We start from the raw sequence: 112,484 nt of genomic DNA, 5'->3' as shown, positions 1-112,484 counted from the left end.
CAACGTGCTGGAATAATGTCCTTGTCCGGGAGGCGAGGACCGCCTCCCGGACAGGAGAGGCTCAGGAGCGGATGCGGCTGATCTCGGCGCCGCAACGGCCGAGCTTGGCTTCGAGCGCTTCGAAGCCGCGATCGAGATGATAGACCCGGTTGATGCTGGTCTCGCCCTCGGCGGCGAGGCCGGCGATGACCAGGGAGACCGAGGCGCGCAGGTCGGTCGCCATGACGGGCGCGCCCTTGAGGCGCTCCACGCCGTCGACGATGGCGAGATCGCCCTCGAGCCGGATCCTGGCCCCGAGGCGCGCCAGTTCCTGCACGTGCATGAAGCGGTTCTCGAAGATGGTCTCGCGGATGTGGGACTGGCCCTTGGCGAGGGTCATCAGCGCCATGAACTGCGCCTGGAGGTCGGTGGGGAAGCCGGGGAACGGGTCCGTGGTCACGTCCACCGCAGCGATGCCGCCGCCATTGCGCCGAATGCGGATCGTGTCGGCGGTGCTGGTGATCTCGGCGCCCGTCGTCGTCAGCACGTCGAGCGCGCTGTGCAGCAGGTCGGCCCGGGTGTTCTCCAGGGTCACGTCGCCCCCCACCATGGCAGCCGCCATGGCGTAGGTGCCGGTCTCGATCCGGTCCGGCAGGACGGTGTGGCGGGCGCCGTTGAGGCGCGAGACACCCTCGATGGTGATGCGCGGGGTGCCGGCCCCCGAGATCTTGGCGCCCATCTTGATGAGGCAATCGGCGAGATCGACGACTTCCGGCTCACGCGCGGCATTCTCGATCAGGGTCGATCCGTTGGCGAGCGCCGCCGCCATCAGCGCCACATGGGTGCCGCCCACCGTGACCTTGGGAAAATGGATCTCGCCGCCGCGCAAGCCGCTCTTGGCCTTCGCCACCACGTAGCCGCCGTCGATCTCCACGGTGGCGCCGAGGCGCTCCAGGGCCATCAGCATGAGGTCGATGGGGCGGGTGCCGATGGCGCAGCCGCCGGGCATCGAGACACGGGCCTCGCCGAACCGTGCGAGCAGCGGCGCGATGACCCAGAAACTCGCCCGCATGGTGGAGACGAGTTCGTAGGGCGCGGTGGTGTCGATGACGTGGGAGGCGGTGAGCCTGATGGTCTGGCCGGTCTCCGTCGTATCGCCCGGGCGCTTGCCCTCCACCATGTGGTCGACGCCGTGGTTGCCGAGGATGCGCAGCAGGGCGTGGATGTCGGCGAGGCGCGGCACGTTCATGAGTTCGAGGGATTCCCCCGTCATCAGGCTCGCGATCATCAGCGGCAGGGCGGCGTTCTTGGCGCCCGAGATCGGAATGACGCCGTGGAGCGGCTTTCCGCCGATGATGTTGATCCGGTCCATCGTCGTCCTTCGCGCGGCGTCACGCCCCTCCCCGTAACGAGAGGGCGGCGCCATCCTGGTTCTGCAAACGGTAGCGGTGCGCTCGCGGCACGGCCTTATCGAGCCGCCTATACGTGAGTTTTGTCCGAAAAAGGATCGTCAGCCGTCTCCGTCGCGATCCGGCTTCGCGTCCGGTCGCTCATCGGCATCGCCTGTTTCCGCTGCGGCCGCTGCCTGCCCACGGACCCTCGTCTGCACCTTGCGCCGTTTCAGGTTGTCCCGCAGGGCCGCCTTCAGGCGCTCGTTCCGCGTGGCATCGTTCTTCATGGCGATCACTGCGCGACCCTTCGTCGCCAGGGCGAAATACCGGCTTTGCGACCCGGTCTCAACAGGCGCAGAGCTGGAATGCAGGAGTCGACTTGAACCAATTCCAAGTTCGCCTGTATCGTCAGGGCCGTGGCGTCGAAATCAGCACCGTCTGATTCCTTCCGCGCCATGCGAAGCGAGATCGTTGCGCCAGCGGGACTCATATCGACGAGGCCTGCAGCGGAGAGTTTGGTGCTTCGGAACAAGCCCTTTGTAACGATGCTGCTGCTGAATGCAGACGAGCGGATGCCGAGGCCGCCTAGAGCGGCGCTGACATGCGGTCGGCCATAGCGTGAAGGACGGATGCCCGTGAATCGGATGCCCGCGATGACGATGATCAGCGATACGACGACGCCCCGTGATCCCTCGGCCGAAGGATCCTCTACCCGCGCGTCGTTCGGGCACGGACGAACCGATTACGAAGGCTACTTCCGCAGGGCGGTGGACCGGCTGCACGACGAGCGGCGCTACCGGGTCTTCGCCGATATCGAGCGGATCGCCGGACGTTTTCCCACCGCCAACTGGCGCCGTCCCGACGGTGGCACCCGCGAAATCACCGTATGGTGTTCGAACGATTACCTTGGCATGGGCCAGCATCCGGACGTGGTCTCGGCCATGACCAAGACCGCCGCCCGATGCGGCGTCGGCGCTGGCGGCACCCGCAACATCGCCGGCAACAACTCGCCGCTGGTGGATCTGGAGCGTGAGCTCGCCGACCTGCACGGCAAGGAGGCAGGCCTCGTCTTCACCTCGGGCTACGTTTCGAACCAGGCCGGCATCTCCACCATCGCCAAGCTGATTCCGAACTGTCTGATCCTGTCGGATGCGTTCAACCACAATTCGATGATCGAGGGCGTGCGCCATTCCGGCTGCGAGAAGCGCATCTTCCGCCACAACGATCTCGCCCATCTCGAGGAACTGCTGATCGCCGCCGGGGACCGCCCCAAGCTGATCGCCTTCGAGAGCGTCTATTCAATGGATGGCGACGTCTCCGACATCACCGCCATCTGCGACCTCGCCGACAAGTACGGCGCCATGACCTATCTCGACGAGGTCCATGCGGTGGGGCTCTACGGCGAGCGCGGCGGCGGCATCGCCGAGCGCGACGGGGTGATGCACCGGGTCGATGTGATCGAGGGCACCCTGGCCAAGGGCTTCGGCTGTGTCGGCGGCTACATCACCGCTTCCACCGTGCTGTGCGATGCCGTGCGCAGCCATGCGCCGGGCTTCATCTTCACCACCGCCCTGCCGCCAGCCATCGCGGCGGCGGCCCGCGCCTCGGTGCGCTACCTCAAGCGCTCGCAGGTGGAGCGCGCGGCGCATCAGCGCCAGGCCGCCCTCACCAAGGCCGCGCTGGAAGAGGCGGGCCTGCCGGTCCTCCCCACCGAGACCCATATCGTGCCGGTGATGGTGGGCGATGCCGAGCTGTGCAAGGCGGCGGCCGACCACCTTCTCGAACAGCACGGCATCTACATCCAGCCGATCAACTACCCCACCGTGCCGCGCGGCACCGAGCGCCTGCGGATCACGCCTTCGCCGTTCCACGACGCAGCCCGCATCGCCAAGCTGACGGCGGCCCTGACGGAGACCTGGGACACGCTCGACCTGCCGCGCGCCGGCACGGTGTTCGTCGAGGCGGCGGAGTAGGAATCGATCAGTTCAACCGCCAGAGCGTGACGGTGAGCAGAGTCGCGAAGGCGACCCAGGCGGCGTAGGGCACGAGCAGCCACGCCGCGAACCGGTCGAAGCGCCAGGACAGGCGGATGGTCCAAAGGATCATCACCAGCATCGCCCCGGCGACGATTCCCGCCCAGCCGAGGGCATGGGCCGAGAAGAAGACCGGCGACCAGGCCGCGTTGAGCGCGAGCTGGGCGAGGAAGGCACCGACCGCCAGCCACCAACCCCGCCGCATCGGACCCGTCGCCGGAGACGCTCCGAGCAAACGCCAGAACGACAGCGCGATCATCGCGTAGAGGATGGTCCAGGCCACCGGGAACAGCCAGTTCGGCGGGTTGAAGCCGGGCTTCGTCAGGCCGGCATACCAGCCCTCGATGTTCGGCGTGGTGCTGAGCGAGCCGATCACCGATGTGGCCACCACGGGCAGGATGGCGATCGCAAGTCTCGCTGTCGGAGAGAGCGGCGAGCGATACGGAATGTGAGACGTGGTCATGCCGATGTCTTACTCGTATCGCGATTCTCCGTTCCGGTCCCGTGGGGCCCGAACCCGACGAGATCGTCGAGGGAGACGGCCAGGGCCGAGGCGAGCTTGCACAGGGTCTCGATTGTCCCCTCCCGTTTTCCCGTCTCGATCTGCGACAGGTAGGCCTGCGCGATACCGGCTTTGTCTGCGAGGGCTGCCGCCGTCATGCCGCGATGGTCGCGCCAGACACGGATGCGATTCTCACCCGAAAGCAATCGTTCGACGATCGCCGAGGGCACGAGTTCTTCTTCACCGAGGGCGAGCTTGCGCTGAAACTCGGTGACGGCAAGGCGATCCTCCGCATTCTCGGCGGCTTCGAGCAGGGCTTCGTATTCCGCTTCCGGCAACACGACGAGTCGCTCGCCCCCTGCCGTCACGATCGTCTGGGCACCCATGGCGAACCGTCCTGATTTAATCGTATGCGCTACCGCGAGGCGCGATTTTAATGATGGCGAGGATATGCCCGTCCTGGGTGAACAGGATTCGCCAGTCGCCGACCCGCAGGCGATAGACACCATGCTGACCCTTCAGAGCCTTCACGTTGTTGGCCTGAGACCCCGGATGTCCGGCATATTCGTCGATCTTCGTTCGAATGAGTCTCGCTACGTTCGCCGGCATGCGGGTCAGTGCCCTCACGGCGTCCTTGCTGTAGGCGACCTGCATCATGACGTGAGCGGATAGCGAAATTCGTCGAGGCGGAACATAGCATTCCGCTATTGTTTCGCTGCGTCTCTCCCACGGGTCAAGCGGCCCATTTGCCGGAACGATACCCATGTCCGAACCCGCCGAAGATCCCTCGTCCACTCACGCCAAGCCGGGTTTCACCAAGCGCACCCTGGCCGCGCAGGCCATGGGCCATGTCGATCCGGTGACGCGGGCGGTGGTGGCACCGCTCCATGTCTCGACGACCTTCCTCCGCGATCCCGACAACGGCTACAGTTCCGGCTTCTCCTATGCCCGGCCCGACAACGCCACGACCCGCGAGGCGGAGGCCGTCATCGCCATGCTGGAGGAGGCGGAGGCCGGCGCGATGCTGTTCGGCTCCGGCATGGCGGCGGCCACGGCCGTCTTCTCGGCCCTGGAGCCCGGAGACCATATCGTCGCCCCCCTCGTGATGTACTGGGCGCTCAAGCGCTGGCTCCAGCAGGAAGCGCCGCGCCGGGGCTGGGGCCTCGATTTCATCGCCATGGACGATCTCGACGCCCTGCGGGCTGCGATCAGGCCGGGCACGACGAAGCTCGTCTGGGTGGAGACGCCCGGCAATCCGCTCTGGACCATCACCGACATTGCTGCCGCGGCCGAGATCGCGCACGGGGCAGGGGCGCGTCTCGCCGTCGATTCCACCGCCGCCTCGCCGATCCACACGCGGCCCCTGACGCTCGGGGCCGACATCGTCATGCATTCGGCCACCAAGATTCTGAACGGTCATTCGGACGTTGTCGCCGGTGTCCTCGCTTCAGCGCGCACCGATGCGTTCTGGGAGCGGATCGGCGCGATCCGTGCCGGCGGTGGGGCGATCCTCGGGCCATTCGAGGCCTATCTCCTCATGCGCTCGCTGCGGACCCTACCCCTGCGGGTCGCGACGCAATCGGCCAATGCGGCGGACCTCGCCAGACGCTTCTCGGCCCATCCGCGCGTGGCCTCGGTGCTCTATCCCGGCCTGCCCGATGATCCCGGCCACGCGGTGGCGGCGCGGCAGATGGAGGGCGGCTTCGGTTTCATGCTGTCGATCCGAGTCGCGGCCAGCGAGGAGGCAGCCATCGCCACGGCGGCACGGGTGCGCCTATGGAAGCGCGCCACATCGCTCGGCGGCGTCGAGAGCCTGATTGAACACCGCGCCTCGGTGGAAGGGCCGGGCACGCCATGTCCGCCCGATCTGCTGCGGCTCTCGGTGGGGATCGAGCATGCGGACGACCTGTACGCCGATCTGGACGCGGCCCTCGGCTGATTTCCTCGTGGGTTCTTGGTGCGATCCCGCCCTTCGCGCATTGTGCGAGGGACGGACCGCCGCCGGGCGGTCGCCGCGATGCGAGCGAGGACGAGCCGATGCGATACCCTGTTCCCCTTCTGACCGGTGCCCTCGCGTTCGTCGCTCTCACCGGGGCCGCCTTGGCCGCCGATGGGCCGCCCAAGCTCGACGTGCAGGCGACCTGCAAGTCGTCGGTCCGCGCGGAAGCCAGCGTCAGCGACACTTCCACCGTCGAAGGCTGCCTTCGTTCGGAGGAGGCGGCGCGCAAGGAAGCCCAGCGCCGTTGGGGCGACTATTCACCAGCCGCCAAGAGGCAGTGCGAGAAGCAGTTCGAGGCCGGCGGCTTCCCGTCCTACGTGGAGATGGTGACCTGCCTCGAACTGGCGAGCGGCACGGTGCCGACCCAGGGCACCGGACCGGGCGCGGATACCAGTTCCGGCGCCCGGCGCGAAAAGGCGGATGGGAATGCCGGCGCCGCCACCGCCGAGCCGAAGCCGAGCCAGCGCACCAACCCGATCGAAGTGCTGGAGAAACCCTAGCCTCTCACTCCTCTGACCTCATCGCGGTGCGGAGATTTCCGCCTCCGCGCTTGCCCAGACGTCCGGGCGAACGGGCTTGCTGCGCTCTTCGCCCCGGCGGACCGATGCCAGGTCCAGAAGTTCGGCGGCACGGTCGGTGTCGTCGATGGAGAGGAACAGGCCGTTCTTCTGCGAGGCGCGGCCGAGATCGGCACGGCTGGTCAGCACGCTGAACGCCGGGCTCGTGAGCAGGGCGAGGGCCACCGGCCCCATCCACAGGGCGAGCCAGGGGTCACCTGCATATGCGAGAAGGCCGGTGAGCAGGGCGCCCGCCACCAGGGCGTCCACCTGCAAGCGGATCGCTTCCGACCATGGCACCTGCCGGTCGTCGCGCGCCTGTGAATCCCAGCGCACCACGCGGCCGATGAAGGTGGTGGCGACGGCGCCGGCGGCAAAGACCGTCATGATCGGCCAGAGCAGCACCCAGACGATCTGTTCGAGCACGGCACTCTTCAGCAGCGAGGCCGTGCCGCCGAAGGCCGCACGGCGGGTCGACGACGCCAGGACGTGACCGAGGCTGAGAAGCTTCGGCAGGGCCAGCACGGCGACAACGAGGGCAGCCAGCGCATGGGCGGCGATGCCCGTCCCGGTGAGTCCATAGGCCAGGAGGCCGAGATCGCCGGTCACGGCGGCCTGGATAGAGGCGGTGGCGAGGAACAGCACCCAGAGCGGGCAGGCGAGGTAGGACAGGATCCCGACCATCAGGTGCCAGCGGCTCGCCGCCCGAAGACCCGGCAGGGTGGTGATGAGCAGGTGCTGCATGTTGCCCTGGCACCAGCGCCGTTCACGCCCGAGGAGATCGACGAGGTTCGTCGGCATCTCCTCCCAGGTGCCGCCCATCTCCGGCAGGAGGCGGACCTCCCAGCCGGCCCGGCGCAGGAGCGCGCCCTCGACGATATCGTGGCACAGGATCTCGCCGCCGAGCGGTGCCTTGCCGGGCAGCACCGGCAGTTCGGCATTGTCGGCGAAGGCCGCGACCCGCAGGATCGCGTTGTGGCCCCAATAGCTTCCATCCGCGCCCTGCCAGGTCTCGAGGCAGCGGATCGACAGCGGCGCGTAGAGCCGCACGGCGAATTGCTGGATACGGGCAAACAGCGTGTCCCGGCCGGTCGCGTAGGAGACGGTCTGGATCAGCCCGACCTTGGGCGCCTCCTCCATCAACCGGGCGAGGCGGCGCATGGTGGCGCCGGTCATCAGACTGTCGGCGTCGAGCACGATCATGAAATCGTATTCCGAGCCGTAGGACTTGCAGAACTCGGCGATGTTGCCGGCCTTGCGGCCCGCATTGTCCTGGCGCCGCCGGTAGCGGACGCGCGGCAGGCCAGGGCCGTTCAGACGCGCCCATGCCTCGATCCGGGCGAATTCATGCTCCTCCACCGCCGCGATGGCACCGTCACGCGTGTCGGAGAGGACGAAGATGTCGATATCGGACCCGTCGCCGCCGCCACGCTGAAGCGAGCGGGCCATGACACGCAACGCGGCGAACACCGCCACCGCATCCTCGGCATGGATCGCCACCACGGCAGCCGTGCGGCTGAGGCCCGAGGCGGTGGCCGGAACCGTGGCCGAGCGGATCTCGATCGCGGATTTGGCGGCATCGCCGAGCCCCGCCGCCACGAGTCCGTAGACGTATTGCCAGGCGACGAAGGATTGCCACGTCATCACGAGGCCGAACAGTACCAGCACGGCCCAACCCAGGATGCCGTCCGGGCGTCCGTAAGCGGACAAAGCGAGCCAGGAGATCGCGGCCGCGGTGGCCAGGGTCGGCAGGGCCAGCATGAGCCGCCGCATCAGCAGCGAAGGGGCCTCGCCGGACTGACTTTCGGGAATCGCCGGGTTCGGGATTCCGACCGGGGATGCGTCGTGCGACAACCGCGTGATGGACATGGGGCGCTGGACACTCGATCGAGGCTGAGAGGGGCCGTCGTCCATCATGAAGCGAAGGACATCGATGATACGGGGCGACGGTGAAGACGAGCGTTCGGGGCGTGATGCCCCCTCGCGGCGACAGACCTTGCAAACCGCGCTCAGCGTGGCCGCAGGCATGATAATGCCTAGTGCCGTCGACCTGAATACCGCCAGAACGATGGCCGCCGATAAAGTCGACCCTCCCCGTGACGGGCCGATGACCTTCGAGGGCGTCGTGGCCCAGGCCCGCCGCCTCGCAGGCGCACCCTACCGGCCCGCTCCGGAGGATCTCCCGGCCCCGCTCGCCGGCCTCAGCTACGATGGCTACCGCGCGATCACCTTCCGTCCCGACGCAGCCCCGCGCCTCAGCGGTTCATTCTCGCTGCAGCTGTTCCATCGCGGCTTCCTGCAGAAGAAGCGCGTCGCCCTGTTCCTCCAGCCGCCGGACGGGCCGCCGCAGCCGATCCTCTACCAGTCGGGCCTGTTCGATCTCGGGTCGGACTTGGCAGGGCAGGACTTTTCCGGCGATCTGGGCTTTGCCGGCTTCCGGCTGCATCACGCCTTCGATGTTGCGAAGCCGGCTAATCAGGAAGAATTCCTAGTCTTCCTCGGTGCCTCGTATTTTCGGCTTCGCGGAAAGACGCAGGAATACGGCCTGTCGGCGCGCGGTGCCGCGATCCAGACCGGCGGTCCGGGCGCGGAGGAATTTCCGGACTTTACGGCGTTCTGGATCTGCGAGCCGAAGGCCGATTCCCGCGCCGTCACGATCCTGGCGCTCCTCGATTCACCGAGTCTTACGGGTGCCTACCGCTTCGTGGTGGAACCCGGCGAGACCTCGCGAATGGTCGTCACCGCCTCGCTGCATCCCCGCGCCGCGATCCCGCGTCTCGGCCTCGCGCCACTCACCAGCATGTTCCTGCATGGCACGAACGGTCCGGGCGCGCGCGGAGCCGAGCCGTTCGACGATTTCAGGCCCCAGGTTCACGATTCCGACGGGCTCATGGTGGCGACCAAGGACGATCGCCTGTGGCGTCCCTTGAGCAACGGACGGCGAGAGCCGCAGATCTCGGCTTTCCGCACCGATCCCCTCGACGGGTTCGGACTGTTCCAGCGCGAGCGAAGCTTTGCCGCCTATCTCGACGTCCAGGCCCGGCACGAGGCCCGGCCCGGCCTCTGGGTCACGCCCCAGGCGGGGTTCGGCGCCGGAGCGGTGCAACTCTTCGAAATCCCGTCCCGCGAGGAGTACATGGACAACATCGTCGCTGCCTTCGTGCCGGATGCTGCCGTCGCGGCGGGGAGTGCCCTCGACCTCGCCTACACCCTCGCCACCGTGGGGGCCGAACCGGATACCGCCGTGCTGAGCGCGCTCGCCCGGGTGGTCTCCACCCGCGTCGGTTCGGCCGAGCGCCTGCGCCCGACCACGCCGCCGAGCCCGGAGCGGCGCCTCTACGTCATCGATTTCGAAGGGCCGGGCCTGCCCACCGGCCCTGACGGTGACATCGCGGCCGAGGTCTCGGCCAGTGCCGGCACCATGGTCGATCCGGTGGTGGAACGGGTGCCCCAGACGGGTGGCTGGCGTCTCTACGTAGAATGGCGCCCGCCGACGCCGCTGCCAGCCGGTGACGTCGTCCTGCGCGCGCGTCTCGTGCGCGCCGGTCGCCCGATCAGCGAGACCTGGGACAACGCCGCCTGATCGCCGGGCGCTTTCACGACTTGGCGAGGCGCCGCAGGGATCGGAACGGGAGGAGAGGTCGGGGCTTCCTAAGCTGGAACACCATCAGGTTGCGGAGCCGCCCGGTTCCCCGGAGGCCGTCGAAACGCCTCGGGGCGCGGAATCCGCCTTCCCCCGGAGCAGCACCCTTGGCCATCGAGACCGACTACCTGCGCTACACGCCCTCCATCGAGACCCTCGAAGCCGACGAGGCCGAGACCAGCCGGGCCCTGAACGAGACCATGCGCTCCATCAGCGAGAAGACGCTCGCCGATGGCGGCCATGCCATCCGCAGCGTCCATGCCAAGGCGCATGGCGCGCTGAGAGCCGAGTTGGAGATTGCGGCCGACCTGCCCCCCGAATTGGCGCAGGGCCTGTTCGCGAAGCCGGGGCGCTACCCCGTGGTGATGCGCTTCTCGACCATTCCGGGCGACATCCTGGACGACAGCGTCTCCACCCCACGCGGCGTGGCGATCAAGGTCCTCGGTGTCGAGGGAGAGCGTCTTGAAGGCTCGGAAGGGGATGCCACGCAGGATTTCGTGCTCGTCAACGGCCCGGCCTTCTCGGCACCGGGACCGAAGCCGTTCCTCGCGACCCTAAAGCTCCTCGCCAAGACCACGGACCGGGCGGAGGGACTGAAGAAGGCCGCATCGGCGGCGCTTCGGGGCGTGCAGAGCGCAGTCGTCGCGACCACCGGTTCGCCGAGCCCGACCCTGGCGACCCTCGGTGGGCAGCCCGAGACGCATCTCCTGGGCGACAGTTTCTACAGTCAGGTCCCGCTGCGCTTCGGCGATCACATCGCCAAGATCTCCCTCGTCCCGGTCTCTCCCGAAATGAGAGCGCTGGCGAACAAGCCTCTGGACGACACGAGCGCCGCCGACGCGATCCGCGAGGCGGTGATGGAGCATTTTCGCATCCACGGCGGCACCTGGGAATTGCGGGCGCAGCTGTGCCTGAACCTCGACGACATGCCGGTGGAGGACGCCTCCGTAATCTGGCCTGAGACCGCGAGCCCCTACCGTACCATCGCCACCCTCACCGCCGCGCCGCAGGCAAGCTGGAGCGAGGCCCGTGCCGCCTATGTCGATGACAGCCTGTCGTTCAGCCCCTGGCACGGGCTGGCCGCGCACCGGCCGCTCGGTGGGATCATGCGCATGCGCAAATCGGCCTACGAGATGGGCAAGCGCTTCCGGGCCGAGAAGAACGGCCGCCGCATCGAGGAGCCGACGAACCTCGACGCTCTACCGGATTGACGCCGGACGTTGCTGCAATGCGACAGGGCAGCGGCGATGATCGGCGCGGGATCATCTCGCAATTGACCGTCTCGTCGCGGCCGACCTAGCCTGAGACTGACGGTTCCTCTTCGGGGGATCAAAAGGGAACGCGGTGAGGATCTTGCGTCCGATGCCGCGGCTGCCCCCGCAACTGTAAGCGGCGAGCCCATCATCAACACGTCACTGGAGGCTCCGGCTTCTGGGAAGACGATGAGAGGGCGTCGACCCGCGAGCCAGGAGACCTGCCGTCAGTCGTGGTCACACGCGAAGCGCATCGGGCGGGGTGTCCTGGTGGGGTGTCGGGGCCTGCGCTCGCGTAGGGATCGGCTTCGTTCGCAGTGACGTGCCACTGCCGTTGCCCGAGGTCTCCGCCTGTGTCCGCCCGTCTCGTCCCTCCGCTCCTCGCCCTCGGATTTCTGGCATCCGCCTCGCCGGTTCTTGCTCAGTCCGGGACGGCAACCACCGCCGAGGCGACCCTCAACGAACTCTCCGTGGCCGCCGACATGCGCCCGCCCCCTGCAGCGGCCGGTCCCGGTCTCGGCGGGGCCACGGGCGGAGCCGGCGGGGCCGAGGCGTTCGGCGCCCTGTCCGCTCCCGCGCTGACGTCGAGTTCGGGCGTCATCACCGGCAGGGCCCTCAACGATCGCCCGGTGACCCGCCCCGGCGAGGTGCTGGAAGCCGTGCCCGGCCTCATCGTCACGCAGCATTCCGGCGAGGGAAAAGCCAACCAGTACTTCCTGCGCGGCTTCAACCTCGACCACGGCACGGACATCGCCATCACCATCGACGGCATGCCGGCCAATATGCGCACCCATGGCCACGGCCAGGGCTATGCCGACATCAACTTCCTCATTCCCGAACTCGTCGGCGCGGTGGAGTTCCACAAGGGCCCGTATTTCGCCCGTGACGGGGATTTCGCCTCCGCCGGATCGGTGCGGATCGACACGATCGACGCGGTGCCCCGCCCTCTGGCGCTCACCTCCCTCGGCAGCTTCGCCTACAAGCGGGCGCTCACCATCGCCTCCGCACCCCTCGGGGAGGGGACGCTCCTCGCCGCTGGCGAGGCTCAGGTCTATGACGGCCCCTGGGTGGTGCCGGACGACATCCGCAAGCTCAACGGCGTTCTCCGCTACAGCCAGGGCACTGCCCTCGACGGGTTCTCCCTCACCGGCATGGCCTATTCCAACCGCTGGACGGCGACGAACCAGGTTCCGCAGCGGGCCATTTCCGAAGGCGTGATCGGCCGCTTCGGCACTCTCGATCCGAGCGATGGCGGCGATGCCAGCCGCTTCTCCCTGTCGGGCCGCTGGAGCCGGTCGGACGATGGTGGCGTCACCCGCGCCAGCGCCTACGTCATCCGCTCAAACCTCAACCTGTTCAACAACTTCACCTATTTCCTCAACGACCCGGTCAACGGCGACCAGTTCCGCCAGCTCGACAGCCGCACCGTCGCCGGCGGCGAGATCGCCAGGGTGTTCAAGGGTGAGCTGTTCGGCCTGCCCATGGAGAACGAAATCGGCGTGCAGGCGCGGTTCGACGACATCCATGTGGGACTGTTCAACACGCAGGCGCGCACCTCCCTCTCCACCGTGCGCGACGACCGCGTGCAGGAGGGCAGCGCTGCCCTCTACTTTGAGAACCGCCTGCGTTGGACCGAGTGGCTGCGCACCAGCGTCGGCCTCCGCGCCGATGCCTACGACGCCACCGTGAGATCGAACAATCCGTTGAATTCGGGCCATGCGCGGGACGGCATCGTCAGCCCTAAGCTCGGCGTCGTGTTCGGCCCCTGGGCCGAGACCGAATTGTTCGTGAATTACGGCGAGGGCTTCCATTCCAACGACGCGCGGGGCGCGACCATCACGGTCGATCCGGGCAACCCTCTGTTCCCCCTCGACCGGGTGCCCCTGCTGGTGCGCTCGGTGGGCTCGGAGGTGGGCTTGCGCAACCGCTCCATCGCCGGTCTCGAATCGACCGTGACGCTGTTCCAGCTCGATTTCGACTCCGAGAACCTGTTCGTGGGCGATGCCGGCACCACCGAGCCGAGCCGCCCGAGCCGGCGCACCGGCATCGAGTGGACCAACCACTACGCGGTCACGCCCTGGCTCGCTCTCGATGCCGACCTCACCGTCACCCATGCGCGCTTCGCCGATCGCGACCCAGCGGGGAGCCGCATTCCCGCCGCCCCCACCGCCATCGCGGCGGCCGGCTTTACCCTCGGTGAGGCGCTCGGCTGGTTCGGCACGATGCGGCTTCGCTATTTCGGGCCGCGCCCGCTCATCGAGGACAATTCCGTCCGCTCGAAGCCGACCACGCTGGTGAATGGCCGCATCGGCTACAACTTCGAGAACGGCCTCACGGTGCAGCTCGACATCCTCAACCTGCTCAACGTCAAGGCGAGTCAGATCGATTACTTCTACGAGTCGCGCCTGCGCGGCGAGCCGGCCGGCGGCGTAGCGGACACGCATCTTCATCCGGTGGAGCCCATGGCCGTGCGGTTGACGGTGGCGGGGCGCTTCTGACACAGGTCTTCCTCTGCTCGACCGTTCCCCTCGTTATGCGGGCGTCGAGCGCATTCGGACGACTGAGAAACCGGCTCGGCGGAAGTATGCCTTTGCGGACAAAGGCTTGGCGCTGACGCCCGATGCGTCCGGGTTGGACGCTGCTCTGCGCGGATTTTGTATTATCTATTAAATCTTGCCTCTACTTGATCAATACAATCAACAAAGCGTGATGCGCAGCGTTTCTGACCATTTGGTCTAACTATCTCGTTGACTGTCGTTTTTGGGAGGCATATCCCCGTTTTACCGGCAACGGCGCCGGTATTCTCAAGTCAAAGACGACGAGGAAAAAGACGATGAAGGTATTTATCGGAGCCGCGATCATCGCGGCCACAATGATTTCTGCGGCCGATGCAGCAGAGATGCCGCTGAGTGCGACAGTCAATAGTGTGGATGAGGCCGCTTCGGTGGGCGATCTGGTAACCAGGACCGCATGGGTCGGGCGCTACGGTCAGATCTGCCGTCACGGACCGGTCTGGATCGCGTCGTGCCACGCGACCAACCAGCCCGGACCCTACATTCCGGGCCATTGGAACCCAATGCGGACCCGTTGGATCCCAGGTTACTACGTCTGATATCCCAAATATTCGTATAAATACTTATCGTATCGAGGCGCCGGCCCTGGAACGGAACAGCAGAAACCCATCCGTCGTCAGAACGGATGAGGTTTCTTGCAAGCGATGCGGCCGTGGACGGCCTCGCTGCCTCGATCCGGCATTATCCGAAACCGGACTGCGAACCGAAAGGTCCACACCATGAAAACCATCATCCTCGCGGCGATCGGCCTGTCGGCGGTCGCATTCCAGGCACAGGCGGCCGGCATCCATACAGCCGCTCCCATCACGATCAGGACCGAAGTCTTCGGGCGCCCACCCTATTCCGGCGCGACATATTACATCTATCAGCAGAACAGTAAGGTCATCTGCACCAAGCTCGCCACATGCAATAAGTACAATGATTGCGAGACGAAGTACGTCGAGGGTGAATACAAGGATCCGGAGGATGCCGATGACGGCGCCCCGTTCGGCACCACTCCGGCCACGGTCATCCCGCATGCCGCCCTCGTGAAGCATGCCTGCCTCACAAGCTTCAACCTCGTCGATGCCCGGTGAGGCGACAATCTCCGGCCCGACAGCCGAGAGAGCTCCGTCGCGCCGGTCTCTCTCATGCGATCTACCGGATTCACACAGCTGCTCGAAGGCTGTTCGCTCGATCCAAGCGGGTTCGACATGAGGCGCGACGGGCTCCCTCTCCTTCCAGGAGAGGGGACCCGCGGTACCCGCGAGATGTGTGAATATCGTAGCTCGTGCGAGCGGGGCGAGCTATTTTAGGATTAAATCCTTAGAAGCCGTCGGAGGTGGATACCCGAAGGGGGGCCCGATGGGACCTGTATCGCGGTTCTCGGTCGATCTACGGGGCCACCCGCTTCCGCACTACCATCTCCCCTCGAAACAAGAACTTCTGCGCGCGCTTGCCCGTGTCCACCTCCGTGGTGAACACGTTGCCCTTGCTGTCCACGGCGAGGTTGTGGACCCAGTGGAAGTCGCCGGCCATGCGGCCGTTGCGGCCGAAGGCGCCGAGCACTTCGCCGGTGTCGCGCTTGAGGGTGCGGACCTCGTTGTTGGCGCCGTCCGCGTTGAGGAGGTAGGTCTGGTCGGGGTCGGGCCAGAGCGCCAGTTCCCAGACCGAGCCGTTGGCGCGGGTGTTCTTTTCCACGAAGAACTCCTTCACGAAGCTGCCGTCGCGGCGGAACACCTGGACCCGATCGTTGGCTCGGTCGCAGACATAGACCAGCCCGTCGCGGGCAATCTGGACGCAATGGACCGGGTTGCGGAATTGCTGCGCCGGGGCGGCGGCCGGGTCGTAGGCGGGCAGGGTCTCGTCGGTGGGCGGCTTGCCGTAGGCGCCCCACATCCGCTTGAACGCTCCGGTCTCGGCATCGAACACGATGACCCGGTGGTTGAAGTAACCGTCGGCGACGAAAAGCTCGTTGGTCTCGGGGTCCACCTGCATGGCGGCGGGCCGTCCGAGGCGGGTCGTGTCGAGGCTGTTGGTCTGGGGACCCTGCTTGCCGATCTGCAGGAGGAATTTCCCCTCCGGCGTGAATTTCAGGATCAGGCCATCCTGCTCACCATTGCCGGCGAGCCAGACGAAGCCTTTGTGGTCGATATGGATGCCGTGCTCGTTCTGCGGCCAATCATAGCCTTCGCCCGGCCCGCCCCATGACCGGACGAGGGTGCCCGCCTGGTCGAAGACGAGCACGGGCGGAGCGGGGTGGCAGCATTTGGTACGTGGCGGCGTGAGGCTGGCGGCCTTCTCGTCATCGGTGAGGGAGCGCGGGCGCTGCACCACCCAGATCCGGTCCTCAGCATCCACCGCGACGCCGGACGCCTGGCCCATGATCCAGTTGTTCGGCAAGGGTTTAGGCCAAGTCGGATCGACCTGGAAGGTCGGGGGCTCTGCTGCGGCCACGCCTGCGAAGGCGACGGCGAGCACGGCCAGACCAAGCCTGAGCCTCATGGCATTTCTCTCCCAAACCCGTTTTTTGTTGAAGTAAGTCTCCGCCGGGCCGGGGCCTTTGTCCATCGGCCGCAGCTCGCCGACCTGTATCGACATGCAGCGTTTGTCACGAGGACCGCTCCTCAGGAATCCGTCGGATCGAGCCCATGGCTTCGAACTCAGGTCGACGATTCATCATCGAGCGGCGGGAACTCGACGGTTTTGCCACCCGCACCGTCATTCCGGGGCGCTGAAGGCGAGCCCGGAATCCAGAACCGCCGACCTTGCGACGTTGAACTGGACCAAATCGAAGCCTGCGATATACGGCACGCGTCGCGGCTCTGGATTCCGGGCTCCGCTACGCGGCCCCGGAATGACGGGATCCTGTCTATCGCCACCATGACACCCGGCATCGACCCGAGTTCAAATCCGTCGGATCACCCCTCCGGTTTGACCGCTCTCCGGCCCGGCCTGTAGACACCGCGGCCCCTTCACGCGCGCGAGGATTCCATGGCCGCCATCACTGCAACCATCGCGGCGGAGCTCAAGGTCGCCGAGCGGCAGGTCGCTGCCGCCGTCGAACTCCTTGATGGCGGGTCGACGGTGCCGTTCATCGCGCGCTACCGCAAGGAGGTCACCGGCGGCCTCGACGATTCCCAGCTCCGCGATCTGGAGGAGCGCCTCGCCTATCTGCGCGACCTGGAGGCGCGCCGCGCCGCCATCCTCGAGAGCATCGACGGCCAGGGGAAGCTCGACCCGGCCTTGAAGGCGCGCATCCTCGCCGCCGACACAAAGGCACGGCTCGAAGACCTCTACCTGCCGTTCAAGGTGAAGCGCCGCACCAAGGCGCAAGCCGCCCGCGAGGCCGGGCTCGGCCCCCTGGCGGAGGCCTTGCTCGCCCATCCCGAACGCGCGCCGGAACAGGCTGCCACCGGCTTCGTCGATGCGGGCAAGGGCATCGCCGATGTCGAGGCCGCGCTGGAGGGCGCGCGCACCATCCTGATCGAGCGGTTCGGCGAAGACCCGGAACTGGTGGGCGCCTTGCGCGACACGGTCTGGCAGCGCGGCCGGATGACCTCCAGCGTCAAGAAGGGCAAGGAAGCGGCCGGCGAGAAGTTCGCCGACTATTTCGACTTCTCCGAACCGCTCACGCGCCTGCCCTCGCACCGCATCCTGGCCCTGTACCGGGGCGAGAAAGAGGACATCCTCGACCTCGACATCACCGACGCCCCCGGCGACGTGGCCGAGAAAGGCGTGCCCTCCTGGCAGGAACTGCGCATCGCCCGCGCCTTCCGCATCGGCGATCACGGCCGGCCGGGGGACCGTTTCCTGATGGAGACCGTGCGCCGGACCTGGCGCACCAAGCTGAAACCCGCCCTCGACACCGATCTGCGCGGACGCCTGAAACAGGTGGCCGAGACCGGGGCCGTGGGCGTCTTTGCCGGAAACCTTCGCGACCTGCTGCTTGCCGCCCCCGCCGGTGCCCGGCCGACTCTCGGCCTCGATCCGGGGTTCCGGACCGGGGTGAAGGTCGCGGTGGTGGATGCCACCGGCAAGGTCGCGGCCACCGACGTGATCTACCCGCACGAGCCCCGCCGCGACTGGAACGGCGCGCTCGTCGCGCTGGCCAAGCTCTGCCGCGCCCATAAGGTCGAACTCATCGCCATCGGCAACGGCACCGCCTCGCGCGAGACCGACAAGCTCGCCGCCGAACTCATCGCCAAACAGCCGGAGTTGAAGCTCACCAAGGTGATGGTGTCGGAGGCCGGCGCCTCGGTCTATTCGGCCTCCGCCTATGCCAGCGCCGAATTGCCGGGCCTCGACGTGACCCTGCGCGGGGCTGTCTCCATCGCCCGGCGCTTGCAGGACCCGCTCGCCGAACTGGTGAAGATCGAGCCGAAGGCCATCGGCGTCGGTCAGTATCAGCACGATCTCGGCGAGGGTCAGCTTTCCAAGGCCCTCGATGCGGTGGTGGAGGATTGCGTGAACGGCGTCGGCGTCGACGTGAACATCGCCTCCGCGCCCCTGCTCGCCCGCGTCTCCGGCCTCTCCGAGCGGGTGGCGGCCAACATCGTGACGACGCGGGACGAGAAGGGCCCGTTCCGCACGCGCGCAAGCCTCAAGAAGGTCGCGGGCCTCGGGCCCAAGGCCTATGAGCTCGCCGCCGGCTTCCTGCGCATCCGCGATGGCGACGATCCCCTCGATGCGTCGGGCGTGCATCCGGAAGCCTATCCGGTGGTGCGCCGCATCCTCGCCGCCGCCGGACAGCCCATCCAGGCCGTCATCGGCAACGGCCCCATCCTGAAGAGCCTCGACCCGAAGCGCTTCACCGACGAGACCTTCGGCCTGCCCACGGTCACCGACATTCTGTCGGAATTGGAAAAGCCCGGCCGCGATCCGCGACCGGCCTTCAAGACCGCGACCTTCCAGGAGGGCGTCGAGAAGATTTCGGACCTCCGGCCCGGCATGCGCCTCGAAGGCGTCGTCACCAATGTCGCCGCCTTCGGCGCCTTCGTGGATATCGGGGTCCACCAGGACGGTCTCGTCCACATCTCGGTCCTGGCCGACCGGTTCGTGAAGGATCCGCGCGAGGTGGTGAAGCCCGGCGACGTGGTGCAGGTGCGCGTCGTCGAGGTGGATGCCAACCGCAAGCGCATCGCGCTCAGCATGCGCTCGGAGGAAGCGGGTGCGCCGCGCGGCGGGCGGCCGGAGGAACGCTCCTCACGTCCCCCGCAGAGACCTGCGCCAAATCCGGCGCCACGCGGCCCGGCCCCGGACGGCGCGTTCGCCGAGGCCCTGCGCCGGGCGGCTGAGGGCAAGGACCGGGGACGCCGCTGACGGTCGCGCGCATTCCCCCTCTCCCCGTGCGCGGGGAGAGGATCGCGGACACCTTGCCGTGTTCGCGATGAGCGGAGGCAAAGCCGAAGCGAGGGTAAGGGGGACTCTTCGGATGAGGCTCCTTCGGACGCGCCCCCTCACCCTCGGCTGCCGCCTCGCCGCGCCGACGACGAGGTCGTCGCGGCCCTCTCCCCGCAAGCGGGGCGAGGGGATGCGCCCTCCCTCAGCACGCCGCCACGTTCACCGCCAGGCCGCCGAGCGAGGTCTCCTTGTACTTCGCCTGCATGTCGTTGCCGGTCTGGCGCATGGTCTCGATGACCTCGTCCAGGCTGACCCGATGGATGCCGTCACCGCGTAGTGCCAGGGAGGCAGCCACCACCGCCTTGTTGGCCCCGAAGGCGTTGCGCTCGATGCAGGGGATCTGGACGAGGCCGCCGATCGGGTCGCAGGTCATACCGAGATGGTGCTCCATCGCGATCTCGGCGGCGTTCTCGATCTGCAGGGTCGAGCCGCCGAGCAGCGCGGCGAGGCCCGCCGCCGCCATGGCCGCCGCCGAGCCGACTTCCCCCTGGCAGCCGACCTCGGCGCCGGAAATCGAGGCGCGGCTCTTGATGAGACCGCCAATGGCTGCCGCCACCAGCAGGAATTCGCGGCCGCGCTCGTCCGACCAGCCGGGGCAGAAGTCGCGGGCGTAGCGCAACACGGCTGGGACGATCCCGGCCGCGCCGTTGGTGGGGGCGGTCACCACCCGCCCGCCGGCGGCGTTCTCTTCGTTCACCGCGAGGGCGAACAGGCTGATCCAGTCCATGATCTCGTGGGCCGGCCGGGCGTTGAGGTGGCGGTTGGCCTCCAGATCCTCGAACAGCTTCTTGGCCCGCCGCCGCACCTTGAGGCCGCCGGGCAATTCGCCGGTCTGGCGAAGCCCCCGGTCGATACAGGCGAACATCGCGTCGCGAATCGCGTCCAGCCCCTCGTCGATGACCTCGCGGCTGCGGCTCGCGCCCTCGTTGGCGCGCTGGACCTGGGCGATGGAAAAGCCGGTGCGCAGGCATGTCGCCAGCAGATCGGCGGCGCTGGCATAGGGCAGCGGAAACGTCATTGCCTCGCCCACCGCCGCCGCTTCCTCGCCGACCACGAAGCCGCCGCCGATGGAATAGCAGGTGACCGTGTCGAGCACGCCGCCATGCTCGTCGAGGGCGCGGAACCGCATGCCGTTGGTATGGACCGGTAGCACCTCGGTGAAGTTGAAGACGAGATCGGTCTCGAGGGCGAAAGCCGGTCCACCGAGGCCGAGCCTGCCCGTCCGCTTCGCTTCGGCCACGTATTCGTCGACCCGGTCGGGGTCGATCCCGGCGGGGCTATGGCCGAGCAGGCCGAGAAGAATGGCGACATCGGTCCCGTGCCCACGCCCGGTCCAGGCGAGGGAGCCGAAGATCTCGGCGCGGATGCGCGCGAGGCCGGTATGCCGCCGCGTCCGCTCGCGGAAATCGAGGGCCGCCACCATCGGCCCCACCGTATGCGAGCTCGACGGGCCGATCCCGATCTTGAACAGGTCGAAAGCGCTGATCATCGGTCCCGGTCCGCCTCATCCGCAGCGTCGCGCCACCATGCGGCAGTGCGATCGCTCATCAGACAGACCGTGATCTGAAGATCGCGCCCCGTCTTCGCAAGTGCGCCGTCCGACCTGCGAAATCCGGGCCGGACACGGTCCGCTCCGACGGGCCGCGTGGCGGGGCGATGCTCCGGCTCATATCAGGCCTCACTGAACCTGACCCAAAGACCAGGGCCGGTGAGGTCTTGCGGACGACCGCCGCCGCGCCGTCGCGTGGGCAGAGCTCGATGAGTCCGGCTCATCGAGGTCTGGTATCAGTGGAAGAACGGCAGGAAATGCGGAGCGTAGAGGCCGAAGCCCAGCATCACGAGGCCGGCGACGCCCAGGAACCCGCCCGCCAGCGTCAGTGCGGCGATGCCGGTGATGACCTGGGCCGAGGCGAGCACGATGCCGATCTGGAAGGCGGCCGAGCCGAATTCGTAATGATGGTAGCGGTGGAGCGCGAGGTCGCGATGCTCCTGCGAGGCCCGCGCCTTTTCCTGCAGTTCCTTGCGCCCGTCGCCGGTGGAGGGGTCCGATTCCCAGCGCGCCATGGTCTTGGCCCATTCGGCCCGTTTGGCGGCGATGGCCGGTGCGTTGGCCGTCTCCGGCGGGATCAGGGCGAGGGTTTCGTCGGCAGTCTTGAGGATGGTGCCGCGGATGGTGCGGGCCTGGTAATAGGCCCATTGGTTGGAGGATTCGACGTTGGCGCTGAGCGCCTCGGTCTGCGCCCCCTTGGCCAGGGTCTCGGCCAGCGCCAGGAACAGCGCCAGCACCGAAATCAGCAGCGCGACCTTCTTGTTCGAGCCCTCGATGGCTCCGTGACCCGACATGCCGGATGCTCCCTCTCGTGTTCGACGGCGGGAGTCACAGCCGATCCGCCGAGGAAGCGCAACCGTTTCCTCGGCGGTTTCGGGGCCGCATCGTCCGGCTCCTCAATCCTTGAAGACGTAGCCGGCGATGATCTTGAGCCCGACCGGGCGGCCGGCGGCGAGGCGGTGGGTATCGGAGGCCTCCACCACGACGGTCTTGCCTTCGGGGCGGTCCACCTCGATCCGCTGGCGGCCCTGGCTGCGGTAGGACGAACGCACATGGCCTTCGAGATGGGCTTGGTCGGGCTCGGCGAATTGCAGCTGCCACGGTCGGGCATAGAGCTTCACCGGGCCGACGAGGCCGGCCGGTGCCTTGACCGGGGTCAGCCGGCCGTTGACCCGCACCTCGCCCCCTTGGACGATCGCCTCGACTTCGATCGTGTCGCCGAGGAACTTGAGCACGGTGGAGGAGACCGGGTTTTCCTGGACCTCGTCCGGGGTGCCGATCTGTTCGAGTCGGCCCTTGGACAGGACGGCGACGCGGTCGGAGAGCTCCAGCGCCTCGTCCTGGTCATGGGTCACGAAGATCGTGGTCTGGCCGGTGCGGTCGTGGATCTCGCGAAGCCAGCGGCGCAGGTCCTTCCTAACCTGGGCGTCGAGGGCGCCGAAGGGCTCGTCCAACAGCAGCACGCGGGGCTCCACGGCCAGGGCGCGCGCGAGCGCGATGCGCTGGCGCTGGCCGCCGGAGAGTTGCGACGGGTAGCGGTCGGCGAAGCCCGAGAGCTTGATGAGGTCGAGGAGATCACCGACCCGGCGTTTGATCTCGGCCTTGGCCGGCCTGTCCGCACGCTTCCGGGCGTTGAGGCCATAGGCGATGTTCTCGGCCACGCTCATATGCTTGAACAGGGCGTAATGCTGGAACACGAAGCCGACGGCCCGCTCCTGCACCGGAACCCGCGTGGCATCGTCGCCGCCGAAGATGATGCGGCCGCGATCGGGAAAGTCGAGCCCGGCGATGATGCGTAGCAGCGTGGTCTTGCCCGAGCCCGAGGGGCCGAGCAACGCCAGCAATTCGCCCGCCTGCACGTCGAGGGAGAGGTCGTGCAGCACCGCCGCCGTGTCGAAGGTCTTCGACAGGTTCTCGACCCGGATCGCCGTGGACGAACCCACCGGGTCAGTGACCCCGTGCGCCCGCTGCGATCTCGGCACTGAAGCGCCATTCGAGGAGGGATTTGACGAGGAGGGTGACAAGAGCGAGGCCGGCAAGGAGGGAAGCGACGGCGAAAGAGGCAACGAAGTTGTACTCATTGTAGAGGATCTCCACGTGGAGCGGCAGCGTATTTGTCAATCCGCGGATATGGCCTGAGACCACCGACACCGCGCCGAATTCGCCCATCGCCCGGGCGTTGCAGAGGAGCACGCTGTAGAGCAGGCCCCAGCGGATATTGGGCAGCGTCACGGTCCAGAAAGCGTGCCAGCCGGAGGCGCCGAGGGTCAGCGCCGCTTCTTCTTCGGCGGTTCCCTGTTCCTGCATCAGCGGGATCAGCTGGCGGGCGACGAAGGGGAAGGTGACGAAGATCGTGGCGAGCACGATGCCGGGAACGGCGAAGATCACCTGGATGTCGTGAGCGATCAGCCACGGGCCGAGGAGGCCCTGGGCCCCGAAGACGAGTACGTAGATCAGCCCCGAGACCACCGGCGAGACCGAGAATGGCAGGTCGATGAGGGTCACGAGCAGGTTCTTGCCGCGGAACTCGAACTTGGCGATGGCCCAGGAGGCCATGATGCCGAAGACGAGGTTGAACGGCACGGCGATGGCCGCCGTCAGCAGGGTCAGGCGGATCGCCGAGCGTGCATCCGCCTCCGTGAAGGCGGCGAGATAGGCTGACCAGCCTTTCGCGAAGGCCTGGATGAACACCGTCATCAACGGCAGCACCAGGAACAGGGCGAGAAAGACCACCGCGACCCCGATCAACACCACCCGGACGACACGGCCTTCCGTGACCACGCTCCGTGCGCGGGCGGGCGGACCTCCGGCCTGGAGATTGGGGTGCCGGACATCCGGGTTTCCGACGACGGCGCTAGACATAACCGAACCTCCTGCGGCTCCAGGCCTGGATCAGGTTGATGGCGAGCAGGGTCAGGAACGAGATCCCGAGCATGATCGTCGCGATGGCGCAGGCGCCCCCATAATCGAATTCCGAGAGCTTGATGACGATGAGGAGCGGGGCGATCTCGGAGACGTAGGGAAGGTTGCCGGCGATGAAGATGATCGAGCCGTATTCACCGACGCCGCGGGCGAAGGCGAGGGCGAAGCCCGTGAGCACGGCCGGGATCAGGGGCGGCAGCACCACCTTCACCAGCGTGTGCCAGCGGCCGGCACCGAGAGTGGCCGATGCCTCCTCGATCTCCTTGTCGATCTCGACGATCAGGGGCTGCACCGTCCGTACGGCGAAGGGCAGGCCGATGAAGACCATGGCGATGTAGATGCCCACCGGCGTATAGGCGGCCTCGATCCCGAGCTTGGCGAGCTGTTCGCCCACGAGACCGTTGGGGGCATACAGGGAGGCCAGGGCGATGCCGGCGACGGCGGTCGGCAGGGCGAAGGGCAGATCCACCACCGCGTCCACGATCTTGCGGCCGGGAAACCGGTAGCGGGTGAGAACCCAGGCGATGAGGAAGCCGAAGACCGAGGCGGTGAGCGCCGCGAGGAGCGAAACCCCGAAGCTTACGCGCAGGGCGCTGGCGACGCGCGGATCGGTGGCGACCGCCCAAATTCCCGACAGGCCGAGGCCGGAGGCGCGGGCGACGAGAGCGGCCAGGGGCAGCAGCACGATGATGCCGAGGCAGGTCAGGGTATAACCGAAGGTGATCCCGAAGCCGGGAATCACACTGGGCTGACGGAAGCGTCGTCTCGGACGCAGAGGGGGCTCTGCCATGGGGTGGTCCTGATAATGGATCGCCTCGCTCACGCATCGGCGGGTCGGGAAGCGGGCACGGTGTCCGGCTGAGGTCGCCCCCTGCTCCCTGGGCACCCTCCCCGTGACGGCTGCTAGATTCACACACCTGCTCTTCAAGGCAGAGCGCGTCCCTCTCCCCCTTGTGGGGAGAGGCCAGGAGTGGGGGTGGCTCCGCCAGCCTCCGCAGCATCAGGGTCGCACAACCACCCCCACCTCCTACTCCTCCCCGCAAGGGGGAGGAGGGCAGGGTAGCGCGCATACCGCGACATGTGTGCCTATCGTCGGCCGGAGAGAGGCGCGCTACGGCGCCGGCTTGCTCAGCTGGTCGAACAGCCCACCATTGTCGAAGTTCTTCTTCTGGATATCGTCCCAGTTGCCCTGAAGATCCTCGATCTTGAAAAGTTTCAGTTCGGGCAGCTGCGCCAGATGCTCGGGCTTGGCGGCCTCACGCTTGATCGGGCGGTAATGATGCTTGGCGAAGATCGCCTGCGCCGCATCCGAATAGAGGAACTGCAGATAGGCCTCGGCCTGCTTGCGGGTGCCCTTCTTGTCGACATTGGCGTCCACGAGGGCGACCGGCGGCTCGGCGTAGATCGAGGTCGGCGGAACGATCACGTCGAACTTGTCGCGGCCGAACTCTTCGAACACCAGATAGGCTTCGTTCTCCCAGGTCGGCAGCACGTCGCCGAGACCGCGCTGGGCGAAGGTCACGGTGGAGCCGCGCGCGCCGGTATCGAGCACCGGCACCTGCTTGTAGAGCTGGCCGACGAAGGCGTTGGCCTTGTCGGCGTTCTTGCCTTCCTTCTCGTAGGCGTAGCCCCAGGCCGCGAGGAAGTTCCAGCGGCCGCCAGCCGAGGTTTTCGGGTTCGGGGTGATCACCTTCACGTCGGGCTTCACGAGATCGCCCCAATCCTTCACGCTCTTCGGGTTGCCCTTGCGCACGAGGAACACCACGGTCGAGGTGTAGGGCAGACCTTCTTTGGGCAGCTTGGTGCGCCAATCGGCAGGAATCTTCTTCGAGATGCGGCTGATCGCATCGATGTCGGAGGGGATGCCCAGGGTCACCACATCGGCCGGGATGCCGTCGATGACGGTGCGGGCCTGCGAGCCGGAGCCGCCATGGGCCGCGCGGATGGTGACCGTCTCGCCGGTCTTCGCCTTCCACTCCTCGATGAAGGCCGCGTTGATCTCCTTATAGAGTTCCCGCGTCGGGTCGTAGGAGACGTTGAGGAGTTCGGTCTGCGCCTGGGCGCTGCCGGCGGCGAACAGCGCGGACCCGAACCCTGCCGAGACCAGGCCGAGCGAACCGGCGCACAGGGCAATGACACGTCTGCGGTTGGACAGACGGCGGGCATTCGGCGTGGAGGATAGGTTCGAGCTCACAGGTTCGTCTCCGGCTACATCGCGGCTGCGGGACAAAGCCGTCCCGACGCCTCGGTGGCGCTAGGTTTCGTTTGTTTTAAAGAACAATGTCAAGCTTGACCGAGGGGTGCCTCTTTCGTTCTAGATAGGCAATTCTCCTTACGAAAACGAAGGCGTGAGGAGGAAAACATTTGCTATAGAAATATGTTCTATCTATATCCGCGAAGGGAGAATATAAAGCCTCGGTCGGCTAGTTCTATAGAACGAACGTTCCGTAACATTTCCGGCGCCAATGTGCATTGCAGCATCCGGCCCGGTTTCCCGGGTCCGTACGCGCGGAGTGTCTCATAGGTGGGGTCGGTCATGTAGCAGCGATAGCGCGCCATTCCGGCCAGACACGACGGAAAACCGGATGCGGGAACCCGCAGCCGGTTATGCTGGCAGAAGGGCTTCCCGAACGCCTGAGAATCAGGAGATCGGGACAGGCTTGGTCTGGAAGGAGCAGTGCCTGCGCAGGCGTCCCTTCGAGGAACGGCTCAGTCGGAGGCGAGAGCGACCAGGGAGAACAGGGTCGCAAGCAGGATGTTTCCGGCGACGACGAGAACGAGGACGGTCATGGGATGGGATTTCGCGGGTTGGCGGAAGACGGGCCGGGCAGGTCCAGCACGTAGGCGCGACCGATAGCACCGCAATTCTGAACGCTGTGTGTCGTCTCGCTCATCCCTCTGACGGATCGCGCCTGTAACGGGTCACCCCTTCCGCCGACCGAGCTTCGACAGCAGGGATTCGATGCGTTCGCCAACCGGTTCGATCAGCGAATCGGCGTAATGGGCCCGCAGGTTCAAACCGAGATGGCGTCGCACGCTTGCCGTGAGCGATACCGGCCTGCCCCGCGGCGTCCGACCGTCCTGCCCGTCATCCGGCTGCATTTTGGTCATGAGGGGAACTCCGCTCATGCCGACTTCCCAAGGAGGGACTGGGTCGGCCCTGACCGGTAGGCTGCCAGGGAATGGTTAAGAACAATTTTATCCGTTTCGGTAAAAAGTCTGTAAGGCCAAGCTTCTAGAGCGAGCGCCCCGTTTTCCCTTATCTGTCAATGACATTTTACATTTTTCGAAGCGAAATAAATCCGTCAGCCATACCACCGGGAGGAAACGGCGCGGGTGCAAAGGGTTGCGTCCGGCCAAGCCCCCTGCCGATCCGCAAACAGGGTTACCGAATGGTTTCCGGCTGTGGACGGCTGCGCCGAAGCGGGGTTACAACGCTCTCGCTCACTGAGTCGGATTCAAGTGTTCGGAGAGCAAAAATCGCATGAAGGGGAGATCTTCAAAGAATGCAGACCATCACCATCACAGTGCGAGAACGTGACACCGTATTAGCGGCGCTGCGTTACTATCAATTCTATCGCCTTCAGGGCCATCCTTTCGATCCTCGGCAAGATCACCTGATCGATGCAATTGCAAGTCACTCAGGTGAAAGTCTAGATCTTGCGGAGATCGACGATCTTTGTGCCGGCATTCAGGGCAACAAACACGCCTTGAGCGCGGCTGCGTAACACCCCCACAGGGGTCCTCGATACGTCGGCGGCGGCCCTCCTGCGCCGCCTAAAGACGGGGATGGGCCGAGCGCCGCACACTCCACGTCGTCGCCAAGACGACGCTGGTCGGGGCGGATGTCCGAAACGGCCTCAAAAAGAAAAACCTTCTCTTTTCACGATTTGCCAGGACATCCTTCACGACCCGCTGGGCCATCGCCCATCCGGCCCACGTGCAGGCCGCAGGCACCGTGCCGGGCTCCCCCGGCCGGTGCGCCGCGACGATGCCCGAAAGCTCGACCGGACCCATCGGCCCTTCGCTTCACGGCGCCTTGGCGAGCTGATTCTTGGCCCGCTCGACCGCCGCGTTGCAGGCCTGGGCGTCGCCCTTGCCGTCGGCGGTGCGCGCCTCGTCCAGGGCGACCTTGGCCTGCATCGCGGCATCGGCGCCTTTTCCCGCCTCAGCGGATTTCTCCGGCGGAGCGGCCGGGGTGGAGGCATTGCCTCCCTGCGCGGTTTCCCCCTGGCCTTCGCGCGCGCCGGCCGCCGCCTTACCCGAGGTCGAGGCGGAGATGGCGCCCGTCGCCTCGTCCTTCACCCGCGTCTCAAGGCGCGCGATCTCTTCCGAACAGGGGGAGGCAAGGGCCGGGCCCGCCGCAAGGCCGACGGTGAAGCCGGCAGCCAGCAGCACGGCGAGGGGACGGGATTTCTGAATCATGGGGTATCCTCAAGGGGGGCTGTGACGGGACAACCCGTGTCCGGCCCCTTCGGCTCCCCTGACGCGGCGAAGTTTACGCCTCGGCGAACCCTGTCGATCCCGGCCGCCCACCGCCATGGTCGTGGTCGCATTCACCGTGGTCGGCCAGCACCTGGATGACCCGGCACTCACCCACCCGCCCGTGGCCGCATTCCGTCACCATGCGCTGCAACTCCGTACGCAGGGCGATCAGCCGGGTGATGCGCTGCTCCACCTCCGCGAGGTGACGTCTCGCCAGACGGTCCACCTCGGCGCAGGATTCCTCCGGTTGCGCGCTCATGGCGAGAAGTTCGCGAATCGCATCGACCTCGAAGCCGAGTTCGCGCGCGTGACGGATGAAGTTGAGCCGTGCCACCTCGGCGTCGCCATAACGGCGCTGCTGCCCATCGGTACGCGGGGGTGACGGCATCAGCCCGACCTGCTCGTAATAGCGGATCGTCGGCACCTTCACTCCGGCGCGGCGCGACAGGATTCCGATTGAGAACGTCATTTTCCGCTTGATCCTCTAGTCGCTAGAGCTTGTAGGCTTCTGTTTAACGACGGAACGAGGAGAGAGCCATGGCCGAATCCTGCTGCGGCACGAGCCTGAACCAGACTGAAGCCCACACGCATGTGCATTCCCACGATCATGCCCATGACACGGCGGGCGCGCACGACCACGCCGTGGCGACGCACGCTCCGAAGGCCTCGTCGCACGAGGAATCTTGCGGTTGCGGCGGGGGCGTTCCGGTCTTCGACGGGGTCGATCCGCGCTATAAACGGGTGCTGTGGTTCGTCATCGCCCTCAACGGCGCGATGTTCGTCACCGAGATGGCGGCTGGCCAGGCGGCTGGTTCGCAGGCGCTGAAGGCCGACGCCCTCGACTTCCTGGCCGATACCGTCACCTACGGCCTCAGCCTCGCGGTCATCGGTGCGAGCCTTCGCACCCGCTCGTTGGCGGCTCTGGCCAAGGGGGTAAGCCTCAGCCTGATGGCGGTCTGGGTCTTCGGCTCGACGATCTACCAGACGCTCGTTCTCGGCGTGCCGAGCGCGGAATGGATGGGCGGGATCGGCCTGCTGGCACTGGCCGCCAACGTCGCCTCGGTGCTGCTGCTGATGCGCTACAAGGACGGCGACGCCAATGTCCGCTCCGTCTGGCTGTGCTCGCGCAACGATGCCATCGGCAACATCGTGGTGATGGGCGCGGCGCTCGCCGTCTGGGGCACCACGTCGGCCTGGCCTGACCTCGCGGTCGCCGCCCTCATGGCCGGCATCTTCCTCACCTCTTCGGTCCAGATCCTGAAACAGGCCTGGGGCGAGTATCGCGAGGGGGGCCGGGAGGCGCAGGTCTTGGCGGCCGAGTGAGGGTGGGACCACCTTAATATGACGTGGTCATTCCGGGGCGCCGACGGCGAGCCCGGAATCCAGAGCCATCAAAGGTACAGGACCTTGCGCTGTCGGCGTTTCTAGATCCCGGACTCTGCTGCGCAGCCCCGGGATGACGTCGCTGATCCGGAAAATCTTCGGCCCCTTACAAGAAAGGGGCCGAAGAGTGTTGCGGTCTTACGAGCTCAGCTGGTCGCGGATCGGCAGCTGCCGGATGCGGCGGCCGGTGGCGGCGAAGACCGCGTTGGCGATGGCCGGCGCCACGGGGGGGACGCCCGGCTCACCGACGCCGCCGAGCGGACGGCTGTAGTCGTTGTTCTGGATCAGGTGGACGTGCAGCTCCTTCGGGGCGGCGTCGAGACGGGTGATCTCGTAACCGTCGAAGTTGTTCTGCTGCGCGCGCCCGTCCTTGAAGGTGATTTCGGCCGACAAGGCCAAGCCCATCCCCATGACGACAGCACCCTCCATCTGCGAGCGGATACGCTCCGGGTTGACCTGCGGCCCGCAATCGACGGCGATGTCGATGCGCTTGACCGAGACTTCGCCCTTGGCGCCCACTTCGACCTCGGCGGCGACCGCCGTGTGGGTGACGAAGCTGTAATGCCCGGCAATGCCGAGGCCCCGTCCCTTCGGCAGCTTGCGGCCCCAGCCGATCCCCTTGGCCGCCGCCTCGATGACCCCACGCAGGCGCGCGGTCTCGATCGGGTAGCGGGCCGGGTCCTCGCCGTAATTCCACACATCGCCGATGGTGGTCGGGTCGATCACCCGGTCGGGGCCGATCAGGGCCAGCAGGTACTCCTTCGGATCCTTGCCCGCCGCATGCGCCAACTCGGCGACAAACGACTGGATCGCGAAGGCGTGCGGGATGTTCGACACCGAGCGGAACCAGCCGATGCGCACATGCGCGTCGGCCGCCGGGTTCTCGAGCCGGATATTCGGCACGGCGAACGGCGTGTTGGTCAGTCCCATCCCGAGCTCGAAGGGCAGCTCGTTCTTGGCGCCGGCGGCGAAGATCGAGCCGATCGTGGGCGCCGCCGAACGGTGGAGCCAGGCCACCGGCATGCCCTTGTCGTCGAGGCCGGCCTCCAGGCGCTCCACCGAGATCGTGTGGTAGTAGCCGTGATGGAGGTCGTCCTCGCGGGTCCAGGTGAGCTTGACCGGCGCACCGTCCACGGCCTGCGAGCACAGGGCCGCCTCGAGCACGTAATCGGGCTTCGACTTGCGGCCGAAGCCGCCGCCGAGCAGCGTCACGTTCACCCGCACCTTGTCGGCAGGCAGGTTGAGCTTCTTGGCCAGGCGGTCATGGGTCGCCTGGGGAGCCTGCGTGCAGGCCCAGGCTTCGCAGAACCCGTCCTTGATCCGCACGGTGGCGGCCGGCGGTTCCATCGGGGCCTGGACGAGGTGGGGCACGAAATACTCGGCCTCGATCCGCTGCTTGGCCTTGGCCATGGCGCCGTCGACGTCACCCTGGTTGCGCACGACCTTGCCGGGCGCGCGTGCCGCCTTCTCCAACTCGCCGCGGAAGGCGACCGAATCGTAATGGGCGTTCGGGCCGTCGTCCCAGGTGATCTTCAGGGCGTCGCGGCCCTTCATTGCCGCCCAGGTGTTCTTGGCGATGACGGCGACGCCGCCGATCGGCTGGAACTCGGACGGGATCTCGGGCGTGTCGATCTTGAACACCTTGACTACGCCGGGGACCTTCATGGTCTCGGCCTCGTCGTAGCTCGCCACCTTGCCGCCGAAGACCGGCGGGCGGGCAACGAGGGCGTAGAGCATCCCGTCGAGACGGGTATCGAGGCCGTACATGGCCTTGCCGGTGGTGAAGTCTTGGTTGTCGATGAGGCCGATCTTGCCCTTGCCGATGAACTTGAAGGCTTTCGGATCCTTCAGGGTCACGCTCTCGCGAGCGGGCACGGCGAGTTCGGAGGCTGCCGCCGCCACGTCGCCATAACCGAGCGTGCGCTTCGACTTGGCATGGGTGAGGACCGAGTTCTCGGCCTTCACTTCCGCTGCAGGCACGCCCCATTGCTTGGCGGCGGCCTGGACCAGCATGGCCTTCGCCGCCGCACCCGCATGGCGCAGGTGCGGGAAGAAGTGGCGCAAGCTCCGCGAGCCGTCGGTGTCCTGGTTGCCGAACCGGGCTTCGTCGCCCCAAGCCTGGGCGACCTTGACCTTGGCCCAATCCGCCTCGAGCTCGTCGGCGACGACGAGGGCGACGGAGGTGCGCACGCCCTGGCCCATCTCCGAGCGATGGCAGGTGATGGTGACGGTGCCGTCCGGCGCGATGGCCACGAACACCTTCGGGTCGTCCTGCCAGCCATGCGGCATGGCATCGGCGCCGAATTTCTTCGGCTCGTCCTTCTTGTCCTCGGCACGCGCGGAATCACGCCAGGACAGGGCGAGCACCAGGGCACCCATGCCGCCGAGCATGGCGCGGCGGCTGACATTGGCGAGAGCGCTGGGCGCTTCGGGGGCGGCGGTCGTCTCGGTGGCGAGGTCGGCCATGATCTGTGCGTCGTGAATCACAGGCGCTCTCCCTTGTTGGCGGCCGGCGCGTTTCCGGCGGCCTGATGGATCGCGGCGCGGATGCGCGGATAGGTGCCACAGCGGCAGAGGTTGCCGCTCATGGCCTCGTCGATCTGGGCGTCGTTGGGCTTCGGCGTCTCCTTCAGGAAGGAGGCCGCCTGCATCATCTGCCCGCACTGGCAATAGCCGCATTGCGAGACGTTCAGGTCGCGCCAAGCCACCTGGACCGGATGGTTGCCATCGGGCGAAAGCCCCTCGATGGTCACCACCTCCTGGCCTTCGGCTGCGGAGATGGGGGTGACGCAGCCGCGCACGGCAGTGCCGCCGAGATGGATCGTGCAGGCGCCGCATAGGGCCTGGCCGCAACCGAACTTAGTGCCGGTGAGGCCGACTTCGTCACGCAGGAACCACAGCAGCGGCATGTCGGGATCGCCGTCGAAGCTGCGTTCAGCCCCGTTCACGGTGAGTTTGATCATCGGTCTATCCTGTCATCGATCAGGCCACGGACCGGTCGAGATCGGCGGGCTACCGATCCGTTGGGCTCGCGAATACCTTGGAGGTCGTCACTCAGGCGCGGGGCGCGCGCGACATCGTCGCCGTCCCGCATCGAAACGTCCCTGAGGTGCGGCAGCGGATCCGGCACCCCTCGACAGGGAACCGTCGCAGTGCACGAAGCCCCCACGCCCCGTACCTCATAATGAATCCAATTAAACGGTAGGGGTGCTGCGGTGCAACGGCCGGCAGCCACGGGCGTCACTTTCGTGAAGCTCGGCCGAGGATTCGATGTGCTGTTGCGCACAGTACGTATCGGGCGTCTGGGACGCTTTCGAATGTCGCTCGTTGTTTATGCCGGCTCTGCAGACATCGCTCCAGCGGGCCTCGGTGAAGCGCCAAACCTTTCGAATCGCTTCGACATAACGGTGCTTGAACCGTCCGGCACTTCGCCTCGATCAGGTCTCCACGAGGCCGAAGCTGGACCCGCTCGCCTCGGAATCACCGCGCCCATGGGGTAGAGCGAGGTATTCCGATGAGCGCATCTCGATGAGGCGCGAGACCGTGCGGTCGAACTCGAACGCCTCTCGGCCCTCGGTCGCCGTGTAGAGACCGGTCGGCTCGGCGGCGGCCGAGGCGATCAGTTTCACGTGGGCATCGTAGAACGTGTCGACGAGGGTGATGAAGCGCTTGGCCTCGTTGCGGTTCGCCTCGCCCATCACCGGGATGTCCGAAAGGATCACCGTCTTGAAGGAATGGGCGATGGCCATGTAGTCGGCGGCGCCCAGCGGCTGGGCGCAAAGGTCGGCGAAGCCGAACCGGGCGACGCCGGCGGCCTCCTCCGGCACGGCCACCTCGCGGCCTTTCACGCGGATCGTGGCAGGCTTGCCCCGGGCTTTGCCGGTGAGCCCCTTGAAGGCCTGATCGAGGGCGGCGGCGGCCGTCTCGTCGGCAGGCACATGATAGACCGAAGCGCCACCGAGCTTCTCCAGGCGGAAATCCGTGCGGGAATCGAGCTTCAGGATCTCGACCCGGCTCTTCAACTCCGCGACGAAGGGCAGGAACAGCGCGCGGTTGAGCCCGCCTTCATAGAGCCGGTCGGGCTCGACGTTGGACGTCGCGACGACGGTGACGCCGCGCATGAACAACGCCCCGAACAGCCGGCCGAGGATCATCGCGTCGGCGATGTCGGTCACGGTGAACTCATCGAAACACAGCAACGTCGCCTCGTCCGCCAGGGCGTCGGCCACCACCGGGATCGGGTCGTCACCCTTGGCCGTGCCCGCCTTGAGGGCCTGCCGGTGGGCATGGATGCGCTCATGCGCATCCGACAGGAAGCCGTGGAAATGAACGCGGCGTTTCTTGCCCGGCGCCGCCTCGTGGAAGAGGTCCATCAGCATGGTCTTGCCGCGGCCGACGGAGCCCCAGATGTACAGGCCCTTGGGCGGACCTTCGCTGTCGCCGCTGCGGCCGAACAGCCAGCCGAGCGCGCTGCCCTTCTTCGCCCGACGCCGCCTGTCGAGATCCTGGACCAGCCTGTCGAGGGCCTGGACCAGATGGGTCTGAGCCGGGTCGCGCTCGATGGCGCCCGACGAGACCAGCATGTCGTAGCGCGCCGAAACCGGACCGGCAGGAGAATCACCGCCCTGCGAACCGGCGGAGGATGCGGAACCTGAGGGGGGACTCACGGCGATGGCGACCTTGGATACGGGACGGCGCAAGGGCCGCGTGCGCGTCGATGGAACCGGTCCAGCGACAGGCCCGAAGACCGGTCTGCCGCGCGTCGCCGGAGGGATCAAGCGCGGCATGCTGGCCGGATGACGTTTTGTTGCATTGCACAAAATCGGCGGCGATGCCATCTCGTGGCCTCCTCGAGGGAGGTCACGCCCGGAGCCAGCGCACATCAGCGCGATGTCATCCGGAGTACGACGGCACAATGCCCGACACCATTTCGACCGGACCGAATGTCCGGCGCCTCTGGCCCAGCGACCGAGCCATGGTCGAGGGCTATTTCCTGCGGCTCGACCCCGATACCAGAGCCAATCGGTTCATGGCCGCCGTGAGCGATGCTGCGGCCGTTGCCTATGCAGCCCGCGCCCTCAAGGTAGAAGGGCTGGTCTTCGGCGGTTTCGTCGAGGGGACCTTGCGTGCGCTCGGCGAATTGCGCCCGCTCACCGGCCCCGTGCCGGGGCTGAGCCTCGGCCGCGATGCGGAGGCGGCCTTCGCCGTGGAGCGCGGGTTCCGCCGCAACGGCCTCGGCCATGCCCTCTTTCGGCGGATCGTCTCGGCGGCGCGCAACCGCGGCGTCCGCGATCTTCATGTCCGCTGTCTCAGCTGGAACGGCCCGATGCGCGGGCTCGCCACCAAGCTCGGCGCCGAAGTGACCCTGGCCGATGGCGAAGCGGAGGGGGCGCTCGTCCTCGCCCGTCCGACGCCCGCCTCCCTCTGGCGCGAGGGGATCGACGAGGCGCTGGATTTCACCCTGGCGGTGGCCGCTGCCGCCGAGCCGCTGAAACGAGCGGCGTGAGAGATCAAGCGGATTGGCGGCGAGGTCGCCGGACGCTATCCTGGGTTACTCTCGGGCGTCGCCGTCGGCTTCGCATTCGCCCGGCTCCCTGTTCGAAAAGATACTCCGCCATGAGATCCGTGCTCGCTGCCTGCATCGTCCTGGCTCCTCTCGCCGTTTCGGCGCAGGAGCGGCCGGCGACCCCCGCCATGCTCTGCGCCGATGCCGCAGCCCTGGTGAACCGCGTCGGGGCCATCGTGATGACGACGGGGCCGATCACCTACGACAGGATCGTCCGCGACGGTGGGTTCTGTCCCCTGCCGGAAGCGCCCAAACCCGCCTACGAACTCACCCAGGACGTGGCGAAATGCTTCGTCGGGTATGTCTGCCGCGACAAGTTCAACGAGGGCAGCACGCGCGACTGAGTCCGATCGCGGTTCAGGGCTACGGCCAAGCTGCCATGTTGAAGCCAAGTCTCCACCCGATGGCCGCCGCACCACGGCGCTAACGAAGCTCCTTCGATCACGATCGGGGAGGGGGCTTCTCATGACCATCGGCGAGAATTCGGCACAGGATCGGCGTTCCCGGGAGGGACATGCCACGACGCGCCTGGAGCATTGCGTCGCCCATACGCTGCGGGTGATCGAGGCGGCCCGCATCGAGCGGGAGGATGCGCCGGTGAAGGCGGCCCGTCGCCATCTGGCGGAAATCTACGGCGTCACGCGGCTCAACCGACGCCTGGAGCGCAATCGACATTCGGCGTGAATCCGGCGGCGTTCAGCGCGGCGCACGCCCCGGTTTCATCGCCAGCCAGATCGTATGGCGGGCGCCGCTGGTGACATTGGCCCTGACAGGAACCTCCTCCACGGCGAACCCGCCCCGGCGAAGGCGCTGAGTAAAGGTCCGGTCCGGATGCGCGGACCATACGGCGAGCACGCCGCCGGGCCGCAGGGCCGTCATGGCCGCGCCCAATCCCGCCCCGTCATAGAGCCTGTCATTGGCCGCCCGGGTGAGCCCGTCGGGGCCGTTATCGACGTCGAGGAGAATCGCGTCGTAGGCGGCGGTCGCCGAGCGGATCGCGCCGACGACATCGCCGATCCGCAGGTCCACCCGCGTATCGTCGAGGGCATTCGCCGACAGGGCGCTCAACGGCCCGCGCACCCATTCCCCGACGTTCGACACGAGTTCGGCGACGACGATCGCGGCGTCGGGGCGCAACGCATCGAGGGCCGCGCGCAGGGTGAAACCCATGCCGAGACCGCCGATCAGGAAACGCGCGCCCGCGCGGCCTCCGACCCGCTCCGCCGCGAGTGTCGCGAGCGCTTTCTCTGAGCCGCTGAGGCGGCTGCTCATCAGCTCGTTATGTCCGAGCTGGATCGAGAATTCGGTGCCGCGCTGAAGCAGCCGCAACTGGCCCTCGTCCCCGGGGATCGGTGCGGTGTCGAGGACGATCCAGGGAATCATGAGCGGGGCCGGCGGGATTGCATGCCGACCCGGCTATCACAGCTGGGGCGGGGGATCACGCGATGCCGGGCAGGCGCCCCTCCCCCGACAGGGGAGGGGCCATTGGCATCCGGCTAGAACAGGCCTTCGATCTGCCCGTCGGCATCGAGATGGATGCCCTCCGAGGCGGGGACCTTGGGCAGGCCGGGCATGGTCATGATCTCACCGCAGATCACCACGACGAAGCCGGCGCCGGCCGAGAGCCGCACGTCGCGCACCGAGATGAGGTGGCCCGAGGGAGCGCCCATCAGGTTCGGGTCGGTGGAGAACGAGTACTGCGTCTTGGCCATGCAGACCGGCAGGTTGCCGTAGCCGTCCTTCTCGAACTGGGCGAGCTTGGTGGCGGCCTTCGATTCCACCTGGATGTCGCCCGCGCCGTAGAGCTTGGTGGCGATGGTCTTGACCTTGTCGGTGAGCTTGGTGTCGGTCTCGTAGGCGAAGGTCAGCGGCTTCTGCTCGCCTTCGGCCAGCTTGACCACGGCCTGCGCCAGCTCCTCAGCGCCGGCTCCGCCTTCCGCCCAATGCTTGCAGGTGATGGCCTCGACATCGAGCTTCTCGCGGCACAGCTCCTTGAGCTTGGCATGTTCCGCGTCGGTATCGGCGTAGAAGTGGTTCACACCGATGACCACGGGCAGGCCGAAGCCGCGCACGTTGGCGACATGCCGGGCGAGGTTGGCGAAGCCCTTCTCCAGGGCGTCGAGGTTCTCGGAGCCGAGCTCCTTCTTCGACACGCCGCCATGCATCTTGAGGGCGCGCACCGTGGCGACGATGACCACCGCCGAGGGTTTCAGCCCCGCCTGCCGGCACTTGATGTCGATGAACTTCTCGGCACCGAGATCCGCGCCGAAGCCGGCTTCGGTGACCACGTAATCGCCGAGCTTGAGGCCGGCGCGGGTGGCGATCACCGAGTTGCAGCCATGCGCGATGTTGGCGAAGGGGCCGCCATGGATCAGGGCAGGGTTGCCCTCCAGGGTCTGGACTAGGTTCGGCTGCAGCGCGTCCTTGAGGAGCACGGTCATCGCGCCGGTAGCCTTGACGTCGGCCAGCGTCACCGGCTTGCGGTCGCGGGTCTCCGCGATGACGATGCGGCCGAGACGGGCCTCGAGGTCGTCGAGATCACGGGCGAGGCAGAACACAGCCATGACTTCCGATGCCACGGTGATGTCGAACCCGTCCTCGCGCGGGAAGCCGTTGGCGACACCGCCCAGCGACTGGGTGATCGACCGCAGGGCGCGATCGTTCATGTCGACGACCCGGCGCCAATGGATGCGGCGCACGTCGATATTGAGCTCGTTGGCCCAGTAGACGTGGTTGTCGATGAGCGCGGCGGCGAGGCTGTGCGCCGAAGTGATGGCGTGGAAATCGCCGGTGAAGTGCAGGTTGATCTGCTCCATCGGCACGACCTGGGCCTTGCCGCCGCCGGCGGCACCTCCCTTCATCCCGAAACACGGGCCGAGCGAGGGCTCGCGCAGACACATCACCGTCTTCTTGCCGATGCGGTTCAGCGCATCGCCGAGGCCGACCGTGGTCGTGGTCTTGCCTTCGCCCGCCGGGGTCGGGCTGATCGCGGTCACGAGGACGAGCTTGCCCTCGGGCTTCGATTCCAGCGACTTGATGAAGGCGTGGTCGATCTTGGCGATATGCCGGCCGTAATGGTGCAGGGCATCTTCCGGCACGCCGATCTTCTCGGCCACCTGCGTGATCGGCTGCAGGGTAGCCGCGCGGGCGATCTCGATGTCTGAGGGCATTGGTCTCTCCCGGTCTGTCGTCGCGATGGCGTGTCGCGCTTAACGCTTCTTGTGGACGATCGTGGGTTCGCGGCGTCCGGCGGCGACCCGCGAACAATCCATGCTTCACCGTTGCCATCACTGTGAGCGATGGAGCAAGCAAAAGCGCGTCGGAATTTTTCAACCCGTCTGCAAAATTTCATTTGAGAGCGCCGAGGCTCGGGCGGGTCGCCCGCCTAGGCGGTGTGCGGGGCGGAGTCAGCCCGACATCGCCGTCGCCGTGTAGCCGGCCTGGTTCAGCGCCTCGGCGATCGTCAGGCTCTGGGCGTCGGTGGTGATCGCCACGCGGCCGTGATCGCGGTCGACGGCGACATGCGCCTCCGGATCGATCCGCAGAATGGCCTTGCGCACCGCCTCAGCGCAGCCGTCGCAGGTCATGCCGTCCACCTGCATCAGCAGGTCTACCCGTCTCGTATCCATCCAACCGCTCCCGTCGCTGGGTCACGTCTCGCACCTCATGTAGAGCCAAATCCCCTCCCGCCGCGAGGGGGGATGGTCCGGGAGGCCTCGGGGGCGCTGCCAGGCTGGCTGAAGCCAAGCTTCGAAGCTCATGCAACACATGGCAAAAAACCGGTTCACGCAGCCCGCGCCCATCTTGTGGGACCTCGTCGCCTCGGCGACAAACGGAGCCTGTCTCGATTTGCGTAAACCGTGAGCGAGGCCCCGTGATCTCCGCTCGATCGTCGTGAGGATAAGAGTATTCCGATGGCCCGGATCGTCGGCCGACGCACGGGCCCGTGGCTCCTGAGTCTCATCGGGTTCGTGGTCCTGGCGCCGCTCGCAGTGATCTCCCCCCTCGGCGGCGCCTTCGGACTGGCGGCCATGAGTGGTCTCGTCGCCATCCTGGCTGCGCGCCGGGCGCGCACGCTCGACCTGCGGTGCGAGAAGCTTTCGGGAGAGCTGGATATCCTGTCCCAACGCCTCGTGCGCCTGGAGACGGTGGCCCGGCTCATCGCCGACCAGCAGATGCGGATCGAGCGCGCCCGTGCCGAGGAGGACGGCCCGGCGGAGGCCAAGGCCCCCAAGGAATCCTCGGTGGATGCCGCCGTGGAGGAGGTCACTGCAGAAATCGGCCTGCTCAGCGGCATCGTCCGCGAACTCGCCGCCGTGGTCGCCGCGCAGGACGGAGAGATCGCCCGCCTGAAGGCAACGCCACCGGCCGCTCCCGCTCCGACCCCGATCGCCCGTCGTGACGCCGCAGATGCCTCCATCGTCCCGCCGCCTTCCCCGCCGCCAAGAACCGAGACCGCTGCGGCGCCCTGGGTGCCGCGCGCCTGGCCACCGCAGGAGCGGTCCGAGACGGTCGCGGACCGGGTTCGGCCGGACCGGAGCCGGGATGCTGTCATGGTCGCAGCCTTCGATGGCGGCGGGCTCGAAGTCCATCTCCAACCCATCGTCTCTCTGCCGCAACGCAAGGTCGTGTCCTACGAGGCGCTGGCGCGCCTGCGACTCGGCGCCGACATTCTCAAGCCGGAACTGTTCCTGCCGGCCCTCGAACGCCATGGGCGAACCACCGAACTCGATCGCCGCATGCTTCCCCTCGTCGCCACGGTGGCCCGCCACCTCAGCGGACGCGGCAGTCAGGCGGCTGTGACGTACGGCCTGTCGCCGCATTCCCTGTTCGAGCCCGGCTTCCTGCGCACGCTGCCGCGGCTGCTCGCCGGTGAATCCGCGCAGTCGGGACGCCTCGTGATCGCACTGCCCCAGTCGAGCTGGCGCAGCCTGGACGCGGAGCAAGCCGGCGCCCTGGCAGAACTGCGCGGTCGCGTGGGCTTCGCCCTGGACCGTCCCGTCGACCTGCGCCTCGACCCCCTGGCCCTGGCCGATCGGGGCGTCAGTCAGGTCAAGGTGCCCGCCGATCTTCTCCTGCGACCCGATTCCCGCCAGGCCATGCCCGATATCGCCCTGGACGATCTCGTCGCCTCCTTGTCCCGGGCCGGCATCCGGCTCGTCGCCGACGCCGTCGAGCGCGAGAGCGACGTTCCCGATCTCATCGACCTCGACGTGCCGCTGGCGCAAGGCACCGTCTTCGCTCCGGCGCGGGCCGTGCGGGCCGAGGTCCTGGCCGCAGCTCAGGCTCAAGCCTCGCCGCCAGAGACGCCGCCGCCGCCGCAGGAGCCCGGCGACGATCCCGAACCACCGCCGCAGCGCCGGCCGTTCCGCGACTTCCTGCGCCGGGCCGGCTGAAGCCCGCCCGCATCGCTCCGATGCGTTGATTTCGGTGTCCGGCGGGCCTAACCAGTCGGCCATCCCGTCATGCCCCTCGTCCTTGCCAGTCAGGCCTACCCCATGAGCGAACCGTTTGCGCGCGCCACAACGCCGGCGCAGATCCCGACCCTGGGCGGTCTTTCAGCCGTCGCCGGGCAGTACGACCTCATTCTGTGCGACGTCTGGGGTGTGCTCCATGACGGGACGCGGGCTCATCGGGGGGCGGGCGAGGCACTGATCCGATTCCGCACCCTGCCCGAAGCCGGTCGCCGACGGCGCGTCATCCTCGTCTCGAATGCCCCACGCCCCTGGGCCGGCGTCCAGACCATCCTCGACGGCTACGGCGTGCCGCGCGAGGCCTATGACGCCATCCTTACCTCCGGCGACCTGACCCGGCGCCTGATCGCGGAGCATCCGGGCGAGCGCATCCACCATCTCGGGCCGGAACGCGACGCGACGATCTTCGATGGCCTCGATATTCGCCTCGTGGCGGCCGGTGAGGCGGAGCGTGTGGTCTGCACCGGCCTGTTCGATGACACGGTCGAGACGGCGGAGGATTACCGGGATACGCTGGCCGGCTTCCGGGCGCGGGACGTGCCGATGATCTGTGCTAATCCCGACCTCGTGGTCGAGCGCAAGAAGAAGTTGATTCCCTGCGCCGGCCTGATCGCGCAGGCCTATGAGGAGATCGGCGGTTCAGTGACCTATGCCGGCAAGCCGTACCGCCCGGTCTACGAGGCGGCGCTCGCCATGGCGGCGGACCTCGATGGCGGCACCGCGCCGGACGTCGCCCGCGTCCTCGCCGTCGGCGATGCCCTGCGTACCGATATCGCGGGGGCGGCGGCCTACGGAATCCCGAACCTGCTGGTGGCGCGCGGCATCCACGCGGAGGAGCTCGGCGTCCTGGCCGAACACGACACGCTCGGCGAGGTGGCCGAATGGCTGGCCCGCCAGGAGGTCCACCCGGATGCCGTCATCGAACGATTGGTCTGGTAGGCTCTCGCGGCTTGATCGTTCCAAAGCCGCGAGGCCCGACTGATCACGCGAACAGAGCGTCGATCTCGTCCTGGGCCGTGGCGGGGCCCTTGATCTGCGGTCCGTTGAGGAGGAGGAGCTCGGCCCGAACCCGGCGCTCCACCTCCGCCGGATCTGTGCCGCTTTCGTCCTTCGCCTTCACTGCGGTGGCGAAGCGCGACAGCCGATTTTCGAGCTGCCGCAGGGATTCGCTGACCTTCGCGATCCGCTGCCCAGTAATGTCCTGGAACGTGCAGGCCTCGAAGATGTCGTTCATCCGTGACTCGACCGAGGCACGGTAGTTCTTGTCGTTGGGCAGGCTGAGGATTTCCTCGGCTGCCGTCATGATCGAGTTCGTCGCGCCGGCCGTCGCCTCGACGACGCTGCCGAGTTCCACATGGGCCATCGGCAGCCGGTCGCGGGTGAGCTCGTTCGCCCGCAGGGCCGCGATCTCCTTCCGGACATGCGCGATGTAGTCGGCGATCTCGACCAGCTCGCGGATCAGCGATGGGCGTGTCGATGCCAGCGTAGGGCCGTTCGTCCGTGCTTTCTCGCCCATGCCTATCGCTCCACGACACTCTGCTTCGTCGAAGAAGGGAAAGCGGGTCTGCGGCTCAAGCGCCGCAGACAGCCTCGATCTTGCTCTTCAGGGTTGCCGCATTGAAGGGCTTGACGATGTAGTTGTTCACGCCGGCCTTCTTGGCCGCGATCACGTTCTCGGTCTTCGATTCGGCGGTGACCATGATGAACGGCGTGGTGCGCAGGGCCTCGTCGGCACGGACATGGCGCAGCAGCTCATAGCCCGTCATCGGCTCCATGTTCCAATCGGAAATCACGAGGCCGTATTTGCGGTTCTTCAGCCGAGCCAGGGCCGCTGTTCCGTCAGAGGCATCGTCGACTTCTTCGAAGCCGAGCTGCTTGAGCAGGTTGCGGATGATGCGGACCATCGTCTGATAATCGTCCACGACGAGGATCGGCATGCCGAGATCGAGGGCCATGGGTCGGGGTGCTCCGTCGGTGCAGGGCCGGTGCGGCGCGCCGCGGACCGGATCAGTGGCAATATTTCTTGGGGAAGCGCCGCCACGCGCCGCCTCTCGTTCGTGAAAGTACCGCAGCCCGCATTGCGAAGCGGTTAATTGGACAGGGGATCTTGCATCCCGCACTGATCGACCGTCACTTCCCTTGACCCTCCCCCGGCTTTTCGACAGGTTCCGGCGCGAATTCCCCCTTCGGTCGCTCCTTCGGCCGCTGCATTTTCGAGACCGCTTGAACCTGATGGCGCCTGCCGACGACCTTTCCGCGCGTCCCGCAGCCCCCTCCCCGTCGGGGCGGCCTTTCATCATCTGCCGCGAGGACGAGGCGGTGCCGGCATCCCTCGCGGGGGCCATCGCGGCGATCGGGAATTTCGACGGCGTGCACCGGGGCCATGGCGCCCTGGTCGAGGCCGTCCGCGAGGAGGCGGACAAGCGCGGCGTCCCGGCGGTGATGCTGACCTTCGAGCCGCATCCACGCGCCTATTTCGCTCCCGACCTGCCGATGTTCCGGCTGACGGGCCCGGCCGCCAAGGAGATCGTCTTCGCTCGCCTCGGCCTCGACGGCCTGATCGTGCGCCGTTTCGACGCGCTCATGGCGGGGACGACCGCCGCCGGTTTCGTCCACGAACTGCTCAAGCGCGATCTTGGCGTGTCCGGCGTCGTGATCGGCCACGACTTCCATTTTGGGCGCGGGCGGGAGGGAACGCCGGAGGTGCTGGCTCGGCTCTGCGCGGAGGCCTCCCTCGCATGCCGGATCATTCCTGCCGTCTCCATCGGGGAGGGGGAAGCCCCCGTCTCGTCGAGCGCGATCCGGGAAGCCCTGCGGCAGGGCGACATCGTCCTGGCGAACCGGCTGCTCGGCTACCGCTGGTTCGTCTGCGGAGAGGTCCGGCACGGAGACAAGCGCGGCCGTACGTTGGGATATCCCACGGCGAACGTGGCGCTGCCCGATTGTGGCCTCGCCCACGGCATCTACGCCGTCCGAATCGGGCTACCCGATGGATCGGTCCGGGACGGCGTCGCGAGCTACGGGCGGCGCCCGACCTTCGACGACGGCGCTCCCCTGCTCGAAGTCAACCTATTCGGCTTCTCGGGCGATCTCTACGGACAGACCATCGCGGTGGAGTTCCTGGGCTACATCCGCGGCGAGGAACGCTTCTCCGGCGCCGAGGCCCTGATTGCCCGGATGGATGTGGACGCGGCCGAGGCGCGCGTGCTCATCGCAAACGACCGGGTTCCGTCGATGATCGGCTGAATTCAGTCGCGGCCACCGGGTCGCGATATCCGCCGGCTCAGCGCTTGGCGGGATCGATCGAGGCGAGGCGACGCGCCGCCTCTTGCAGCGCGCTCTGGTGGCCGTTGCCGCTGAGCGCATAGACCGAGCGGCCCGCCGTCCAGTAGACGGTCTCCCCGTCGCCCGGGCTCGCCACCTCGCCGGTGAAGGCCGCCTCGCTGGTGCCCCGCGCTGCGAACAGCGAGACTTCGCCGAGATCGGGGGCGTCGATCATGACCTCGACCCCGGCCCCGTGACGGGCGGGCACGATCTGGACATCGCGCACCGACCAATCCCCCGGCAGGTCCGGCAGGACGATGCCGGTGGCACTCGAGATGCCAGCCTTGTCGTAGCTCGGCGAGGCGGGCGAGCCGAGGCGGGCGCGGATATGGGCCACTTCCCTGGCCTGGCGCGCATCGGCGACCAGGGCAGGGTCGACCGGCGCGGCGAAGGTGTCGGGCACGCCGAACACGCCCGTATCCGAATGCGCGATCCAGCCGGCGCCCACGAGGAGCACGATCACCGCCGCACGCTTCAGCCGCTCACCGGCACGCCGCCATGCCATGGATCGATCGAGGCGGCGGGCCGCCGCGCGGTTGCGCTCCGGACCCGGCCCGGGCAGCTGCGCGAAAGCCTGACGCAGGGCGTCCCTGTCATGCATCTCGGCCATCACCCGCGCGGCAGCCGCCGGCGTTTGGGCGAGATAGGATTCCACCTCGAGCCGGCGCATGACGTCGAGCTGTCCGTCGACGAAGGCGGCGAGGTCACTGTCGGTGATCGGGTCGATCATGACGGTCGGTATCCAGTTCAACGATCGAAAGCGGTGACGCTTTCATGCAGTCCTGACACTCGTCACCGAGTGCCCTCGAATTCGGTGCGGTTACGAACCGCCCATGGCCTTGGATGCGAGGCGGATGTCCTGCCTCGTATCCTGGCCGTTCCAGTCGCGGACGAGGCGCAGATGCGGCCGCTCGGGCTTGCCCGAACCCGATCCGGGTAAGGAGCCGGAACGGCTCCGGCCGCTGCCGGCCTCGCCTTCCTCAAAAGCGCGCAGGGCCGCGCGGCCACGCCCGAGTCGCGACATCAGAGTGCCGATGGGAATACCGAGTACCGCCGCCGCGTCGGCATAGGCCATGCCCTCGAGGGTCACGAGATGGAGCGCGGCGCGCTGCTCTTCGGGCAAGGTGAGGAAGGCCTGGCGGATCTGGGCGAGGCGCACCTGCCCTTCCTGGGACGGCGGTACGCTCTCGTCGCTCATCTGGACGAGGGATTCGGCGTGGCGGGCTTCCACCCGCTTGCGGCGCTGGTCGTCGATGAAGACGTTGTGCAGGACCGTCATCATCCAGGTCCGCAGGTTGGTGTTCGGCCTCACGGAGAGGCCGGATTCCAGCGCGCGGACGAGGGTGTCGTGGACGAGATCGTCGGCTTTCAGCGTGTCGCGGGTCAACGAGCGCGCATAGCGTCGCAAGGGGACCAGAAGGTCGACGATGGAGGAGGCGGTCTGAGTCGGTTCGGCCGTCATGAATCAGTTAACGCGCGAGCCCGGCCGGCTAATCCGAACGGGCGACACCCTATTGATAGGTCGCCTTGAGATTCAGCGTGCAGGTCCGTCCGATCCCCTCGTAATGCTCGGCGAGCCAGGCTTGCGCCGCCGCGCGGCCCTTGTCGCGGAGGCCTTCGAACACGCCGAGCCGCGCATCCATCCGTGAGGACGCCTTGTAATCGTCGAGGGCGCCGGTCCCGTCGATGCGATGGACCAGCATGCGGTGATAGTCGTTGCGGCCGAGCACCCCGTCCTCGATCAGTCCGTCGACGAAATCGATGGCGCGCAATTCACGCATCAGGTTGGCGTTGAAGGTGATCTCGTTGAGCCGGTCCTGGATCTCTTCGCGCGAACGCGGGGTCTCACGGCGCTCTACCGGGTTGATCTGGACCAGCACCACGTCGCGCGTCTGGGCACCGTGGAAGAGCGGGTAGATCGGCGGATTGCCGAGATAGCCGCCATCCCAATAGGGCACGCCGTCGATCTCCACCGCCTGGAACACCGTGGGCAGGCAGGCCGAGGCCATCAGGTGATCGATGCTCAAGGTATCCCGCTCGAAGACGGCCAGCTTGCCCGTCCAGACATTGGTGGCCGAGACATAGATCCCGGCGGTCTCCGCCGCCCGGAGGCGTTCGAAATCCACGTGCTTGGCCAGGGCCTTGCGCAGCGGGTTCACGTTGAGCGGGTTGGAGACGTATGGGCTGGTCTTGAGCGCCCGGGTCCAGAAGTCCAGGATCGGGTTCTGGCTCCAGAGGTCGAACAGCTGGTCGAAGAGCCCGCGCTGGGCCGGCCACAAATCGCCGTCGAGGCTCGCCTCACGCCAGAACCGGTCGAGAGCGGCGCGGGCGCCCTCCGGCCCTCCGGTGATCCATCCGTCGACCATCACGACCGCGTTCATCGCGCCGGCGCTGGCACCCGTGACGGCCTCGAAGGCGAGACGGCCATCCTCGATCAGGGCATCCAGCACGCCCCAGGTGAAGGCGCCATGGGCGCCGCCGCCCTGCAGGGCCAGGGCCACGGTCTTCTCGGCTTTCGGACCGGCGAGGCTGACGGCTGGACGCGAGACGGGCCGCGACGGGGCCACTTCCCTATCGGTAGAGGGCGAATCGACCGGGGAGGAAGGTTCGGATTCGAGCATCGTCAGCTCCACGTGGCGGGTTTGCACAGGCGCATCGAGAGGGTGCACATGGGCATGCTGCAATGCAGCATCAAAGGTCGCAGGGCAGCAAACCGGTGGCTGCATGGATCGGTTCCGCTTGGGACGCCCCTGTGACTCACATGTCGCACTGCGCCAATTCCCTCGACATCGCCCATGGGATAAGACATGTCACCCGACGCTGGGCCAAAGTCTCGTGCGCGGTCCGTCCTGCCCCGTGGTTCTCCCATGCGGTCGGCGGGCTTGACGCACGCGACGCCCCATCTCAGCTAACCGGCAGAGCCCTCGGTCACCGGGCTCTTCACCCGATCTTCGCAAAGGATCGGTAGAATTCGATACCAGACGACCATGGCCGGGCGCTCGCTCCAGGGCAGGCCAGGCCATAGGTAAGGTCAGCGATGGACGCCATGATGGAAGCCACCCCAGCCGATTCGTTCGGCCCCGGCATCTCGATTACCGGCCCGGAGATCGCCGGTCCCGCGCCGCGCCACCGCACGGTGGGCGTGACTGTCGGCGAGGGCGAGGGAGCGGTCACCGTCGGCGGTGGCGCTCCGGTCGTCGTCCAGTCGATGACCAATACCGACACGGCGGATATCGACGCCACCGTGGCGCAGGTCGCCGCCCTGTCGCGGGCGGGCTCCGAACTCGTGCGCATCACGGTCGACCGCGACGAGGCGGCCGCCGCCGTCCCGAAGATCCGTGACCGGCTCGCCCGCATCGGCGTTCACGTGCCGCTGGTGGGCGACTTCCACTATATCGGCCACAAGCTCCTCTCCGATCATCCGGCCTGTGCCGAGGCACTGGCCAAATACCGGATCAATCCGGGCAATGTCGGTTTCAAGGAGAAGAAGGACACGCAGTTCTCGACCATCGTCGAGCAGGCGGTCCGCTACGGCAAGACCATTCGCATCGGCGCCAATTGGGGTTCCCTCGACGAGGCGCTGCTCACCCATCTGATGGACGAGAACGCCCGGTCCGCGCGTCCCATCGATGCCCGCGCCGTGATGCGCGAGGCCATGGTGCGCTCGGCATTGTCCTCGGCACAGCGCGCCGAAGAGCTCGGTCTTCCCAAGAACCGGATCATCCTCTCGGCCAAGGTCTCGGCGGTGCAGGATCTGATCGCGGTCTACCGCGAAGTCGCCCGGCGCTCGGATTACGCGATCCATCTCGGCCTCACCGAAGCCGGCATGGGCTCGAAGGGGCTGGTGGCGGCCTCGGCGGCCATCGGCGTGCTTCTGCAGGAAGGCATCGGCGACACGATCCGTTATTCGCTGACGCCCGAGCCCGGCGGTGACCGGACCGTCGAGGTCAAGGCATCTCAGGAACTCCTGCAAACGATGGGCTTCCGCACCTTCGTGCCGATGGTCGCTGCCTGCCCTGGTTGCGGCCGCACCACCTCGACGACGTTCCAGGAACTCGCCCGCGACATCCAGAACTGGATCGTCACCTCGATGCCGGAATGGAAGAAGACCTATCCGGGCGTCGAAGGTCTGAACGTCGCGGTGATGGGCTGCATCGTCAACGGCCCCGGCGAATCGAAGCATGCCGATATCGGCATCTCGCTTCCCGGCACCGGAGAGACCCCCACCGCTCCGGTCTTCATCGACGGCAAGAAGGCGATGACCCTGCGCGGTGCCACGCTCGCCAAGGATTTCGAGACGGTGGTGATCGATTACATCGAGCGCCGTTTCGGCCAGGGTGCCCGCACCGCCGCCGAGTGAGATCCTCCGTCGTGAGGATTAGCGTCCCGCGTCGTGCAGCCGCGGGACGCATTCGCTCGACCTACCGCGGGAGAGGGTTTCTTCGTCACGGGTTCGTCGTTCTCGACCCCCTGCCCGCGTGATACGGATCTGGCATGCTTCGCGCAGGTCTCCTCCCCAGAGGTGTCCTGCGGAGATGCGCGCTCACTGATTTGGGTCGCCAGCCTGGCAGCGAGTTGCCGGGGCGAGGCGGGAGACAGGGCCTCCACAATCCGGATGGTCGCTAGGTCGGTCGCCAAGGTCCCTCGGTCGAAGTCTAGCGTAAAGCCAAGCCTCCTCGTTCGATTCCCTTTCCCGTCGCAGAAGCCTGATCACAGCGCATGACGCAAACCGCCACCCCGAGCGTACCCGGCGCTCAGCCCGACCCCGCGGCTCGTCCCGAGACAGGGCCAAGCGAGCATGGGCATGGGAAGACGAGCTTCTGGACGCTGGTCGTCGGCTCGGTCGGCGTCGTCTACGGCGATATCGGCACCAGCCCGCTCTACGCGTTCCGCGAGGCGCTCGGCCCGGCGAGGGCCGACGGCATCTTGCTGACCGAGGAAGTTCTCGGCACGACGTCGCTGATCCTTTGGGCGCTGCTGCTGATTGTCACGATCAAGTACGTCGTCATCCTGTTGCGTATGGACAATAACGGCGAGGGCGGCATCCTCTCGCTGATGGCATTGGCCCGCAAGGCGCTCGGCGGTTCGCGCATCGTGTTCATGCTCGGGCTGCTCGGCGCATCCCTGTTCTACGGCGACGCCGTCATCACGCCGGCCATCTCCGTGCTCTCGGCGGTGGAGGGGCTGAAGCTCGTCACCCCGGCCTTCGAGCATTACGTCCTGCCGATCACGGTGGCGATCATCTTCGCCCTGTTCATGGTGCAGAGCCGGGGCACCAGCAAGGTGGCGGCCTTCTTCGGCCCGATCATGGTGGTGTGGTTCCTGGCGCTGGGGCTCGCGGCGCTGCCGCACATCGTTTCGCGCCCGGAGGTCTTCCAGGCCTTCAATCCCTGGTACGCGCTGCACTACCTCCTCGGCCACGGTACCGGGGCCCTGGTAGCGCTGGGCGCGGTGTTCCTGGCGGTGACCGGCGCCGAGGCGCTGTTCGCCGATCTCGGGCATTTCGGACGCCGGCCGATCCAAGTGGCCTGGCTCGGCCTCGTGGCCCCGTGCCTGACCCTGAACTATCTCGGCCAGACGGCGCTGGTCCTCAACGCGCCGGACACGACCGACCCGTTCTACCAGCTCGTGCCCGAATGGGGTCTTCTGCCCATGGTGATCCTGGCGACCATCGCCACCGTCACCGCGAGCCAGGCCGTCATCACCGGCGCGTTCTCGCTGTCGCGCCAGGCGATCCAGCTCGGGCTGCTGCCGCGCCTCGAAATCCGCCACACGTCGGAATCGCATTCGGGCCAGATCTTCCTGCCGCAGGTGAACATTCTGCTGCTGATCGGGGTCGTGGTCCTGGCGATCCTGTTCCGGTCGTCCTCGGCCCTCGCCTCCGCCTACGGCATCGCCGTGACGGGGACGATGCTGCTCACCGCGAGCATGGGCTTCATCGTGCTCTGGAAGTCGTGGAAATGGTCGCCGATCGCCGCCGCCGCCGCGATCATGCCGTTCATCGTCATCGAGTTCCTGTTCCTGCTCTCGAACATGCTCAAGGTGTTCGAGGGCGGCTACGTGCCCCTCGTGCTGGCCGGGATGCTCATCATCGTGATGTGGACCTGGGTGCGGGGTGTGAACATCCTGTTCAACAAGACCCGCAAGACCGACGTGCCGCTGCTCGAACTCGTCGGCATGCTGGAGAAGAGCCCGCCCCACCATGTGCGCGGCACGGCGGTGTTCCTCACCAGCGACCCGTCGATCGCTCCGGCGGCCCTGCTGCACAACCTCAAGCACAATAAGGTGCTGCACGAGAAGAACGTCATCCTCACGGTGGAGACCGTGGACACGCCGCGCTCCAGCGATGCGGACCGCATCCGCATGGAACCGATCGGCCCGCACTTCTCGAAGATCGTGATGAAGTTCGGCTACATGGAAACGCCGAACATCCCGCGGACGCTGACGCTCCTGAAGAAGCAGGGCTTCAAGTTCGACATCATGGCGACGTCGTTCTTCCTGTCGCGCCGCTCGATCCGCCCGGCAGCGCATTCCGGCATGCCGCTCTGGCAGGACCGGATCTTCATCACGCTGGCCAAGAACGCCAACGACGCCACCGACTTCTTCCAGATCCCCACCGGCCGTGTCGTGGAAGTGGGGACTCAGGTCACCGTCTGAACCGGCCGGGTCACGGCCTCGGCAGGTTGATGATGGGCGGCGGCGGAGGCGCCTCGGGGGCGAGGGCTGCCAGCGTCGCCGGGCTTTTGCCGGCCGAGCCTCTGGCAGCCGGACCCTGGGCATGAGCAACCAGCGTTGTCGTCGCCGGCTTCGATGAGGTTTTGGAATGCGCTCCCTGGCTCACGGCGGCATGGGAGGTGGCGACGGCGCGACCCGGTTCAGCCTGGACTGCCAGGACCGCTGGAGCGGGCTGGGTGCCCGTCACCTCCGGTACGGCGGCGGCCACCGTTGCCACGGGAACGCTGGTGGGAGCCGAATTCGCGACGGCCTGGACCGATGCGGACGGGGCCGCCTCGGGCGCGGCGAGCGTCGGTGCGGCCGCATAGGCCAGGGCGGCCGGCGGGCGGGCCTGCTCTACGGCGCCGGGCTTGCGCTTCTCGTAGAAGGCGTTGCCGCCGGCCACCGCGACGTAATGCATGTTGTTGTAGTGGAACGTGCGGCCCGCCGTGTGGAAGTACATGGCGCGGCCGACCTTGGGATGGCGCTGGCCGGCCAGGACCGCGTCGGCCGCGTCTGCGACCTTGGTCAGGTCCTTCTCCGCCATGGGCTTGGTGAGCACGCCGGTGGCGAACTGGCGGGGCTGGCCGACGACGGCGCAGATGCCGCCATTCGGGAAGGCGGCGGCTTCGAGGCGGTTCATCACCACCGTGCCGACGGCGAGCAGGCCCTCGGAATCGCTGCGGTTCGATTCGAAATACATGGCGCGGCCGAGGCAGTCGCGCTCTTGGTCGCTCACCGCCATGGGTTTGGCCGCGAGGCCCGGGCCGCCGAGGGAGCCGGTCGTGGTGGGGGAATTGCAGGCACCGAGGCCCATCGTCGTCATCAGCAGGACTCCGTAAAGTCCCGTCGTCGCCGATCGGGGATACCCCATGCCGTCTCGCTCCCGTCCGTTTCTCGAACGGTCTAGCTCGACGGCAAATGTGGTTTCTTTTCGGACACGGTTCGAATGACCGGGGCTTCTTCCCGCCGCTGTGGTCCTGAGGTCACGCCCGGCCTTCGTCGCCGATGCGGAACGGATGCCTACGTCAGAGCATGGGCAGGTGCTTCGGCTTGCGCCCACGGGGAAAGGCGGCGTCGAGACGCTGCCGGTGGTTCTCCGTCAGGATCAGGTCACCGGCCGCGGCATTCTGCTCCACATGGGCGATTCGCGAAGCTTTCGGGATCGCCAGGAGGGAGGGCGACTGCGTCAGTGCCGCGAGCGCGACCTGCCGCTGCGTCGCCCCCGTTTCGGCGGCAATCTCTCCGAGGACGCGCCCGCCGGCCGAGTCCGGACCCGGAAAATCGTCATGGCCAAAGGGGCTGTAGGCGACCAATGCGACGCCATGCGCCTCGCACCAGGGCAGGACGGCATGTTCGATCGCCCGTTCTCCGAGATGGTAGAGAACCTGGTTGCAGGCGATGCGGCCCTCGCCGGCCACGGCGAGCACGTCATCGAGGTCGGAGACGTCGAAGTTGCTGACGCCCCAGGAGAGGAGCTTGCCCTGCCGGACCAGACCCTCGAAGGCACCGATGGTCTCTTCCAGCGGGGTCCCACCCCGCCAGTGCAGGAGGTAGCTGTCGAGCCGGTCCGTCTTCAGGCGAGCCAACGAGCGTTCGCAGGCGGTGACGACGGATCGGGCCGAGGCATGGTTCGGCAACACCTTCGAGACGAGGAACACCTCGTCGCGCCGCCCCTCGATCGCCTCGGCCACGACGAGTTCGGCCTCGCCATACATCTCGGCGGTGTCGATATGGCTCATCCCGAGATCGAGGCCCCTCCGCAGGGCGGCGACGGCGTCGGGCCGGTGTGCCTCGTCGAGGTACCACGTGCCCTGTCCGATGACGGAGACGAGGCGTCCGGTCTGCCCGAAGGTTGTCTGCCGCATGCGGATCTCCCCTCCGAATAGCCCACGGCCGGATGCAGGTCCGGCCGTGCGGGTCCGTCTCAGGCCGTCAGAGTGCCGTGGCAGTGCTTGTACTTCTTGCCAGAGCCGCAGGGGCAGGGCTCGTTGCGCCCGACGCGGCCCCAGGTCGTGGCGTCGTTCGGGTCACGCTCGATGACCGCCGTGTCCGGGGAGAGCGCCTGCGCGGCATAGCCGTAGGCCGGGCCGCCGCCGCCATCGCTGCCCGTGCCGCGCCCGGCATAATCCATTTCGTTCTCGCCGGTGACGGGATCGAGATGCTGGGCGAACATGGAGGGCAGTTCCGGGCTGGCGAAGGGGTTCGCCCCCTGCGGCTCCTGCTCCTGATAGGTGATCTCGATACGGGCGAGTTGCTGGGTCACCTGCTCGCGCAGGCTGCCGACGAGACCGTTGAAGAGCTCGAACGCCTCGGACTTGTACTCGTTGAGCGGGTCGCGCTGGGCGAAGCCGCGCCAGCCGATCACCTGACGCAGGTGGTCGAGGGTCACGAGATGCTCGCGCCAGAGATGGTCGAGGGTCTGAAGCAGGACCTGCTTCTCGACATAGGTCATGACCTCGGGCGTGTTCTTCTCCGTGCGGGCGGCATAGGCCTCGTCGGAGGCGGTGCGCAGGCGGTCGCGCATTTCCTCGTCGGCGATGCCCTCTTCCTTGGCCCAATCCTCTACCGGCACGTCGAGGTTCAGCACCTCGGCGACGCGCAGGCGCAGGCCTTCGATGTCCCATTGTTCGGCATAGGCATTCTCGGGCACGTGGATGGCGACGAGATCGTCGACGACGCCGTGGCGCATCTCGTCCACGGTGTCGCGCACGCTGTCCTGGCCCATGAAGTCGCGGCGCTGCTCGAACACGACCTTGCGCTGGTCGTTCATGACGTTGTCGTACTTGAGCACGTTCTTGCGCATGTCGAAGTTGCGCGCCTCGACCTTCTGCTGCGCCTTCTCGATCGCCTTGTTGATCCAAGGGTGGATGATCGCCTCCCCCTTCTCCAGGCCGAGGCGGGTGAGCATCCCGTCCATGCGGTCGGAGCCGAAGATGCGCATCAGATCGTCCTGGAGCGACAGGTAGAATTTCGAGCGGCCGGGATCGCCCTGGCGGCCGGAGCGGCCGCGCAGCTGGTTGTCGATGCGGCGCGATTCGTGGCGTTCGGTGCCGATGATGTAGAGGCCGCCGGGGAGGGCCTTCTTGCGGCCGGCCGCAAGGTCGGCGGGCTCGCCCGAGGCCAGAACCTTGGCGCGGTTCTCCTCGATCTCGGCCTTGATCGCTGCGGCTTTCGCATCCCGCTCGGCGCCTTCGGGCACGCCCGCGAGCTCCTTCTCGAGACGCATCTCCAAGTTGCCGCCGAGTTTAATGTCGGTGCCGCGCCCGGCCATGTTGGTGGCGATGGTAATGGCGCCCGGCACGCCGGCCTCGGCCACGATATAGGCCTCCTGCTCGTGGAAGCGGGCGTTCAGCACGGCGAAGGTCTTGGTCACGCGGCCTTCGCGGGCGGCGGCGTAGACGTCGGTGAGCGCGTTCAGGTCGGAATAGTCGAGCTGGCGGAAGCCGGCCTTGGTCAGCATCTCGGCGAGGTGCTGCGACTTCTCGATGGAGCCGGTGCCGACCAGGATCGGCTGATGGCGCGCATGCGCCTTCTCGATCTCGGCGATGATGCCGTCGTACTTCTCGCCCACCGTCCGGTAGACCTCGTCGTCCTCGTCGACGCGCTCGACCTCCTTGTTGGTCGGGATGTCGACGACTTCGAGCTTGTAGATCTCGGCGAATTCATCGGCCTCGGTGGAGGCGGTGCCGGTCATGCCGGCGAGCTTGGAATAGAGCCGGAAGTAGTTCTGGAAGGTGATCGAGGCGAGCGTTTGGTTCTCGGGCTGGATCGTCACCCGCTCCTTGGCTTCGAGCGCCTGATGCAGGCCTTCCGAGTAGCGTCGGCCCTGCATCATGCGGCCGGTGAACTCGTCGATGATCACCACCTCGTCGTTCTTGACGATGTAGTCCTTGTCCAGGGTGAACAGGGTGTGGGCGCGAAGCGCCTGGTTCACGTGGTGGACGAGGCTGACGTTGTGGGCGTCGTAGAGGTCACCCTCCTTCAGCAGGTCGGCGCCGCGAAGCAGATCCTCGATGAACTCGTTGCCGCTCTCAGTGAGCGAGACCGAGCGCTGCTTCTCGTCGAGGTCGTAATGCTCCTTCTCGAGATGGGGCATCAGCGCGTCGACGGAGACGTAGAGTTCCGAGCGGTCGTCCACCGGACCGGAGATGATGAGCGGCGTGCGCGCCTCGTCGATCAGGATCGAATCGACCTCGTCGACGATCGCGAAATTGTGCCCGCGCTGCGACAGCTGCGAAAGCTCGTACTTCATGTTGTCGCGCAGGTAGTCGAAGCCGAACTCGTTGTTGGTGCCGTAGGTGATGTCGCAGGCATAGGCGTCCCGGCGCTGCTCGTCATCGAGCCCGTGGACGATGGTGCCGACGGTGAGGCCGAGGAAGCGATAGACCCGGCCCATCCATTCCGCATCGCGTGAGGCGAGGTAGTCGTTCACCGTGACCACGTGCACGCCGAGGCCCGACAGGGCGTTCAGGTAGACCGGCAGCGTCGCCACCAGGGTCTTGCCTTCGCCGGTGCGCATCTCTGCGATGCCGCTCTCGTGAAGGACCATGCCGCCGATGAGCTGCACGTCGAAATGGCGCTGGCCGAGGGCGCGCTTGGCCCCTTCGCGCACGGTGGCGAAGGCGGGAACGAGGATATCGTCGAGGGTTTTCCCGGCAGCGAGCTCGGCCTTCAGCATGTCCGTCCGGGCACGCAGGGCCTCGTCCGACAGGGCGGAGATCTCCGGCTCCAGGGCATTGATCTCGGCGACGCGGGGGCGATAGCCCTTGACGCGGCGATCGTTGGACGAGCCGAATATCTTCTTAGCGAGGGCGCCGAGCATCGTGAACCTGCGGTCGATCGAAATATCAGAAGGCGTGAGTTGGCCGGGCTTATAGAGGTAAATATTGTACGGCGCATCCGAAAGGGCGGACTGCCTTCAACTCCGAAAGCCGGTGAGCGCGCGGCCGACATGCTCGTCACCGGACGGCAGTCGATCTGCTAAAGCGCCAAAGCGGCTCTTTGGTTCTCGATGATGCGGACCAGAGCCAGGGCCGTGAGCTCCGAGGATTTCGGATTGGCCGGCAGGGCCTGATTCTCGATGCTCATGTCGAGGGTCCCGAAAGCGCCCGTCGCCTGAAGGCGATGTCCATTGCCGGTGGCGCGGGGATCCGCCACCAGGGCGATCCGCGTCCTGTCGAGGCCGATGCCGGCGAGCGCCGTGATGACAGCGACATTGGCGTTGGCCGGGAACAGCCGGGCTGCCTCCCGCGCCGTCCCTTCGAAGAAGGTCGTGGCCTCCGTCAGGCCATCGAGATCGATCCACTCTTCCGCCGGGGTGCCAATCCAGGCCACGGGCGGCTTGACGATGCGATGCGTCACCGAGTCCAACGGCAGGATCGATGCCGCAGCGAGGGCGTCGACGGCGGCGAGTGCGCCGGTGGGTACGAGGATCTGGCTTCCATGCGCCTCCGCAGCGGCGACGAGCCTGTCGAGAAGACCGGCCTCGCAGAAGGCGCTGGTCGACGAGACGGCGAAGCTCTCGGCGTGACGGAGCGCCACGAGGCCCCAGGGCTCCACCGCCGCCCGTCCGGCCGCTTCGATCACCATGTCGGGCTCGACCCCGGCTAGGGCAGCTGGTTCGGGGAGCCAGCGGATCCAGGCGGGAAGGTCGGCCTCATCGGGCCTCACTCGCGTCCCGACGCCGGCCAGGACGACGTCGCTGCCCCGAGCGTCGAGAAGGTGCGTCACCCGGCGCGCGATGGCTCCCCAGCCCACCAGGGCGATACGAAGCGGCCGACGGCGATCCGGCCGCGCCGCCGAAAGATTAGAGAGTAGAGACAAGGGCCGGTATCCCCACGACTGGCGAAGGCTGACGCGGCTCAACGCCCTGCTGCGCGATCTCAAGAAATCTTCGGTCGCGGGCCTGTCAAGCTTCCTGCCGGCCGCTGGACATACAGGCGTCAGTTGATCTCGCAGAAACCCATGCCCGTGCCGACGACGCGCTTGTCGGCGCACCATGTCGCGGCCGTGCGGATCTCCCTCGCCGCCGGCGCGGGGACCGGGAGGACGGGGCGCAAGGTCACGGCCCGTCCCGCTACGGTATCGTTCTCTGGCGCATGTGCACTGGAGCGGACGGGCCGCGACGCGCCGATTCCGGCACCCAGGGCAGCCGATCGGGCGGGAGTGATGGAGGGAGCCGGACGGGAGACCGAAACGGAGCGTCCGCCCTTGAAGCGGGCCTGCGCCGTCGTGATCGGGGCGGACAGGATGAGACAAGCGGTGGTGATGATGACGCTGGTCCGCATGCCGCTCTCCCAGGAAGTCCGGAAAGGATGGCGCATGCGGGCTTAAGACCGCTTTATCGTGATCGGACGGATTCGCCCGAAACCCCACATGCGCTTGTCTTCCGCCCTTGCCCGCGCCACCTCTCGCCCACAGATGCCCGCGGCGTCCCGCCGCTCGCTGTTGCCACGTCTCCAACTTGGCCGGACAGAGCCTCATGGACGTGGCATCCACCTGTTCGAGGAATCCCCATTGATGACGACGCCTCTCCTTCTCCGGCGCTCGGGCGCCCTGGCGCTGGCCGTTGCGCTGCCCTTCGCCTCCGTGGCCTTGCCGCTGCAGGCCCTGGCGCAGACGCCGCCTGCTCCGGCTGCGGCTGCGGCTGCGGCGTCTGCCCCAGCCGCCCCGGCGTTGCCGCCCGAGACGGTGGTGGCCAAGGTGAACGGCTCGCCGGTCACCGCGGGCGATCTCGCCATCGCGGCCGAAGACCCGGCGCTGTCGCTGCCCGGCGTCGACGAGGCCCAGAAGAAGAACCTGCTCATCGATTACATGGTCGACCTCAAGGTCGGCGCGCAGGCCGCCGAGGCGGCCAAGGTCGGCGACTCGCCCGAGTTCCAGCGCAAGCTTGCCTACTTCAAGAGCAAGCTCCTCCTCGACGAATATCTGGAGCGTGAGGCCAAGAAGGCGGTGACGCCGGAGGCCGCCAAGGCGCTCTACGACCAGACCCTCACGACGATGAAGCCCGAGGAAGAGGCGCATGCCCGCCACATCCTCGTCGACAATGAAGAAGAGGCGAAGAAGATCTCGGCCCGGATCAAGGGTGGCGAGGACTTCTCCAAGATCGCAGCGGAAGTCTCGAAGGATCCGGGCTCGAAGACCGAGGGCGGCGATCTCGGCTGGTTCACCAAGGAGCGCATGGTCGCCCCCTTCGCGGAGGCCGCCTTCAAGCTCCCGGTCGGTCAGGTCTCCGACCCGATCAAGACGCAGTTCGGCTGGCACGTGATCAAGGTCGAGGAGCGGCGCACCAAGCCGGTGCCGACCTTCGCCGAGATGAAGGAACAGGTGGACCAGTACCTGACCCGCAAGTCGCAGCAGGACCTCATCCTGAAGCTGCGCGAGAGCGCCAAGATCGAGCGCACCGATGCGGCCACGCCCGCCGCCGCACCCAAGGCTCCCTGACGTTCGGCTTCCTGAACCCGGACGGTCTGCGAAAACGAAGAAGGCCTGCCCCGGCACCGGGGCAGGCCTTCTTCTCGTCGATGCAGCGAGGAGGCGTCAGGCGATGTACTGGGCGCCGTTGATCGTCAGGGTAGAGCCGGTGATGAAGCCCGAATCTTCCGCCGCGAGATATTCCACCGCGCGGGCGATCTCCTCGGCCTCGCCGAGGCGGCCCACGGGGATGGTCGAGATGATCTTGTTGCGGATATCTTCCGGCACCGCCATCACCATGTCGGTGGCGATGTAGCCCGGCGCGATCACGTTGACGGTGATGCCCTTCGAGGCGCTTTCCTGGGCCAGCGCCTTGGCGAAGCCGATCACGCCGGCCTTGGCGGCCGAGTAGTTGGTCTGGCCGGCCTGGCCCTTCTGGCCGTTGATCGACGAGATCAGGATGATGCGACCGAAATTGCGGGCGCGCATGCCCTCGATGACGGGGCGGGTGCAGGTGAACATCGAGTCGAGGTTGGTCTTGATGACCGCCTGCCACTTCTCGAAGGTCATCTTGTGGAACGCGCCGTCGCGGGTGATTCCGGCATTGTTCACGAGGATGTCGATGGGGCCGACTTCGGCTTCGACGGCCTTGATGCCGGCTTCGCAGGCGGCGGCGTCGCCGACGTCGAACTTGAAGACCGGGATGCCGGTCTCGGCCTTGAAGGCGTTGGCGGCCTCGTCGTTGCCGCCGTAATTCGCGGCGACCTTGTAGCCCTTGGCCTTGAGGCCCGCCGAGATGGCGGCACCAATGCCGCGCGTTCCGCCGGTGACGAGGGCGATGCGTTCCTGAGCCATGGCTTCCTCCAATTTTCTTGACGTCTGATGGATCGTGACGTGCAATTTCTTGCACATGAGCGGGACGGCCGGGGCTTAGCGCACCCGTGTCCTTCCGCCCATTCCATTTAAATTTGCTGCGCCCTCAAGAATTCTCCTGGACGATGTCCAAGGTTTTTGTCGGGGGCGCAGCCGTTATACTGTATTCAATCGTGCCGGAACGCTTCAGGTGCGCTCGATGCACATGGCGACGCCCATTCCGCCGCCGATGCAGAGGGTGGCGAGACCCTTCTTGGCGTCGCGACGCTTGAGCTCGTGCAGCAGCGTGACGAGGACGCGGGCGCCGGACGCGCCGATCGGGTGGCCGATGGCGATGGCGCCGCCATTGACGTTCACCTTGTCGGTGTCCCAACCCATGTCCTTGTTCACGGCCAGCGCCTGGGCGGCAAAGGCCTCGTTGGCCTCGATGAGATCGAGGTCGGAGGGCTTCCAGCCGGCCTTGTCCAGCGCCTTGCGCGAGGCCGGGATCGGGCCGGTGCCCATCACCTTCGGGTCGACGCCGGCGGTGGCCCAGGACACGATCCGGGCCAGCGGCGTGATGCCCCGGCGCTCGGCTTCCGAGGCCGACATGAGCACGATGGCGGCAGCGCCGTCGTTGAGGCCGGACGCGTTGGCGGCCGTCACGGTGCCGTCCTTCGAGAAGGCGGGCTTGAGCTTGGCCATCGCCTCCACGGTGGCGCCGTCACGGATGTACTCGTCGGTGTCGACGATGGTGTCGCCCTTGCGCCCGGGGACGGTGACGGGGACGATCTCGTCCTTGAAGCGGCCTTCCTTGCGGGCGGCCTCGGCCTTGTTCTGCGACTTCGTCGCGAACTCGTCCTGCTGCTCGCGGGTGAGCTGGAAGGCCTGGGCCACGTTCTCGGCGGTGGTGCCCATGTGGTAGCCGTTGAAGGCGTCCCAGAGGCCGTCCTTGATCATGGTGTCGACGAGCTTCACGTCGCCCATCTTCTGGCCGCCGCGCAGGTATTGCGCGTGAGGGGAGAGCGACATCGATTCCTGACCGCCGGCCACGATGACCGTCGCGTCGCCATTGGCGATCTGCTGCATGCCGAGGGCGACGGTGCGCAGGCCCGAGCCGCAGACCTGGTTGACGCCCCAGGCGGTGGCCTTCTCGGGGATGCCGGCCTTGATGGCGGCCTGGCGGGCCGGGTTCTGGCCGGCGCCGGCGGTGAGGACCTGGCCGAAGATCACTTCGTCCACGTCGTCGGGGGAGACGCCGGCGCGATCCAGGGCGGCCTTGATCGCAATGGCGCCGAGCTCATGGGCCGGAACGGTGTTGAAGGCACCTCCGAACGAACCCACGGCGGTGCGCGCCGCTCCGACGATGACGATGTCTTCCGCTGCCATTGACGTTCTCCTCTGGGTAGCCCGCGCGACGTTGAAGCCCTCCGATGGGCATGCGCACTTAAGGCCAACTGAAGCGATGAAAGCGCTGGGCAAGGTGAAGTCAAGCGCGTGCGGAAGCTCGGCGAGGGAGTCGGCGAGTGACCTGCCGGTCTTTGTTACCGAAGGCGTCGCGCGGAGTGTGGCACTATTCTGCGGGGATCAGGGCCAGATTGCTGTTTTCGTCGGCGGGCGAAAGCCTTAAGGTCCGCTTACGCGCAGTGATAAATGATACCCGGACGGCGCATCGGGCCTCGAAGGGATTGGGCGCTGGAATGAATGTGTCGGGAAAGGCCACGAGGATGGCGGAGAACGGTAAGTCGCAGCAAACCGTTATCAAGAAATACGCGAACCGGCGTCTGTACCATACCGGAACCTCGACCTACGTCACCCTCGAAGACCTCTCGACGATGGTGCAGAACGGGGAGGATTTCCTCGTCTATGATGCCCGTTCCGGCGACGACATCACCCGCTCCGTCCTGACCCAGATCATCTTCGAGCAGGAGAACAAGGCGGGCGAGGACAACCTGCTACCGGTGGCTTTCCTTCGCCAGCTCATCCGCTTCTATGGCGACAGCATGCGGACCATGGTGCCGAGCTTCCTCGAATTCTCCATGGCGAATTTCGCCCGCGACCAGGACGGCCTGCGCGAGAAGATGAACGAGAGCTTCGCCCCCTCGGTGTTCCAGAGCGCCATGGAGGAGCAGGTGCGGGCCAATATGAGCTTCTTCGGCGATGCCATGAAGATGTTCACCACCTTCGGCACGGGGCCGCTCTCCGGCATGAAGACCTCCGCATCGGCGCCGACGCCGACCCAGCCATCAAGCGCGGCTCCCGCGCCCGACAGCGACCTCGACGAGTTGAAGCGGCAGATGGCGGAGATGCGGAACCGTCTGGAAGATCTCGCCAAGAAGTAGCTCGGCGGCGCAAATAACCAATCGCCGATTTCGTTCTGAAGGAATGCTGACGAAACGTTAACGTCGGCCCGCACGTTGCGCTTTTCTGCCCATCACAGGCGGAAAGGCGATAAGTGTCACAGAACGGCACGGGAAAGCGCCCCAAAACGGGACAGTCGGTCCCCGAGGGGGATCGAGAGACGGCGCGGACGCTCGTGGTCGTCGATGGCGGCGAGGCAGTCTCACGCAGGTCGAGCGCTACCTATGGCAGGCCGAACGCCGAGTTTCTGACCCAGCTTCTCATCAGCGGTGACCCGGCCATGCGTGCCTCCCGCACGGAGCGTATGCGCTCCGCCACGGCGCGCTACGCCGAGACGACGCGGATCGGCACGGGCCGGCGTCGCGCCTGACGTATCGGGGCAGGCAACGCAAAAAACCGCCCGAAGGCGGTTTTCGCAAGACAGAGTTTCATGACGTCGTTTCGTCCCGGTCCTTATCGGACCGATGACGGAGCGAAGAATCAGGCCTCGGCCGACTTCACCTTGAGGACCTGGCGACCGCGGTACATGCCGGTCTTCAGATCGATGTGGTGGGGACGACGCAGCTCGCCCGAATCCTTGTCGGCGACATAGGTCGGAGCCTTGAGGGCGTCGGCGGACCGGCGCATGCCGCGCCGCGAGGGGGAGGTCTTTCGCTTCGGAACGGCCATGGGGTAGTCCTGCTACGGCAAAAAGGGTGCACGGGCGCCGCCCCGCGAGGGAAGAGGCAACCTCGGCACCGTGTTCAAACGGAGATTCGATGGCGGGTGTATAGCGATACATCGGCCGTCTGGCTAGAGCCGCCCGAGGTCGGACGTCCGGAAAAAGGAACCGCCGATCCTGCGGGGAGGCTGCCGGTCTGGACTCGCCGGAAGGTTCACCGGTCTGTGAAGTCCCGTTAAGCGCCGGTTCAACCGTCGCACTTCACTTTGCAGATACGGTGACGCCTCGTCGAAGACTGCGCCGCCACATCCCGGGAGATTGCCGTGACTTCATCTCGCATGACCACATCTCTGCTCCGCACTCTGGCCGTGCTCGGCTGCCTCGTGGCGGCTCCCGCCCTTGCCCAAGCACCGAGCCCGTCGACGCCCTCGACGTCCACCCCTCCCACCGTTGCACCGAAGGCTCCGACAGCTCCGGCCGCCCCGGCTAAGCCCACGGCGGACAAGCCCGTCGCTCCCGTCACGCCATCGGCCAAGGTCGATCTCATCGACCTGAACAGCGCCTCGGTGGCGGAACTTGAAGCCCTGCCCGGTATCGGTGCGGCGCGCTCCGCAGCGATCGTCAAGGGCCGGCCCTATCACGGCAAGGACCAACTCGTGTCGAAGAAGATCCTCACACAGGGCGTCTATGACGGGATCAAGGACAAGGTCATCGCCAAGCAGAAGTAGCCGCCCGGCTCGATGACCCGGCGCTCGTCCGGCGCCGGGTTGTTCGCGGGCAGGCGCGGTGTTACGCGGCCGGGGTAGCGATTGCCCCGCCAGAAGACACAGAACCGATGCCTCCTCAGCCCATCATCCGCGTCCATCGCGGCGATCTCCCGGCCGATTACGTGCCGGGCGCGGCCATCGCCATCGATACCGAGACGTTGGGTCTCAATCCGCATCGTGATCGGCTCTGCGTCGTCCAGATCTCGCGCGGCGACGGCAGTGCCGATGTCGTGCAGATCGTGCCTGGCTCGAGCCCGCCCGAAATACTCAAGCGCGTGCTGGCCGATCCGGCTGTGACGAAGATCTTCCATTTCGCCCGGTTCGACCTCGCCGTGCTGTTCAGGGCCTTCGGCGTGATGCCGGCCCCCGTCTACTGCACCAAGGTCGCCTCCAAGCTCGCCCGCACCTATACCGACCGGCACGGCCTCAAGGACGTGGTCCGCGAACTCGTGGGCGTCGACCTGTCGAAGCAGCAGCAATCCTCGGATTGGGGCGCCGAGTCCCTGAGCCAGGCGCAGGTGGAGTATGCGGCCTCCGATGTGCTGCATCTGCATGCGGCGCGTGCCCGCCTCGATGCGATGCTCGCCCGCGAAGGGCGCACGGATCTCGCGCGGAACTGTTTCGACTTCCTGCCGACCCGCTCCCTCCTCGATCTCGAAGGCTGGGCCGAGACCGACATCTTCGCCCACACCTGATCGGGCACGCGCATGCCGCAGGAGGGTGTGCAGGGGACGGTGCGGCGGCGCACATCGATCGTGCACCTGCGACCCCGTGCGGTTGATGATTCCTCAATGCTCCGCCCATAAGGTTGTTGCACGGCCACAACTTCGCCATCGGCCGCGCGCATCCGGCGCTCGACATGGTTGACGCTGGCACGCACGGCTCAGCACATGATTGACGGGATGTGGCATGTTGCAGGGTGCAACGTGCCGGTGTCTCATCGGATCGGTCAGGCGAAGCGGCTCGGATCATCACCATGCACGGGGTCGACGCCATCCACGCGACGGGGACGACGGGATCGGGAGCCGATGCGCGCCGCAACCGCGCTCATAAGCGGGCTCGCAACCACAGTACGCAGGTTCGCTACCTGCGCCGCCTCATTCCTCTCTCTGCCGGTGCGGCGATTCTCGCCCTCGTCGTGGGGACGCTGTTCAACCCCTTCGGCACCGTCCTGCCGGCCGTCACCATGGGGCCGGTCACCCTGTCGGGCACCAAGGTCAAGATGGAGAACCCGCGTCTGTCCGGTTTCCGGAAGGACGATCGGGGCTACGAGGTCATCGCTACGGCCGCCTTCCAGGACGTGCGCAAGCCGACCCTGATCGAACTGCAGGCGATGAAAGGCCATCTCGTCACCGACGATTCCGGCGGGCTCGCCCATATGGAAGCCGCCTCGGGCCTGTTCGATTCGGCACGCGAGACCCTGGTTCTCGAACGCGATATCAAGCTCTGGACCGACAAGGGCGAGGATATCCGTCTCCTCACTGCCGCCATCGATTTCAAGGCCGGGACGGTGAAGTCCGACCAGGCCGTCGCTGTGACGCTTCCCACCGGGACGGTGGCCTCCGACGGCCTCGACATGGTCGATAACGGCCGCGTCATCTCCTTCATCGGCAACGTCCACACGGTGTTCCACGGATCGGACAAGGCCGAGGGCGCCGGCTCCGAGAGCAAGCCAGACGTGAAATCGCCGCGCATCCTCACCTCCGCCGCCGAACCGCAGGATGGGGAGGCACGCCGGTGAACCGTTCCACGCTGGTCTCCACCCTCGCCCTCTGCGGCCTCCTCGCGGCGGGGAATGTAGTGGCGCAGATTCCGTCCGGCACGTCTCCGGCGCCTGCTGCGAAGGCGAACAAGCCGACCGCTCCCGGGAGCACCTTCGGCGCGAGCGGCGGCAAGGACCCCGTGAAGATCGACGCGGACCGGCTCGACGTGTTCGACCGGGAGAACAAGGCGATCTTCGCCGGCAATGTCGTGGCCGTGCAGGGCGACAGCACCATTCGCTGCTCGACGATGACGGTGCATTACAAGCGCGGCAAGGATGCCAAGCCCGGGGCACCCGCGCCCGCCACCGACGGCGCCAAATCCCCAGCCGGCATGGCCGAAAACGGCATCCAGAAGGTGGAATGTGCCGGCCCCGTCACCGTGGTGCAGAACGATCAGGTCGCCACCGGAGACAATGCCGTATTCGACCAAGAGGCCAAGCGCATCGTGCTCACCGGCAATGTCGTGCTGAGCCAGTGCCAGAACGTTACCCGCGGCAGTCGCCTCGTCTACGACATGAATACCGGCCGGGCGAACATGGATCCGGTGGCCGGCGGCCGCGTATCTGCGATGTTCGTGCCACAGAAGGAGGAAGCCGCCAAGGGCGGGGCCAAGGGCTGCGCCCAGCCGGCGAGCGCTGCGGGCAAGCCAGCACCCAAGCCTTCCGAAGCCAGCGCGGACAAGCCTGCCGCGAAACCGAGAGCGCAGGCCAATTGACCTCCGCTCTGCCGCTGGCCTCGGTGCCAGACCCGATCAGCCCGCGAATCGCTGGGGCCGTCTCAGACGGAGCCGGGCGTACGCCGTCGCCCCTGTCGCGCCTCTTCGGCCGCGGTAAGGGACGGCCGGCGGCCGGGGAGACGGGCCTGTCCGGGAATGGCGGCGGTCCGGGCATCCTCCACGTCGAGGGCCTCCGAAAAAGCTATGGCGCGCGTACCGTGGTCCACGAGGCCGGGCTGACCGTGCGCAACGGAGAGGCCGTGGGCCTGCTCGGCCCCAATGGCGCCGGCAAGACCACGATCTTCTACATGATCACCGGACTGGTCTCGGCCGATCGCGGCTCGATCAGTCTCGACGGCCTGCCGATCACCCACCTGCCGATGTATCAGCGGGCCCGCCTCGGCATCGGCTACCTGCCGCAGGAAGCGTCCATCTTTCGCGGCCTGTCGGTGGAGGACAATATCCGCGCGGTGCTCGAAGTGGTGGAGCCGAACCGCAAGGAGCGCGAGCGCAAGCTCGATTCGCTGCTCGAGGAATTCGACATCGCGCGCCTGCGCAAATCACCCTCGATCGCGCTTTCGGGCGGGGAGCGCCGCCGTTGCGAGATCGCCCGCGCGCTGGCGACCTCTCCGAGCTTCATGCTCCTCGACGAGCCCTTCGCCGGCATCGACCCCATTGCGGTGGGCGACATCCAGGATCTGGTGAAGCACCTGAAGCAACGCGGGATCGGCGTTCTCATCACCGACCATAACGTGCGCGAGACGCTGGGCCTCATCGACCGCGCCTATATCGCCCATTCCGGCCGCATCCTCACCGAGGGTACGCCTGCCGAGATCGTCGCCAATGAGGATGCGCGGCGTCTCTATCTCGGCGAGGATTTCCGCCTTTAGGTCCTCGCTGGCTAGTAGGGTCCAAGGACCGCGAAGCTTCGCGCGACTCGCACGACCTGATTCATTCCAGATGTGCCATTCGGTGAGACGAAGCGACCGCCATGCTGCGTTGCCGCCTCGCGGATGGCCCGAGGCGACGGATGCATCCCGGCCTCAGCCGGTGCCCTTCCACCCACTGCCTATTTTGTCGCCAAACTTCATACCTTCTCTGGATTGCATGCGTTTTGTGCATGTTGTTTCAGCGAGCCGGCAATGTCGCTCGCGAGGCGATGGCTTTTTGACGTGGAATATCAGAGCGTTGGGTTTGGCCGGGCCGGACGGAGGATGCTCTGAGCCATCCGCTTCGATGTTGCGCTGCGGCAAGTCCAAGGGAATCACGCACTTCGCGCTTTGACGGCAGGGCGAGATGGCGATAGACATATGCGAAGAGAAAAAGAAGCAATATTCATGCCGAGTGGCGTAGGGGTTCTGTGCCTGCCCTCGGCTGGGCTCACCTGAAGGCGTCGGGGCAACACCATGATTTTGCTGCAGCGACTGGAAATGCGTCAGGGTCAAGCCCTGGTGATGACGCCACAGCTTCTCCAGGCGATCAAGCTTCTTCAGCTCTCCCAGATCGACCTCGCCACCTATGTCGACGCCGAACTCGAGCGAAACCCGCTGTTGGAGCGCGTCGAAGGCGATGCGGACGGTGAGCGCGTAGGCACGGAGCCGGCCGTGGACGCCTCGGGCGACGGCGAGGGGGATTTCGATTCGTCCGAGCCGGACAACTGGATGGCGACCGAGCTCACCGCCAGCGGTGCCGAGATGGAGAGCGTCCTCGACACCCGCCTCGACAACGTCTTTTCCGACGAGAATCCCAGCCATGCCCGCGAGGCCGCGTCCGGCGACATGCTGTCTCTGACACCTGCGCCCTACGGCAATACCGGCGGCAGCTTCGATGGAGAGGCGCCGGATTTCGAGGCGACCCTGACCTCGGAAGTCTCTCTCCGCGAGCATCTCAGCGCGCAGCTCGATCTCGCCACGCGCGACCCGGGCGACCGGCTGATCGCCGGCTTCCTCATCGATGCGGTGGACGATGCCGGCTACATGCGCGAATCCATCGACGAGGTGGCCGAGCGCCTCGGCGCCAGCCTCGATTCGGTGGCGCGGATGCTGAAGCTGATCCAGACCTTCGATCCGCCGGGAATCGCCGCCCGCGATCTCGCCGAATGCCTGAGCCTGCAGCTGCGCGAACGGGACCGGTTCGATCCGGCGATGCAGGCGCTGGTCTCCCGCCTCGACCTCGTGGCCAAGCGCGATTTTCCGAGCCTGCGCCGTCTCTGCGGCGTCGACGACGAGGACCTCGTGGACATGCTGGCCGACCTGCGCCGTCTCGATCCCAAGCCCGGCCGGGCCTTCGGCTCGCGCGCCGTGGAGGTTCTTATCCCCGACGTGTTCGTGCGGGCTGCCTCCGACGGGTCCTGGCTCGTGGAACTCAACGCCGAGGCGCTGCCCCGCGTGCTGGTGAACCAGAGCTACTATGCCCGCGTCTCGCGCGGCGCGTCGGCCGAGGGCGACAAGGCGTTCCTGTCCGAATGCCTGCAGACCGCCAACTGGCTCACCCGAAGCCTGGAGCAGCGGGCGCGGACCATCCTCAAGGTCGCCTCCGAGATCGTGCGGCAGCAGGATGCGTTCTTCGTCAACGGAGTGGCCCATCTGCGGCCCCTCAACCTCAAGACGGTCGCCGAGGCCATCGGCATGCATGAATCCACCGTCTCGCGGGTCACCTCCAACAAGTCGATCGGCACCAGCCGCGGCACGCTGGAGATGAAGTACTTCTTCACCGCCGCCATTCCGGGGGCCGCGGGTACGGCCTCGCATTCCTCCGAAGCCGTGCGCCACCGGATCAAGCAGCTCGTGGACGGCGAGGCGGCCGGCGACGTGCTCTCGGACGACGCCCTGGTGCAGAAGCTCCGCGACGAGGGCATCGACATCGCCCGGCGCACGGTGGCGAAATACCGGGAATCGTTGCGTATCCCGTCCTCGATCGAGCGTCGCCGCGAGCATTTCGCCTACGCCCGCTGAGGCGCGGTCCGCGAAGCGCGGAGCCGATCTCGCAACCGCGTGCGGCGCACCCCGCGGAGCCGGCTTTCCATTCCGTTGACTTCTCTCCCCGACGCTCCTTTACTCACCTGCCGAACGTCGAAAAACCGGAGGATACATGGGGTCATTGCGTGTCACAGGCCATGGCCTGGACCTTGGCGAAGCCCTTCGCGGGCGCGTCGAAGAGCGAATGGCCGGGACCTTGTCGAAGTATCTCGACAGCCACATGAACGGCACCTGCTCCGGCCATGTGACGCTTCGACGGGACGGCACGGCCTACCGCACGGATTGCGTGCTCCACCTCGTTTCCGGCCTCACCCTCGAAGCCTCGGGCGCCTCGCATGACCCGCATTCGAGTTTCGAGCAGACCGCCGACAAGCTCGAGAAGCGCCTGAAGCGCTACAAGCACCGCCTCAAGGATCATGGCGCCGCCCTGCACGAAGGAGCGACGGTCCAGGCGGCCTATGCGGTGTTCCAATCGCCGAGCGAGCTGGACGGGGACGACCTCGAGGACGAGGCGGATCAGGAAGATGAAGCGCATCCTCCCGTGGTGGCCGAGAGCACCAAGACGCTGAAGCGTCATTCGGTGAGCGAGGCAGTGACGGCCCTCGACCTCACCGGTGCCCCGGTGATCGTGTTCGTTCATGCTGGCACCGGACGGATCAACGTCGTATACCGCCGCAGTGACGGAGCGATTGGATGGGTGGACCCACCCGACGCGGCGTCCTGATCGATCGGCCCGGAGCGGAGATTCTTCTTCGGAGAAAGCCGATCCGTGACGAGAGGCCGAATGGCCGTCCGGGATGCGTGATCCCGGCTGGCTATCCGGCCTAAGGGCCGTTAGTCGACCATCGGCCGTTTCCGGGTGCGTGGGAACCACGCATCCGTAGCGCTATTTCAAATGAGCGGCGTCCATTTGGCCGTCGCCGATGGGGCGACTGTCCTTATCATGCCAGTTCTGGAATTCCTCAGTCCAGATTCCGTGGTGACCTCTCTGCGCGCTCGCGCGAAGAAGCAGATCCTCCAGGAATTGAGCGCCCATGCGGTGCGCCAGCTTCCCGCGCTCGACGAGCGCGAGGTGTTCGAAACCCTGCTTCAGCGTGAGCGACTGGGGTCTACCGGCATCGGCGACGGTGTCGCGATTCCCCACGGCAAGCTTCCGGGGCTCGACCGCCTGTTCGGCCTCGTCGCCCGCCTGGAGCGTCCGGTGGATTTCGAGTCGCTGGATGGCCAACCGATCGATATTGCCTTCCTCCTGCTCGCTCCGGAAGGGGCAGGGGCCGAGCACCTTAAGGCGCTCGCCCAAGTGGCGCGGCTGCTGCGGGAGCCGGGCATGCTGGAGCGGATCCGCGCGGCGCGGGATTCCAGCGCACTCTATTCTCTGCTGACCCAGACGACGAAATCCGAAGCGGCATGAAACGCGTGAATTTGGATAAGTGCCGGTCTTCGGCGGCTGCCGCCGTCGCGTGTGCCATCCTGTGGGGCGCGCCCGCCCATGCCGATGTCGCGTGCGCGCGCGACGTCCTCGTCGCCAATTCGATGCAGCGCCAAGCCATCGACCAGCTCGAACAGGCCGATGGTGACGATGCCAACCGGTGCCGCGTCTGGCGCCGGCACGTGGAGACCATGCGCCGGGTCTCGAGCGTCTACGGCCGCTGCCTCTCCGGAGCGGAGCGGGCCGCCAAGCTCAACGAAGTGCAGACCTCGGAGAAGGATTTCTCGGGGCTCATCCGGACTCGCTGCCGCGGTCTTTGAAGACACGACCACGCACAGGCGGTTGATGCCCGCCGATTGACTCAGGGGCGAGGCATCGGCTGTCCTCGTCCACACCGCCATGCTTTTCGCCCGCCTCTCCGACGACCTGTTCAAGCCGCTCGCCTCGCCGAGCCGGGCTTTCAACGCGGCCCTGCTGCTGCATCTGCATGCGCGCGTCTTCGCAGAGACTACCGAACCTCTGCGCAAGAGCGAGTTGCTCGCCTCCATCGGCGATTTTTCCGCAGACTGGTCCCAGGGCGAGATCGCCGACGACGATGCCACGCCAGCCGATCCGATCGAGCGCCGCTCCGCGGTCTATCGGCGTCTCCTAGAGGCCGGCTGGCTCGTGGAGCGGCGCGAGCGCTACGTGCCGGTGGTCGATTTCGACCCCGATGCCCGCCACGTCATCGAGGAACTGGCGCGTATCGATCGGGGCGAGACCCGCTCCTATGGCGGCGCCGTGCTCGAAGTGCTGGGCAGTCTTGAGAGTGCCGTGGCCAACCCGGCCGAGCGTTCGGAGGCCCTGGTCAACGCCGCCAAGGCGTCCCGCGCCTTCCTCGGACACCTGCGCAGCCTCGCGGGCTCCATGCGCAAGATCGAGGAGCGCATCCTGCGCGAGGAGGACCAGGGTACGGCGTTCCGGCTCTATTTCGAGGAGTTCGTCGCGCGCCACCTCGTCAGTGACTACCGTACCCTTCACACACGACTGAACCCGTTCCGCTTCCGCTCCGGCATCGTCCGGGAGGCCGGACGGGCGTTGCGCGACCCCCTCACCATCCGGGCCCTCGCCGAAGCGGGACTGCGTGAGGGGCGGGCCGCCGACCTTCCCCTCGCCGAGCGGGCGGTGCGGCGCGACCTCGCGGAGATCCTGTCGATCTTCGAGGGGCTCGACCGGCATCTCGACAGCGTCGCCGACATCGTCGCCCGGCTGGAGCGCCGGATCGCCGCGTCCCTGCGCTACACGGATCACCGCGATTCCGACCGGATCGAGCGCACGGCGGCGGCGCTACGGGCGGTGGGGGCTGCCGAATGGTCGGATTTGGCGCCCCTTGCCCAGGTCTCGCTGCTGCGTCCGCCGATCGGGGAGCCGCATTTCTATACGCCTCGGATGAGGCGGACAGCGATCCTGTCCGAGCCCCTGCCGGAGATCCATCTCGACCCGGCGATCGAGGCCTTCATCCTCGCCAAGGACGCCTTCCGCCAGCGGGTGATGGTGACGCCCGAGCGCGTCATCGCCTTCGTCGAGCGCAAGCTCGGGACGAACCCCGCCATCCGCGGATCCGAGATCGTCGTGGCGGATGTGGACGAGTTCGTGGTGTTCCAGCGTCTGCGCGAGATCGACGTGCTGTTCGATGGGCTCCTCAACGATCGCTACCGCCTCACCCGTGTCGCGGGCCGTGTCTCCAACGGCTGGCTCGATTGTCCGGATTTCATGGTGGAGCGGTCGTCCCCGCCCCCAACACGCGGGCCAGCGAGCGCGGGCGAACGGCGACCGCGGAGATAAGACCCCGCGCGTCGTCCCGTACGGTGGGGAGGACAGAATGTTTGCGTGCATTGCACAATTGTCGTGACAGACGAGATGTCATCACAAACGTGTCAATGCCCTTGGCAGACTTGAAGAGTCGGATCATCCTCTTGGTATACCCGCATCAAAGCGGGACTGATAAGGAGGTTAACCCATGAGTACCGGCAAGTGCTTGATCAAATCCGCCTGGATCGCCGTCGAGGTGGGGAAAGAGCGAACCGAGAGGGTTCTCGTCGTCGAGACCTACATCGCCGTCAGCCCGCTGGAGCGGAATTTCGACAGTGACCGTTATTCCAAGGTGGTGGAGGAGGTGCAGCGCGTGCTCTCCCAGAACCCCTCTATCGACCGTGCCTCGATCCTGAGCATGCATCGCGACACGGAATGCCTGTCGTTGTTCAAGGCCTCCCCGGCGAAAGCCGCGTGAGGAAGCGGGTTTTGTGTCGCGAGGGCGATCCGAGTAACGAGGCGGGGTGACGGGGCGCCGTGTCCCGCTCGACCGGACCGTCTGAATGATCGAGGCCTTCCGCGCCATCGTCGATGGCGACGAGCCACCGCCTCCGGGTGCCCGTGCACCGTCCGAGGAGGATCTCATCCGCGCGCTTCAAGTCGTGCTGAAGAGCCAGTGCCTCTATGCCGATACGCCCGGTATCGGCCGGTCCTACGAGATCGCCCGGTATTACGCACCGTTCTTCAAAAGCTATTTTGCCTGTCTCGGCTACTCGTTCGAGGTCTCGCCCCGCGACCAGATGGTGTTCCTGCGCGTGCCTGCCGACGGCGTACGCCATGACGGGCAGGCCGAGCGCCTGCGCAAGGACGAGACCCTCGTTCTGCTGGCCCTGCGCCTCGCCTATGAGGAAGGGCTTCGGGAACACCGCGTCACCACCGACGGTGTCGTGGAATGTACCACCGATGACATCGCCGAATCGATCCGCACCGCCGCCCGCAGCGAGGCGCCGGAAGAAGCGCGCCTCACGGAGATCCTGCGCCTTTTCGCCCGCAAGGGTGCCCTTCGCCTGGGCGAGCGCGACAAGGTCGAGAAGATCACGCCGCTGATGATCCTTCCCGGTGTCGCGGTGCTCTCACCCGATTCCTGGATGGAGCAGGTCCGCGCCTGGGCAGCGGCGCGAATGGACGATGACGGCTGAGCCCGATCAAGGGCGGCATCCACATCGGGGTTAAGATTTCACATGAAACATGCGTGGCACGGCTCGAAGCCCCGACATCGCTCCCTGTGAAAAAGAGGACGATGGGACCGTCGACTTGCATCGTCGGGCCGCCCCGTCCATGCCGTGGCTCCGTCATTTCCATCGAGGACTTGCCCGCCCGGTGTATCGGCTCACCGACATCGCCCTCTCGAATTGGTACCTGATCCGCCGCGAACAGATCCGGATCCGGGGAGCGGCTGCCTTGGTGGGGCCGACGGGGGCCGGCAAGTCGACGATCTTCGACGCTGTCGGCACCGTGCTCGCCGGCAACAACGCCAGCCGCCTCGCCCTCAACGCGTCTGCCTCGGGGCGCAGCGCCCGCACGGTCCGCGATTACTGCCTCGGCTGGATCAGCGACCCCGCCGAGGGCGGTCGTCCCACCCGCGAGGCCTGCGAGACCCTCATCGTCCTCGTCTTCGAGAACGAAACTACCGGACGCGTCGTCTCCGTCGGTCTCGCGCTCGCGGCCCGGGCCGAGGACAGTCGCGAGACCACCCTCTCGCGCTTCATCGCGGTCGGACACCGGTTCGAGATCGCCGATTACGTCCGCGAGACCGCCGAGGGCAGCTACGTGGCGCCCTGGCCGGAAATCGCAAAGGATCTCCGCATCCGGGCGGACAGGTTCGAGGAGTTCCGCTCATCGGGCGAGCGTTTCACCGCCGACGTCCTGGCGCTGATGCGCGAGGGCGCGCCGAGCCCCGAGCCGCGCCACTTCCTGCGTACATTCTCCAACGCGGTGGCGTTCAAGCCGATCTTCGATTCCTCCGCCTTCGTGCGCTCCTTCGTCCTCGAACCCGAGCCCCTGGACGTCGCGCGCATCCGCCAGTCGGTGGAGAACTGGCGCCGTCTCCTGGAGACCATCGAGGAGTTGGAGCGCCGGCTCTCCCATCTCGGCCGCATCCTCAAACGCTACGAAACCTGGGCGGAGGTCAGCCTCTCGGCCACCCTCGACGAGTTACGAGCGGCCAGCGCCGACCTGCGACGCCGCATCATCGATTACAGCCAGGCCCGCTCTCGCCTCGGCGACGTGGCGGAACGCCTGCGCATCGCCCGCGAGAGCGTGAGCACCAGCCAGGGTTTCGTGCGCGAGATCGACGGCGAGATCGCGGGCAAGAAAGCGATGCTGGCCGGGAGCCAGGGGGAGGGGCGGCTCGCCGCCTCCAATGCCGGCCTCGCCATGCTGGCGCGCGACAAGCGCGACCTCGCCACTCGCGTCGCCGATCTGGTGGGGCTGGTGCAGGAGGCGGGCAAGCTCAACGTCGTCTTCTCCGAGATCCAGCGCATCGATCCGGAATCGGCGCGGATCGTGGCCGCCTGCTCGCGCTCCGGCCTGCGCCGCGATGCGCCCCCCGAGGAATCGCTTCGCTCGGACGGAGCGCTCGGCCCCCTTCTCACGGCCCTCGCCTCTCTCTCCGACATCGCCACCCCCCTCGATACCGCTGCCGAGGACATGGCCCTGCGTGCCCGCGCCCAGGAGAAGGAGGCGCATGCCCTCTCGGCCGAAGTCGGCAGCGGGCGCGCGGGCGGCGCGCGCCTCTCCTCCGACACGGCCACTTTCCGCGACGAACTCGCCCGGCTCGGGATCGAGGCCACGCCGATCTGCGAACTCGCCGAAATCACCGATCCGAAATGGGGACCGGCTCTGGAGGGCCTGCTCGGAGGCGCCCGCGAAGCTCTCGTCGTCGAACCGGACCGGCTGAATGAGGCTTTCGCCCATCTCGAAGCCCGCAAGAGCCAGTTCTATCGCTGCCTGCTGGTGAAGACGACGGACACCGCGCGCCGCCGGGGCGGGCGCGACGACGAAGGGCCGATCTCGCTGATCGAGACTCGCGATCCCCATGCCCAGGCGTTTCTCGCGGCCCGGCTCGGCGGCTACGATCTCGCCCCCAACGACGCGGCCTTGGCCCATATGAGCCGCGCCGTGGCGCCGAGCGGCCGCTCGACCTCCGGCATGGCCTATTCCGTAGTGCGGCCGGTTCAACTGATGATGACCCGTGGCAGCCGCGGTCCCACGGCGGAGAGCCGGCAGAACCTGGAACACGCGGTCAATGAGGCACGGCGCCTGCGCGGCGCGGCCGGCGTGCTGCGCGAGGCCGCCCGCATTGCCGCCATGCTGCGGGTCCGACTCGCCGAGGCCAATCTCGACATCGTCTCCCTGCGCCAGGAGGCTGACGCGATGGAGGGACGGCGACGCAGCCTCACCACCGAGCGTGAAGCCGTGGAGAATGCCGATACCGGCGCGTTGGAGGCCGAGATCAAGGAGCTCGCCAAGGAGCGATCGGCCTATCTGACCGAACTCGTTCAGGTGCTGGAGCCGAAGCGCGACGCGCTGCTCGGCGAAGAAGCGGGCCTGAAGGCGAAGGTCGCCACCGCGCGGGAGGCGATCCGCGCCGCGCTTCAGGCAAGGCGCGGCGCCCATGCCCGCTGGATCGCGGGAGATTCCGTGCGCATCCGTCTCGTCCGGCCGGACGGGTTCGATCCGCTGGCGGTGGCCAAAGCGCGGGCCGACGCGGCGGGCCTCGAATCCAAGGAGTTGGCGGCTTTGGCCAATGCGGCGCGCGGCGCCGCCCGCGAGGCGATGGAGACGGCGCGCACGCAAGGCCGTGCCGCAGAGCGCGATCTCGCCGAATACTGCGTTCAGTGGCGCATCGAGAACCCCCTGGGTAACGGTGATGCTCCGGCCTCCTTCGGCTTTTCCTGGGTCGCCCGCGCCCATGACGAGGTGGCGGGCCACGAGTTGCGGCGCTACCGCGACCAGGCCGTGCGCGCGGAGAGCGAGATGCGCCGCCTCATGACCGAGGACCTGCTGACTCGCCTCGCCGACAAGTTCGAGCGGGTCCGCACCCGACTCGATGCCCTGAACGAACGTCTCTCGACCCAGACCTTCACCGGCCAGACCTACGCCTTCGAGGCCACCGTCGATCGTCGCTACGCCGCCGTGCATGCCCTCGCCACCGAGGTGGCGCGTTCGGCCGACGCAGCGCAGGCGATCCTGCCGGGGGAGGGCGAGGACGTACCCCCGGGGCCGCTCGCTGCCGCGATAGAGGAGATCACCGCCCTGATCGCCGGGGACGAGAGCGCGGCGCGGCTTGCCGATTACCGCAATTACTTCGTCTACGAGATCGGCATGCGCGACAAGACGGGCAACCGCACCACCATGTCGAACCGGGCCTTGCGTGGCTCGGGAGGCGAGGCGCAGGCGCCGTTCTACGTCGCCATCGCCGCGTCACTCGCCTCGGCCTATTATCCTGGAGACCGGCCCGGCGACGAGAATCCCGGCCTCGGACTCTGTCTTCTCGACGAGGCCTTCTCGAAACTCGACGTGCGCAACTCCCAGGCTTTGGTCGACCTCTACCAAGCCTGGGGATTGCAGCTTCTCATCGCGGCGCCCGAGGACAAGCGCACCACGCTCACCGAAGTGATGGACACCATCGTCACCGTCTACAAGAGCCCGGATCTGACCTCGGTCCGGATCGAGGCCGAGCATCCGCTCGAGACGGCCAAGCGCGCACTCGCCGCCATCAACCCGGAACGCCAGGGTATCGAGCGATTCCAGGTCTCCGACGCGGCGGAGTGAGGGGCGTGGCCGGAGGCACCTCCTCACCGTCGCTTTGGCTTCGCCTCTCGCTCACCGAAGGCCCGACGGGGTGCCTTCGGGTCCTTTCCCCGTAGGCGGAGAGAGGGGAAAGGGTGCCTAATGCGATGCGCTTTGCTGTGACGAAGGCGCGATCAGACCCGACGCGAGGCAGCGTCTCGGATCGCGGCAAGAGTCAGGATGGCGGGGGCATCGCTCCCGGTTACCGCGAGGTGATCGGCGCCGCTGGATAGGAGCAGCGCCAGGGCGTCCTTCAACGACGTTTCCGCGGTGACGCCCGGCGCATCGCCCGGATCGCCCGGAACCGCGATCGCGCCCGCTTGGCTCAGGGCCAACCGGCGCAAGGCCCGGTCTTCACCGACGAAGCTCTCCACGAATCGGTCGGCTGGGGCTGCGAGCAGGCGGTCCGGCGTGTCGGCCTGGACGATCCGGCCCTCTCGCATGAGCACGACGCGGTCGCCCATCCGCATCGCCTCGTCGATATCGTGGGTGACGATGATCACGGTCTTCTTGAGCCGGCGCAGGATCTCGCCGACCTCTTCCTGAAGCCGGTCGCGGGCGACGGGGTCCACGGCGCCGAAGGGTTCGTCCATGAGGAGCACGTCAGGGTCCGCCGCCAGGGCGCGGGCGACGCCGACGCGCTGGCGCTGGCCGCCTGACAATTCGTCGGGCCGTCGCTGGCGATACGCGTCCGGGTCGAGGCCGACGAGGTCGAGCATCTCGTCCACCCGATCTGCGATCCGGGCGCGTGTCCAGCCCAGGAGGCGGGGCACAGTGGCGACGTTCTCGGCGACCTTCCGGTGCGGGAACAGACCGATGCCCTGAAGCACGTAACCGATACCACGGCGCAGCCGCACCGGATCGACCTCCGCCACGTCGCGTCCGTCGAGGAGGACACGTCCGGCATCCGGCTCCACCAGACGGTTGACCATGCGCAACGTCGTAGACTTGCCGCAGCCGGAGGGACCGATGAGGACGCAGGTCGTCCCGGCGGCGATGTCGAGGTCGATCCCGTCGACGGCGGGCCGCTCCGCGCCGGCAAAGCGGCGCGAGACGCCCTCGAACCGGATCATCGACCGAGCCTCGCGGTCTCTGGCGTCAGCAGCCGAGGCAGATCGAGCCCATGGTGGTCCGCATCTTCCGGTCCCAAGCCTTGTCGCGCGCTGCGGATATCTTCTGGGCCTTGAGCATGTCGGCTTCGGTGGAGGCCCGATTGAAGGTGGAGCCCGGCGGCTTGGTCACGCCCATGGCAGTGGTCATGCGCTTCGGCGCAGGCTGCTGTGAGATGTTCGAGGGCTGCGCCTGAACGGGCACGGCGACGAACAGGCCCAGACAGACGGACGCGGCAAGGAAGCGTGTCATGATCAATCTCGACTTTTGAAACATATAATGACGCAGTAGCAGGCCGCGGATACCAGCGTTCCCGGTCCGCCATGCTTGGTCCGCCATGACGGCAAGGTTATGGCTTTCCGAGGCGGTCTACTGACGACAGCGCAGACAGTGCCGAATCCTCACGCGGTCTTGCGTGTGCCAGCGCACCGGCCGATCACCGGTAGTCCTCAGCGGCGTCAGGCGAGGTGGGACGTATCGGCCGGAACGCGACCAGGGTCATGTCGTCCCGGCGGCTCTCGAGCCCCCGATAGGCAACGAGCTCAGCCTCGAGAATGCTGATCTGCCGGCGGAGTTCCTCGTCGCGGCTGCGAACGAGAATATCCGACACGCCACGATGCCCGAGGAGCCGGCGTTGCGCGCCGGGGGGGGCCATCTGGTCGGTGAGGCCGTCGGTCATCAGGTAGAAGGTGTCGCCCGGCGCCACGTCCAGAATGATGTCCTCGGTCGTGAACCGGGTGCTCCCGTGCCGTGGGTAGCCGAGCCCGTGCCGCGCGCCCTTGATCCGGGCGAGGCCCGCTTTCGTGATGCTGGTGAGCGCCAGTCCGGCGCCGGCGAAGCTCAGCCTTCGTGCCGCGGGGTCCCAGATGCACACGCCGCAATCGAGCCCATCGTCGGATTCCGCACCGCGCCCGTCCTGGCGCAACTGGACGCGGACCATCTCGTCGAGGGCCGTCAGGATCTCGGCGGGCGAGCGCAGGCCGCGCTCGTGCAGCAGCCGGTCGAGCGCGGTGGCGACGATGAGGGTGATGAAGGCGCCCGGCACCCCGTGGCCGGTGCAATCGGCCACCACGACGATGCTGAGGTCGTCGAGGCGTTCCAGCCAGAAATAGTCGCCGCCGACTTGATGCAGCGGCTCCCACAGAACGGCCACGTCAATGCCGGCGCCGGCCAGTGCCGCCCGGTCGGGCAGGACGGAGGTCTGGATCCGGCGGGCGTAGCCAATGCTCTCCATCACCTGATTGTTGGCGTCCGCGAGCTTGGCATGAGCCTGTTCGAGCTCGGCGAGAAGCTGCTTCGCCTCGTCGCCGGCGCGCAGGCCCTCTACCATACGGTTGAAGGCCGAGGAGATGACGTCGATCTCGTTGCTGGCCCGGACGGCACCGTCGAACTCCACCAATGACCAGCGCTTGTGCTCGACCTCGCGCATGGCGAGCAGCAGTCGCTTCAGGGGGGCGAGGACGTGTTTGCGGACATTGGCATGGAGGGTCAGCACGAAGGCGAGCATCAGGATGAGGGTCGCCCCCAACGCCAGGAGTGCCTGTTTCTCGGCGTTGCGGCGCAGGGCTTCGGTGGACAATCCCAGCGTCAGTCGCCCCGCGGATTCTGCGCGCCCCGCCGCCGTGACGGTGCTGGAGGCGCGGATGAGTTCGAGGCCCCGACCGGCCGGTATCTCGCCGACGGACATCACCAGTCCGCCTGCCGCGTTCCAGGCGCGCACGAACTGGAAGGCCGGATCGAGGGTGAGGGCCTGGATCTGCGCCGTGTAGACGTCCGGGCGCTCGCTCCAATCGGGGCGGGCGATGGAATGGGCGGTCAGGGTGACGAGGAGGTTCGCCCGTTCGGTATAGAGCCTGAGGCTGTCGGTGTAGTTCACCCAGGCGATGCCGATCTGCGTCGCCAGCACGACGATGGCGATCACCGGGTAGATCCGCAGGAACAGGGTGTGGGCCAGACTGTCGAGGTCGCGTCCCTGCGCAGAGCCGCGCAGCGCCCCAGGCCGCATCGTGCCGGGCGCGGATGCCGAGGCGTCGGCGAAACCGGCGAGTTCCCGGAAGTCGTCGCCGCTCAGGGGACCGCCGCCCCTCAAGGAGCGCTTGCGGGGGGGAGAACCGACGGCGGGCGATGCCACCTTGCCCCCCGGATCGGAGGTCATGGCGGCGAGACGGTCCGGATCGAGCTGCGGAACGAGCGGACGCAGCCGCGTCCGGCATGTTTGGCGGCGTAAAGCGCGGCATCGGCCCGGCCGAGCGTCTGTTCGAAGGTCTCGGTTCCCTCGATGGCCGCGACGCCGATGCTGACGGAGAGTGCCAGCGGTCCGCCGGGCCATTCCACGCCGGTCTCGTCGACGAGACGGCACAAGTCCTCGGCGACCACGAGCCCGGCATCGGGTTCGATCTCGGTGAGCAGGATCGCGAATTCCTCGCCGCCCATGCGGCCGATCACGTCCACCTTGCGCAGCCGCTTGCGACAGGTCTCGACGAAGCAGATGAGGGCCGCGTCCCCGGCGGCATGGCCGAACTCGTCGTTGAGGCGCTTGAACCGGTCGAGATCCGCCATGAGAAGGCAGGCCGGAACCCGGTCGCGTTCGTATCTCAGCCATTCACGCCGGCTGATTTCCATGAAGCGGCGACGGTTCACCGCGCCGGTGAGATCGTCGGTATCGGCCAGGCTCCTCAGCTTGGCTTCGAGACGGGTCCGATTCTCGATTTCGCCGGACAGCGCCTCGTTGAGGGCCTGGAGGTCGCGTTGCTGCTCCGCGAGGCGGCGGTTCGCCCTCTGCAGGTCGAACTGCATCCGGTCGCTCAACCTCACGAGGCGGCGCTGCTCGTCATAGCTGCGGCGGTAGGCCTCGGCGAGTTGCTGAACGCCGCCCGCGACCTGCGCGAGGCCCGCCAGCATCCCGTCGGTCTTCACCAGGACCGCTTCTTCGGTGTCGTAAAGACTGAACGCTTCGCCGACGGCGGGTGGATCGCCGATCTGCGCAACGATCTCAGGCTTGGTCTTCATCCGCATCAGTGCCCCGTCTGCGCGGTCTCGACGAGATCGAACCGTGCGTGGGTGAAGTCCGACGCGAAATCCTCCCCGGCCTCGGCGATGGTCTCGTCCCCCTCGGCATGGAGCCAGCGGATGGTGACGCTACGACCTGCCTCGGCGGCGTCCTCGAGAGGCATGAACATGTTCATCAGGCCCTTCGCGCTCGAAGAGTTGAAATAGACGAGGGCGACTTCGAACACGATCGGATCCGTGCTCGATGCGGCGAGGTAGGTCCGCAAGGCCTGGAGCAGGGGGCCGAAGAAGGCCGCGGCATCCTCCGGGTACGATTCACCGGCCAGCCTGAAACGGCCGGCGGCGAAGTCGAAATCCACCTCGGGGGATCGGGGGGTGGCTGGAATCTGAATCCGGTCCATCGCTGGGGCGCCGTCAGATGAAGGCTTTGAGGCAGAACAGACTGCGCTCGCTGCCAAGGTCGTGAAATTCGAACTCGACCGGTGCGCTCGACCGGCGGGCGATCTCGATCAGCCCGATGCTGCCGCCCAGACTGCCTTCATCGGGGGCCTGGCGTAACTTTTCGCGGTAGAAACGCTTGAGTTCTTCGCTCGACATGCCGGCAATATGGTCCAATCGCTCGCGCAGGATAGCGGCATCGGCCTTGGGAATCTCGTTGCCGCACACGACGAAGAAATGTCCGTTCTCGACGCCCACAACGATCATTCCCGCGCTGATCATACCGCCGGAGGCCCGGTCCGTGGGAAGTTTGTCGGCTGAATACCGGATGATGTTCTGGGCCTGCTCGACGAAGATCGAGAACACCCGCTTGGCGATGGTGGCGTCCGTCTCACCCTGGATCATCCGAAGCTTCAGGACTTCCCCGAGCGAGAACAGGACATTCTCCGAAAGGTCGCCGCCGAACGAAAGGATGATGCCGTTGCGCTTCGACGTCTCGAAGAAGGATTTGAAATCCTGCGCGAGCAATGCGTCCTCCCTGGACAAGGCGGATGGTGATGCCGGAGCGGCGTCCAAGCACACGATCCGGAAGCATTAGCTCCAAAGCGTCTACGGAGAGTTATCGCTCCGGCGCCCGCCCGAGAGAAGCACAATTCGTTCCACCCGATTAACCACGGTGTGCCGGGCCAGGGTCCGTCATGATCCGGAAGGGGGACTTCCCAATTCCGAAGTCTTGTCGTCAAGTCATGAGCCGTTGAGCCGACCGGTCGAGAGAAACAATTTATAGGGATTTGACACTGTAGAAGTCGCGGGTGCGCGTTGGCGTGGGCACGAATCCAGACCTCGTCGGTCTGAAGTGGATCGGATCGTGACGCAAGAGAAGTCCGTCCTCATCGTATCGGATCGGCCGGACCGGGTAAGGCTGCTGGCGCGCGCCATCACCACGATTCTCCCTTGCCGCAGTGTCCTCGGCGACCAGTCGATACCCGCCATCCTCCCCGTCGTCGCAGTCATCGACATGGACCCTCGGGAAGGCGTGGCGGCAGCCTGGGCGACCCGCCTCCTCATGTTGCGCGTGCCCTGCCTCGTCCTCACCGGCTCGCCTGCCGACATCCCGCACAAGGCGAATCCGGCTCTGCGCATCGCCGCGGCCGATACTCCGCGCCCAACCATCCTCTCCCTCCTCCTCAGCCTGATCGACGCCGGCCGGAAGATGCGGACACGGCGCGACGGCGAGAACGCCGCTGTGGAAGCGAAGGCGCATCGCGCCTGTTCGGTCGTGGCGGGCATGTTCCATGCGGCGCAATTCGATCAGTCGATCTCGGCCGACGAGGTCGATGCCGGCACAGACGTCATTCTGGAAGCCGTCTCGGAGGGTGGGATCCGTGCGTGGCTCGACGTGCTCGGACGCTACGACGAGTTGCTCTATCAGCATTCTCTCAGCGTCGCCGGGTTCGCCGCGGCCTTCGGCTTCCACCTCGGGATTCCGCGGGCCGACCGGAAGCGCCTGACCAAGGCCGCACTGCTGCACGATATCGGCAAGGCCAAGATCCCCCTCGCCATCCTCAACAAGCCCGGCGCGCTGACCTCGGACGAACTGGCCATCATGCGGACTCACGCCGCCGCCGGCGCCGACATGCTCACCGGGCAGGAAGGGTTCGATCCCGCGATGCTCGATGTGGTCAGGCATCACCATGAGATGCTCGACGGCAGCGGTTACCCGTCCGGCCTCACCGGCGATGCGATTTCCGATCTCGTCCGCCTCGTGACGATCTGCGACATCCACTCCGCCCTCACCGAACGGCGCGCCTATCGCAAGCCGCTCCCGCATGCCGAAGCCCATGCCATCATGCTCGGGATGACGGGCAAGCTCGACATGCCGCTCCTGCGGGCCTTCCTGCCCATCGTCAGGCTCTCGACCCCCGACGACGCCCTGGTCTAGGGATTGCCGCGTTCGGTTTACCGAACCCGGACCCGTTTGCGGGACCCGTTCACTTGGATCGATGTCGCAGGACGGCCGCGATTTTTGCAGGAAAGTTCTAGATTAAAAGTTTTATCTCTTCGTGTGAGATCTAAGCGAAGACCCATCTCCCCCGCCTTGTTCTTTTAAAAGCACGTTTCGTTGACCCGGATCGTCGCTGCGATCACAGTTCGGCAACGATGCCGGGGCGCATTCGACGATCGGACGGAACGTTCTGATCGATGCCCCCGGCACATTCCCGAACCCGATCGGTAGGCGCTCGATGTCTCTACAAGGCAGCTCTTTCTCAGGCCCGCTCCCCCGCATCGTCGGCTTCAGCGCCAATCTCCAGCGTCCCTCCAAGACGCGGGCGCTCGTCGAAGCGGTGGCCGAGGCGACCGGTGCGCGGCTCCGCGCCGATATCCGCCTGTTCGACGTCGTCGATGCCGGGACCGGCCTCGGCGCGGCCTGGTCGCGCGATCAGCTTTCGCTGCCGGCCCGGCGTATCCTGGAGGCGATCGAGAACGCCGATGCGCTCATCGTCGGGACGCCGGTCTACAAGGGCGCCTATACCGGCCTGTTCAAGCACCTGTTCGACTTCGTCGATCCGGCGGCTCTCGTGGGCAAGCCCGTCGTGCTGTCGGCCACGGGCGGAGGCGCGCGTCACGCCCTCGTCGTCGAGCATTCCCTTCGGCCTCTCTTCGGCTTCTTCAGCGCGCAGACCGTCCCGACCTCCGTCTATGGCAGCGACGCGGATTTCTCCGACGGAATCCTCGTCAACGAGGGCGTGCGGGGCCGCGTTTCCGATGCTGCGTCCCAGCTCGCTGCGCTGCTCGGCGCACGGGCGAAGCCCTCGGCTTCGTTCGAGGCCGCGCCGGCCGCCGCCTTCGCCGCTCCGAACCGATAGCCCGCTCGGACGACCGGGGGCGCCGGCCGGGCGATGCGCCCGACGGCGCCGAGATCGGCGCCTCCTACAGAGCCTCAGTCAGCAAGGGCTGGACACATGTCACGGCAGACAACCATCGGTTCCGACATCCTCGGCCGCCTGACACCCTGGCTCGTGCCGGTGGCGATCATCGCCGGCTGGCAGGCGGCGGCCTCGACCGGCCTCGTTTCCACCCGCTTCATGCCCGCGCCCTCGGACGTGATCGCCGCGGGCTGGCAGGCGAGTAAGACCGGTGAGCTTTGGGCCAATCTCTGGATCAGCTTCCTGCGGGCGGCCGTCGGCTTCCTCATCGGTGGCAGCATCGGCTTCGCCCTCGGTCTCGCCAACGGCCTGTCGCAGCTCTCCGAGAAGCTCACCGACACGACCCTGCAGATGGTGCGCAACATCCCGCACCTGTCGCTGATCCCCCTGGTCATTCTCTGGTTCGGCATCGACGAGGAGGCCAAGCTCTTCCTCGTGGCCATCGGCGTATTCTTCCCGATCTACGCCAACACCCTGCACGGCATCCGCTCGGTGGATCCGCAACTGGTGGAGATGGGCCGGGTCTACGGCATGTCGCCCACGACCCTGTTCCTTCGGGTGGTCCTGCCCGGTGCGCTGCCTTCGATCTTCGTCGGCCTGCGCTACGCGCTCGGCATCATGTGGCTCACGCTCATCGTCGCCGAGACGATCTCGGCCTCGTCCGGCCTCGGCTACATGGCGATGCAGGCGCGTGAGTTCATGCTGGTGGACGTGGTGGTGCTGGCCATCGTCATCTACGCCCTCCTCGGCAAGATCGCCGACACCCTGACCCGGCTGCTGGAGCGTTCGTTCCTCGCCTGGAACCCGGCCTACCGGAACATCTGAGGGGCATCGACCCGACGTGCCCCTGTTCTTCGATCAACCCTACGGACGACGTCCATGACCGCCTCCACCCTGCTTCGGGCGTCCGACGCCCCTCTCGCGCCGCCCCGCGAGGTGCCCGTCGCTCCCCCGCTCCGCCAGTCCACGCGTCCTGCGGCGACCGCAGGCACAGGGGTCGCCGTCACCCTGCGCGGCTTGGCGAAATCCTTCGACGGTCATCAGGTGATCGAGGGGCTCGACCTGCACATCCCGGCGGGCCAGTTCGTGGCCATCGTCGGCCGTTCGGGCTGCGGCAAGAGCACCTTGCTGCGCCTGATCCTAGGTCTCGAACAGCCGAGTGCCGGGCGGATCGACCTGGAGAACCCGGGTGCGCGCTCGGCCACCAAGCGCATCATGTTCCAAGAGCCGCGCCTGCTGCCCTGGGCCCGGGTCGCCGACAACGTCGCCGTGGGGCTCGGCGGGGCCGGGCGGCGCCAGGAACGGCGCGAGCGGGCCGCGTCCGTGCTGGCCGAGGTCGGCCTCACCGACAAGGCCGGCAACTGGCCGGCCACCCTCTCCGGCGGCCAGCGCCAGCGCGTCGCCCTGGCGCGCGCCCTCGTCAGCCGGCCGGGCCTGCTCGCCCTCGACGAGCCTCTCGGTGCACTGGACGCCCTGACGCGCATCGACATGCAGGACATGATCGAGCGGATCTGGCGCAACCAGGGCTTCACCGCCATCCTCGTCACCCACGACGTCGCCGAGGCGGCAGCCATGGCCGACCGCATCCTCGTGGTGGAAGAGGGCCGCGTCGCCCTCGACCTGACCGTGGACGTGCCCCGCCCGCGCCGGCGCGGCGACCCCGAACTCGCTCGGCTGGAAGGCCGTATCCTCGACCATCTGCTGAAGGACCGTGCCCCGGTCTGATCCCCGGACGCGCGCGATCCCACCGGCACAACACCAGGAGCATCCCATGACCGCAGAGACCGACGTCCTCTGGTTCCTTCCCACCCATGGCGACGGCCGCTACCTCGGCGCGCAGGAAGGCGCCCGCGACGTGTCGCTGGCCTATCTCCGCCAGATCGCGCAGGCCGCGGACGAGCTCGGCTATTACGGCGTGCTGCTGCCCACCGGCCGCTCCTGCGAGGATTCCTGGGTCATCGCCTCGGCTCTCGCCGCCCTGACGAAGCGCCTGCGTTTCCTCGTGGCGGTGCGTCCCGGCCTGCAGGAGCCGTCCATGGCCGCCCGCATGGCCGCGACCCTGGACCGGATCTCTGACGGGCGCCTCCTCATCAACGTCGTCACCGGCGGCGACCCGGTGGAACTGCGCGGCGACGGCGTCTTCCTCGACCATGACGAGCGCTACGTCGTCACTGACGAGTTCCTGCATGTCTGGCGCGGGCTGATGTCCGGCGAGACGGTGAATTACGAAGGCAAGCATCTCAAGGTGGAGGACGGCCGGCTCATCTTCCCACCGGTCCAGAAACCCTATCCGCCACTGTATTTCGGCGGCTCCTCGCCCGCCGGCATCGAAGTCGCGGCCGAGCATTGCGAAGTCTACCTGACCTGGGGCGAGCCTCCGGCGGGCGTCGCCGAGAAGATCGCCAAGGCGAAGGAAGCCGCCGACCGCAAGGGCAAGACCTTCTCCTACGGCATCCGCCTCCACGTCATCGTCCGCGAGACCGAGGGCGAAGCCTGGGCGGCGGCCGAGAACCTGATCTCGCGCCTCGACGACGAGACCATCGCGCGGGCGCAGGCCACTCTCAAGCGCCAGGACTCCGTGGGCCAGAGCCGGATGATGGCGCTCCATGGCGGCGACCGCACGAAGCTCGAAGTCTCGCCCAACCTCTGGGCCGGCGTCGGTCTCGTGCGCGGCGGCGCCGGCACGGCGCTCGTCGGCTCGGCCGATCAGGTGGCGGACCGGATGAAGGAGTATATCGACCTCGGGATCGATCGCTTCATCCTCTCCGGCTACCCGCATCTGGAGGAGGCCTACCGCTTCGCCGAACTCGTTTTCCCGAAGCTGCCGCTTCGCGCCACCACCGGTGTTCCCCCGAGCAACGCCCGCAACAACGGCCCGTTCGGCGAAGTCATCGCCAACGACATCGTCCCCAGCCGCCGCATCGCGGCGCATTGAGGGATAGCATCGCCTCTCCCCGCTCGCGGGGACAGGGCTGCGGCGACCCCGTCGTCGGCGCGGCGAGGCGGCAGCCGATGTGAGGGGCTGACGCCGAAGGAGGTTCCTCCGGTGAGTCCCCCTCACCCTCGTTCCGGCTTGGCCTGCACTCACCGGATGCACGACAAGGTGCATCCGGTCCTCTCCCCGCCCACGGGGAGAGGCAGCGCTCTCACCGGGCATCTGTTCCAAACGCTGTACGAGGACATTCCATGCCCCGTTCCACCGCGCGCACCCTCTCCCCGCCTCGGCAGACGACCCTCGCCTTCCTCACCGCCCTCGCATTCCTGATCCTCGGCACGCTGCTGGCGCGCGCCGAGGACAAGGTCATCCGCATCGGCTACCAGAAATACGGCACGCTGGTCCTGCTGAAGGGCAAGGGCCTGCTGGAGAAGAAGCTGGCGCCGCTCGGCTACCGGGTGAGCTGGGCCGAGTTCCCCTCGGGGCCGCCGCTGCTGGAGGCGCTGAATGCCGGGGCCATCGATCTCGGCTCGGCCGGGGAGGCGCCGCCGATCTTCGGGCAGGCCAACAGCCCGGATTTCCTCTACGTCGCCCACGAGCCGGCGGCACCGCTCGGCGAGGCGATCCTCGTCGCCAAGGACAGCCCGATCAAGACCGTCGCCGATCTGCGCGGCAAGAAGATCGCCCTGAACAAGGGCTCGAACGTCCATTACTTCCTGGTCGAGGCCTTGGCGAAGGCCGGCGTGCCCTACGAGGCGGTGACGCCGGTCTTCCTGGCGCCCGGCGACGCGGTCGCGGCCTTCTCGCGCGGCGCCGTCGATGCCTGGGTGATCTGGGACCCCTTTCTCGCCTCGGGCGAGCGGGCCACCGGCGCGCGGACTCTCGTCAATGGGACCGACATCGTGCCGAACCGGCAGTTCTACCTGTCGACCCGCCCATTCTCCGACGCCAACAAGGAGGCGCTCGATACCACCCTCGCGGCGATCGGCGAGATCGACGCCTGGGCCAAGGACAATACCGACGCGGTGGCAGGCGAACTGGCCCCCGCCATCGGCATCCCGGCGCCGATCCTCACAATCGCCCTCAAGCGGCTGACCTACGGCGTGACCCCGCTGGACGCGGCCGTGATCGCCGACCAGCAGAAGGTGGCCGACACGTTCCACCGCCTCGGCCTGCTGCCCAAGCCCATCACGGTCTCCGACGCCGTGCGGAAATCCGGGAGCTGATGGGGCTCTACCGCCCGGCCGGCGCCGACATGAGCCGGCGCAGGACAAGGTGGGTCGTCCCGCACAGGACGAGGGGGATGACGACGAGAAGGCTCGCGAACCAGGCCCAGGCCGGCATCATCGTCTGGGCGACGGCGTCGCTCATGCCCCAGACGTAGTTGATGTTGACGGGGTCCAGCCCGGCATCGGGGCGCGGACCGGGCATCAGGAAGAAGCACACGAACAGCACCGCGACTGCGAGGCCGGACCATGCCGCCCAGGCACGCCGGTCATAGCCGAGGCGCCAGACCAGGTAGACGAGCAGGAACGGCAGCCAGCCGTGGAACAGCGAGAGCCCGCGCAGGAACAGCGGGTTCTCGGCCTTGAACATGTAGGCGGTCATGCCGGTGAGCGACACGCCGCCGAGTTCGGCGAGAAAATCTACCACCCAGAGCAACTGGGGTGCCAGGATGCCCACCGTCGGCATGGAGACCAGGAGCGGGCTCTCCCGCCAGATCCCCACCAGGGTGAGCAGCAGGGCGACGTCGCAGAAATAGAGGAAGTTGGTCGGCCCGTACCAACTCCAGTAGACGGGCACGAGCACCGCCATGAAGGCCGTATAGGCGAGCTTGAGGGCTAGCGGCAGGCGTTGTGCGCTCGCCGGTTCGAGAGAGGCGGCGGCGTCGGCCAGGGTCGCTTCCGCGACCGCGAGGGGATCAGTCGCCGGGACCATGCTACCGCTCATGTCCGATTCTCATTCATGTCCGCCGCCCCTTCGTCCGTCGAATCGATCGGCCGCTTCAAAGCTTGGCCCAGGCGGAGGACACACGAATTCGCGAGCCTCCGGCGTGACGCGTCGCACGCGAGGGGCGTCATTGCTGCGGGCCGGCTTCGCATGCGAGCCACGATGAGCGTTCACGGCGGTCAGGCCGCGGCGCGGTCGCGTCCCGACGCCTTGGCCTCGTAGAGGGCCTCGTCGGCCCGCGCGATCGCCCGGATAAGCGACGTTTCCCCCGCCGCGACCATGCTCACCCCCATGCTGGCGGTCCAGGCCGGCAGGTCCGGCAGCGCCCGGAAGGCACGTCGTAGATCGTCCGCGAAGGCGAGGGCGGTGTCGGCGAGGACGACGATGAACTCGTCGCCACCCAGGCGCACGAAAAGGTCCCGGCCCGAAAGACGGCGCATGGCGCAGGTGGCCAGGGCGACCAGCACCGCGTCGCCCGCCGCATGGCCGTAACGGTCGTTGATGGACTTGAAGTGATCGACATCGATGGCGATCACCGCCGTATCCAGGGCGACGATAGCCGGCGAATCCGCCGTGAGGCCAGCGCGATTGAGGGCGCCCGTCAACGTATCATGCAGGGCGAGACGGCGAAGAACTGCTTGCGCCCGTTCGCCCGGCATCGAGATGAGGCCGAGATTGAGGATGGGGAGCAGGATCTGGTCCGCCAGCAGCGGAACGAGGGCTACGGCATAGGGAATCTCGCTGTGGTTCTTCAGGATGACCAGCGTGAGCAGATAGGCTGGGATGTATCCGAGGACCGCCAGTCCGGCGATGCGGCGCCCTCCCATGACGTCGCCGCGCCGGCCGCTCACGAGAACCGAGCCGATCGCCAGCATGACGACCGCCAAACCCAGGATGCTGCCCATCTGCGCGGCCGTCCGGTCCAGCAGAAGGGCGGGGCCGAGATATCCGAGGCCGGGCAGCAGGATCAGGGGAATCGCCCAGGGGCGACGCTTTGGCAGGCCGTCGAACCGGTCCACACCGGTGAGGACCAGGAGAGAGGAAGCGCCGAGCAGCGCGTGCAGGACCGCGATCGCAACCGGATGATCGCCCACCACTCCGAAGCCGATCATGATCGCCGCGTAGAGTCCGGAACTTCCCGCCCAGTCGAGCAGGAAAGATTGTCCGGTCCGGTTACGCCACAACGTCAGATAGACCGTCATGAAAGCAACGCTTATCAGCGTGCTGCATAGACTAAGGGTCGGCACGTCGGGAATCGGAAACATGAAGGCGACTTCGTAGCGGCACGGACCGAAACTGTCTTAACGGCAAAGCCTTAAGAGCGCATCACCGAAGGATCCGGTCCAGCTGAATCCTGGCGACAACTGTCGTGAGGCCGGTGCGATGTGATAAATACCGGCGCTCTGCTCGTGGCGACTGGGCGAGGATAATCCATCGCCGGTGCACTAAGTCGTCGCGAAGTATCGTTGCTCGTCGAGCGCGTGTAAGCCTTTCGCGCGACTTTCAAGGTTGCACCACGACCCACCGGGTCGGCGGTCACTCCAGCCTCACAACAACGCTGTCGCTGGCACCCGACGCGTCCATCACCGAGATCCTGGCGAAGCCCGCGCCGTCCGGTGACCATTCCGATTGGCGCCGGGCGCTCTCGGCGACGGGCAGGCTGTTGACCATCCAGGTGAGGGGCGGCACCCCGCCAAGCGCCTTCAGGGCGAGGCTCGGCGCGGGGCCGGGCTCTGCGAGGCCGAGATCGATGCGGGCGCCATCCGGCGGGTAGGCGATCTTGAGGGCCGAGCCCAGGGCCGCCGACAGGGTCTTGGGCACGTCCTTGCGGATGTGGCGCAGGGGCGGCGGCAGGCCGGCGGTGGTGGTCACCAGTGCGTCGCGGGGCATCGGTACGGAATCGGGCTCGCCGCCGAAGCGCGAGAACGCGTCGAACAGGATCGGCGCGGCCACCGCCCGCCCGACGAGACCCGGCACGGCGTTGCCGTCCGGCCGCCCGACCCAGACCGCGATGGTGACGCGCCGGTCGAACCCCACCGCCAAAGCATCGCGATAGCCGTAGGATGTGCCGGTCTTGAACGCGATCCGGTTGGGTAGCGCGTTCTCCGGCGGCGGCGCACCGCGCAGGGTATCGGCGACGTACCAGGCCGCCACCGGTTCGGTGACGCGCAGCTCCGGCGGGGGCGATGCGGCCGGCCCGTCGAGGCGGCGGATCAGGTCGGGCACCGAGCCCCCACGGGCGAGGCCGGAGAACAGCCGCGCGAGGTCGGTGAGGGTGATGCCGAGGCCGCCCAGAGCCACCGGCAGGCCGGGTGCCGTGTCGCGCGGCAGGTCGATCCGCGCTCCTGCGCCGCGCAGACGGGCGATGAAGCGGGCGGCGCCCACCGCCTCCAGCAGGTCCACCGCCGGCACGTTCAGGGAAAGCTGGAGCGCGCGCCGCGCCGTGACGGTGCCCTGGTAGCTGAGATCGAAATTCTCCGGCGCGTAGGAGCCGGCAAAGCGCACCGGCCGGTCGTCGAGAAGGGTCTCGGGATGGGCGATGCCGTTCTCGAAGGCCAGCGCGTAGATGAACGGCTTCAGGGCCGAGCCGGGCGAGCGGATCGCCCCCGTCATGTCGATGGCACCGGAGCGGCTGGCGTCGAGATAGCCGGCGCTCCCCACCTGCGCGATCACCCCGCCGGTGCGGTTGTCGATGGCGAGGATCGCCGCCGAGATGCCCGGCCCCATGGCGGCGGCGCGCTCGGCCGCCAGCCGTTCGAGGCTCGCCTGCAATCGCCCGTCGAGAGAGAGGCGCTGGACCCGAGCAGCGGGATCGGCGGCCACGGCCGCCTCGGCCGCATGGGCCGCGAACATCGGGAAGGGCTTTCGCTGGTCCGGCACCGGTTCGGCCTTGGCGGCCTTCGCCTCGGCGGGCGTGATGATTCCGCGCGCGGCGGCGATGTCGAGCACCCTGTCGCGCGCCTGCCGGGCGCGGGCGGGGTAGCGATCCGGCCGGCGCGCCTCGGGCGCTTGCGGCAGGCCGACGAGGAGGGCGGATTCGGCGAAGGAAAGCCGGGCGGGCTCGCGCCCGAAATAGGCGAAGCTCGCCGCCCGCAAGCCCTCCACCGGGCCGCCATAGGGAGCGAGCGCGAGATAGAGGTCGAGCACGCCGTCCTTGCCGAGGCGGCGCTCCAACTGAACCGCCCGCACCATCTGCCGGAGCTTGGCGCTGAGCGAGCGTTCGGGCCGCGGCTCCACGAGGCGAGCCACCTGCATCGACAGGGTGGAGCCCCCGGAAACGATTCTGCCGTGGCGGAGCCATTGCCAGGCGGCGCGCAGGGTCGCTGCGGGGTCGATGCCGGGATGGTCGGCAAAGCGCCGGTCTTCGTAGGCCTTCAGCATGGCGAGCATGCGCGGATCGACATCCGCCCCCGTCACCGGCAACCGCCAGCGCCCGTCGGCGGTGGCGAAGGGGCGCACGAGATGGCGGTCCCGGTCGAGGATGACGGTGGAGCGGAGGCTCGCCTGGGTCAGGTCGAGGGGCGGGAGGGTCGCGACGAAGCGCCAGAGGGTGAGGGCGGGGAGGAGGATGAGAAGGGCGGTGGCTCCGCCGAAAACCCTCCCCCCCTTGCGGGGGAGGGTGCCTGCGGAGCAGGCGGGAGAGGGGGCGACCTCTCCGGACGTGGCGCTCCCCTCTCCCGACCCACTTCGTGGGCCACCCTCCCCCGCAAAGGGGGGAGGGGAGGGGATGTCGCGTTCCATGAGCCTACTTCGCGCTCACCTCGACCGAACCGAAGGCGGTGCGGCCGAAGCGTTCGGGGCGGTACATGTCCTCGATGGTGGCGCCGGGATGGACATAGGTGCCGGGTGAGACCGCCCGCACGGTGTAGGCCACGGTGAAGAAGGCGGATTGCTCGGGGCTGCGCTCGTAGGCCGCCACGAAACGATCGTCGCGGAACTCGGTGCTCACCGGCTGCACGTCCGACTTGGCGAAAGCGAGCCCCGCCAGGGCATCGGAATCGAGGAGCTTCGGATTGTCGATCTCCAGCCCGGCGGGCAGGCGGTCCACCAGCAGGAGGCGGCCGGCGCTGGCCTTGGCCTCGGCCACCTTAAGCACCACCACGAGGCGGTCGTTCTGGCGAACTCCTTGCGTGAGATCCGCCACCGTGCCGTCGAGGCGATGATAGGTTCGCTCGATGGAGTAACCCCGTGATTCCGCCGGCTCCGGCGCGATGGGATTGCCCGACACGCTCACCACCGTCTGGGCGGCGCCCGTCCCGTCATTGGTGATGGTGACGGGCCTCGCGTCGAGGGCGGGGGCGCGGTAGAGCCGCGAGACCGGGCCCGATTGCCGCGTGCCGTCGACGCTGAAGCTCAACGCTTCCGCGTCCTTGGCGAGCCCCTCGGCGGCAAGCACCATCCAGGCATTCTCCTGGGTGCTGGTGAGGCGTCCGCTGGCCCGCTCCTGGGTGATGACCTGACCCAACGGCCGGATCGTCTCGCGGGCGAGGCCCGTCTCGGCGGCGAGAGCGAGAAGGCCGGCCCCGTCGCGCAGGCGCGAGCCGTAATCGGCGCGATAGGTCGAGGTGTCGCGCGCGGATCCGAGCGCGGTCACCGCCGATTCGAACGCCTTGGCCGCGCGGCCCCGGTCGCCGAGAAGGGCGAGGGCGGCTGCGATCTGGCCGCGTCCGAGAGGGGTCGCGAACTCACCGAGCTTGGTGTCGGCGAGGTAGCGCAAGTCGCCCATCACCGGGCGCCCGTTCCGGGCCAGCACGTAGGCGGCGTAGGCGATGTCCATGCCGCCGTCACGCACCTCCGTGGTGTTGGCTACGGTGTTGCGCAGGCGGTCGAGGGCATTGGCGAAGGCGGTCTGCGGCACCGCGAATCCGCGTTCACGGGCGCGGGTCAGGAAGTCGGTGACGTAGGCGTTGAGCCAGACGTCGCTCGACCCCCCGACGCTCCACAGGCCGAAATCGCCCGAAGCGTCCTGGCGCGAGAGCACGCGGTCGATGGCCTCGCGCACTCGCTCGTCCACTTTGTCGTCGATGCCGAGCCTGTCGAGGGAGGCGAGCTTGTTGACGTAGAGGAGCGGCATCGCCCGGCTCACCGTCTGTTCCGAGCAGCCATAGGGATAGCGGTCCAGTGCCTGGAGCAGGGCGGGCACGTCGAGGGCGGCGAGCGAGGAGGCCGTCACCGAGACCGAGCCGGTGCCGGGGAGGATGTCGGCGAGGAGGTCGCCCGTCACCTGCATGGTGGCGCCGGGTTCGAGGGAACTCACCGAGCGGCGGACCAGGGCTCCGGTCCCGGGGCCGATATTCAGCGAGAAGCTCTGTCCGACGGTGCCGGTAATTCCGGGGCCGGAGAGGTTCACGTCGAGCCGCGACAGGCCGGGGCCGGCGGCGGTGATCGGGATCACCAGGGAGCCCTTGGCGCCGGCCTCCAGCTTCATGGTGCTGTGGACCGCGCCGGCCGAGACCAGGACCGGGCCGGTTAGGTCGAGATCCACGGTATAATCGCCGGCCTGTCCCTCGACATTGTCGATGGCAATGAAGAAGCGCGAGCGGTCGCCGACATTGAGGAAGCGCGGCAGGGTGCCGGTGAGCACGACGGGATCGCGGATGATCACGTCGGCCTGCGCGGAGCCGACCTTCGCCCTGCTCCAGGCGGTCACCATCACCCGGCCGGTGCCGTTGAAGGCGGGCAGGGGAAAGTCGACGCTGGCCCGGCCATCGGGGCCGACGCGGACCACACCGGAATAGAGCGCCAGCGGCGCCTGGGTCGGCGGAGAATCGGAGAGTTCCGCAGCACCGCCGTCACCGCCCGAGCGGATCGCGCCGAGCGTGCCCTGCATGCCGTCGATCAGGTATCCGTAGAGGTCGCGGATCTCCGGTCCCAGCGCCTTCTGGCCGAAGAAATAGCCGAAGGGATTGGGCGATTCGTAGCGGGTGAGGTTGAGGATGCCGACATCGACCAGGGCCACGCTGATCTGTGCTTCCTCGCCGGAGGAGAGACCAGCGAGCTGGATCGGCAGGGTCAGGGTTTCGCGGGGCCGCGTGGTCGCAGGCGCCCCTACGGTCACGGAGAGGCTGCGCTTGTCGGTATCCACCGAGAACCAGGCGAGGCCCAGTGCCCGGCCCGGCAGGCGCTTGGCCGCCTGGTCGAGGGGCCGGTAGGCGGTGGCGACGAGATAGGCGCCCGACCCCCATTCCGCCTTCACGGGAATATCCACGGTGGTCCCGCTGTCCGACACCGTGACGTCGAGGATGTCGTGGACCTTGTCGCTCACCACGGCGAGGGTGGCCGTGCCCTTGAAGCGCGGCTGGAGGCGCGCCCGCAGGGTCTCGCCAGCGGCATAGCTCGGCTTGTCGAGCTTGAGGTCGAGGAGATCGGGCACGTCCGCGGTCTCGGATCCGCCCCAGCCCACGGTGAAGGTGACGCTGACCGTGGCCTCGGGCCGGCCGGTGGCCAGGGCTTCGAGGCGGTAGGTACCGAAGCTGACCGTGGAACTGACCCGGCCCGGCGCGTCTGCGGCGAGGTCGAGCCGTCCATCGGCGATGCGCCGCGTCGAGGTGACCGGCTCGAACGACCAGCGCCCGCCTTCGCGGTACCATTGGTAGTTCCGGTCCACCTTGGACAGGGTCCAGGCGACGCCGTTCTGTGGGATCTTCCGTCCGTCGGGACTCGCCATGACCACGTCGAACGTGGCGACACCGCCTTCCGCGAGGTCGCCAGAAAAATTCTTGCGGATGGCAAGGACGGGGCCGGAAGGCAAGATCGGCAAGGTGAGGCTGCGGCTCAGCGCCCGTCCGCCCGGCTCGCCGACCTGCAGCGTGATCTTCGCCTCGGTGGGGCGCGGAGCGCTGAGTGCCTGGACCGGCACCGTCACGGTCGCCGATCCCTTGGCGTCGGTGGTGGCCTTGGCCTCGATCTCGGCCGAGGTCGCCTCCACCTTCTCGTCATCGAGGCCGATGGAGAACCCGTCGAGCCCCTTGATCCCGCTCGTCGCGGCGGCCTGGACCAGGACCGTGCCCGACACGTCGAGGCCCGAGCCCGGCGCGCCGTAGAGGTAGCGCGCGGCGACGTCGATGGTCGCGGGCTCGCCCTTCGTCAGGGTCGGGCTCTTCGGGGTGAGGGTGACCTCCAGGCGCTCTGGCACGTAATCCTCGACGAGGAACGTGGCCTCGCCGACAGGTGGCGCCTTCGCATCGGTATAGGCGGCGATCCGCCAGGTGCCGTGCATCGCGCCCGGCATCAGGGCGAGGGGCAGGGCACGGCCGCCGAGACCGGCATCGGCGACCTGGACGCGGCGATACTCGACCCCGTCCGGACGCTTCACCACCAGGGTGAGGGGAAGGTTCGGCACGGCGATGCCGGCGGCGTCACGCAGCAAGGCCGTAACCTGAACGGTCTCGCCGGAGCGATAGACACCGCGCTCGGGGAAGACATAGGCCTCCACCGCGCCCGGCTGCGGACGGCCCTTCACGCCCCGGTCGGTGAGATCGAAGGCGCTCTGAGAGAAGTCGAGGAAGCCGTAATCGTCGCCGAGCTGGGCGACGACGAGGCCGGGCGCGATCCCGCCCTCGCCGCGTGCGAGGCCCGGATCGAAGGCGACGTGGCCCTGGCCGTCGGTCTTCTTCGTCGCCAGCACCTCGTTGTTGCGGGCCACCAGACGGATTTCGGCGCCGGGAACCGTCTTCGCGTTGGCAAGCGAGCGGGCGAAGACGTGGATGCCGTCGCGGCCCTTGAAGGCGGTGAGGCCGAGATCCGAGACAACGAACCATTGCGTGGCCTGGGCCTCGTAGCCGCCATCCTCGTCCGTGGAGGCGGCGACGCCGCTGGCCTGGGCCAGCATGATGTAGATGCCGGGCTCCAGCTTGCCGACCGCCTGCAGCACCGGAAAGGCAGTGATGGCCTCGTGGTTCAGTTCGGCCTTGGCCGTATCGAGCGTGCCCTTCCAGACGCGGCTGCCCTTCTGATCGGCGATGGTCTTCGCGGTCATGCCGCTGAGCTGACCGAGGAACTCCTCCGAGCGCAGGGACGGCAGCAGGGCACGGTCGCCGACGCGCAGCACCTCCACGTCGATCTTCGGCGCGTTGACCGAGACCAGCGGCACGCCGGCCTGTCCGGTGCGCGGCAGGACGTAGTTGCGCCCGGTGAAACGCACCTGGGGCGAACGGTCCCGCACGTAGACTTCGTAATCGGCCGATTTCAGCAGAGCCTCGCCCACGGAGGACGGGATGCCCGAGCGCAGCACGAAGGCGTAGCGCTCGCCATGCTTCAGCCCGTCCACGCAGATCTGCTGCCCGCTGCCGGTGACGGCGGCGTTGGCGGCGCCCGAGACGGCGACGAAGGGCGTGAAATCGGTCTTAGGGGCTAGGCTTTCGGAGAACTGGAAGCAGACGCGCGGGGCGGCGGAGTCGGAATCGACCTTGTAGTCGAGGATGCGGAAGCCGTGCTCAGCGCGCAGACCCTCATAGGTTTCGCGCACCGTGGCATCGTCGGCGAGCGCGAGGCTGGCGCGGTAGGCCTCGAGCGAGGGCCGCCATTCGGATTCATCGGCATAGACCTCGCCCAATGTCGCCAGGGCCTCGGCCTCGGCGGTGGCACCGCGTGCCTTCAAGTAAGCCTGATAGGCGGCTGCCCGAGCCTGGCCGCGGAGGCGCTGGCGGAAGGAGTAGTCCCCGGTCTGGTCGTCATTGCCCACCGTGCTCGCAGCGCGGGCATAGGCGATCCAGTTCTGCGGGTCGCCCGCATCGGCGGCAATGGCCCCGGCGAGGGGCTTGAGGGCATCGGCCGGCTTCTCGGCCTCCACCAGGGCCTCACCCTCGGCGCGCAGCTTGGCCGCCGGTTTGGCGGGACCGGGGGCGGCCTCCGACCGCAACGTCGCCTCGAGACGGAAACCGTCACTGGCCAGCGCGTCACGCTGAAAAGCCTTGGGTAATGGCGCTGGTTTCGGGGGTGCGATCCGCGCCACCGGACGGTCGGGCGCCTGGGCGAGAGCCGGCATCGCGACCAGACCGCCGAGCGCCAGAGCACTGGCGAGAACGCTTCTGGCAAAGACGGTTATGGAAAAATGGGCGGTCGCGCGCCCGAGCCTGGTTGATCCCGACATCGCCCACCTCGTCTTCGGCGGCATCCGATCCCCCCTCGGTGCCGCGCCGGACCCTAGCACCTCGCGCGCGCGCCGCAATGACGCGCTCGCTCTGACGATCGGCTGGAAATCCGGCGATCCCTCTGTCACACCTTCGCAAACGGCATCGGCAAAAGGCCATCGGAGAGCGTGGACCATGACGCAGCGCGCGCGATTCGCAGGGGTTGCGGCGGCTCTGGCCCTCCTCGTCCTGCCGGTTCAGGCTCAAGGCCCCGCCCAGGCGCCTGCCCGTGCGGCACCGGCGGCCGACCCCGCCTTCGAAGCGGCGAAGGCGGCCTTCGAGCCCCTGCCGGAGCCGGACAGGAAGGGCCTGCAGGACGCCCTGGTCTGGACCGGCGACTACAACAGCGTCATCACCGGCACGTTTGGGCGCCGCACCTATGACGCCCTGCTCTCCTACCAGAAGCGTGCCGGCAACCCGGCGCCCGGCTTCCCGGACGCGAGGATGCGGGCGGCGATCCTCGCAGCCGGCGAGATGGCTCGGAAGGCGGCGCGCTTCACCGTGAAGCCCGATTCGGCGAGCGGCGTCATGATCGGCGTGCCCGAGCGGCTGCTCGCTAAGCGCATCCCTCAGTCCGGCGGAACCCGCTGGCAGAGCGGGGATGGCCGCGTCACCCTCGATACCAAATCCTTCGCCCCGGAGGAGACCAGTCTCGATGCCCTATTCGCCCGCATCACCGCGCCGGGCTCTGACCGCAAGGTCACCTACAAGATCAAGCGGCCGGATTTCCTCGTGGTCACCGACGAGACGGCGACGGGCAAATCCTACATCCGCTATGCCGCCGCCCCGGGGGGAGTTCGCGGCTTCACCATCGGCTACGACAAGGCCCTCGGGCCGGATGTAGACCGCTTGGTCATCGCCGTCGCCAACAGCTTCGTACCGTTCCCGGAGACGGCCGATGCCGCTCCTGCCCAGGTAGCGGTCAAGCCCGGTGGGACACTCGACAGGTCCACGCCGGCTCCGGCGGTGAAAGCCCTGCCGCCTCTGGTCCGCGCCGCTGTGACGACAGGCATCGGCCTCGTCGTCGCCCCGGGGCGTGTCCTGACAAGCTCCTCGGTCCTGGAGACCTGTGCGGCACCACGGATCGCCGGCGCGGCAGCACGCATCGTCAAGGTGGATTTAGGCCGCGGTCTGGCACTTCTCGAAGGGACCGGCGCGAAGGGCCGCGTTGCCACCCTGGCCTCGAAAGGGAGCGCGTTGACGCCGGGCGACGCGCTCGTGGTCCTGGGGGCCGATGGGGGAGGGGGGATCGCCGTCTCGTCGGGCCAAGCTGGCGGGGATCGGCTCTCCGCGCCGCTACAGCCCGGATCGTCGGGGGCCATCGTGCTCGACCGGGACGGAGCCCTGGCGGGTCTCGTCGCCCGCTATCCGTCGTCGCCCCGTCTCGTCGCCGGTGTGGCGCCGCCAATGAGCTACCCGATGGTCGATGGCCGCGTGGCCTTCGCGTTCCTGGCCGAGAACGGCATCTCGCCGGGGGCGGCCAGCGGCGGATCGGGTTCCACCCTCGGCGCGGTCGCCTCCAGGGTGGCTGACTCGGTGGTCGGCCTCACCTGTCCGTAGGGATCGCGCTGTCCCGGATGCATGGCCGGCGGGGCGCCGGAACGCCCCGCCGGTCCGGTCGTGCGGTCAGAGGCGTCCCGTGACCAGAAGCACGATCAGGATGATGATGAGGATACCGCCCAGACCGAAGCTCTGCCCGCGATAAGCGCCGCCACCGAGGAAGTTGCCGCCGCCGAGGACGGCGAGGATCAGAATGATGAGCAGGATGGTGGTCAGGGTCATGGGAAAGAAACTCCGGTCACGCCCAACCAACATTGCTTGAGCTTGACCGGTGAAACGTCCATCCGCCGATTCCGTTCAACGCGACCGCGTCACGATGATGCAGATTGATGACGGTGTTGCAGGAAAGTCGATTTCAGCCCCAGCCGCACGGTCGGACGGTCACGAGACGCACCCGTTGCCGTCCGGTATTAGGCCCGCCAGTCGGGGAGATCGCCCGCCGTTTCCGTGAGCCAGGCCGGCACCGGTAACCCGCGCTCGGTGAGGAAAGCCGGGTTGAACAGTTTAGATGCGTAGCGCGCCGCCCCGTCGCAGAGAATGGTCGCGATGGTGTGGCCGGGGCCGAGAACCCGCGCGAGCCGGATCGCGCCGGCGACGTTGATCCCCGATGAGCCGCCCAGGCTGAGCCCTTCCTCGCGCATCAGCCCGAACACGATGTCCAGGGCTTCCGTGTCGGGGATGCGGAAGGAATGGTCCGGCCGGAACCCTTCGAGATTGGCGGTCACCCGGCCCTGGCCGATCCCTTCGGTGATCGAGGAGCCTTCGGCCTTCAGCGTGCCGGTGGTGTAATAGGCATGTAGCGCCGATCCCTCTGGATCGGCGAGCGCGACGGTGATTCCGGGCTTGAGCGCCCGCAAGGCCTGGGCGGTGCCGGCGAGGGTGCCCCCCGTTCCGGCGGCGCAGACGAAACCGTCGATCCGACCCTCCGTCGCGGCGAAGAGCTCGGGGCCGGTCGTGTCCACATGCGCCTGGCGGTTGGCGACGTTGTCAAACTGGTTGGCGAAGAAGGCGCCGGCCGGTTCGGTCGCAGCGAGGCGCTCGGCGAGCCGCCGCGCCACATGCACGTAATTGTCCGGGTTGGAGAACGGCACGGCCGGGACCTCGACGAGGCGGGCGCCGGCGAGGCGCAGCGTCTCCTTCTTCTCGGCCGATTGCGTTTCCGGGATGACGATGACCGTGCGGTAGCCGCGGACCGAGGCGACCAGGGCGAGCCCGATGCCGGTATTGCCCGCCGTCCCCTCGACGATGGTGCCGCCAGGCCGGATCGACCCGCGCCGCTCCGCATCCGCGACGATGGACAGGGCCGCCCGGTCCTTCACCGACAGTCCGGGATTGAGGAACTCGGCCTTGCCGAGGATGGTGCAGCCGGTGAGGTCCGACGCCCTGCGCAGGTGGATCAGCGGCGTTCCGCCGATGGCGGCGAGGACATCGCCGGAGAGGGAAGGGGTGCGCGTGGTCATGACGGGTCGGGCGTCTCCTGCGATGTGAGGAGCAACGAGCATGACCGACACGGCGTCCCGCGACCACCCACGATCACGCGGATCGCAGAAAGGTACGCCTATCGGTCGAGAAGGGGTTGCCAAGCTGAAAAGGAGATTCTAGACACCCCCACCGACGGCGGAGCGCACAACTCTCCCCCGGTCAGGTCGGCGCCCGTAGCTCAGCTGGATAGAGCACCAGACTACGAATCTGGGGGTCAGAGGTTCGAATCCTTTCGGGCGCGCCATTCACGTACAGAACTGCGAACGCCGGGGGCGGCGTTAGGGCCGTTCCCTACGGCCTTTTCCAGAACATCCCGGCGGCCTGTGATCCGCACCTCTTCCTTTGCAACTTCGACAGTGTCGATGATGGCTCGGAGGTAGGCTTTCCGAAACGGCACTTCACCCTCCTGTAGCCGTGATCGCATCACACGCACGAAGGAGTCGACCTGCTCCGGTGTCACCGTGACAGGTTCCCGAATCTGCTCACGAAGCCGCTCCAGAGCCGCTCTCGCCCGATCACGCTCAGCCCGCAGATCGTCGAGACGCTGTTTTAGGGTTCCATCGGTCAGATCGGCGACGCCTGCCTCGATCGAAGCGTACAGGCGCTTCAGCCGTACCTCGGCTTCGGCCACTTCGGTTGCCAAAGCCTGTATCCGCCCCTGTGCAAGGCCGACCCGAGACTGGCGGCGCGCGACCAAGCCCGAGAGGATTTCCTGCACTCGGTCCGTCGTCAGCAAACGCCCGACCAGCGCGGTAGTGACCAGATCGTCTAGCTTGGCCATCGCGATGTTCGTACCCGGGCAGGCACGTTTGCCCATCCGCATCGCCGGCGAGCAGGTATAGTAGCGATAGACCCTCCCGGTGCTGGAGGTGCCAGTGCGCAGTGTCATGCCGCCGCCGCAGGCCGCACACTGGGCGATGCCCGTAAGCAGGATCGGTCCCGTGACCTCGCGTGGCGGCGCCTCGCTCGGCCTCCTGCTGCGAAGGGTGTCCTGCACCGCTTGATAAAGATCCGGCGTTACGATGACCGGAGCCGTCGATTCGATAACCTCCGCCTGCGCCTTGAGCTGTCGTGTCTTCGCCTCGCGCCGATTGAACTGATAGGTTCCTGCGTAAAGCGGCCTCGTCAGAATATCGTGCAGCGGTCCGATGCCCCAGCGCGCGCCAGTCCGCGTAACGTGGCCTCGCTCGTTAAGCCAGTTGCAGACTGATTTGACACCGAGCGGGCCTGACCGTCCATCGCCCTCGACGATCAGGCGGTAGATCAGCCGTACGAGTTCAGCCTCGACCGGATCAATGGCCAGAATCTTCTTAAGCCGCTTACCCTTCTGCTCCGTCTCGATGGTGCGATAACCAAACGGCGGCTTCGAGCCATTCCAGTAGCCCTGGCGCGCATTCTCCTTCATCGAACGAAGCACGTGTTTGCTGTTCTCCTGAGATTGATATTCGTCGAACAAGCCGAAAATGTTCCGAGCCAGGACGTGCGCTGAGTCTTCCTCCGTGAAGGGCTGGGTCATCGAGACCACGCGCACGTCGTGCTTCTTCAGCCTTCGTCGCACCCCTTCGAACAAAAAGTTGTTTCGGAAGAAGCGACTGAAGCTGTGAACCACAATGAGGTCGTAAGGCCGTGATCCATCACAGGCACGTTCGAGTAGCGCCGCGAGCTGCGGCCTTCCCTTCTCGCTCGTCGCCGATGCACCACGTTCCTCGTACTCACCGACGAGAACGTGGTCGTTCGCCCGACACCATTCAGCGATCTGATTTCTTTGATCGGGCAGCGATAGGTCCGCTTCGGCTTGGGGGCCGGTCGAGACACGTGTGTAGGCAACGGCTCTCAGCTGCCGGTGTGCAGGCGGAGTGGTTGCGACGGCTGAGCTGTGACGAGACATGAGCGGTCCCTTCGATTCTCTTCAGGTTGCAGAATGATGGATCGTAAAGCGATGCGACAGGGGCGAGCGGCCGCCGCCAACACCTTGTTGCGCGGCGGTTGAATGCTCCAACGTCGTTCAGCCAAGGAGATTGTCGATCTCGTCAGCGAGATAGTGCTCGACCGCGTCAAGCTCGCGTTCAATCACGGATTCTGGCATGGCGACGACGACGACACGTACGTTTCCAGTTGCAGGTGCACGCCGCCGTCCAATGCGTGCTCGGGCTCCCGGTGCATGCCGTCCATCTCGGCGGGAGGCTTGTGCCGTCCGACCTCTAGGGCGACCAGAATTCTGTCTTGATAGAGGTTTACGCATGTTTGGGCTCCGCGTTGGGGGAGCCCTCCAATGACACCACGTGTCACCGAAAATCTGGGATAAAAATTAGGAGTTCGCCTTCGCCGGCGCGAATTCGACCCCTATGAGGAGGCCGATCGCCGTATTATGGGACGAACATGAATCGCTTCGGGTTGCGCTAGGCCCGCCACGATCTGGGGGATCAACAAGGCCTTGAGGTCCTCACGTTTGGCCTGCGCTCTTCCGCTGAAAGCATTCATGATGAGGTCGCGGCATCTCAAAAAGTCGAGAAATTCCTCCGCGTTTTCACTAACCAGGAAAAGATGATTGGCAAGGTTGCTTTTCAGCCACTCAGCCCCTTCCCTTTCTAGAATACCCACCATTCCCATGCTGCAAAAGCCTGCACAAATTGCCGCCTCGAACATTGGAATCGACCGGTCATAGGAAAGCCAGATGCGTCCGGGATTGACGTGGCCGTGAAGGGCGACTTCCACCATTTCCGGCATCGTCAGTTCCCAATCCTTCTGACGATTAGGTTCTCCAAACAGCCTCTTCTCCATGACGGAGGGGCGATCCGGTGAGCGTGGTTCACCGACCTTCTTTCGATTCGTTGTGATGTAGCGAACGCCAGAGGAAATCAGATCTGCCTGGTTGGCGGCCTTCCCAAGCAATCGTAAGACGCGTTGTTGATCCGCCATCCAGGCTTCATCAAAGGTGCCACTGGAAGCACCTGCAGCATACACATCCTTGAACCGGCGGACTGAGGCATAAGGTGTTAGCTCAGCAATCCATTGTTTACCTTCTTTCAACAAGGTTGCGGCCGTCCACGGGCACCGAACATCCCTGAATATTCGTTTGGCCGCTTCGTCGGATCGCACCTGTGCGGGAGTACCACCTGTCTGATCGTCGACAGGGCTGCGGTTTAGGAGGACGGTGTGAAGACCGAGACCAATGATGCCCATCGCTGCTTTCAGCATTCGGGTCTCCGGACTACTGGTTCCGGCGCCAGGGCCTTCTCTTACAACGAACTGAAAGCCGACTACTCTCGCTGAGCCCTCGCGCCCAGTCTGACGTATCGCTTCCGTAAGCAACGGCTTGCGATTTAGCGTCTCGTCGTCACTTCCGTCGTCGCTTGCTGACATGGGACACCAATAGTTAGCACAAATAGACAAAAGTTGATATGGCGCACGGCTGCGAGATAACAAGTGTCTGATGGGTACCGAAGGGACGCGCTACTGGAAAAGCTCCCTAAGTCGTGGCTTAGCGATGGGGACGCACGGAATTTGGACGCGTGTTCGGCTTGATCCATTTGATAGCGCCGTGGCACGCGGCACCCTCACCCATCTTCACCTTTAGCCAGATTTGAGGTCAATGACCTGCGGGTCTCGCACATCAATGTGCGATATTATTCGGTCTCCAACGCGAGGACCTGTGCCGGAATGAAGAGCGTGACGGAGCGTCGGAAGCCTTTCGACGCCATCGGCAAACTCTCGACTTTGAGTGGTCCGCGCGGCCGGTTCGACTGGTCCGGCTCCGTGTTCAGCCTGGGAAGCGTCAGCATGGGGCGGTAGCGACAAATTTTCTCACAAGGATGACTGACCACGCACCAACTTCGGTCTTGCACCGAATTGTAAAGAGGAACCGCTATGCATTGCTTGGGGGATTTGTTTGCATAGTCACAGATGCGGAATTCGAGGCGATTGAATGTGCCCTTTCCTCACAAACGCTATGGTGAAGCTACTGAAGCGGACAGGTTGCTGCCCGCTTCAGGGTGATCCAGATCAGTGGCTTCTAACCAGTCATCGATCGGAGAGCCGCAACACGCGCGATGAGCACAGTGCGTAGTCTCTGCACCTCGGCGTAGGTCTCTTCGACCGATTCGAAGGCCGCAAGCCTCTCCTGGTGAATGCGTAGGGTCAAAGCCTCGATCTGGCGAAGGGCCTCGAGGAAGGGGATGGGTGTGTCTGGCGTGTCGTTCATGTTCTGGGATTCCTTTTGATGATGGGGGTCAGTGGGTTGTGATCGGTTTGGGGTGATTCCAGACGCCGACGACGCCATCTGGAAATTGGAGAATGAGGCGGCTGGCGAGACGGGCGTCCGCGGCCTTGGTCATCACGAAGCCGGTTTCAGCCTCGATCACCAGCGCCAGGCCAGCCTCTACGACTGGATCGTGAGCAACGTCGAAGTCGGCAAGACGCTCGGCGTCGCCCTCTTCTCCGTCCACGGTCTCCTCTCTCGCAGTTGTCTCGGCATGAGCAGCGATGGAGGTGAGGAGGCTGCGCTCGATCGTAAGACCGACCTTGAGAAGCTGCTGCTCGGCGTTGGTTACGCAAAGACGAACCGCTTCTTCAAACCCCGTCATGGCGCGTGATAGCCCTATGCGGGCCTCCGCCTCGATATCCTTGCGGATGGTCTCAGCCAGGGCCGTAAGCGCCTGGTCGGCACGGATGGCCGTTCGGCGCACAAGATCCCGAATCAGCATGGCTGCTGCGGTGGGCGTTGGTACGGACCGTCCGGCCACCTCATCGAGAACGGTGCGCGGCGTTGCGGCGTGGCCAAGGCCCACGACAAGGTTCGAAAGGCGCCGCGCCGCCGCGGCCGTTGCCCACGCATTGAGCGGTGAGAAGGACGAGGCTGGGCCCCCTCCCCGGACGATGAGGGTGGCGGACAACCCGTGTTCGGCATGCAGCGCTTCAGCCTTGGCCATGGCCTCGATGAGGGAGCTCTCAGCGCTGGGGCCCTCGAAGATGCCCTTGATCCGGTGGAGTGCGATCAGTCCCAAGGCTTCGAGGGGCTTCAGCACATGCTCCACGTCGCGCAGGGCGTCACCGACCTCCGATGCGATGACCGCGACGTGATAGGGCTCCTCCGGATCCTCCCAGGTCGAAGGTCCGAACCGTACTCCATCCATTCGGAGCAATCTCAGCATCTCTTCACGTCGGATCTCCAGTTCGATTGGGATTTCGCCAATCAAGTGAAGACCGATGACCTTGGCCTGGATGGCGGCTCCGCGACTGTAGCGTTGCCGAAGCGAGCATCGTATCGCCACCTCGATCCTACGATTGACTAGAGAGAGAGGATCGAAGGGGCTGCCGAGTTCGGCTTCTATCGCTGTCCGCTCGTTCTCACTGAGGTGAGCTTCGAGCCGCGGCGGCTCACTTCTGCTTGCAGCCTCAGCCTCTCCGAGGAGAAGCACGAAGCCATCCCGTGACGTGGCTTCAACGCTGAGCACGCTGGCGCTCACGACATGATCGCCTTTCACCTGTTGTCGCAGCGAGGCGATGAGGTTCTGCAGGGGAATGACGCTGGTGTTTGTCGGGATGGGATGATCATTCGTGGACGGCTGGATACCGTTGTCCTGTGGGGCAGGATGAGGCGGCAGTGCAGTCGGGAGCGGGGCGCTCCACCCACGGATTCTGTGATGGCGCATGATGGGTTCCTAGGTGAAGGATTGATGGAAGGGTCAGTGAGGGGAGGGGGCGGCATGCCCAGTCCATGCCCCCGACGTCCTGGACGTCGAACGTTGAGACCGAGCGATGCCGGTGCTGGGAGCCTGGGCTAGGCGCCGTCGCGCAGCGGCCCAGGCTTTGGCAGGAGGGTGAGAGCCTTTGGCATGGTCACGAACGTGGACCGAGTGCGCGACGACCGCTCTTACGAGAAGCGGGGACCGGGACGGCAATGGACCGTCCCAGTTCTTGTCCGGATGCCCAATGGGCATCCGAGGCGTAGCGGCGCCTCAGAACGGTACGTCTGTGAACCCGTTACTTTCGTTGTCGGGTCGATCGGAAAGAACTTTCTCGATGCGGTCGAGGCGGGACCGATCGGCTCGGTCGAGTTCCCCGCGTAAGATCGCCTCGATCGTGCCCTGCATCTCGTCAGGGAGAATGACGGAACGCCAGGCGAGATCGTCGACCAGCGTCGGCACGGGACCAGCGAGGGTCAGGAGCGTCGCTCCTAGACCGCAAGCAGCCTCCACCACGTCCGGGTCGCTGAAGATCCGGGAGCCGACGCCGCGGTCTCCCGTGGCGACGAGGACGGCGTCCGCACCGGTCCAGTGCACGAACTCCTTGGCATCCTGCAGTGCGAGGAGGACATCAGCGACATCACTGAGATCGACGGGTCGCTCGGACAGAAAGACGATGCGGTTCTCGTCCAACTCTCTGAGCCCTGGCACGAGTGACGCCCAGTGGCCCGTCCCAGTTTTAGGGGTGAGGGCGTAGAGTTGGCGCAGCTTCTCGGGCGCCCGGGCCGGACGCCACAGCCCCCCTTCCTCCAAGCGTCGGCGCAGATCCAAGTCTGCGGAAGCCTGAGCAGGGGTGGGGTTATCGCAGATGGAGATAACGAGACGGGGTCCGAGTTTCGCGTCATGCTCGATGGCAATGCGGATGGGCACTTGTTCCCCCGCTCGGATCAAACCCGGCTCTATTCCCCATTCCTTGGCGAGCGCGGTGAGCCATTCTTCGCGCAGGAAGACGTGGCCCCAATTTGGCTGGAGAGGATCGAGCCCCGAGAGGAGGCCGCGGATGCCCGGTTTGACCCTGCGGGGCAGAAACTCCAGCAAGGCTCCCAGTCCCTCTTGCGAGGCTGGTGGGCATGCGGAGGTATGCGCGCCGGTGGGCACGGTGATGGTCATGATGTTTTCCTGAGTTCGAAGGGAGCGGAAGCGACCCGAACTCTGGCTCGAGCGCGACGGCGCTGGAGCTTTCGTCCTGGTGTGTTCTTCCTGGGATTTGCGTCGGATACCCCGACACCCTTCTCATCAATGCTTCTCATAAGGCGGCGCGCAGGCAGCCGGCCACGTCATTTCGGGAGAACAAAAACCAAGACTATCTTCTCTGCTTCCAACCTAATCTGGTCGCCGATATTTTTGAAATTGCTACCCAATACCGGACCCCAGAACTAGGTTCTGACAGACGGTATCTGTTGACCCTTGTCGGACCTTCGGAGCGTCCGCTTCTGGGCAGCCTGATAGACGGACGCGTATGACCGGGATGGGTGGGGAGCGGTTGTTCAGCTTGCAAGCTTCGAAGGTCCGCTCCACCGCCGTAAGCAGACCTCTTTCAACCGTCCGCCAGAGCAGCCGTCCGAGCGCTACCTTAGCCTATCGCTGCGAGGCTCAGAATGCGTAGCGACGCATCCCGCCATCGACGGTCAGCACGATCCCGGTGATGTAGCGGGCGCGCGGCGACACGATGAAGGTGACAGCGTTTCCCACGTCCTCGGGCTCACCGAAATCGCGCATCGCAATCTCACGCTCCGCGAACTTGCGGCGCTCATCGCCAGGGTAGAGACGGCGGATCTGAGCGGTATCGATCAAGCCCGGCTGGATGCAGTTGACGGTGATGCCGTGCTGGCCAAGCTGCTCCGACAAGCCCTTGGACCACACTACCAGCCCGGCCTTAGCGACCATCGCCGCGTTGACCACCTCGGGCTCTAGGTTGCCGGAGATGCTGACGATGGACCCGGCTTTCCGAGCGAGGAAGTTCGGCAGCAGGGCCTGGGTAAGTTGACGATGCCGGTCGAAATTGAGGGTCATGCCCTCGATCCACTGCTCCTCCGGTGCATCGATGGCCATCGGCCGGCTGCCGCCTGCGTTGTTCACGAGGATGTCGAGGGGACCGAGGGCTGACAGCGCAGCTTCGGCGATCCGCTTCGGGCCGTCCTCGGCCATGAAGTCCTGTTCGAATACGGTCGGGACGACCCCGCCGTCCCGACCGATCTCGGTCGCGAGGCAGGCGAGGAGTTCGGGATTGCGGGCGGTGGCGAACACCCTGACGCCCTCCGCAGCGAGCGCCTTGACGATGGCGCGCCCGAGCCCCTGGCTCGCCCCCGTCACCAGTGCCGTCTTGCCGTTCAGTTGAAGGTCCATGTCAATTGTCCGTTCGTTTGGAACGAAGGTAGGGACGAAGCGCTGTTCCGATAACGTGCTAGTTTCTGCGTGCGATGGTGAGCGAAACAGAACAATGCGCGGGAGCGAACTGGGTGAGTTGTCGACGTTCCTTGCGGTGGCTCGGCATCGCAGCTTCCGAAAGGCCGCGACGGAGCGGGGCGTGGCGGCATCGGCCATCAGTCACGCGATCCGCAACTTGGAGGAGCGCATTGGCGTCCGTCTGATCCAGCGGACGACACGCAGCGTGACTCTGACCGATGCAGGCGAGCGCTACCTCGCCGACCTCACCCCGGCCTTCGAGCAGATCACGAAGGCGCAGGACGGCCTGAACGCTTTCCGTGCGACACCGTTTGGGACGGTTCGGATCAACGTGCCGACCTCGATAGCGCCCTTCGTGTTCCGGGACGTTCTGGGCCGGCTGGTCGAAGAGAGCCCTGGGCTCAGGCTCGACATCATGGCGACCGACCGGCTCATCGACATCGTCGAGGAAGGGTTCGACGCTGGCATCCGCTTCGGTGAGGTGTTGTCCCGGGACATGGTGGCCGTCCGAATCAAGCCGGTGCAGCGCCTGATCGTGGTTGGGTCGCCGGACTACTTCCGCTCACGACCCCCGCCGCAGCATCCCCGTGACCTCGGGCAACACGTTGGCATCCGCTACCGCTATCCGAGCGGCGCGATGTTCGACTGGCGGTTTGAGCGCAACGGAGAGGTCCTGACCGTCGTGGTTGATGGCCCGGTGACACTCGATGACCAGGATCTAATGATCGAGGCGGCCTTGCAGGGGTGCGGGCTGGCCTACGTCTGGGAGGACCGCGCACGCCTGCATCTCGAAGCCGGCACGTTGCACCGCTGCCTGGAAGCCTGGTGCCCAATTAAGGACGACCTGTTCCTCTACTACCCGAGCCGGCGGCACGTATCTGGAGGGCTAAGGGTCCTGATCGACGAGCTTAAAAGCCAAGGTCCGCTCCGCGTTCGTGAGCCGCCACTCGTTAACGATCAGCCGAATGACCGCTGAGGGTCGAGCCCCGTCCGTCTGCCCTACGGCAGGGTTGGGTGGTTTTGCGCCGGTCCGCTTACGAGCGGGATTAGGCAGAAACGGACATTACCGTCCCGCCCGCTCACGACCCCAAGCAGACCCTCCCGATATTTGCTCCTCCATCGCCGAGCGCTTCACCTACGCGGCTGTAGAAGCGACCGGCAAAACCGAGCGCTTAATGCGCCGCCTGGGGACTCCCGAGGCCGATTGCCTTGACGAGGTTGGAGCGCTGTGCGGCATAGCCCGATGCAACCATCGGATGTTCCGCCGAGCGGCCCAATGACATTATCCCCCCCATAGTTCAGCGCGGCCCCAAGCCGCGATGGACCGCTTATCCATTGCATCGTATAAACTTTTCTTACGCCCGGACCAATCGCTCCACAGCAAATGATAACGCAACAGCACACACAAGAGAGCCTTAGCCGGTCTTACATTCACGCTATCGCAGGAACTGCGGGTGTAAATCTGCATGTTGGGCGCGAGTTTGACTATGGATTCGACGGCACTTTTCGGCCTGTAATTGTACGCGGCAAAAGGAGAATTGAGTCCGGTTTTCCGGTCGACTTTCAGCTTAAGTGCACAAAGAATTGGAAACATGAAGACGCAAGTGTTGCATATAGCATTGAGACGAAAACTTACAACGATCTGGTGACGCGCGATCTGGATGGAATCGGTGCTGTTTTAATCCTACTGTGTGTTCCCGATGATCACTCAACTTGGGTTGAGGTTTCCGAAGATTTCATGAAAATGCAGCACTGTTGCTATTATACAGTGCTTTCTGGCGCTCCTGCCACGAATGAAGAGTCCACCAAAAAGATTCTGATTGCCCGCACTAATATCCTGACACCCGACTCATTGAACGATCTACTGGCGGCAGAACGGACGCGGAAAACCGGGGGGGCGTTATGATCGATGTTAACGACCCCCGACTCGATATCGAGCCAAGCCTGATTGCGCGTTACCTGCTACATTTCGGGTGGCTTGCGGATGCGTTCGGCCGGAAGGTCAGTCGAGTCTATTTCAAGGATGAGGCACCCGATCCGGTCGAAATATTTTTTGATAAGCAGATAGAGCTTGAGGAAAAGAAGAAAGAAGTATTCTTTGCCCTAAAAACTATTTCTGAATTTTATGATCGGGCAATTGAAGATATCAGCAGCGATATCAAATCGCTTGCCTATGACCAAATTACAAGCAAGATACCCAATGAATATGTTGTCAATGACACAGTGCAATTGCATGTTGCATCGCGATATATAAATCAGATGCACAATTTCTTGGCATCGTCTGCTACAACAGAACTGACAGGCGAGAGGCATTTCAAGCGGACCCGTAAGGAGGCGATTGAGTATGCGGAGCGGTGTCGCTTTGGGCATACGTTCCGAGGAAGTTTCGGCTTTTTGATCGAGTCTCCCGTAGGTCTGAATGACACGCCTACCCTTGATGTTGGCGCTGAGAATTTGCCGCTTAACCGGAAGATCGTGGAGCGGATCGCTGTCGGCCTGTCGACGTACAGCGAAGCGGTTGAAACCCAGAACCCTGGCGTCATCGTCCGCCGAGCCGATGGTTTTAGCGCCAATATGTGTGACGCTATGGCTGATGTGATCGAGGAGACAGACGTCTCAAAGATGGTCATTGGCATCAAACTCTCGCCGGAATGGCGTTCTGAAAAGCTCGATCAGCGGCTAACTTTTTCCATTGAGCATAAGAACGTCGATTTGCTTAGAACCGCTGCCAAATTAATGCGCGTCGATGAAAAGCCTCGCCCTGTGACCGTCTTTGGTCGCATCAGGCGCGTCGAGACAGACGGCAATCCAGCCGACCTTTTGGAAGATCCCGCGCCGAAGGAAATCGAGATCAATTGGGCCAGCGACGATAATACTTTGTTGCATGTTAGGCTATCTCTGCCGAATGCGGATTATTCCGAGGCTGTCGAAGCTCATAAATCTGGCAAGCCGGTTTCCGTGTCTGGTATGTTGACCCGTATCGGCCGATCCTGGCGATTAGAGCACCCTGAGAATTTCAAGATCATCACGTTTTAGACGTAGGCTTTTGCGGCCCGCACCGGACACTTGCACCAAAAAGTCCAATAATTTCAGCAAGCAGTCGCGTGGTGCAAAACTCTTGAGTTTCGCATCAGAGGTCCGTAAGCGACCCATGCTGGGCATATGGAAGCCCGCTAATGCATCCCAAATGCAGCTGTAGGAGGGCAGCCGCTCAAGGACGCTTGGAAGGCGTGAGCTGCCGGCAGAACGCCGTTTGATATCAAGCTTCCGCACATCTCACGCGGCTGACTGCAGGGGCATCGTGAGCCCGGCCTCGGCGGTCTCGGCGTCGCTCTCGACGTCCAGCCCCTCCTCGGGGACATTGCCGGTGTAAGCGGTCTTGCCCATCGCCTGCTCGATGATCTCAAGGAGCGCCTTCTGCCGGCTCTCCATGAAGGCCTCGAAATTGTCGCTCCTGAGCTGCGCCGGATCGATCA

The 112,484-nt window shown here is 66.5% G+C and carries 101 protein-coding genes, 1 tRNA gene and 1 riboswitch (2 of these 103 only partly in view); of the genes, 49 read left to right on the top strand and 53 right to left on the bottom strand.

Annotated features, from left to right (window positions below; genetic code table 11):
- Positions 1-16, top strand: partial view of a hypothetical protein gene (locus tag ACYQML_RS04795; RefSeq protein ID WP_207411126.1) — the 3' portion only. Its footprint begins 359 nt before the window's first position; the window shows 16 of its 375 coding nt (coding positions 360-375); its start codon lies beyond the left edge, outside the window; it ends in the stop codon at positions 14-16.
- Positions 17-61: 45 nt separating this feature from the next.
- Here ACYQML_RS04795 and murA read toward each other — a convergent pair whose 3' ends face one another.
- Complete coding sequence (murA, locus tag ACYQML_RS04790) at positions 62-1,351, bottom strand: UDP-N-acetylglucosamine 1-carboxyvinyltransferase (protein WP_461234877.1); 1,290 nt, start codon at positions 1,349-1,351, stop codon at positions 62-64.
- 138 nt (positions 1,352-1,489) lie between these two features.
- Positions 1,490-1,657: a hypothetical protein gene (locus ACYQML_RS04785; protein ID WP_200919015.1), complete on the bottom strand. Its 168-nt coding sequence runs from the start codon at positions 1,655-1,657 to the stop codon at positions 1,490-1,492.
- Positions 1,658-1,999: 342 nt separating this feature from the next.
- Between ACYQML_RS04785 and hemA the strand changes: the two genes are divergently transcribed.
- The gene (gene hemA, locus ACYQML_RS04780; protein ID WP_207411124.1) at positions 2,000-3,343 is read left to right on the top strand and encodes a 5-aminolevulinate synthase; all 1,344 of its coding nucleotides are present in this window, start codon (positions 2,000-2,002) and stop codon (positions 3,341-3,343) included.
- 7 nt (positions 3,344-3,350) lie between these two features.
- On the opposite strand, the gene ACYQML_RS04775 is transcribed toward hemA, so the two are convergent.
- From ACYQML_RS04775 to ACYQML_RS04765, 3 genes are read right to left on the bottom strand one after another with little or no spacing between them, the layout of a single operon-like run.
- Positions 3,351-3,866, bottom strand: coding sequence for a TspO/MBR family protein (locus tag ACYQML_RS04775; RefSeq protein WP_461234876.1), 516 nt, complete (start codon positions 3,864-3,866; stop codon positions 3,351-3,353).
- Entirely contained in the window at positions 3,863-4,291 is a 429-nt protein-coding gene (locus ACYQML_RS04770) for a helix-turn-helix domain-containing protein (RefSeq protein ID WP_056422887.1), read from the bottom strand. The genes ACYQML_RS04775 and ACYQML_RS04770 overlap by 4 nt, the downstream gene beginning before the upstream one ends.
- 16 nt (positions 4,292-4,307) lie before the next feature.
- The gene (locus ACYQML_RS04765) at positions 4,308-4,562 is read right to left on the bottom strand and encodes a type II toxin-antitoxin system RelE family toxin (protein WP_056422885.1); all 255 of its coding nucleotides are present in this window, start codon (positions 4,560-4,562) and stop codon (positions 4,308-4,310) included.
- A gap of 106 nt (positions 4,563-4,668) precedes the next feature.
- Between ACYQML_RS04765 and ACYQML_RS04760 the strand changes: the two genes are divergently transcribed.
- The gene (locus ACYQML_RS04760; protein ID WP_461234875.1) at positions 4,669-5,844 is read left to right on the top strand and encodes a trans-sulfuration enzyme family protein; all 1,176 of its coding nucleotides are present in this window, start codon (positions 4,669-4,671) and stop codon (positions 5,842-5,844) included.
- Between the two features lie 98 nt (positions 5,845-5,942).
- Positions 5,943-6,404 carry a hypothetical protein gene (locus ACYQML_RS04755; RefSeq protein ID WP_461221793.1) on the top strand — a complete coding sequence of 154 codons (462 nt, stop codon included), beginning with the start codon at positions 5,943-5,945 and terminating at the stop codon, positions 6,402-6,404.
- Positions 6,405-6,422: 18 nt separating this feature from the next.
- Here the strand turns inward: ACYQML_RS04755 and mdoH are convergent, their stop codons facing one another.
- Positions 6,423-8,330 carry a glucans biosynthesis glucosyltransferase MdoH gene (gene mdoH, locus ACYQML_RS04750; RefSeq protein ID WP_461234874.1) on the bottom strand — a complete coding sequence of 636 codons (1,908 nt, stop codon included), beginning with the start codon at positions 8,328-8,330 and terminating at the stop codon, positions 6,423-6,425.
- 238 nt (positions 8,331-8,568) lie between these two features.
- Here mdoH and ACYQML_RS04745 point away from each other — a divergent pair, with 238 nt between their 5' ends.
- The 5 genes from ACYQML_RS04745 to ACYQML_RS04725 all read left to right on the top strand — a co-directional run bounded on the left by ACYQML_RS04745 (position 8,569) and on the right by ACYQML_RS04725 (position 15,006).
- Positions 8,569-10,044 (top strand): OpgD/OpgG family glucan biosynthesis protein, encoded by a 1,476-nt coding sequence (locus tag ACYQML_RS04745; protein WP_461235669.1) that lies wholly within the window; start codon positions 8,569-8,571, stop codon positions 10,042-10,044.
- Positions 10,045-10,211: 167 nt separating this feature from the next.
- Positions 10,212-11,315 carry a catalase family protein gene (locus tag ACYQML_RS04740; protein WP_461234873.1) on the top strand — a complete coding sequence of 368 codons (1,104 nt, stop codon included), beginning with the start codon at positions 10,212-10,214 and terminating at the stop codon, positions 11,313-11,315.
- 83 nt (positions 11,316-11,398) lie between these two features.
- A riboswitch (cobalamin riboswitch) is annotated at positions 11,399-11,600 on the top strand.
- Between the two features lie 110 nt (positions 11,601-11,710).
- On the top strand, positions 11,711-13,855 hold the full coding sequence (locus ACYQML_RS04735; RefSeq protein ID WP_461234872.1) for a TonB-dependent receptor: 2,145 nt from the start codon (positions 11,711-11,713) through the stop codon (positions 13,853-13,855).
- Between the two features lie 335 nt (positions 13,856-14,190).
- Positions 14,191-14,469 carry a hypothetical protein gene (locus ACYQML_RS04730; protein ID WP_461234871.1) on the top strand — a complete coding sequence of 93 codons (279 nt, stop codon included), beginning with the start codon at positions 14,191-14,193 and terminating at the stop codon, positions 14,467-14,469.
- A 180-nt stretch (positions 14,470-14,649) separates the two neighbouring features.
- Positions 14,650-15,006 (top strand): hypothetical protein, encoded by a 357-nt coding sequence (locus ACYQML_RS04725; RefSeq protein WP_461234870.1) that lies wholly within the window; start codon positions 14,650-14,652, stop codon positions 15,004-15,006.
- A 298-nt stretch (positions 15,007-15,304) separates the two neighbouring features.
- On the opposite strand, the gene ACYQML_RS04720 is transcribed toward ACYQML_RS04725, so the two are convergent.
- Complete coding sequence (locus ACYQML_RS04720; RefSeq protein WP_461234869.1) at positions 15,305-16,414, bottom strand: NHL repeat-containing protein; 1,110 nt, start codon at positions 16,412-16,414, stop codon at positions 15,305-15,307.
- 489 nt (positions 16,415-16,903) lie between these two features.
- Here ACYQML_RS04720 and ACYQML_RS04715 point away from each other — a divergent pair, with 489 nt between their 5' ends.
- The gene (locus ACYQML_RS04715) at positions 16,904-19,231 is read left to right on the top strand and encodes a Tex family protein (RefSeq protein ID WP_461234868.1); all 2,328 of its coding nucleotides are present in this window, start codon (positions 16,904-16,906) and stop codon (positions 19,229-19,231) included.
- 223 nt (positions 19,232-19,454) lie between these two features.
- Here the strand turns inward: ACYQML_RS04715 and ACYQML_RS04710 are convergent, their stop codons facing one another.
- The 7 genes from ACYQML_RS04710 to ACYQML_RS04680 form a co-directional block, all read right to left on the bottom strand.
- The gene (locus ACYQML_RS04710; RefSeq protein ID WP_461234867.1) at positions 19,455-20,801 is read right to left on the bottom strand and encodes an L-serine ammonia-lyase; all 1,347 of its coding nucleotides are present in this window, start codon (positions 20,799-20,801) and stop codon (positions 19,455-19,457) included.
- Between the two features lie 296 nt (positions 20,802-21,097).
- Positions 21,098-21,655 carry a DUF4337 domain-containing protein gene (locus ACYQML_RS04705; protein WP_056422855.1) on the bottom strand — a complete coding sequence of 186 codons (558 nt, stop codon included), beginning with the start codon at positions 21,653-21,655 and terminating at the stop codon, positions 21,098-21,100.
- A gap of 102 nt (positions 21,656-21,757) precedes the next feature.
- Positions 21,758-22,804, bottom strand: a complete 1,047-nt coding sequence (locus ACYQML_RS04700) for a sulfate/molybdate ABC transporter ATP-binding protein (protein WP_056422852.1) — start codon at positions 22,802-22,804, stop codon at positions 21,758-21,760.
- Positions 22,805-22,808: 4 nt separating this feature from the next.
- A complete protein-coding gene (cysW, locus tag ACYQML_RS04695) occupies positions 22,809-23,723 on the bottom strand; it encodes a sulfate ABC transporter permease subunit CysW (RefSeq protein WP_461234866.1) in 915 nt (304 codons plus the stop codon).
- Entirely contained in the window at positions 23,716-24,573 is an 858-nt protein-coding gene (gene cysT, locus ACYQML_RS04690) for a sulfate ABC transporter permease subunit CysT (protein ID WP_056423334.1), read from the bottom strand. Before cysT ends, cysW begins: the two co-directional genes overlap by 8 nt.
- A gap of 321 nt (positions 24,574-24,894) precedes the next feature.
- Entirely contained in the window at positions 24,895-25,890 is a 996-nt protein-coding gene (locus ACYQML_RS04685) for a sulfate ABC transporter substrate-binding protein (protein ID WP_461235668.1), read from the bottom strand.
- Positions 25,891-26,705: 815 nt separating this feature from the next.
- Positions 26,706-26,894, bottom strand: a complete 189-nt coding sequence (locus tag ACYQML_RS04680; RefSeq protein ID WP_244478192.1) for a NepR family anti-sigma factor — start codon at positions 26,892-26,894, stop codon at positions 26,706-26,708.
- A gap of 395 nt (positions 26,895-27,289) precedes the next feature.
- Between ACYQML_RS04680 and ACYQML_RS04675 the strand changes: the two genes are divergently transcribed.
- Positions 27,290-27,511 carry a hypothetical protein gene (locus ACYQML_RS04675; RefSeq protein WP_018045985.1) on the top strand — a complete coding sequence of 74 codons (222 nt, stop codon included), beginning with the start codon at positions 27,290-27,292 and terminating at the stop codon, positions 27,509-27,511.
- 301 nt (positions 27,512-27,812) lie between these two features.
- On the opposite strand, the gene ACYQML_RS04670 is transcribed toward ACYQML_RS04675, so the two are convergent.
- Complete coding sequence (locus ACYQML_RS04670) at positions 27,813-28,208, bottom strand: hypothetical protein (protein WP_056422839.1); 396 nt, start codon at positions 28,206-28,208, stop codon at positions 27,813-27,815.
- A 73-nt stretch (positions 28,209-28,281) separates the two neighbouring features.
- Positions 28,282-28,737, bottom strand: a complete 456-nt coding sequence (locus ACYQML_RS04665) for a MerR family transcriptional regulator (RefSeq protein WP_056422836.1) — start codon at positions 28,735-28,737, stop codon at positions 28,282-28,284.
- A 68-nt stretch (positions 28,738-28,805) separates the two neighbouring features.
- Between ACYQML_RS04665 and ACYQML_RS04660 the strand changes: the two genes are divergently transcribed.
- Positions 28,806-29,591, top strand: coding sequence for a cation transporter (locus ACYQML_RS04660; protein WP_311275618.1), 786 nt, complete (start codon positions 28,806-28,808; stop codon positions 29,589-29,591).
- A 198-nt stretch (positions 29,592-29,789) separates the two neighbouring features.
- On the opposite strand, the gene ACYQML_RS04655 is transcribed toward ACYQML_RS04660, so the two are convergent.
- The 3 genes from ACYQML_RS04655 to zapE all read right to left on the bottom strand — a co-directional run bounded on the left by ACYQML_RS04655 (position 29,790) and on the right by zapE (position 34,234).
- Entirely contained in the window at positions 29,790-32,138 is a 2,349-nt protein-coding gene (locus ACYQML_RS04655; protein WP_461234865.1) for a xanthine dehydrogenase family protein molybdopterin-binding subunit, read from the bottom strand.
- Entirely contained in the window at positions 32,135-32,614 is a 480-nt protein-coding gene (locus ACYQML_RS04650; RefSeq protein WP_056422827.1) for a (2Fe-2S)-binding protein, read from the bottom strand. Before ACYQML_RS04650 ends, ACYQML_RS04655 begins: the two co-directional genes overlap by 4 nt.
- Positions 32,615-33,088: 474 nt before the next feature.
- Complete coding sequence (zapE, locus tag ACYQML_RS04645; protein ID WP_461235667.1) at positions 33,089-34,234, bottom strand: cell division protein ZapE; 1,146 nt, start codon at positions 34,232-34,234, stop codon at positions 33,089-33,091.
- An 88-nt stretch (positions 34,235-34,322) separates the two neighbouring features.
- Between zapE and ACYQML_RS04640 the strand changes: the two genes are divergently transcribed.
- The 4 genes from ACYQML_RS04640 (at position 34,323) to ACYQML_RS04625 (ending at position 35,901) form a co-directional block, all read left to right on the top strand.
- Complete coding sequence (locus ACYQML_RS04640) at positions 34,323-34,451, top strand: hypothetical protein (RefSeq protein WP_461234864.1); 129 nt, start codon at positions 34,323-34,325, stop codon at positions 34,449-34,451.
- Between the two features lie 115 nt (positions 34,452-34,566).
- Positions 34,567-35,157 carry a GNAT family N-acetyltransferase gene (locus tag ACYQML_RS04635; RefSeq protein WP_461234862.1) on the top strand — a complete coding sequence of 197 codons (591 nt, stop codon included), beginning with the start codon at positions 34,567-34,569 and terminating at the stop codon, positions 35,155-35,157.
- A 110-nt stretch (positions 35,158-35,267) separates the two neighbouring features.
- Positions 35,268-35,561: a hypothetical protein gene (locus tag ACYQML_RS04630; RefSeq protein WP_311275614.1), complete on the top strand. Its 294-nt coding sequence runs from the start codon at positions 35,268-35,270 to the stop codon at positions 35,559-35,561.
- A gap of 121 nt (positions 35,562-35,682) precedes the next feature.
- Positions 35,683-35,901 (top strand): hypothetical protein, encoded by a 219-nt coding sequence (locus ACYQML_RS04625; RefSeq protein WP_056422815.1) that lies wholly within the window; start codon positions 35,683-35,685, stop codon positions 35,899-35,901.
- A gap of 12 nt (positions 35,902-35,913) precedes the next feature.
- Here the strand turns inward: ACYQML_RS04625 and ACYQML_RS04620 are convergent, their stop codons facing one another.
- The 3 genes from ACYQML_RS04620 to ACYQML_RS04610 form a co-directional block, all read right to left on the bottom strand.
- Complete coding sequence (locus tag ACYQML_RS04620) at positions 35,914-36,600, bottom strand: polyamine aminopropyltransferase (protein WP_461234861.1); 687 nt, start codon at positions 36,598-36,600, stop codon at positions 35,914-35,916.
- 113 nt (positions 36,601-36,713) lie between these two features.
- Positions 36,714-38,387 carry a formate--tetrahydrofolate ligase gene (locus tag ACYQML_RS04615; protein WP_056422809.1) on the bottom strand — a complete coding sequence of 558 codons (1,674 nt, stop codon included), beginning with the start codon at positions 38,385-38,387 and terminating at the stop codon, positions 36,714-36,716.
- A 237-nt stretch (positions 38,388-38,624) separates the two neighbouring features.
- A complete protein-coding gene (locus tag ACYQML_RS04610; protein WP_056422806.1) occupies positions 38,625-38,846 on the bottom strand; it encodes a heavy-metal-associated domain-containing protein in 222 nt (73 codons plus the stop codon).
- Positions 38,847-39,131: 285 nt separating this feature from the next.
- Here ACYQML_RS04610 and ACYQML_RS04605 point away from each other — a divergent pair, with 285 nt between their 5' ends.
- Both ACYQML_RS04605 and ACYQML_RS04600 read left to right on the top strand, forming a co-directional pair.
- On the top strand, positions 39,132-40,613 hold the full coding sequence (locus tag ACYQML_RS04605; RefSeq protein WP_461234860.1) for an EAL domain-containing protein: 1,482 nt from the start codon (positions 39,132-39,134) through the stop codon (positions 40,611-40,613).
- Positions 40,614-40,715: 102 nt separating this feature from the next.
- Positions 40,716-41,630, top strand: coding sequence for a TIGR01459 family HAD-type hydrolase (locus ACYQML_RS04600; protein WP_419953172.1), 915 nt, complete (start codon positions 40,716-40,718; stop codon positions 41,628-41,630).
- A 43-nt stretch (positions 41,631-41,673) separates the two neighbouring features.
- Here ACYQML_RS04600 and ACYQML_RS04595 read toward each other — a convergent pair whose 3' ends face one another.
- Both ACYQML_RS04595 and ACYQML_RS04590 read right to left on the bottom strand, forming a co-directional pair.
- On the bottom strand, positions 41,674-42,207 hold the full coding sequence (locus ACYQML_RS04595; protein WP_056422799.1) for a protein phosphatase CheZ: 534 nt from the start codon (positions 42,205-42,207) through the stop codon (positions 41,674-41,676).
- 55 nt (positions 42,208-42,262) lie between these two features.
- On the bottom strand, positions 42,263-42,646 hold the full coding sequence (locus tag ACYQML_RS04590; RefSeq protein WP_018046001.1) for a response regulator: 384 nt from the start codon (positions 42,644-42,646) through the stop codon (positions 42,263-42,265).
- 277 nt (positions 42,647-42,923) lie between these two features.
- On the opposite strand from ACYQML_RS04590, the gene ACYQML_RS04585 reads away from it, so the two are divergent.
- Positions 42,924-43,937, top strand: a complete 1,014-nt coding sequence (locus ACYQML_RS04585) for a bifunctional riboflavin kinase/FAD synthetase (RefSeq protein WP_461234859.1) — start codon at positions 42,924-42,926, stop codon at positions 43,935-43,937.
- A gap of 37 nt (positions 43,938-43,974) precedes the next feature.
- On the opposite strand, the gene ACYQML_RS04580 is transcribed toward ACYQML_RS04585, so the two are convergent.
- The 3 genes from ACYQML_RS04580 to ACYQML_RS04570 form a co-directional block, all read right to left on the bottom strand.
- The gene (locus ACYQML_RS04580) at positions 43,975-44,745 is read right to left on the bottom strand and encodes an anti-sigma factor family protein (RefSeq protein WP_056422795.1); all 771 of its coding nucleotides are present in this window, start codon (positions 44,743-44,745) and stop codon (positions 43,975-43,977) included.
- Positions 44,746-44,835: 90 nt separating this feature from the next.
- Positions 44,836-45,477: a sigma-70 family RNA polymerase sigma factor gene (locus ACYQML_RS04575; protein ID WP_461234858.1), complete on the bottom strand. Its 642-nt coding sequence runs from the start codon at positions 45,475-45,477 to the stop codon at positions 44,836-44,838.
- Positions 45,478-45,526: 49 nt separating this feature from the next.
- Positions 45,527-46,636, bottom strand: a complete 1,110-nt coding sequence (locus tag ACYQML_RS04570) for a patatin-like phospholipase family protein (protein WP_311275608.1) — start codon at positions 46,634-46,636, stop codon at positions 45,527-45,529.
- 425 nt (positions 46,637-47,061) lie between these two features.
- Between ACYQML_RS04570 and ispG the strand changes: the two genes are divergently transcribed.
- Complete coding sequence (gene ispG, locus ACYQML_RS04565) at positions 47,062-48,375, top strand: flavodoxin-dependent (E)-4-hydroxy-3-methylbut-2-enyl-diphosphate synthase (RefSeq protein ID WP_156467640.1); 1,314 nt, start codon at positions 47,062-47,064, stop codon at positions 48,373-48,375.
- 359 nt (positions 48,376-48,734) lie between these two features.
- Positions 48,735-50,672, top strand: coding sequence for a potassium transporter Kup (locus ACYQML_RS04560; protein ID WP_424753465.1), 1,938 nt, complete (start codon positions 48,735-48,737; stop codon positions 50,670-50,672).
- A gap of 10 nt (positions 50,673-50,682) precedes the next feature.
- On the opposite strand, the gene ACYQML_RS04555 is transcribed toward ACYQML_RS04560, so the two are convergent.
- The 5 genes from ACYQML_RS04555 to ACYQML_RS04535 all read right to left on the bottom strand — a co-directional run bounded on the left by ACYQML_RS04555 (position 50,683) and on the right by ACYQML_RS04535 (position 57,019).
- Positions 50,683-51,555 (bottom strand): cell wall hydrolase, encoded by an 873-nt coding sequence (locus ACYQML_RS04555; protein ID WP_461234857.1) that lies wholly within the window; start codon positions 51,553-51,555, stop codon positions 50,683-50,685.
- Positions 51,556-51,757: 202 nt separating this feature from the next.
- Complete coding sequence (locus tag ACYQML_RS04550) at positions 51,758-52,597, bottom strand: aldo/keto reductase (protein ID WP_461234856.1); 840 nt, start codon at positions 52,595-52,597, stop codon at positions 51,758-51,760.
- Between the two features lie 59 nt (positions 52,598-52,656).
- Positions 52,657-55,554 (bottom strand): preprotein translocase subunit SecA, encoded by a 2,898-nt coding sequence (gene secA / locus ACYQML_RS04545; RefSeq protein ID WP_056422778.1) that lies wholly within the window; start codon positions 55,552-55,554, stop codon positions 52,657-52,659.
- A 158-nt stretch (positions 55,555-55,712) separates the two neighbouring features.
- On the bottom strand, positions 55,713-56,555 hold the full coding sequence (locus ACYQML_RS04540) for an aspartate dehydrogenase (RefSeq protein ID WP_056422775.1): 843 nt from the start codon (positions 56,553-56,555) through the stop codon (positions 55,713-55,715).
- 119 nt (positions 56,556-56,674) lie between these two features.
- Positions 56,675-57,019: a hypothetical protein gene (locus ACYQML_RS04535; RefSeq protein WP_461234855.1), complete on the bottom strand. Its 345-nt coding sequence runs from the start codon at positions 57,017-57,019 to the stop codon at positions 56,675-56,677.
- A gap of 232 nt (positions 57,020-57,251) precedes the next feature.
- Between ACYQML_RS04535 and ACYQML_RS04530 the strand changes: the two genes are divergently transcribed.
- On the top strand, positions 57,252-58,175 hold the full coding sequence (locus tag ACYQML_RS04530) for a peptidylprolyl isomerase (RefSeq protein WP_056422769.1): 924 nt from the start codon (positions 57,252-57,254) through the stop codon (positions 58,173-58,175).
- A gap of 96 nt (positions 58,176-58,271) precedes the next feature.
- On the opposite strand, the gene phbB is transcribed toward ACYQML_RS04530, so the two are convergent.
- Together phbB and ACYQML_RS04520 are read right to left on the bottom strand one after the other, a co-directional pair.
- On the bottom strand, positions 58,272-59,000 hold the full coding sequence (gene phbB / locus ACYQML_RS04525) for an acetoacetyl-CoA reductase (protein WP_056422767.1): 729 nt from the start codon (positions 58,998-59,000) through the stop codon (positions 58,272-58,274).
- 204 nt (positions 59,001-59,204) lie between these two features.
- Entirely contained in the window at positions 59,205-60,386 is a 1,182-nt protein-coding gene (locus ACYQML_RS04520) for an acetyl-CoA C-acetyltransferase (RefSeq protein ID WP_056422764.1), read from the bottom strand.
- Positions 60,387-60,724: 338 nt separating this feature from the next.
- Between ACYQML_RS04520 and phaR the strand changes: the two genes are divergently transcribed.
- Together phaR and ACYQML_RS04510 are read left to right on the top strand one after the other, a co-directional pair.
- Complete coding sequence (gene phaR / locus ACYQML_RS04515) at positions 60,725-61,339, top strand: polyhydroxyalkanoate synthesis repressor PhaR (protein WP_461234854.1); 615 nt, start codon at positions 60,725-60,727, stop codon at positions 61,337-61,339.
- Between the two features lie 113 nt (positions 61,340-61,452).
- Positions 61,453-61,728, top strand: a complete 276-nt coding sequence (locus ACYQML_RS04510; RefSeq protein ID WP_056422760.1) for a hypothetical protein — start codon at positions 61,453-61,455, stop codon at positions 61,726-61,728.
- Positions 61,729-61,838: 110 nt separating this feature from the next.
- Here the strand turns inward: ACYQML_RS04510 and rpmF are convergent, their stop codons facing one another.
- A complete protein-coding gene (rpmF, locus tag ACYQML_RS04505; RefSeq protein ID WP_018046018.1) occupies positions 61,839-62,027 on the bottom strand; it encodes a 50S ribosomal protein L32 in 189 nt (62 codons plus the stop codon).
- A 330-nt stretch (positions 62,028-62,357) separates the two neighbouring features.
- Here rpmF and ACYQML_RS04500 point away from each other — a divergent pair, with 330 nt between their 5' ends.
- The 13 genes from ACYQML_RS04500 (at position 62,358) to ACYQML_RS04440 (ending at position 76,298) form a co-directional block, all read left to right on the top strand.
- Positions 62,358-62,747 carry a ComEA family DNA-binding protein gene (locus ACYQML_RS04500; RefSeq protein ID WP_056422757.1) on the top strand — a complete coding sequence of 130 codons (390 nt, stop codon included), beginning with the start codon at positions 62,358-62,360 and terminating at the stop codon, positions 62,745-62,747.
- Positions 62,748-62,854: 107 nt separating this feature from the next.
- Positions 62,855-63,481, top strand: coding sequence for a ribonuclease D (locus ACYQML_RS04495; RefSeq protein ID WP_056422754.1), 627 nt, complete (start codon positions 62,855-62,857; stop codon positions 63,479-63,481).
- A gap of 281 nt (positions 63,482-63,762) precedes the next feature.
- A complete protein-coding gene (gene lptC / locus ACYQML_RS04490) occupies positions 63,763-64,527 on the top strand; it encodes an LPS export ABC transporter periplasmic protein LptC (protein ID WP_461234853.1) in 765 nt (254 codons plus the stop codon).
- Positions 64,524-65,264 (top strand): LptA/OstA family protein, encoded by a 741-nt coding sequence (locus ACYQML_RS04485; protein ID WP_311275602.1) that lies wholly within the window; start codon positions 64,524-64,526, stop codon positions 65,262-65,264. The genes lptC and ACYQML_RS04485 overlap by 4 nt, the downstream gene beginning before the upstream one ends.
- A 35-nt stretch (positions 65,265-65,299) precedes the next feature.
- A complete protein-coding gene (gene lptB / locus ACYQML_RS04480) occupies positions 65,300-66,154 on the top strand; it encodes an LPS export ABC transporter ATP-binding protein (protein ID WP_461235666.1) in 855 nt (284 codons plus the stop codon).
- Positions 66,155-66,670: 516 nt separating this feature from the next.
- The gene (gene rpoN, locus ACYQML_RS04475) at positions 66,671-68,218 is read left to right on the top strand and encodes an RNA polymerase factor sigma-54 (protein WP_461234852.1); all 1,548 of its coding nucleotides are present in this window, start codon (positions 66,671-66,673) and stop codon (positions 68,216-68,218) included.
- 136 nt (positions 68,219-68,354) lie between these two features.
- On the top strand, positions 68,355-68,966 hold the full coding sequence (gene hpf / locus ACYQML_RS04470) for a ribosome hibernation-promoting factor, HPF/YfiA family (RefSeq protein WP_056422745.1): 612 nt from the start codon (positions 68,355-68,357) through the stop codon (positions 68,964-68,966).
- Positions 68,967-69,185: 219 nt separating this feature from the next.
- Entirely contained in the window at positions 69,186-69,653 is a 468-nt protein-coding gene (gene ptsN / locus ACYQML_RS04465; protein ID WP_056423307.1) for a PTS IIA-like nitrogen regulatory protein PtsN, read from the top strand.
- 5 nt (positions 69,654-69,658) lie between these two features.
- The gene (locus ACYQML_RS04460; RefSeq protein WP_461221825.1) at positions 69,659-69,991 is read left to right on the top strand and encodes a hypothetical protein; all 333 of its coding nucleotides are present in this window, start codon (positions 69,659-69,661) and stop codon (positions 69,989-69,991) included.
- Between the two features lie 79 nt (positions 69,992-70,070).
- Entirely contained in the window at positions 70,071-71,495 is a 1,425-nt protein-coding gene (locus ACYQML_RS04455) for a Wadjet anti-phage system protein JetA family protein (RefSeq protein ID WP_419953164.1), read from the top strand.
- 175 nt (positions 71,496-71,670) lie between these two features.
- Positions 71,671-71,940 (top strand): hypothetical protein, encoded by a 270-nt coding sequence (locus tag ACYQML_RS04450; RefSeq protein WP_461234851.1) that lies wholly within the window; start codon positions 71,671-71,673, stop codon positions 71,938-71,940.
- A gap of 85 nt (positions 71,941-72,025) precedes the next feature.
- Positions 72,026-72,661, top strand: a complete 636-nt coding sequence (locus tag ACYQML_RS04445) for a DUF4194 domain-containing protein (protein ID WP_056422732.1) — start codon at positions 72,026-72,028, stop codon at positions 72,659-72,661.
- 181 nt (positions 72,662-72,842) lie between these two features.
- Positions 72,843-76,298 (top strand): SbcC/MukB-like Walker B domain-containing protein, encoded by a 3,456-nt coding sequence (locus tag ACYQML_RS04440; protein ID WP_461234850.1) that lies wholly within the window; start codon positions 72,843-72,845, stop codon positions 76,296-76,298.
- Between the two features lie 152 nt (positions 76,299-76,450).
- On the opposite strand, the gene ACYQML_RS04435 is transcribed toward ACYQML_RS04440, so the two are convergent.
- From ACYQML_RS04435 to ACYQML_RS04410, 6 genes are all read right to left on the bottom strand, one after another.
- Complete coding sequence (locus ACYQML_RS04435; protein WP_461234849.1) at positions 76,451-77,389, bottom strand: ABC transporter ATP-binding protein; 939 nt, start codon at positions 77,387-77,389, stop codon at positions 76,451-76,453.
- 25 nt (positions 77,390-77,414) lie between these two features.
- On the bottom strand, positions 77,415-77,678 hold the full coding sequence (locus ACYQML_RS04430) for a hypothetical protein (protein WP_419953160.1): 264 nt from the start codon (positions 77,676-77,678) through the stop codon (positions 77,415-77,417).
- Positions 77,679-77,862: 184 nt separating this feature from the next.
- Positions 77,863-79,581 (bottom strand): SpoIIE family protein phosphatase, encoded by a 1,719-nt coding sequence (locus ACYQML_RS04425; protein WP_461234848.1) that lies wholly within the window; start codon positions 79,579-79,581, stop codon positions 77,863-77,865.
- Complete coding sequence (locus ACYQML_RS04420; protein WP_056423301.1) at positions 79,578-80,435, bottom strand: GGDEF domain-containing protein; 858 nt, start codon at positions 80,433-80,435, stop codon at positions 79,578-79,580. Before ACYQML_RS04420 ends, ACYQML_RS04425 begins: the two co-directional genes overlap by 4 nt.
- Positions 80,436-80,440: 5 nt before the next feature.
- Positions 80,441-80,836, bottom strand: a complete 396-nt coding sequence (locus tag ACYQML_RS04415; protein ID WP_461234847.1) for a DUF1987 domain-containing protein — start codon at positions 80,834-80,836, stop codon at positions 80,441-80,443.
- Positions 80,837-80,849: 13 nt separating this feature from the next.
- The gene (locus tag ACYQML_RS04410; protein WP_419953157.1) at positions 80,850-81,455 is read right to left on the bottom strand and encodes a SiaB family protein kinase; all 606 of its coding nucleotides are present in this window, start codon (positions 81,453-81,455) and stop codon (positions 80,850-80,852) included.
- Between the two features lie 286 nt (positions 81,456-81,741).
- On the opposite strand from ACYQML_RS04410, the gene ACYQML_RS04405 reads away from it, so the two are divergent.
- From ACYQML_RS04405 to ACYQML_RS04380, 6 genes are all read left to right on the top strand, one after another.
- Positions 81,742-82,815, top strand: coding sequence for an HD-GYP domain-containing protein (locus tag ACYQML_RS04405; RefSeq protein WP_244478194.1), 1,074 nt, complete (start codon positions 81,742-81,744; stop codon positions 82,813-82,815).
- A gap of 301 nt (positions 82,816-83,116) precedes the next feature.
- Positions 83,117-83,740: an FMN reductase gene (gene msuE / locus ACYQML_RS04400; protein WP_461234846.1), complete on the top strand. Its 624-nt coding sequence runs from the start codon at positions 83,117-83,119 to the stop codon at positions 83,738-83,740.
- Between the two features lie 96 nt (positions 83,741-83,836).
- A complete protein-coding gene (ssuC, locus tag ACYQML_RS04395) occupies positions 83,837-84,625 on the top strand; it encodes an aliphatic sulfonate ABC transporter permease SsuC (RefSeq protein ID WP_207411080.1) in 789 nt (262 codons plus the stop codon).
- A gap of 54 nt (positions 84,626-84,679) precedes the next feature.
- On the top strand, positions 84,680-85,525 hold the full coding sequence (locus tag ACYQML_RS04390; RefSeq protein ID WP_461221837.1) for an ATP-binding cassette domain-containing protein: 846 nt from the start codon (positions 84,680-84,682) through the stop codon (positions 85,523-85,525).
- A 46-nt stretch (positions 85,526-85,571) separates the two neighbouring features.
- A complete protein-coding gene (ssuD, locus tag ACYQML_RS04385; protein WP_056422701.1) occupies positions 85,572-86,735 on the top strand; it encodes an FMNH2-dependent alkanesulfonate monooxygenase in 1,164 nt (387 codons plus the stop codon).
- Positions 86,736-86,986: 251 nt separating this feature from the next.
- Positions 86,987-87,961 carry a sulfonate ABC transporter substrate-binding protein gene (locus tag ACYQML_RS04380; protein WP_461234845.1) on the top strand — a complete coding sequence of 325 codons (975 nt, stop codon included), beginning with the start codon at positions 86,987-86,989 and terminating at the stop codon, positions 87,959-87,961.
- Positions 87,962-87,968: 7 nt separating this feature from the next.
- On the opposite strand, the gene ACYQML_RS04375 is transcribed toward ACYQML_RS04380, so the two are convergent.
- The 4 genes from ACYQML_RS04375 to ACYQML_RS04360 all read right to left on the bottom strand — a co-directional run bounded on the left by ACYQML_RS04375 (position 87,969) and on the right by ACYQML_RS04360 (position 97,671).
- Positions 87,969-88,685 carry a hypothetical protein gene (locus ACYQML_RS04375; protein WP_200919014.1) on the bottom strand — a complete coding sequence of 239 codons (717 nt, stop codon included), beginning with the start codon at positions 88,683-88,685 and terminating at the stop codon, positions 87,969-87,971.
- 179 nt (positions 88,686-88,864) lie between these two features.
- A complete protein-coding gene (locus ACYQML_RS04370) occupies positions 88,865-89,887 on the bottom strand; it encodes a GGDEF domain-containing protein (protein ID WP_461234844.1) in 1,023 nt (340 codons plus the stop codon).
- A 334-nt stretch (positions 89,888-90,221) separates the two neighbouring features.
- Complete coding sequence (gene pbpC, locus ACYQML_RS04365) at positions 90,222-92,426, bottom strand: penicillin-binding protein 1C (RefSeq protein ID WP_461234843.1); 2,205 nt, start codon at positions 92,424-92,426, stop codon at positions 90,222-90,224.
- A gap of 4 nt (positions 92,427-92,430) precedes the next feature.
- Complete coding sequence (locus ACYQML_RS04360; RefSeq protein WP_461235665.1) at positions 92,431-97,671, bottom strand: alpha-2-macroglobulin family protein; 5,241 nt, start codon at positions 97,669-97,671, stop codon at positions 92,431-92,433.
- A 280-nt stretch (positions 97,672-97,951) separates the two neighbouring features.
- On the opposite strand from ACYQML_RS04360, the gene ACYQML_RS04355 reads away from it, so the two are divergent.
- Positions 97,952-99,376, top strand: coding sequence for a serine protease (locus tag ACYQML_RS04355; protein WP_461234842.1), 1,425 nt, complete (start codon positions 97,952-97,954; stop codon positions 99,374-99,376).
- 66 nt (positions 99,377-99,442) lie between these two features.
- On the opposite strand, the gene ACYQML_RS04350 is transcribed toward ACYQML_RS04355, so the two are convergent.
- Both ACYQML_RS04350 and ACYQML_RS04345 read right to left on the bottom strand, forming a co-directional pair.
- A complete protein-coding gene (locus tag ACYQML_RS04350) occupies positions 99,443-99,598 on the bottom strand; it encodes a hypothetical protein (protein WP_018046049.1) in 156 nt (51 codons plus the stop codon).
- Positions 99,599-99,786: 188 nt separating this feature from the next.
- On the bottom strand, positions 99,787-100,836 hold the full coding sequence (locus ACYQML_RS04345) for a cysteine synthase A (protein ID WP_461234841.1): 1,050 nt from the start codon (positions 100,834-100,836) through the stop codon (positions 99,787-99,789).
- 189 nt (positions 100,837-101,025) lie between these two features.
- On the opposite strand from ACYQML_RS04345, the gene ACYQML_RS04340 reads away from it, so the two are divergent.
- Positions 101,026-101,102: transfer RNA gene (locus ACYQML_RS04340), tRNA-Arg, on the top strand.
- On the opposite strand, the gene ACYQML_RS04335 is transcribed toward ACYQML_RS04340, so the two are convergent.
- Positions 101,073-102,746 (bottom strand): recombinase family protein, encoded by a 1,674-nt coding sequence (locus ACYQML_RS04335; protein WP_461234840.1) that lies wholly within the window; start codon positions 102,744-102,746, stop codon positions 101,073-101,075. The genes ACYQML_RS04340 and ACYQML_RS04335 overlap by 30 nt on opposite strands.
- Positions 102,747-103,201: 455 nt before the next feature.
- Positions 103,202-104,056, bottom strand: a complete 855-nt coding sequence (locus tag ACYQML_RS04330; RefSeq protein ID WP_461234839.1) for a hypothetical protein — start codon at positions 104,054-104,056, stop codon at positions 103,202-103,204.
- A 462-nt stretch (positions 104,057-104,518) separates the two neighbouring features.
- On the opposite strand from ACYQML_RS04330, the gene ACYQML_RS04325 reads away from it, so the two are divergent.
- Positions 104,519-104,650, top strand: coding sequence for a hypothetical protein (locus tag ACYQML_RS04325; RefSeq protein WP_461234838.1), 132 nt, complete (start codon positions 104,519-104,521; stop codon positions 104,648-104,650).
- A 437-nt stretch (positions 104,651-105,087) separates the two neighbouring features.
- Here ACYQML_RS04325 and ACYQML_RS04320 read toward each other — a convergent pair whose 3' ends face one another.
- From ACYQML_RS04320 to ACYQML_RS04310, 3 genes are all read right to left on the bottom strand, one after another.
- Positions 105,088-105,990: an exodeoxyribonuclease VII large subunit gene (locus ACYQML_RS04320; protein ID WP_461235664.1), complete on the bottom strand. Its 903-nt coding sequence runs from the start codon at positions 105,988-105,990 to the stop codon at positions 105,088-105,090.
- Positions 105,991-106,815: 825 nt separating this feature from the next.
- A complete protein-coding gene (locus ACYQML_RS04315; protein ID WP_461234837.1) occupies positions 106,816-107,712 on the bottom strand; it encodes a hypothetical protein in 897 nt (298 codons plus the stop codon).
- A gap of 483 nt (positions 107,713-108,195) precedes the next feature.
- Entirely contained in the window at positions 108,196-108,948 is a 753-nt protein-coding gene (locus ACYQML_RS04310; protein WP_461234836.1) for an SDR family NAD(P)-dependent oxidoreductase, read from the bottom strand.
- Positions 108,949-109,042: 94 nt separating this feature from the next.
- On the opposite strand from ACYQML_RS04310, the gene ACYQML_RS04305 reads away from it, so the two are divergent.
- From ACYQML_RS04305 to ACYQML_RS04295, 3 genes are all read left to right on the top strand, one after another.
- A complete protein-coding gene (locus tag ACYQML_RS04305) occupies positions 109,043-109,984 on the top strand; it encodes a LysR family transcriptional regulator (RefSeq protein WP_461234835.1) in 942 nt (313 codons plus the stop codon).
- 408 nt (positions 109,985-110,392) lie between these two features.
- Positions 110,393-110,914, top strand: a complete 522-nt coding sequence (locus ACYQML_RS04300; RefSeq protein WP_461234834.1) for a DUF4365 domain-containing protein — start codon at positions 110,393-110,395, stop codon at positions 110,912-110,914.
- The gene (locus ACYQML_RS04295; protein ID WP_461234833.1) at positions 110,911-112,044 is read left to right on the top strand and encodes a hypothetical protein; all 1,134 of its coding nucleotides are present in this window, start codon (positions 110,911-110,913) and stop codon (positions 112,042-112,044) included. Before ACYQML_RS04300 ends, ACYQML_RS04295 begins: the two co-directional genes overlap by 4 nt.
- A 240-nt stretch (positions 112,045-112,284) precedes the next feature.
- Here the strand turns inward: ACYQML_RS04295 and ACYQML_RS04290 are convergent, their stop codons facing one another.
- Positions 112,285-112,484: the 3' portion of a GmrSD restriction endonuclease domain-containing protein gene (locus tag ACYQML_RS04290; protein ID WP_461234832.1), read on the bottom strand. 1,717 nt of this gene lie beyond the right edge of the window; only the last 200 of its 1,917 coding nucleotides appear in the window; its start codon lies off the right edge, out of view; its stop codon occupies positions 112,285-112,287.

This window comes from Methylobacterium sp. CM6244, from assembly GCF_054817885.1.
This window is presented reverse-complemented; position numbering and strand designations above follow the sequence as displayed.

Bases quoted from the DNA above. Each gene is read 5' to 3' on its own strand.
- ACYQML_RS04720 (WP_461234869.1), bottom strand. From the start codon at position 16,414: ATGAGGCTCAGGCTTGGTCTGGCCGTGCTCGCCGTCGCCTTCGCAGGC.
- ACYQML_RS04445 (WP_056422732.1), top strand. From the start codon at position 72,026: ATGATCGAGGCCTTCCGCGCCATCGTCGATGGCGACGAGCCACCGCCT.
- mdoH (WP_461234874.1), bottom strand. From the start codon at position 8,330: ATGTCCATCACGCGGTTGTCGCACGACGCATCCCCGGTCGGAATCCCG.
- ACYQML_RS04650 (WP_056422827.1), bottom strand. From the start codon at position 32,614: ATGATCAAACTCACCGTGAACGGGGCTGAACGCAGCTTCGACGGCGAT.
- hemA (WP_207411124.1), top strand. From the start codon at position 2,000: ATGCCCGTGAATCGGATGCCCGCGATGACGATGATCAGCGATACGACG.
- zapE (WP_461235667.1), bottom strand. From the start codon at position 34,234: ATGCTGGTCTCGTCGGGCGCCATCGAGCGCGACCCGGCTCAGACCCAT.
- ACYQML_RS04435 (WP_461234849.1), bottom strand. From the start codon at position 77,389: ATGATCCGGTTCGAGGGCGTCTCGCGCCGCTTTGCCGGCGCGGAGCGG.
- secA (WP_056422778.1), bottom strand. From the start codon at position 55,554: ATGCTCGGCGCCCTCGCTAAGAAGATATTCGGCTCGTCCAACGATCGC.
- ACYQML_RS04775 (WP_461234876.1), bottom strand. From the start codon at position 3,866: ATGACCACGTCTCACATTCCGTATCGCTCGCCGCTCTCTCCGACAGCG.
- ACYQML_RS04330 (WP_461234839.1), bottom strand. From the start codon at position 104,056: ATGCTGAAAGCAGCGATGGGCATCATTGGTCTCGGTCTTCACACCGTC.
- ACYQML_RS04535 (WP_461234855.1), bottom strand. From the start codon at position 57,019: ATGCGGACCAGCGTCATCATCACCACCGCTTGTCTCATCCTGTCCGCC.
- ACYQML_RS04520 (WP_056422764.1), bottom strand. From the start codon at position 60,386: ATGGCAGCGGAAGACATCGTCATCGTCGGAGCGGCGCGCACCGCCGTG.
- ACYQML_RS04430 (WP_419953160.1), bottom strand. From the start codon at position 77,678: ATGACACGCTTCCTTGCCGCGTCCGTCTGTCTGGGCCTGTTCGTCGCC.
- ssuD (WP_056422701.1), top strand. From the start codon at position 85,572: ATGACCGCAGAGACCGACGTCCTCTGGTTCCTTCCCACCCATGGCGAC.
- ACYQML_RS04335 (WP_461234840.1), bottom strand. From the start codon at position 102,746: ATGTCTCGTCACAGCTCAGCCGTCGCAACCACTCCGCCTGCACACCGG.
- ACYQML_RS04380 (WP_461234845.1), top strand. From the start codon at position 86,987: ATGCCCCGTTCCACCGCGCGCACCCTCTCCCCGCCTCGGCAGACGACC.
- ptsN (WP_056423307.1), top strand. From the start codon at position 69,186: ATGCCAGTTCTGGAATTCCTCAGTCCAGATTCCGTGGTGACCTCTCTG.
- ACYQML_RS04610 (WP_056422806.1), bottom strand. From the start codon at position 38,846: ATGGATACGAGACGGGTAGACCTGCTGATGCAGGTGGACGGCATGACC.
- msuE (WP_461234846.1), top strand. From the start codon at position 83,117: ATGTCTCTACAAGGCAGCTCTTTCTCAGGCCCGCTCCCCCGCATCGTC.
- ACYQML_RS04500 (WP_056422757.1), top strand. From the start codon at position 62,358: ATGACCACATCTCTGCTCCGCACTCTGGCCGTGCTCGGCTGCCTCGTG.
- ACYQML_RS04585 (WP_461234859.1), top strand. From the start codon at position 42,924: ATGGCGCCTGCCGACGACCTTTCCGCGCGTCCCGCAGCCCCCTCCCCG.
- ACYQML_RS04770 (WP_056422887.1), bottom strand. From the start codon at position 4,291: ATGGGTGCCCAGACGATCGTGACGGCAGGGGGCGAGCGACTCGTCGTG.
- rpoN (WP_461234852.1), top strand. From the start codon at position 66,671: ATGATTTTGCTGCAGCGACTGGAAATGCGTCAGGGTCAAGCCCTGGTG.
- ACYQML_RS04760 (WP_461234875.1), top strand. From the start codon at position 4,669: ATGTCCGAACCCGCCGAAGATCCCTCGTCCACTCACGCCAAGCCGGGT.
- ssuC (WP_207411080.1), top strand. From the start codon at position 83,837: ATGTCACGGCAGACAACCATCGGTTCCGACATCCTCGGCCGCCTGACA.
- ACYQML_RS04355 (WP_461234842.1), top strand. From the start codon at position 97,952: ATGACGCAGCGCGCGCGATTCGCAGGGGTTGCGGCGGCTCTGGCCCTC.
- ACYQML_RS04660 (WP_311275618.1), top strand. From the start codon at position 28,806: ATGGCCGAATCCTGCTGCGGCACGAGCCTGAACCAGACTGAAGCCCAC.
- ACYQML_RS04635 (WP_461234862.1), top strand. From the start codon at position 34,567: ATGCCCGACACCATTTCGACCGGACCGAATGTCCGGCGCCTCTGGCCC.
- ACYQML_RS04605 (WP_461234860.1), top strand. From the start codon at position 39,132: ATGGCCCGGATCGTCGGCCGACGCACGGGCCCGTGGCTCCTGAGTCTC.
- murA (WP_461234877.1), bottom strand. From the start codon at position 1,351: ATGGACCGGATCAACATCATCGGCGGAAAGCCGCTCCACGGCGTCATT.
- ACYQML_RS04450 (WP_461234851.1), top strand. From the start codon at position 71,671: ATGAGTACCGGCAAGTGCTTGATCAAATCCGCCTGGATCGCCGTCGAG.
- ACYQML_RS04590 (WP_018046001.1), bottom strand. From the start codon at position 42,646: ATGGCCCTCGATCTCGGCATGCCGATCCTCGTCGTGGACGATTATCAG.
- ACYQML_RS04575 (WP_461234858.1), bottom strand. From the start codon at position 45,477: ATGACGGCCGAACCGACTCAGACCGCCTCCTCCATCGTCGACCTTCTG.
- ACYQML_RS04555 (WP_461234857.1), bottom strand. From the start codon at position 51,555: ATGACGACGATGGGCCTCGGTGCCTGCAATTCCCCCACCACGACCGGC.
- ACYQML_RS04560 (WP_424753465.1), top strand. From the start codon at position 48,735: ATGACGCAAACCGCCACCCCGAGCGTACCCGGCGCTCAGCCCGACCCC.
- ACYQML_RS04785 (WP_200919015.1), bottom strand. From the start codon at position 1,657: ATGAAGAACGATGCCACGCGGAACGAGCGCCTGAAGGCGGCCCTGCGG.
- ACYQML_RS04615 (WP_056422809.1), bottom strand. From the start codon at position 38,387: ATGCCCTCAGACATCGAGATCGCCCGCGCGGCTACCCTGCAGCCGATC.
- ACYQML_RS04315 (WP_461234837.1), bottom strand. From the start codon at position 107,712: ATGACCATCACCGTGCCCACCGGCGCGCATACCTCCGCATGCCCACCA.
- ACYQML_RS04715 (WP_461234868.1), top strand. From the start codon at position 16,904: ATGGCCGCCATCACTGCAACCATCGCGGCGGAGCTCAAGGTCGCCGAG.
- ACYQML_RS04765 (WP_056422885.1), bottom strand. From the start codon at position 4,562: ATGATGCAGGTCGCCTACAGCAAGGACGCCGTGAGGGCACTGACCCGC.
- ACYQML_RS04550 (WP_461234856.1), bottom strand. From the start codon at position 52,597: ATGCGGCAGACAACCTTCGGGCAGACCGGACGCCTCGTCTCCGTCATC.
- ACYQML_RS04730 (WP_461234871.1), top strand. From the start codon at position 14,191: ATGAAGGTATTTATCGGAGCCGCGATCATCGCGGCCACAATGATTTCT.
- ACYQML_RS04425 (WP_461234848.1), bottom strand. From the start codon at position 79,581: ATGACCTCCGATCCGGGGGGCAAGGTGGCATCGCCCGCCGTCGGTTCT.
- ACYQML_RS04415 (WP_461234847.1), bottom strand. From the start codon at position 80,836: ATGGACCGGATTCAGATTCCAGCCACCCCCCGATCCCCCGAGGTGGAT.
- ACYQML_RS04455 (WP_419953164.1), top strand. From the start codon at position 70,071: ATGCTTTTCGCCCGCCTCTCCGACGACCTGTTCAAGCCGCTCGCCTCG.
- phaR (WP_461234854.1), top strand. From the start codon at position 60,725: ATGGCGGAGAACGGTAAGTCGCAGCAAACCGTTATCAAGAAATACGCG.
- rpmF (WP_018046018.1), bottom strand. From the start codon at position 62,027: ATGGCCGTTCCGAAGCGAAAGACCTCCCCCTCGCGGCGCGGCATGCGC.
- ACYQML_RS04675 (WP_018045985.1), top strand. From the start codon at position 27,290: ATGCAGACCATCACCATCACAGTGCGAGAACGTGACACCGTATTAGCG.
- ACYQML_RS04755 (WP_461221793.1), top strand. From the start codon at position 5,943: ATGCGATACCCTGTTCCCCTTCTGACCGGTGCCCTCGCGTTCGTCGCT.
- ispG (WP_156467640.1), top strand. From the start codon at position 47,062: ATGATGGAAGCCACCCCAGCCGATTCGTTCGGCCCCGGCATCTCGATT.
- ACYQML_RS04305 (WP_461234835.1), top strand. From the start codon at position 109,043: ATGCGCGGGAGCGAACTGGGTGAGTTGTCGACGTTCCTTGCGGTGGCT.
- ACYQML_RS04390 (WP_461221837.1), top strand. From the start codon at position 84,680: ATGACCGCCTCCACCCTGCTTCGGGCGTCCGACGCCCCTCTCGCGCCG.
- ACYQML_RS04350 (WP_018046049.1), bottom strand. From the start codon at position 99,598: ATGACCCTGACCACCATCCTGCTCATCATTCTGATCCTCGCCGTCCTC.
- ACYQML_RS04595 (WP_056422799.1), bottom strand. From the start codon at position 42,207: ATGGGCGAGAAAGCACGGACGAACGGCCCTACGCTGGCATCGACACGC.
- ACYQML_RS04370 (WP_461234844.1), bottom strand. From the start codon at position 89,887: ATGACGGTCTATCTGACGTTGTGGCGTAACCGGACCGGACAATCTTTC.
- ACYQML_RS04725 (WP_461234870.1), top strand. From the start codon at position 14,650: ATGAAAACCATCATCCTCGCGGCGATCGGCCTGTCGGCGGTCGCATTC.
- ACYQML_RS04710 (WP_461234867.1), bottom strand. From the start codon at position 20,801: ATGATCAGCGCTTTCGACCTGTTCAAGATCGGGATCGGCCCGTCGAGC.
- ACYQML_RS04325 (WP_461234838.1), top strand. From the start codon at position 104,519: ATGAAGAGCGTGACGGAGCGTCGGAAGCCTTTCGACGCCATCGGCAAA.
- ACYQML_RS04680 (WP_244478192.1), bottom strand. From the start codon at position 26,894: ATGACCAAAATGCAGCCGGATGACGGGCAGGACGGTCGGACGCCGCGG.
- phbB (WP_056422767.1), bottom strand. From the start codon at position 59,000: ATGGCTCAGGAACGCATCGCCCTCGTCACCGGCGGAACGCGCGGCATT.
- ACYQML_RS04670 (WP_056422839.1), bottom strand. From the start codon at position 28,208: ATGATTCAGAAATCCCGTCCCCTCGCCGTGCTGCTGGCTGCCGGCTTC.
- ACYQML_RS04570 (WP_311275608.1), bottom strand. From the start codon at position 46,636: ATGCTCGAATCCGAACCTTCCTCCCCGGTCGATTCGCCCTCTACCGAT.
- cysT (WP_056423334.1), bottom strand. From the start codon at position 24,573: ATGGCAGAGCCCCCTCTGCGTCCGAGACGACGCTTCCGTCAGCCCAGT.
- ACYQML_RS04295 (WP_461234833.1), top strand. From the start codon at position 110,911: ATGATCGATGTTAACGACCCCCGACTCGATATCGAGCCAAGCCTGATT.
- cysW (WP_461234866.1), bottom strand. From the start codon at position 23,723: ATGTCTAGCGCCGTCGTCGGAAACCCGGATGTCCGGCACCCCAATCTC.
- pbpC (WP_461234843.1), bottom strand. From the start codon at position 92,426: ATGGAACGCGACATCCCCTCCCCTCCCCCCTTTGCGGGGGAGGGTGGC.
- ACYQML_RS04580 (WP_056422795.1), bottom strand. From the start codon at position 44,745: ATGATCGACCCGATCACCGACAGTGACCTCGCCGCCTTCGTCGACGGA.
- ACYQML_RS04620 (WP_461234861.1), bottom strand. From the start codon at position 36,600: ATGATTCCCTGGATCGTCCTCGACACCGCACCGATCCCCGGGGACGAG.
- hpf (WP_056422745.1), top strand. From the start codon at position 68,355: ATGGGGTCATTGCGTGTCACAGGCCATGGCCTGGACCTTGGCGAAGCC.
- ACYQML_RS04705 (WP_056422855.1), bottom strand. From the start codon at position 21,655: ATGTCGGGTCACGGAGCCATCGAGGGCTCGAACAAGAAGGTCGCGCTG.
- ACYQML_RS04630 (WP_311275614.1), top strand. From the start codon at position 35,268: ATGAGATCCGTGCTCGCTGCCTGCATCGTCCTGGCTCCTCTCGCCGTT.
- ACYQML_RS04360 (WP_461235665.1), bottom strand. From the start codon at position 97,671: ATGCCGGCTCTCGCCCAGGCGCCCGACCGTCCGGTGGCGCGGATCGCA.
- ACYQML_RS04600 (WP_419953172.1), top strand. From the start codon at position 40,716: ATGAGCGAACCGTTTGCGCGCGCCACAACGCCGGCGCAGATCCCGACC.
- ACYQML_RS04420 (WP_056423301.1), bottom strand. From the start codon at position 80,435: ATGAAGACCAAGCCTGAGATCGTTGCGCAGATCGGCGATCCACCCGCC.
- ACYQML_RS04640 (WP_461234864.1), top strand. From the start codon at position 34,323: ATGGCGACCTTGGATACGGGACGGCGCAAGGGCCGCGTGCGCGTCGAT.
- ACYQML_RS04530 (WP_056422769.1), top strand. From the start codon at position 57,252: ATGACGACGCCTCTCCTTCTCCGGCGCTCGGGCGCCCTGGCGCTGGCC.
- ACYQML_RS04300 (WP_461234834.1), top strand. From the start codon at position 110,393: ATGATAACGCAACAGCACACACAAGAGAGCCTTAGCCGGTCTTACATT.
- ACYQML_RS04345 (WP_461234841.1), bottom strand. From the start codon at position 100,836: ATGACCACGCGCACCCCTTCCCTCTCCGGCGATGTCCTCGCCGCCATC.
- lptC (WP_461234853.1), top strand. From the start codon at position 63,763: ATGCACGGGGTCGACGCCATCCACGCGACGGGGACGACGGGATCGGGA.
- ACYQML_RS04375 (WP_200919014.1), bottom strand. From the start codon at position 88,685: ATGAGCGGTAGCATGGTCCCGGCGACTGATCCCCTCGCGGTCGCGGAA.
- ACYQML_RS04665 (WP_056422836.1), bottom strand. From the start codon at position 28,737: ATGACGTTCTCAATCGGAATCCTGTCGCGCCGCGCCGGAGTGAAGGTG.
- ACYQML_RS04495 (WP_056422754.1), top strand. From the start codon at position 62,855: ATGCCTCCTCAGCCCATCATCCGCGTCCATCGCGGCGATCTCCCGGCC.
- ACYQML_RS04625 (WP_056422815.1), top strand. From the start codon at position 35,683: ATGACCATCGGCGAGAATTCGGCACAGGATCGGCGTTCCCGGGAGGGA.
- ACYQML_RS04745 (WP_461235669.1), top strand. From the start codon at position 8,569: ATGACCTTCGAGGGCGTCGTGGCCCAGGCCCGCCGCCTCGCAGGCGCA.
- ACYQML_RS04310 (WP_461234836.1), bottom strand. From the start codon at position 108,948: ATGGACCTTCAACTGAACGGCAAGACGGCACTGGTGACGGGGGCGAGC.
- ACYQML_RS04320 (WP_461235664.1), bottom strand. From the start codon at position 105,990: ATGGATGGAGTACGGTTCGGACCTTCGACCTGGGAGGATCCGGAGGAG.